The 113948-nt window shown below is 71.0% G+C and carries 101 protein-coding genes and 1 pseudogene (2 of these 102 cut by a window edge); 48 read left to right on the top strand and 54 right to left on the bottom strand.

The genetic code is table 11. The annotated features are described in order from the left end of the window. The 4 genes in view from OG302_RS32930 to OG302_RS32915 are tightly spaced (at most 20 nt apart) and all read left to right on the top strand, a layout consistent with a single transcriptional unit that may run on beyond the window. On the top strand, positions 1-191 hold the 3' portion of the coding sequence (locus tag OG302_RS32930) for a glucose 1-dehydrogenase (protein ID WP_371530099.1). It extends 583 nt beyond the left edge of the window; only the last 191 of its 774 coding nucleotides appear in the window; the start codon falls outside the window, past its left edge; its stop codon occupies positions 189-191. Positions 192-206: 15 nt separating this feature from the next. Beyond that, the gene (locus OG302_RS32925) at positions 207-743 is read left to right on the top strand and encodes an NUDIX domain-containing protein (protein WP_361834063.1); all 537 of its coding nucleotides are present in this window, start codon (positions 207-209) and stop codon (positions 741-743) included. Between the two features lie 20 nt (positions 744-763). Continuing rightward, positions 764-1156: a YidH family protein gene (locus OG302_RS32920; protein WP_371530098.1), complete on the top strand. Its 393-nt coding sequence runs from the start codon at positions 764-766 to the stop codon at positions 1154-1156. Continuing rightward, entirely contained in the window at positions 1144-1479 is a 336-nt protein-coding gene (locus tag OG302_RS32915; protein ID WP_371530097.1) for a DUF202 domain-containing protein, read from the top strand. Before OG302_RS32920 ends, OG302_RS32915 begins: the two co-directional genes overlap by 13 nt. A 72-nt stretch (positions 1480-1551) precedes the next feature. On the opposite strand, the gene OG302_RS32910 is transcribed toward OG302_RS32915, so the two are convergent. Then, positions 1552-2508, bottom strand: a complete 957-nt coding sequence (locus tag OG302_RS32910; protein ID WP_371530096.1) for an NADP-dependent oxidoreductase — start codon at positions 2506-2508, stop codon at positions 1552-1554. A 205-nt stretch (positions 2509-2713) separates the two neighbouring features. Between OG302_RS32910 and OG302_RS32905 the strand changes: the two genes are divergently transcribed. From OG302_RS32905 to OG302_RS32895, 3 genes are all read left to right on the top strand, one after another. Continuing rightward, complete coding sequence (locus tag OG302_RS32905) at positions 2714-3010, top strand: hypothetical protein (RefSeq protein ID WP_371530095.1); 297 nt, start codon at positions 2714-2716, stop codon at positions 3008-3010. A gap of 229 nt (positions 3011-3239) precedes the next feature. Continuing rightward, positions 3240-4274: a phosphotransferase family protein gene (locus OG302_RS32900; protein ID WP_371530094.1), complete on the top strand. Its 1035-nt coding sequence runs from the start codon at positions 3240-3242 to the stop codon at positions 4272-4274. Positions 4275-4281: 7 nt separating this feature from the next. Continuing rightward, positions 4282-5514 (top strand): acyl-CoA dehydrogenase family protein, encoded by a 1233-nt coding sequence (locus OG302_RS32895; RefSeq protein WP_371530093.1) that lies wholly within the window; start codon positions 4282-4284, stop codon positions 5512-5514. 6 nt (positions 5515-5520) lie between these two features. On the opposite strand, the gene OG302_RS32890 is transcribed toward OG302_RS32895, so the two are convergent. Genes OG302_RS32890 through OG302_RS32880 form a run of 3 tightly spaced genes read right to left on the bottom strand, consistent with a single transcriptional unit; the run spans position 5521 to position 8598 of the window. After that, on the bottom strand, positions 5521-6114 hold the full coding sequence (locus OG302_RS32890) for a TetR/AcrR family transcriptional regulator (RefSeq protein ID WP_361834050.1): 594 nt from the start codon (positions 6112-6114) through the stop codon (positions 5521-5523). Positions 6115-6136: 22 nt separating this feature from the next. Beyond that, positions 6137-7837 carry a class I adenylate-forming enzyme family protein gene (locus OG302_RS32885; RefSeq protein WP_371530092.1) on the bottom strand — a complete coding sequence of 567 codons (1701 nt, stop codon included), beginning with the start codon at positions 7835-7837 and terminating at the stop codon, positions 6137-6139. After that, a complete protein-coding gene (locus OG302_RS32880; RefSeq protein ID WP_371530091.1) occupies positions 7834-8598 on the bottom strand; it encodes an SDR family oxidoreductase in 765 nt (254 codons plus the stop codon). Before OG302_RS32880 ends, OG302_RS32885 begins: the two co-directional genes overlap by 4 nt. 158 nt (positions 8599-8756) lie before the next feature. Here OG302_RS32880 and OG302_RS32875 point away from each other — a divergent pair, with 158 nt between their 5' ends. The 4 genes from OG302_RS32875 (at position 8757) to OG302_RS32860 (ending at position 14247) form a co-directional block, all read left to right on the top strand. After that, positions 8757-10037 (top strand): exo-beta-N-acetylmuramidase NamZ domain-containing protein, encoded by a 1281-nt coding sequence (locus OG302_RS32875; protein ID WP_371530090.1) that lies wholly within the window; start codon positions 8757-8759, stop codon positions 10035-10037. 133 nt (positions 10038-10170) lie between these two features. Continuing rightward, a complete protein-coding gene (locus OG302_RS32870) occupies positions 10171-11520 on the top strand; it encodes an erythromycin esterase family protein (RefSeq protein ID WP_371530089.1) in 1350 nt (449 codons plus the stop codon). Positions 11521-11651: 131 nt separating this feature from the next. Beyond that, entirely contained in the window at positions 11652-12905 is a 1254-nt protein-coding gene (locus OG302_RS32865) for an MFS transporter (RefSeq protein ID WP_371750304.1), read from the top strand. Positions 12906-12966: 61 nt separating this feature from the next. Beyond that, positions 12967-14247, top strand: coding sequence for a serine-threonine protein kinase (locus OG302_RS32860; protein ID WP_371530088.1), 1281 nt, complete (start codon positions 12967-12969; stop codon positions 14245-14247). A gap of 25 nt (positions 14248-14272) precedes the next feature. On the opposite strand, the gene OG302_RS32855 is transcribed toward OG302_RS32860, so the two are convergent. Then, positions 14273-17095, bottom strand: a complete 2823-nt coding sequence (locus OG302_RS32855) for a penicillin acylase family protein (protein WP_371530087.1) — start codon at positions 17093-17095, stop codon at positions 14273-14275. A 249-nt stretch (positions 17096-17344) separates the two neighbouring features. Here OG302_RS32855 and OG302_RS32850 point away from each other — a divergent pair, with 249 nt between their 5' ends. Beyond that, positions 17345-17953 (top strand): hypothetical protein, encoded by a 609-nt coding sequence (locus OG302_RS32850; protein WP_371530086.1) that lies wholly within the window; start codon positions 17345-17347, stop codon positions 17951-17953. A 33-nt stretch (positions 17954-17986) separates the two neighbouring features. Here the strand turns inward: OG302_RS32850 and OG302_RS32845 are convergent, their stop codons facing one another. Next, positions 17987-18505 (bottom strand): hypothetical protein, encoded by a 519-nt coding sequence (locus OG302_RS32845; RefSeq protein ID WP_371530085.1) that lies wholly within the window; start codon positions 18503-18505, stop codon positions 17987-17989. 51 nt (positions 18506-18556) lie between these two features. Here OG302_RS32845 and OG302_RS32840 point away from each other — a divergent pair, with 51 nt between their 5' ends. Next, positions 18557-19279 carry a 3-keto-5-aminohexanoate cleavage protein gene (locus OG302_RS32840; protein ID WP_371530084.1) on the top strand — a complete coding sequence of 241 codons (723 nt, stop codon included), beginning with the start codon at positions 18557-18559 and terminating at the stop codon, positions 19277-19279. Positions 19280-19415: 136 nt separating this feature from the next. Continuing rightward, a complete protein-coding gene (locus tag OG302_RS32835; protein WP_371530083.1) occupies positions 19416-20486 on the top strand; it encodes an RNA ligase (ATP) in 1071 nt (356 codons plus the stop codon). 276 nt (positions 20487-20762) lie between these two features. Here the strand turns inward: OG302_RS32835 and OG302_RS32830 are convergent, their stop codons facing one another. Next, on the bottom strand, positions 20763-21350 hold the full coding sequence (locus tag OG302_RS32830; RefSeq protein ID WP_371530082.1) for a helix-turn-helix domain-containing protein: 588 nt from the start codon (positions 21348-21350) through the stop codon (positions 20763-20765). Positions 21351-21415: 65 nt separating this feature from the next. Between OG302_RS32830 and OG302_RS32825 the strand changes: the two genes are divergently transcribed. Both OG302_RS32825 and OG302_RS32820 read left to right on the top strand, forming a co-directional pair. Continuing rightward, positions 21416-22567, top strand: a complete 1152-nt coding sequence (locus tag OG302_RS32825) for an aryl-sulfate sulfotransferase (RefSeq protein WP_371530081.1) — start codon at positions 21416-21418, stop codon at positions 22565-22567. 4 nt (positions 22568-22571) lie between these two features. After that, entirely contained in the window at positions 22572-23882 is a 1311-nt protein-coding gene (locus tag OG302_RS32820; RefSeq protein ID WP_371530080.1) for a uracil-xanthine permease family protein, read from the top strand. On the opposite strand, the gene soxR is transcribed toward OG302_RS32820, so the two are convergent. Next, positions 23839-24306 carry a redox-sensitive transcriptional activator SoxR gene (gene soxR / locus OG302_RS32815; protein ID WP_371530079.1) on the bottom strand — a complete coding sequence of 156 codons (468 nt, stop codon included), beginning with the start codon at positions 24304-24306 and terminating at the stop codon, positions 23839-23841. The two genes, OG302_RS32820 and soxR, sit on opposite strands and share 44 nt — an antisense overlap. Before the next feature lie 127 nt (positions 24307-24433). On the opposite strand from soxR, the gene OG302_RS32810 reads away from it, so the two are divergent. Then, complete coding sequence (locus OG302_RS32810) at positions 24434-24898, top strand: MaoC family dehydratase (RefSeq protein ID WP_371530078.1); 465 nt, start codon at positions 24434-24436, stop codon at positions 24896-24898. Positions 24899-24910: 12 nt separating this feature from the next. Here the strand turns inward: OG302_RS32810 and OG302_RS32805 are convergent, their stop codons facing one another. The 3 genes from OG302_RS32805 to OG302_RS32795 all read right to left on the bottom strand — a co-directional run bounded on the left by OG302_RS32805 (position 24911) and on the right by OG302_RS32795 (position 27156). Next, a complete protein-coding gene (locus OG302_RS32805; RefSeq protein ID WP_371530077.1) occupies positions 24911-25543 on the bottom strand; it encodes a TetR/AcrR family transcriptional regulator in 633 nt (210 codons plus the stop codon). Positions 25544-25612: 69 nt separating this feature from the next. After that, positions 25613-25903 carry a YiaA/YiaB family inner membrane protein gene (locus tag OG302_RS32800; RefSeq protein WP_361834023.1) on the bottom strand — a complete coding sequence of 97 codons (291 nt, stop codon included), beginning with the start codon at positions 25901-25903 and terminating at the stop codon, positions 25613-25615. A 101-nt stretch (positions 25904-26004) separates the two neighbouring features. After that, complete coding sequence (locus OG302_RS32795; RefSeq protein ID WP_371530076.1) at positions 26005-27156, bottom strand: acyl-CoA dehydrogenase family protein; 1152 nt, start codon at positions 27154-27156, stop codon at positions 26005-26007. 85 nt (positions 27157-27241) lie between these two features. On the opposite strand from OG302_RS32795, the gene OG302_RS32790 reads away from it, so the two are divergent. Together OG302_RS32790 and OG302_RS32785 are read left to right on the top strand one after the other, a co-directional pair. Next, positions 27242-27892 carry a TetR/AcrR family transcriptional regulator gene (locus OG302_RS32790; protein WP_371530075.1) on the top strand — a complete coding sequence of 217 codons (651 nt, stop codon included), beginning with the start codon at positions 27242-27244 and terminating at the stop codon, positions 27890-27892. A 133-nt stretch (positions 27893-28025) separates the two neighbouring features. Continuing rightward, complete coding sequence (locus OG302_RS32785; protein ID WP_371530074.1) at positions 28026-29072, top strand: urea transporter; 1047 nt, start codon at positions 28026-28028, stop codon at positions 29070-29072. Here the strand turns inward: OG302_RS32785 and OG302_RS32780 are convergent. Together OG302_RS32780 and OG302_RS32775 are read right to left on the bottom strand one after the other, a co-directional pair. After that, entirely contained in the window at positions 29069-30151 is a 1083-nt protein-coding gene (locus OG302_RS32780; RefSeq protein WP_371530073.1) for a Zn-dependent alcohol dehydrogenase, read from the bottom strand. The two genes, OG302_RS32785 and OG302_RS32780, sit on opposite strands and share 4 nt — an antisense overlap. A gap of 35 nt (positions 30152-30186) precedes the next feature. Beyond that, positions 30187-31575 (bottom strand): aldehyde dehydrogenase family protein, encoded by a 1389-nt coding sequence (locus OG302_RS32775; RefSeq protein ID WP_371530072.1) that lies wholly within the window; start codon positions 31573-31575, stop codon positions 30187-30189. 340 nt (positions 31576-31915) lie between these two features. On the opposite strand from OG302_RS32775, the gene OG302_RS32770 reads away from it, so the two are divergent. After that, entirely contained in the window at positions 31916-33130 is a 1215-nt protein-coding gene (locus OG302_RS32770; protein WP_371530071.1) for a S8 family peptidase, read from the top strand. Here the strand turns inward: OG302_RS32770 and OG302_RS32765 are convergent. The 4 genes from OG302_RS32765 to OG302_RS32750 form a co-directional block, all read right to left on the bottom strand. Beyond that, positions 33114-34349, bottom strand: coding sequence for an MFS transporter (locus tag OG302_RS32765; protein ID WP_371530070.1), 1236 nt, complete (start codon positions 34347-34349; stop codon positions 33114-33116). The two genes, OG302_RS32770 and OG302_RS32765, sit on opposite strands and share 17 nt — an antisense overlap. Then, positions 34349-35779, bottom strand: coding sequence for a CitMHS family transporter (locus OG302_RS32760; protein WP_371530069.1), 1431 nt, complete (start codon positions 35777-35779; stop codon positions 34349-34351). The genes OG302_RS32765 and OG302_RS32760 overlap by 1 nt, the downstream gene beginning before the upstream one ends. A 121-nt stretch (positions 35780-35900) precedes the next feature. Further along, the gene (locus OG302_RS32755; protein WP_371530068.1) at positions 35901-38186 is read right to left on the bottom strand and encodes a molybdopterin-dependent oxidoreductase; all 2286 of its coding nucleotides are present in this window, start codon (positions 38184-38186) and stop codon (positions 35901-35903) included. A gap of 112 nt (positions 38187-38298) precedes the next feature. Continuing rightward, a complete protein-coding gene (locus tag OG302_RS32750; RefSeq protein ID WP_371530067.1) occupies positions 38299-38931 on the bottom strand; it encodes a TetR/AcrR family transcriptional regulator in 633 nt (210 codons plus the stop codon). 101 nt (positions 38932-39032) lie between these two features. Between OG302_RS32750 and hmgA the strand changes: the two genes are divergently transcribed. From hmgA to OG302_RS32735, 3 genes are read left to right on the top strand one after another with little or no spacing between them, the layout of a single operon-like run. Then, complete coding sequence (gene hmgA / locus OG302_RS32745) at positions 39033-40379, top strand: homogentisate 1,2-dioxygenase (protein ID WP_371530066.1); 1347 nt, start codon at positions 39033-39035, stop codon at positions 40377-40379. 21 nt (positions 40380-40400) lie between these two features. Continuing rightward, entirely contained in the window at positions 40401-41150 is a 750-nt protein-coding gene (locus OG302_RS32740; protein ID WP_371530065.1) for a GntR family transcriptional regulator, read from the top strand. 15 nt (positions 41151-41165) lie between these two features. Beyond that, complete coding sequence (locus tag OG302_RS32735) at positions 41166-42377, top strand: type ISP restriction/modification enzyme (protein WP_371530064.1); 1212 nt, start codon at positions 41166-41168, stop codon at positions 42375-42377. A 59-nt stretch (positions 42378-42436) separates the two neighbouring features. Here the strand turns inward: OG302_RS32735 and OG302_RS32730 are convergent, their stop codons facing one another. Further along, positions 42437-43147 carry a TetR/AcrR family transcriptional regulator C-terminal domain-containing protein gene (locus tag OG302_RS32730; protein WP_371530063.1) on the bottom strand — a complete coding sequence of 237 codons (711 nt, stop codon included), beginning with the start codon at positions 43145-43147 and terminating at the stop codon, positions 42437-42439. 62 nt (positions 43148-43209) lie between these two features. On the opposite strand from OG302_RS32730, the gene OG302_RS32725 reads away from it, so the two are divergent. Both OG302_RS32725 and OG302_RS32720 read left to right on the top strand, forming a co-directional pair. Beyond that, positions 43210-44148 (top strand): ATP-binding cassette domain-containing protein, encoded by a 939-nt coding sequence (locus tag OG302_RS32725; RefSeq protein WP_371530062.1) that lies wholly within the window; start codon positions 43210-43212, stop codon positions 44146-44148. Positions 44149-44221: 73 nt separating this feature from the next. Next, positions 44222-45004 carry an ABC transporter permease gene (locus OG302_RS32720; protein ID WP_371530061.1) on the top strand — a complete coding sequence of 261 codons (783 nt, stop codon included), beginning with the start codon at positions 44222-44224 and terminating at the stop codon, positions 45002-45004. A 13-nt stretch (positions 45005-45017) separates the two neighbouring features. On the opposite strand, the gene OG302_RS32715 is transcribed toward OG302_RS32720, so the two are convergent. The 4 genes from OG302_RS32715 to OG302_RS32700 form a co-directional block, all read right to left on the bottom strand. Continuing rightward, positions 45018-46688, bottom strand: coding sequence for an amidohydrolase (locus OG302_RS32715; protein WP_371530060.1), 1671 nt, complete (start codon positions 46686-46688; stop codon positions 45018-45020). A gap of 252 nt (positions 46689-46940) precedes the next feature. Beyond that, positions 46941-47207: a hypothetical protein gene (locus OG302_RS32710; protein WP_371530059.1), complete on the bottom strand. Its 267-nt coding sequence runs from the start codon at positions 47205-47207 to the stop codon at positions 46941-46943. Positions 47208-47323: 116 nt separating this feature from the next. After that, on the bottom strand, positions 47324-48178 hold the full coding sequence (locus OG302_RS32705; RefSeq protein ID WP_371530058.1) for an anti-sigma factor domain-containing protein: 855 nt from the start codon (positions 48176-48178) through the stop codon (positions 47324-47326). Continuing rightward, complete coding sequence (locus OG302_RS32700) at positions 48175-48729, bottom strand: sigma-70 family RNA polymerase sigma factor (protein ID WP_371530057.1); 555 nt, start codon at positions 48727-48729, stop codon at positions 48175-48177. Before OG302_RS32700 ends, OG302_RS32705 begins: the two co-directional genes overlap by 4 nt. Before the next feature lie 222 nt (positions 48730-48951). Between OG302_RS32700 and OG302_RS32695 the strand changes: the two genes are divergently transcribed. The 4 genes from OG302_RS32695 (at position 48952) to OG302_RS32680 (ending at position 55086) form a co-directional block, all read left to right on the top strand. After that, entirely contained in the window at positions 48952-50511 is a 1560-nt protein-coding gene (locus OG302_RS32695) for a DUF4331 domain-containing protein (protein WP_371530056.1), read from the top strand. Between the two features lie 140 nt (positions 50512-50651). Then, positions 50652-51971, top strand: coding sequence for a tetratricopeptide repeat protein (locus OG302_RS32690; protein WP_371530055.1), 1320 nt, complete (start codon positions 50652-50654; stop codon positions 51969-51971). Next, on the top strand, positions 51968-53383 hold the full coding sequence (locus OG302_RS32685) for a sulfite exporter TauE/SafE family protein (protein ID WP_371530054.1): 1416 nt from the start codon (positions 51968-51970) through the stop codon (positions 53381-53383). The genes OG302_RS32690 and OG302_RS32685 overlap by 4 nt, the downstream gene beginning before the upstream one ends. 44 nt (positions 53384-53427) lie before the next feature. Continuing rightward, complete coding sequence (locus tag OG302_RS32680) at positions 53428-55086, top strand: serine/threonine-protein kinase (protein WP_371530053.1); 1659 nt, start codon at positions 53428-53430, stop codon at positions 55084-55086. A 20-nt stretch (positions 55087-55106) separates the two neighbouring features. Here the strand turns inward: OG302_RS32680 and OG302_RS32675 are convergent, their stop codons facing one another. Beyond that, a complete protein-coding gene (locus OG302_RS32675; protein ID WP_371530052.1) occupies positions 55107-55931 on the bottom strand; it encodes an SGNH/GDSL hydrolase family protein in 825 nt (274 codons plus the stop codon). A 234-nt stretch (positions 55932-56165) separates the two neighbouring features. On the opposite strand from OG302_RS32675, the gene OG302_RS32670 reads away from it, so the two are divergent. From OG302_RS32670 to OG302_RS32645, 6 genes are all read left to right on the top strand, one after another. After that, positions 56166-56600 (top strand): hypothetical protein, encoded by a 435-nt coding sequence (locus OG302_RS32670; RefSeq protein WP_371530051.1) that lies wholly within the window; start codon positions 56166-56168, stop codon positions 56598-56600. A gap of 1 nt (position 56601) precedes the next feature. Further along, on the top strand, positions 56602-57702 hold the full coding sequence (locus OG302_RS32665) for a GNAT family N-acetyltransferase (RefSeq protein WP_371530050.1): 1101 nt from the start codon (positions 56602-56604) through the stop codon (positions 57700-57702). A 379-nt stretch (positions 57703-58081) separates the two neighbouring features. After that, on the top strand, positions 58082-58918 hold the full coding sequence (locus tag OG302_RS32660) for a glycosyltransferase family 2 protein (RefSeq protein ID WP_371530049.1): 837 nt from the start codon (positions 58082-58084) through the stop codon (positions 58916-58918). Then, positions 58915-59946, top strand: coding sequence for a glycosyltransferase family 2 protein (locus OG302_RS32655; protein WP_371530048.1), 1032 nt, complete (start codon positions 58915-58917; stop codon positions 59944-59946). Before OG302_RS32660 ends, OG302_RS32655 begins: the two co-directional genes overlap by 4 nt. A 31-nt stretch (positions 59947-59977) precedes the next feature. Beyond that, the gene (locus OG302_RS32650) at positions 59978-60778 is read left to right on the top strand and encodes a polysaccharide deacetylase family protein (RefSeq protein WP_371530047.1); all 801 of its coding nucleotides are present in this window, start codon (positions 59978-59980) and stop codon (positions 60776-60778) included. Further along, a complete protein-coding gene (locus tag OG302_RS32645; RefSeq protein ID WP_371530046.1) occupies positions 60771-64676 on the top strand; it encodes a lipopolysaccharide biosynthesis protein in 3906 nt (1301 codons plus the stop codon). Before OG302_RS32650 ends, OG302_RS32645 begins: the two co-directional genes overlap by 8 nt. 33 nt (positions 64677-64709) lie before the next feature. Here the strand turns inward: OG302_RS32645 and OG302_RS32640 are convergent, their stop codons facing one another. Further along, on the bottom strand, positions 64710-66134 hold the full coding sequence (locus OG302_RS32640) for a xylan 1,4-beta-xylosidase (RefSeq protein ID WP_371530045.1): 1425 nt from the start codon (positions 66132-66134) through the stop codon (positions 64710-64712). 153 nt (positions 66135-66287) lie between these two features. On the opposite strand from OG302_RS32640, the gene OG302_RS32635 reads away from it, so the two are divergent. Further along, positions 66288-67382: a DUF5925 domain-containing protein gene (locus OG302_RS32635; RefSeq protein WP_371530044.1), complete on the top strand. Its 1095-nt coding sequence runs from the start codon at positions 66288-66290 to the stop codon at positions 67380-67382. A 56-nt stretch (positions 67383-67438) separates the two neighbouring features. Here OG302_RS32635 and OG302_RS32630 read toward each other — a convergent pair whose 3' ends face one another. Continuing rightward, entirely contained in the window at positions 67439-67837 is a 399-nt protein-coding gene (locus OG302_RS32630) for a GntR family transcriptional regulator (RefSeq protein ID WP_371530043.1), read from the bottom strand. 70 nt (positions 67838-67907) lie between these two features. Between OG302_RS32630 and OG302_RS32625 the strand changes: the two genes are divergently transcribed. Further along, a complete protein-coding gene (locus OG302_RS32625; protein ID WP_371530042.1) occupies positions 67908-68837 on the top strand; it encodes an N-acetyltransferase family protein in 930 nt (309 codons plus the stop codon). Then, complete coding sequence (locus OG302_RS32620; RefSeq protein ID WP_371530041.1) at positions 68818-69339, top strand: DUF402 domain-containing protein; 522 nt, start codon at positions 68818-68820, stop codon at positions 69337-69339. Before OG302_RS32625 ends, OG302_RS32620 begins: the two co-directional genes overlap by 20 nt. A gap of 75 nt (positions 69340-69414) precedes the next feature. On the opposite strand, the gene OG302_RS32615 is transcribed toward OG302_RS32620, so the two are convergent. Next, positions 69415-70908: a trifunctional class I SAM-dependent methyltransferase/NUDIX hydrolase/VOC family protein gene (locus OG302_RS32615; protein ID WP_371530040.1), complete on the bottom strand. Its 1494-nt coding sequence runs from the start codon at positions 70906-70908 to the stop codon at positions 69415-69417. Positions 70909-71016: 108 nt separating this feature from the next. On the opposite strand from OG302_RS32615, the gene OG302_RS32610 reads away from it, so the two are divergent. Further along, the gene (locus tag OG302_RS32610) at positions 71017-71163 is read left to right on the top strand and encodes a hypothetical protein (protein ID WP_363312071.1); all 147 of its coding nucleotides are present in this window, start codon (positions 71017-71019) and stop codon (positions 71161-71163) included. A gap of 6 nt (positions 71164-71169) precedes the next feature. On the opposite strand, the gene OG302_RS32605 is transcribed toward OG302_RS32610, so the two are convergent. The 4 genes from OG302_RS32605 to OG302_RS32590 are packed head-to-tail and all read right to left on the bottom strand — an operon-like array spanning position 71170 to position 74678. Next, positions 71170-71637: a GNAT family N-acetyltransferase gene (locus OG302_RS32605; RefSeq protein WP_371530039.1), complete on the bottom strand. Its 468-nt coding sequence runs from the start codon at positions 71635-71637 to the stop codon at positions 71170-71172. Next, the gene (locus OG302_RS32600) at positions 71634-73142 is read right to left on the bottom strand and encodes a tripartite tricarboxylate transporter permease (RefSeq protein ID WP_371530038.1); all 1509 of its coding nucleotides are present in this window, start codon (positions 73140-73142) and stop codon (positions 71634-71636) included. The genes OG302_RS32605 and OG302_RS32600 overlap by 4 nt, the downstream gene beginning before the upstream one ends. A gap of 1 nt (position 73143) precedes the next feature. Next, entirely contained in the window at positions 73144-73698 is a 555-nt protein-coding gene (locus tag OG302_RS32595) for a tripartite tricarboxylate transporter TctB family protein (RefSeq protein ID WP_371530037.1), read from the bottom strand. Beyond that, complete coding sequence (locus OG302_RS32590; RefSeq protein WP_371750303.1) at positions 73695-74678, bottom strand: Bug family tripartite tricarboxylate transporter substrate binding protein; 984 nt, start codon at positions 74676-74678, stop codon at positions 73695-73697. Before OG302_RS32590 ends, OG302_RS32595 begins: the two co-directional genes overlap by 4 nt. A gap of 203 nt (positions 74679-74881) precedes the next feature. Here OG302_RS32590 and OG302_RS32585 point away from each other — a divergent pair, with 203 nt between their 5' ends. Continuing rightward, on the top strand, positions 74882-75568 hold the full coding sequence (locus tag OG302_RS32585) for a response regulator (protein WP_371530036.1): 687 nt from the start codon (positions 74882-74884) through the stop codon (positions 75566-75568). Between the two features lie 25 nt (positions 75569-75593). On the opposite strand, the gene OG302_RS32580 is transcribed toward OG302_RS32585, so the two are convergent. From OG302_RS32580 to OG302_RS32570, 3 genes are read right to left on the bottom strand one after another with little or no spacing between them, the layout of a single operon-like run. Continuing rightward, entirely contained in the window at positions 75594-76238 is a 645-nt protein-coding gene (locus OG302_RS32580; protein WP_371530035.1) for a hypothetical protein, read from the bottom strand. 4 nt (positions 76239-76242) lie between these two features. Then, positions 76243-76905 carry a sigma-70 family RNA polymerase sigma factor gene (locus tag OG302_RS32575; RefSeq protein WP_371530034.1) on the bottom strand — a complete coding sequence of 221 codons (663 nt, stop codon included), beginning with the start codon at positions 76903-76905 and terminating at the stop codon, positions 76243-76245. Continuing rightward, on the bottom strand, positions 76905-77102 hold the full coding sequence (locus OG302_RS32570; protein ID WP_371530033.1) for a hypothetical protein: 198 nt from the start codon (positions 77100-77102) through the stop codon (positions 76905-76907). Before OG302_RS32570 ends, OG302_RS32575 begins: the two co-directional genes overlap by 1 nt. Positions 77103-77806: 704 nt before the next feature. Here OG302_RS32570 and OG302_RS32565 point away from each other — a divergent pair. Beyond that, entirely contained in the window at positions 77807-78799 is a 993-nt protein-coding gene (locus OG302_RS32565) for a lytic polysaccharide monooxygenase (protein ID WP_371530032.1), read from the top strand. A 73-nt stretch (positions 78800-78872) separates the two neighbouring features. Here the strand turns inward: OG302_RS32565 and OG302_RS32560 are convergent, their stop codons facing one another. The 5 genes from OG302_RS32560 to OG302_RS32540 form a co-directional block, all read right to left on the bottom strand. Next, positions 78873-79739, bottom strand: a complete 867-nt coding sequence (locus OG302_RS32560) for an esterase/lipase family protein (protein WP_371530031.1) — start codon at positions 79737-79739, stop codon at positions 78873-78875. A gap of 196 nt (positions 79740-79935) precedes the next feature. Next, positions 79936-80640: a response regulator gene (locus OG302_RS32555; protein WP_371530030.1), complete on the bottom strand. Its 705-nt coding sequence runs from the start codon at positions 80638-80640 to the stop codon at positions 79936-79938. Continuing rightward, positions 80637-82010 (bottom strand): sensor histidine kinase, encoded by a 1374-nt coding sequence (locus tag OG302_RS32550; RefSeq protein WP_371530029.1) that lies wholly within the window; start codon positions 82008-82010, stop codon positions 80637-80639. Before OG302_RS32550 ends, OG302_RS32555 begins: the two co-directional genes overlap by 4 nt. A 159-nt stretch (positions 82011-82169) precedes the next feature. Further along, a complete protein-coding gene (locus OG302_RS32545; protein ID WP_371530028.1) occupies positions 82170-83144 on the bottom strand; it encodes a hypothetical protein in 975 nt (324 codons plus the stop codon). Then, on the bottom strand, positions 83141-86608 hold the full coding sequence (locus tag OG302_RS32540) for a DNA polymerase III subunit alpha (RefSeq protein ID WP_371530027.1): 3468 nt from the start codon (positions 86606-86608) through the stop codon (positions 83141-83143). Before OG302_RS32540 ends, OG302_RS32545 begins: the two co-directional genes overlap by 4 nt. A 175-nt stretch (positions 86609-86783) precedes the next feature. On the opposite strand from OG302_RS32540, the gene OG302_RS32535 reads away from it, so the two are divergent. After that, on the top strand, positions 86784-87860 hold the full coding sequence (locus OG302_RS32535) for a DUF3533 domain-containing protein (RefSeq protein ID WP_371530026.1): 1077 nt from the start codon (positions 86784-86786) through the stop codon (positions 87858-87860). A gap of 87 nt (positions 87861-87947) precedes the next feature. Further along, on the top strand, positions 87948-89093 hold the full coding sequence (locus OG302_RS32530; RefSeq protein WP_371530025.1) for an AAA family ATPase: 1146 nt from the start codon (positions 87948-87950) through the stop codon (positions 89091-89093). A gap of 18 nt (positions 89094-89111) precedes the next feature. Here the strand turns inward: OG302_RS32530 and adhE are convergent, their stop codons facing one another. From adhE to OG302_RS32485, 9 genes are all read right to left on the bottom strand, one after another. Beyond that, the gene (adhE, locus tag OG302_RS32525) at positions 89112-91745 is read right to left on the bottom strand and encodes a bifunctional acetaldehyde-CoA/alcohol dehydrogenase (RefSeq protein ID WP_371530024.1); all 2634 of its coding nucleotides are present in this window, start codon (positions 91743-91745) and stop codon (positions 89112-89114) included. Between the two features lie 213 nt (positions 91746-91958). Beyond that, the gene (locus OG302_RS32520; RefSeq protein ID WP_371530023.1) at positions 91959-93044 is read right to left on the bottom strand and encodes a S1 family peptidase; all 1086 of its coding nucleotides are present in this window, start codon (positions 93042-93044) and stop codon (positions 91959-91961) included. Between the two features lie 275 nt (positions 93045-93319). Continuing rightward, positions 93320-94267 carry a slipin family protein gene (locus OG302_RS32515; protein ID WP_371530022.1) on the bottom strand — a complete coding sequence of 316 codons (948 nt, stop codon included), beginning with the start codon at positions 94265-94267 and terminating at the stop codon, positions 93320-93322. A gap of 178 nt (positions 94268-94445) precedes the next feature. Then, positions 94446-95342, bottom strand: a complete 897-nt coding sequence (locus OG302_RS32510) for a S1 family peptidase (RefSeq protein ID WP_371530021.1) — start codon at positions 95340-95342, stop codon at positions 94446-94448. A gap of 285 nt (positions 95343-95627) precedes the next feature. Next, entirely contained in the window at positions 95628-96446 is an 819-nt protein-coding gene (locus OG302_RS32505) for a DUF1684 domain-containing protein (RefSeq protein ID WP_371530020.1), read from the bottom strand. Positions 96447-96518: 72 nt separating this feature from the next. After that, positions 96519-97490, bottom strand: a complete 972-nt coding sequence (locus OG302_RS32500; protein WP_371530019.1) for an ABC transporter substrate-binding protein — start codon at positions 97488-97490, stop codon at positions 96519-96521. Between the two features lie 73 nt (positions 97491-97563). Next, positions 97564-98325, bottom strand: coding sequence for an amino acid ABC transporter ATP-binding protein (locus OG302_RS32495; RefSeq protein ID WP_371530018.1), 762 nt, complete (start codon positions 98323-98325; stop codon positions 97564-97566). Then, on the bottom strand, positions 98322-99200 hold the full coding sequence (locus OG302_RS32490) for an amino acid ABC transporter permease (protein ID WP_371530017.1): 879 nt from the start codon (positions 99198-99200) through the stop codon (positions 98322-98324). The genes OG302_RS32495 and OG302_RS32490 overlap by 4 nt, the downstream gene beginning before the upstream one ends. After that, on the bottom strand, positions 99197-100060 hold the full coding sequence (locus OG302_RS32485) for an amino acid ABC transporter permease (RefSeq protein ID WP_371530016.1): 864 nt from the start codon (positions 100058-100060) through the stop codon (positions 99197-99199). The genes OG302_RS32490 and OG302_RS32485 overlap by 4 nt, the downstream gene beginning before the upstream one ends. Before the next feature lie 532 nt (positions 100061-100592). Here OG302_RS32485 and OG302_RS32480 point away from each other — a divergent pair. Continuing rightward, entirely contained in the window at positions 100593-101582 is a 990-nt protein-coding gene (locus OG302_RS32480) for a transporter substrate-binding domain-containing protein (RefSeq protein ID WP_371530015.1), read from the top strand. 58 nt (positions 101583-101640) lie between these two features. Here OG302_RS32480 and OG302_RS32475 read toward each other — a convergent pair whose 3' ends face one another. Beyond that, on the bottom strand, positions 101641-102930 hold the full coding sequence (locus OG302_RS32475; RefSeq protein WP_371530014.1) for a DUF5685 family protein: 1290 nt from the start codon (positions 102928-102930) through the stop codon (positions 101641-101643). Positions 102931-103219: 289 nt separating this feature from the next. Here OG302_RS32475 and OG302_RS32470 point away from each other — a divergent pair, with 289 nt between their 5' ends. Next, complete coding sequence (locus tag OG302_RS32470) at positions 103220-103663, top strand: cell division protein SepF (protein WP_361833924.1); 444 nt, start codon at positions 103220-103222, stop codon at positions 103661-103663. 13 nt (positions 103664-103676) lie between these two features. Here OG302_RS32470 and OG302_RS32465 read toward each other — a convergent pair whose 3' ends face one another. After that, positions 103677-104873: an acyl-CoA dehydrogenase family protein gene (locus tag OG302_RS32465; protein WP_371530013.1), complete on the bottom strand. Its 1197-nt coding sequence runs from the start codon at positions 104871-104873 to the stop codon at positions 103677-103679. Positions 104874-104992: 119 nt separating this feature from the next. Further along, positions 104993-106624: an MFS transporter gene (locus OG302_RS32460; protein WP_371530012.1), complete on the bottom strand. Its 1632-nt coding sequence runs from the start codon at positions 106622-106624 to the stop codon at positions 104993-104995. 230 nt (positions 106625-106854) lie between these two features. Between OG302_RS32460 and OG302_RS32455 the strand changes: the two genes are divergently transcribed. Further along, entirely contained in the window at positions 106855-108015 is a 1161-nt protein-coding gene (locus OG302_RS32455) for a glycosyltransferase family 39 protein (RefSeq protein ID WP_371530011.1), read from the top strand. A gap of 236 nt (positions 108016-108251) precedes the next feature. Beyond that, a complete protein-coding gene (locus tag OG302_RS32450) occupies positions 108252-109265 on the top strand; it encodes a phosphatase PAP2 family protein (RefSeq protein WP_371530010.1) in 1014 nt (337 codons plus the stop codon). A gap of 139 nt (positions 109266-109404) precedes the next feature. Here the strand turns inward: OG302_RS32450 and OG302_RS32445 are convergent, their stop codons facing one another. Then, positions 109405-109620, bottom strand: a complete 216-nt coding sequence (locus tag OG302_RS32445) for an I78 family peptidase inhibitor (protein WP_361833918.1) — start codon at positions 109618-109620, stop codon at positions 109405-109407. 53 nt (positions 109621-109673) lie between these two features. On the opposite strand from OG302_RS32445, the pseudogene ctaD reads away from it, so the two are divergent. After that, positions 109674-111563: pseudogene (gene ctaD / locus OG302_RS32440) on the top strand (cytochrome c oxidase subunit I); the annotation flags it as partial. Positions 111564-111609: 46 nt separating this feature from the next. Here ctaD and OG302_RS32435 read toward each other — a convergent pair. From OG302_RS32435 to OG302_RS32425, 3 genes are all read right to left on the bottom strand, one after another. Beyond that, positions 111610-112680: a helix-turn-helix transcriptional regulator gene (locus tag OG302_RS32435; RefSeq protein WP_371530009.1), complete on the bottom strand. Its 1071-nt coding sequence runs from the start codon at positions 112678-112680 to the stop codon at positions 111610-111612. A gap of 82 nt (positions 112681-112762) precedes the next feature. Beyond that, on the bottom strand, positions 112763-113638 hold the full coding sequence (locus OG302_RS32430; RefSeq protein WP_371530008.1) for a hypothetical protein: 876 nt from the start codon (positions 113636-113638) through the stop codon (positions 112763-112765). Then, positions 113635-113948, bottom strand: partial view of a glycosyltransferase family 4 protein gene (locus OG302_RS32425; protein WP_371530007.1) — the end only. It continues 967 nt past the right edge of the window; only the last 314 of its 1281 coding nucleotides appear in the window; its start codon lies beyond the right edge, outside the window — the gene reads right to left on this strand; its stop codon occupies positions 113635-113637. The genes OG302_RS32430 and OG302_RS32425 overlap by 4 nt, the downstream gene beginning before the upstream one ends.

Below are 113948 nucleotides of genomic sequence, written 5' to 3'. Positions count from 1 at the left end.
AGGTGGGCATCGAGAAGGGCGAGGGCAAGTACCCCAACACCCCGATGGGCCGGGTCGGCGAGCCGCACGAGATCGCGGGCGCCATGGTCTTCCTGCTCTCGGACGCCGCCTCGTACGTGACCGGCGCCGAGCTCGCCGTCGACGGCGGCTGGACCGCGGGACCCACCGTGAAGTACGTCATGGGGCAGTGAGGTTGGATGGCCGGCATGACGACGAACAGCCGGCCCGTGCCCGACCCCAGTGAAGAGATCCTGGACATCGTCGACGAGAACGACGAGGTCGTCGGCGAGGCCCCGCGCGGTGAGGCGTACGCGCGGGGCCTGCGCCACCGTTGCGTGTTCATCCAGGCACGGGACGCCGAGGGCCGCGTCTTCGTGCACCGGCGCACGCCCGTCAAGCTGGTCTTCCCCTCGATGTACGACATGTTCGTCGGCGGTGTCGTCGGGGCCGGCGAGTCCTACGACGACGCCGCCCTGCGCGAGGCGGAGGAGGAGCTCGGGGTCCACGGACTGCCGCGCCCCACGCCCCTGTTCAAGTTCCTGTACGACGACGGTGCGGGGCACACCTGGTGGTCGTACCTCTACGAAGTGCGCTGCGACCTGCCGGTGGACCCGCAGGTCGAGGAGGTCGCCTGGCACGCCTTCCTCACCGACGAGGAGCTGGAGCGTCGGCTCGGCGAGTGGGCGTGGGTGCCGGACGGGCTCGCGGCGTACGAGCGGCTGCGGGAGTTCCGCGCAGGTTAGGGCGGGTTAGGGTGCGGCGAGTGAGCAACTTCGTACAGAGCCTGCGTCTGTGGTTCGCGCCCGAGCGGATCCGCGACGAGGGCGACACCCCCGACTACCGCTTCTCGCTCGCCAACGAGCGCACCTTCCTCGCCTGGCTGCGCACCGCGCTCGCCCTCATCGGCGGCGGTTTCGCGGTGGACCAGTTCCTGCCCGACCTGCGCTGGGGGTGGCGCATCGGGCTCGCCCTCGCCCTGCTCGCCGCGGGCGTGCTCAGCTCCTTGCGCGCGGTCAACCACTGGGTGCGCTGCGAGCGGGCCATGCGGCGCGGCGAGGATCTGCCGGTCTCGCGCTTCCCGACCGTCCTGAGCGTGACCGTCGCGGTCGTGGCGCTCGCCATGGTCGTCGTCGTGCTCTTCGGGTGGGAGGGGTGACGGACCAGGCCCCGGTCCAGGTCCGCGATCCGGGGCTGCAGCCGGAGCGCACGCGCCTCGCGTGGCGGCGTACGACGCTGTCCTGCACCGTCGCGGCCGTCCTCGCGGCGCGGGCCGCCCTCCAGGAGGGCACCACTGCCCTGTCCGTCGTCGCCTGCGCCCTCTGCCTGCTCCTGTGGCTCGGTTTCCTGGTCGTGGCGCACCGCAGGATGACCGAGCTCGCCGCCAGCGGCAGGCCGCCCCGGCTTCCGGCGCGGGCCGCGGCGACGGCCGCCCTGTGCACGATGGCGCTCGCGGCGTGCGCGACGGCCATGGTGTTCTGAGCGGCCCAACCCGGCCCAGCCCAACCCGGCCCAGCCCAGCCCGGCCCGGCCCGGCCCGGGAGAAGGCCGCCGTCAGTGCTTGGCCGGGCCGTCGTCTGCCGTCCAGTCCACGGTGACGACGATCTTGCCCCGGGTACGGCCCTCCGCGTTCAGGCGGTACGCGTCCGCCGCCCGCTCCAGCGGGAACGTCTCGGAGACATGGACCGTGACGACGTCCTGCTCCACGAGCTGCGTCAGGCGCTGGAGGTCGTCGGCGTCCGGGCGCACGAAGCAGTAGTGGCCGCCGAGGCCGATGACCGCGCCGTCCGCGATCGAGGCGAGACGGCCGCCGGGCGCGAGGAGTTCGGCCGACACCTTGAGGGTGTCGCCGCCGACCGTGTCGAAGGCGGCGTCGACGCCCTCCGGGGCGAGGGCGCGTACGCGCTCGGCCAGACCGTCGCCGTAGGTCACCGGTTCGGCGCCGATCTCGCGCAGGAAGTCGTGGTTGCGTTCGCTCGCGGTGCCGATGACGCGGGCGCCCGCGTGCCGGGCCAGCTGGACGGCGATGGAGCCGACGCCGCCGGCCGCCGCGTGCACGAGCACGACGTCGCCCTCCGTCACCGCGAGCGTCTTGACCATCACCTGATAGGCGGTGAGACCGGCGAGCGGCAGGCCGGAGGCCTCCTCGAAGGTGAGGTTGCGCGGTTTGCGGGCCAGGGTGCGTACGGGGGCCGCGACGTACTCGGCGAAGGTGCCGCGCGAGAGGAAGTCCTCGCGCACGTAGCCGATGACCTCGTCGCCCACCACGTACTCCGGGACCGAGGCGCCCGGCTGTACCACGACGCCCGCGACGTCCCAGCCCGGGATCACCGGGAAAACGGGGTCGAGGATGCCGTCGAGGTGTCCGGCCATGCACTTCCAGTCGACGGGGTTCACCGACGCGGCGCGGACTTTCACCAGCACGGAGTCGGGGCCGACCTTGGGGTCGCGCACATCGCCGTACTCGAGGACTTCGGGGCCGCCGTACCGGCGGTAGCTGATCGCCTTCATGAGGTCGGCTTCATGGGAGTGCCTTCGTGGGTTCGCCCTTGTGGGGCAGCGGTGCGGTGGCGGTCCGGTGATCGTCCTGGGCCGTCCGGGGCCGTCCGGTGGTGGAAACATCAACAAGGCTTCCATATCCCCATCAAAGCGGCATCGAGTACTAGCCTGAGAGGGTCACTCCCCTCCCCCCGCCCCCACAGAAGGTGCACGCGCCATGACCACGCTCCACCACGAACACCCCGTTCACGAGCACATCCACGGCCCCGCCTGCGGACACCCCGAGGTGCCGCACGGCGACCACGTCGACTACGCGCACGACGGGCACATGCACCGCCTGCACTCCGGCCACTGGGACGAGTGCGAGGCGGACGAGCACTCCGTCCACGAGGGGCACGACCACCGGCACGGCGAGGGCTGCGGGCACGCCTCGGTGCTGCACGGCGACCACGTCGACTACGTCCACGACGGCCACCGGCACGCGGCGCACGGCGACCACTGGGACGACCACTGAGGCTCCCGCCGAGCCACTCCGGGGCGCGCCGCCCCGGCCGCCTTCCCCCGCACGGACGCCAAGTGGCAGTCTGTGGCGGGGGATCGGCATATTCGGGGGCACCCCCGCCGCCGCGATCCTGATCACGTTCCTCCTGCGCTCTGGACTACATACCGACTGGTCGGCATCATGAACGTCAGCGCGACGCAGCGCGGCGACACCGACGACGACCGTCCGACCAGGAGCGAAGATGAGCTCAGACCATCCACCAGGCCTCGACCTCGACCAGTTGCGCGGCCACCTGGACCGCGAGCGGCCGGGCCTCGTGGGCGGGCCGCTCACCGCCCGGCTGATCGAGGGCGGCCGGTCGAACCTCACGTACGCCGTGACGGACGGCACCTCGCGCTGGGTCGTGCGGCGGCCACCGCTCGGGCACGTCCTTGCGACCGCGCACGACATGAAGCGCGAGCACCGTGTGATCAGCGCGCTGCACCACGGGACCGACGTGCCGGTGCCGACGCCCGTGCTGCTCTGCGAGGACCCCGACGTGCTCGGGGCACCCTTCTACGTCATGGACTTCGTGGAGGGCACGCCGTTCCGCACCGCCGAGGAGCTGGCGCCGCTGGGTGCCGAGCGCACCCGTGCCGCGGTCCTCGGCCTCGTCGACACCCTCGTCGACCTGCACTCCGTGGACCCGGAAGCGGTCGGCCTCGGTGACTTCGGGCGGCCCGACGGCTTCCTGGACCGGCAGCTGCGCCGCTGGGGCAAGCAGCTGGACGCCTCGCGCAACCGCGACCTGGCGGGGATCGACGAGCTGCACGCCGCCCTGGGGCGCCAGCTGCCCGTCTCCCCCGCGGCCACCGTCGTGCACGGCGACTACCGCCTCGACAACGTCCTGATCGGCGGGGACGACCGGATCAAGGCGATCCTCGACTGGGAGATGTCCACGCTCGGCGATCCGCTCACCGACCTGGGCCTGCTCGTCATGTACAGCACGAAGCTCCAGCTTCCGGACTCCCCCATCAGCACCACGGCGGGCGCCGCCGGGCACCCGCAGGCCGCCGAGCTGGTCGAGCGGTACGCCGCGCGCTCGGGGCGCGACGTCTCCGCGGTGTCCTGGTACACGGCGTTCGCGTGGTTCAAGCTCGCCGTGATCCTGGAGGGCATCCACTACCGGTACACGCTCGGCCAGACGGTCGGCGCGGGCTTCGACCGCATCGGGGAGCTGGTCCCCGTCTTCATCGAGCACGGCCTCACCACCCTCCAAGGACGACAGGAAGGCTGAGACAGCCATGGACTTCGCATTCGACGCCCGCACCGAAGAGCTGCGCGACAGGCTCCTCACCTTCATGGACGAGCACGTCTACCCGGCGGAGAAGACGGCCGAGGAGCAGCGCGCCCAGCTCGCCTCTCCGTGGGACACCCCGGCGATCGTCGGCGAGCTGAAGGCCGAGGCACGCAAGCAGGGCCTGTGGAATCTTTTCTTTGTAGACCAGCACAGCCTGCCGGACGCCGAGCACGGCGCCGGGCTCACCAACCTCCAGTACGCGCCGCTCGCCGAGATCACGGGCCGCTCCCCGCACCTGGCGCCCACCGCGCTGAACTGCGCGGCCCCGGACACCGGCAACATGGAGGTCCTCGCCCAGTTCGGCAACGAGGAGCAGAAGAAGCAGTGGCTCGAGCCCCTGCTCGCCGGTGAGATCCGCTCGGCGTTCGCGATGACCGAGCCCGAGGTCGCCTCGTCCGACGCCACGAACATCACGACGCTCATCGAGCGCGACGGCGACGAGTACGTCATCACCGGACGCAAGTGGTACATCTCCGGGGCGATGAACCCGGACTGCCAGATCTTCATCCTGATGGGCAAGACGGACCCCGGGAACTCCGACCCGCGCCGCCAGCAGTCCATGGTGCTCGTGCCGCGCGACACCCCCGGCCTCGAAGTGCGCCGCGCCATGCAGGTGTACGGGTACGAGGACCACTCCCACGGAGGGCACGCCGAGGTCGTCTTCGACCGGGTCCGGGTCCCCGTCAGCAATCTGATCGGCGAGGAGGGCGGCGGCTTCGCCATCGCCCAGGCCCGGCTCGGCCCCGGCCGCATCCACCACTGCATGCGCCTGATCGGCATGGCCGAGCGGGCCATCGAGCTGATGTGTCGGCGCGCGGTGGCGCGTACGGCGTTCGGCAAGCCGCTCGCCCAGCAGGGCGTCGTCCAGGAGTGGATCGCGGACGCCCGGGTCGCGGTGGAGCAGCTGCGGCTGCTCGTCCTGAAGACCGCGTGGCTGATGGACACCGTGGGCAACAAGGGTGCGCACACGGAGATCCAGTCCATCAAGATCGCGACCCCGCGGACGGTGGTGGACATCCTCGACCAGGCCGTGCAGCTGCACGGCGCGGGCGGCGTCAGCCAGGACTTCCCGCTGGCGGAGCTGTGGGCCTCCGCGAGGACACTGCGGCTGGCCGACGGTCCCGATGAGGTGCACCAGCGGTCGCTGGCCCGGCGGGAGCTGAAGAAGTACCTGTAGGAAACGCTACGGCCGCAGCGCCCTCAGCAGCAGGTCCGCCAGGTGGTCGGCGACCTGCTGCGGGGTGAGCGGACCGTTCGGGCGGTACCAGGTGGACAGGTGGTGGACGGAGCCGAAGTGGTAGTCCACCACCAGGTCCGCCGGGGTGGCCTTCGAGAAGACGCCGGCCTCCTGGCCCTCCTCGATCAGCGCACGGAACCGCTCGTGGTAGCGGCGGCGCTCGGAGCGGACCTGCTTGTTCTTCTCCGGGCTCAGGTGGTGCATGGAGCGGAAGAAGATCGAGGCGTCGTCGAGGTTGTCGATCGTCGTGACGACCACGTCCGCCGCCGCGTCCCGCACCCGCTGCTCGATGGGCGCGTCGGAGTCCGCGTAGGCGTCGAGGCGCTCCTGCTGGACGCGCAGGACGCGTGCGTACACCTCGTGCAGGAGGTCGTCCTTGGAGCCGAAGTAGTGGTAGAGCGCACCCTTGGTGACGCCTGCCGACTCCACGATCTCCTGCACCGACGTGCGGTCGTAGCCGCGGTCGGCGAAGAGCCGCGTGGCGGCGGCGAGCAGCCGCTGAGGGACGGGCGTGCCGTCACCGTCCGTCGTCCTGGCCACTGCCGCCACCTGCCTTTCGGGGTTACTGGCTCTCGTCGCGCCGAGAGCTCGTGTCGTTGCGGGAACGCAGTTCCCGCCGGAGGATCTTCCCACTTGTGGTCTTCGGCAGCTCCGGCAGGATCTCGACCGCGCGGGGGTACTTGTACGCCGCGAGCCGCTCCTTGCAGTACGCCGCCAGCTCGTCCGGTGCCACGTCGGCCTGCGGGCGCAGGCTGACGAAGGCCTTGACGGTCTCGCCGCGATAGCTGTCCGGGACGCCGATCACCGCCGCCTCACGGACGGCTGCGTGACTGTAGAGGACGTCCTCCACCTCGCGCGGCCAGACCTTGAAACCCGACGCGTTGATCATGTCCTTCTTGCGGTCGACCACGTAGAGCCAGCCCTGGGCGTCCATGAAGCCGATGTCGCCGGTCCGCAGCTCGCCGTCGGGGAACGCCTCGCACGTGGCGTCGGGAAGATTCCAGTAGCCCGGCACGACCTGCGGGCCGCGCACGGTGATCTCGCCCTGTTCGCCGAAGGGGACGTCCGCGCCGTGGTCGTCGACGATCCTGACGACCGTCTCGGGGCCGGGGACACCGACGGCGAGGGTGCCGGACACCGGGTCGACGGGTGCCTCCTGGCCCGGCGGCACGGAGGCGCAGGGGGCGGTGCACTCGGTGAGGCCGTACCCGTTGTGGATGTAGGGGCCGAAGCCCGCGCGGAACTTCTCCACCAGGGCGGGCGGCAGCGGCGCGCCGCCCGAGGAGATCATCGCGAAGGAGTCGAAGTGCTCCCGCGTGACGGAGGGGTGGGCGGCAAGCGCCATGAAGGCCGTGGAAGGGCCCACGGTGTACGCGGGGCGGTGCTCGGCGAAGGCGTCCAGGACGACCCCGGCCTCGAAGCGGTACGCGAGCGCGAGGGTGCCCGCGTTGGCCAGGCAGCCCGCGACCTGCGCGACCATGCCGGTGATGTGGAAGAGCGGCGCCATCGCGAAGTAGCAGGCGCCTTCGGGGATGCCGGAGCCGGTGCGCTGCCGCTCGGCGTTGTAGGTGATGTTCCCGTGGGTGTTCATGGCGCCCTTGGGGGTGCCGCTCGTGCCCGAGGTGTAGCTGATCAGCGCGATGTCGGCGGGGCCGAGCTGCCGGTCTCCGGGGGCGGGGAGCTCCTGCCGGGCGACGGTCACCAGGTCCTCGGCGTCGGCGGCCTGCGGGAGGCGTTCGAAGTCCAGGACGCGGGTGTCGTTGCGGGTCTGCAGGTCGAGCTGGCAGGCGGTGAGCACGATGCGGACGGGCGAGGCCGCCGCCGTGTCGCGCAGATATGTCTCCCAGGCGCGGTCCGAGCAGATCAGCGCGGTCACGTCGGCGTCCGCGAGGACGTGCCCGACCTCCGCCGACTTGTACATGGGGTTCACCGGCACGACCGTGGCGCCCGCCTTCCACGCGCCGAGCAGCGCGATCACGAAGTGCGGGGTGTTCTGCAGCAGGATCGCGACCCGGTCGCCCCGGGCGAGCCCGCGCGCGGCCAGGTGTCCGGCGACGGAGTCGGTGAGGGCGTCCACCTCGCGGTAGCTCAGGCGCCCGTCGAAATAGGCGAGGGCCGTGTGCTCGGGGGCCCTGAGCACCGAGGCGCGGAAGGCGTGCACGACGGAGGCGGCGGGCTCGATGGGCCCGCGCTGGGCGTCGTTGAGGCGGCCGAGCCAGGGCTTGGCGGCGTATATGGAGGCGGTCGGGGTCGCGTCGCTCACCGCTCCGTCGCCTCCCACTTCTGCTGGAGGTGGTTCATGCCGGTGAGCCACTTGTCGGGCTCGGCGGCGCGGATGCGGTAGTACTCGGCGACCTCGGGGTGCGGCAGGATCAGGAAGCGGTTCTCCTCCATCCCGGCGAAGAGCGCGTCCGCGACGTCCTCCGGCTCGATCGCGGTGGGGGTGAGCACGATGTCGCCCGCGGTGCCGGTGGCGGCGAGCATGTCGGTGCGCACGCCCTGCGGGCAGATCGCGTGGACGTCGATCCCGCGGTGCCGGTAGGTCAGCGAGAGCCACTCGGCGAAGGCGTACGCGCCGTGCTTGGTGACGCTGTAGGGCGCGGCGCCGATCATGGTGAGCAGGCCGGCCGCCGAGACGGTGGAGACGAAGCGGCCACTGCCGCGCTCCAGCCAGTCGGGGAGCAGCGCGTGGGCCGCGCGGACGTGGGCCATGACGTTGACGTCCCAGGCCGTGGCCCAGACCTCCTCCGGGGCGGCCTCCGAGCCGCCGGAGCCGAGGCCCGCATTGGCGCAGTACACGTCGATCGTGCCGCTCAGCGCCTCTCGGGCCTCCGGCACGATCGTGGACGCGTCGCCCGGCACGGCCACGGCACCGATCTCGTCGGCCACCGTCTTCGCCTTGGCCGCGTCCAGGTCGTTGACCACGACGCGCGCCCCGGCGGCGGCGAACCGGCGGGCCAGCGCGGCCCCGATCCCGCCTCCGGCACCGGTGACGACAACTCCCTTGTCCTGCAGGGTCTCCACGTTCGGTCTCCTTCGACTGCGGCTCCGCTGTGATCGCAGACTAACCAGTCGGTATGTTCGGATGGAAGGGGGCCGGGACGCCGGGTTCGTTCCCCGGCGGGGGTCCGCGCGCTAGCGTGCGTGGCCATGACAGCCACCGCGCTCACGGAGGTCTCTGTATGAACCTGTCCCGACGCAGCCTGTCCAGACGGGGCCTGCTGGCCGCCACCACGGCCACCGCTCTCACCTCGGCGGCCCCGGCGTCCGCGGCGGGAGGCGGGGGCGGCTCGGGCGGCGGACCGGGCGGCGGCCGGCGGCTGCGCACCGGCTTCGAGCGGCTGTCCGCGGACGGCTACGCGCTCCTGGACGGCGAGCGGGTCGGCATCGTGACGAACCCGACCGGCGTCACCCGGGACGTACGGCACATCGTGGACGTCATGCACGCCGACGACCGGGTGAACCTGGTCGCGGTGTTCGGCCCCGAGCACGGCTTCCGGGGGACGGCGCAGGCGGGCGGATCCGAGGGGCGCCACGACGACCCCGCCACCGGGCTTCCCGTCTACGACACGTACCAGAAGAGCGGCAAGGCGCTGGCCGACATCTTCACGGCCGCCGGCGTCGACACGATCGTCTTCGACATCCAGGACGCGGGTGCGCGTTTCTACACGTACATCTGGACGCTCTTCGACTGCATGGAGTCGGCCGAGCTCGCGGGGAAACGGTTCGTCGTCCTGGACCGGCCGAATCCGGTGACGGGGCGCGGCGCGTACGGTCCTGTCCTGCACAAGGAGTTCGCGACGTTCGTCGGCAGGCAGCCGATAGCGCAGGCGCACGGCATGACGGTGACGGAGCTGGCGCTGCTGTTCAACGGCGAGTTCCTGGAGCGGCCCGTCGAGCTGGAGACCGTGAAGATGACCGGGTGGAAGCGCTCGGACTTCTACGACGCCTCCGGGCTGCCGTGGGTGCCGCCCAGCCCGAACATGCCCACGCCCGACACCGCCCTGGTCTACAGCGGCACCTGCCTCTTCGAGGGCACGAACCTCTCCGAGGGGCGCGGCACGACCCGTCCCTTCGAGCTGCTCGGCGCGGACGGCATCGACCGGAAGTGGGCGGCCGCCGCGAACGCCGTGGACCTGCGCGGGGTGCACTTCAGGGAGGCCTACTTCGCGCCGACGTTCTCCAAGTTCCAGGGCAAGACGATCGGCGGCGTCCAGCTCCACGTGCACGACCGGGAGGCGTACGACCCGGTGCGCACCGGCATCGCGCTCCTGGTGACCGCCAAGAAGGTGTGGAGCGGCTTCGCCTGGCGCTCCGACAACTGGATCGACAAACTGACGGGCTCCACGCAGGTCCGCACCATGATCGACGCGGGTGCGGACACGGACGAGGTGGTGGGGGGCTGGCAGGACGAGCTCGCCCGCTTCCGTGCCGTGCGGAAGCGGTATCTGCGCTATCACTGAGCCGCCCCGCCTCGTTCGCCGGTGGGGGGGGCAGGCCCCACCGGCGAGTGGGGTGCCTGCCGGATGGCAGGTGCCCCTGGCGGACCGGGATCGTGATCTTCAGCTCCGTACACCCGAGTTGAGGAGATCCCGCATGCCATGGACAGCACAGCCGGCACGGACGGCACGTCGCGCAGTTCCCCTGGCGCTGGTCGGCACACTCGGCCTGGGGGCGCTGGTCGCGCCCCAGGCCGCCGCCCGGACAGAGCCCGGCCCGGCGAATCCGGTCCCGGCGATCGAGCGCGCGGCCCACCCCCTCCGCTCGACCGACCCGGGCGGCTCCACCAAGGACCTGCGGCCGATGGGCCGCATGGTGGGTGAAGCTTCCGTGGTGGGCCTGGGCGAGGCCACACACGGTTCGCACGAGTTCTTCACGATGAAGGACCGGGTCTTCCGCTATCTCGTCGAGGAGAAGGGGTTCACCACCTTCGCCCAGGAAGTCAGCTGGACGACGGGGCTGCGCTTCGACGCGTACGTGCACGGGGGCGAGGGGGACGTGCGCGAGCTCGTCCACAAGGAGCTGGCGAAGACGCCCTGGGACACCGAGGAGTACGTCGAGCTCCTGACGTGGATGCGCGCGTACAACGAGAAGCACCCGGACCGCCAGGTGCGCTTCCTGGGCGACGACCTCAACTACCCCGAACTCGGGCATGAGCTGTTCGACGGCGTGGAGGACTACGTCCGCGCGCACGAGCCGGACCTGCTGCCCAGGATCACCGAGCTGTACGCGCCGATCCGCCGCCTCTCGGACGGGGACACGTACATGGCCAGGCCCCTGGAGGAGCGGCGGAAGCTGGCCGGCCAGGCACGGGAGGCGCTGAAGCTGCTCGAGCGCCTTCAACCGGCCTCGCCCGACCGGGAGTTCACCCTGGTGATGCAGCACGCCCGGTCCGTCTCACAGACCGCCACGATCTACGCCTTCCCCTTCGACACCCCCGAAGGGGTCAAGGACGGCATGCTGTACCGCGACCGCCTCATGGCCCGGAACACCGCCTGGTGGCAGAAACAGACCGGCGACAAGGTGCTCCTGTCGGCGCACAACGCCCATGTCGGGTACGAGAGTTACGATCCGCGCTACCCGAAGATGCAGGGCGCCTTCCTGCGCGACCGGCTCGGCAAGCGGTACGTCAGCATCGGATTCACCTTCGACCAGGGGTCGTTCATGGCGCAGAGCGAGGAGTCCGAGGCGTGGAAGCCCCGGTCCGTGGGCGCGGCCGAGCGCGGCACGAACGAGTACACCCTCGACAAGGTGCGGCACGACGACTACTTCCTCGACATGCGGACCGCCCCCGCGGCCGCCCGGAAGTGGCTCGGCAAGGGCCGGCTGACCCAGAGCATCGGCACGGCCTACCCGGACGGCCCCCACAAGATCCGGCTCGCGCCCACCCACGACATCCTCGTCCACCTGCATCGCGTCACCGCAGCTCACCGCCAGTCTCAATGACCGAGACAGGCCGTCCCGGCTATTGACTGGCCCATACATCCAACGTGAGAGTGCCGCTCGTGCACAGCGAAATCTCACCAGAGAAGACCCAGCCGGACGCCGCGCCCGAGCCGGACGCGAGCCCCGAGAGCATGCGCCGCGTGGCCGTGGCGTCGTTCATCGGGACGGCCATCGAGTTCTACGACTTCTACATCTACGGCACGGCCGCCGCGCTCGTCCTGAACGAGGCGTTCTTCCCGACCCTGGACCCGGTCAACGCCACCCTCGCCTCCTTCTCGACGTACGCGGTGGCGTTCGCGGCGCGGCCCATCGGGTCGGTGGTCTTCGGGCACTTCGGTGACCGGGTCGGCCGCAAGTCGGTGCTCGTGGCCTCGCTGCTGCTCATGGGTCTTTCGACGGCGCTCGTCGGACTCCTGCCCGGATACGGCACGTTGGGCATCTGGGCGCCGGTCCTGCTGATCCTGCTGCGCTTCCTGCAGGGCATCGGACTCGGCGGCGAGTGGGGCGGGGCCGCGCTGCTCGCGGTGGAGCACGCACCGAAGAAGAAGCGCGGCCTGTACGCCGCCTTCCCCCAACTGGGCCCGTCCGTCGGGTTCTTCGCGGCGACCGGCGTCTTCTGGCTGCTGTCCTCGGTGCTGTCCGACGACGCGTTCCGGTCCTGGGGCTGGCGCGTGCCGTTCCTGCTCTCCTTCCTCCTCGTCGGCGTCGGACTCTTCGTGCGGCTGCGCATCAGCGAGACCCCGGTCTTCGCGAAGGTCATGGACGCCCAGGAGGCCAGCAAGGTCCCCACGCTCGACGTCCTGCGGCGCTATCCGCGCGAACTGCTGCTCGGTGCGGGCGGGATGATCGTCGCCTACGGCCTCTTCTACACGGCGACGACGTACTGCCTGGCCTACTCCACCGGCACCCTGGGCGTCTCCCGCAACACCATGCTGGGCCTCTCGCTGGTCGCCTGCCTCTTCCTCGCGGCCGGTACGTGGCTCGCCGCGACCCGCTCCGACGGTGCGGGCCGCCGCAAGCTGATCCTCGTGGGCGCCGGGCTCGCGGTGGTGTGGGGCCTGGTGCTCTTCCCGCTCCTGGACACGGAGCAGCCGGTGCTCATGGCCCTGGCGATCGGCGGCGCGCTGTTCTGCATGGGCGTGGTGTACGGGCCGATGGGCGCGTACCTGCCGGAGCTGTTCGGCTCGAACGTGCGCTACTCGGGCGCCTCGCTCGCCTACAACCTCGGCGGTGTGCTCGGCGGCGCGGTCTCCCCGCTGGTGGCGACGCGGCTGCAGTCCGCGTTCGGTTCCTCGTCGGTCGGCTGGTACGTGAGCGCCATGGCGGTCGTGTCCCTGGTGTGCGTGCTCGCGCTGCCGGAAACCCGCGAGCGGGAACTGACGTGAGCCCGAGCGGCCCCGATGTGTGGTGCGGGACATCTGGTCAGTGCACCGGGGCCGCAGGACGATGGTCCGCGTGGAGCCCTACTGGGAACTGACCTTCGACGCCGACGGGGATGTCGACACCACGCAACGCGACCGTCTCCTGCGTGAGGTGGCCGACGAGCACGTCACCGATCTCCTCGTCCTCGCGCACGGCTGGAACAACGACCAAGACATGGCGACCGACCTCTACCGACGGTTCTTCGCACCGTGCCAGGACCTCGCGGGCCCGCGCGTACGCCTGGGATACGTGGGCGTGCTCTGGCCCGCCATCCGCTTCCCCGACGAGCCGATCCCGGACTACGACCCCTCGCTCACCGCCACCGGGCCGGGCCCGGCACCGGGCGCGGGGCCCCTCCTGGACGAGCCGACCCGGCTCCTCCTCGCCCGCACGTTCCCCGACCACGAGAACGAACTTGAGCGGATCGGCGCGCTGCTCGCGGAGCGCTCCCCGGTGCCGTCGCGCCTCTACGAGTACGGACGTCTCGTGCGCGACCTGGTCGCCGTGCACGAGAACAGCGCCGCCCGGCGATTCGCCAACGACACCTGGGCGGGCGAGCCCGCCATGCTGACCGACGACGCGGTCGAGGTGTGCCAGGTGTTCGCCGCGGCGATGGAGGAGACCGGCCAGCAGGAGCTCTTCGGCGGCCTGCGCAAACGGCTGTGGAACGGGGCGCACGAACTCCTGCGCCAGGCCAGCTACTACGCCATGAAACGCCGGGCGGGCTCCGTGGGCCAGCTGGGCCTCGGCCCCGCGATCGGACTGCTCGCCCGTGAGGCACCGGACGTACGGGTGCATCTCGTCGGGCACAGCTTCGGCGCGCGGCTCGTGGCGTACGCCCTGCACGGGATGCCCGCGTCGGTGCGCAGCGTGAAGTCCACGACGCTGCTCCAAGGGGCCTTCTCGCACTACGCGTTCTCCAGGCGCCTGCCGCACGCGCCCTCGCGCAGCGGCGCGCTCAACGGCACGCAGCGGCGGATCGACGGGCCGCTGGTGTCCTGCTACTCCCGCCATGACGACGCCCTGGGCAAGATCTACCCACTGGCCTCGAAGATCGCCGGGGACTCCTCGACGTTCCTCGGCCTCTGGGAACGCTGGGGCGCCATCGGGTACGACGGCATCCGGGCGGTGGACGGCGCCAAGCGGGTCAAGCTGGGCCGGGCGATCCCCGCCAAGGGGTGCGTGAGCGTGGACGCGTCCGCAGTGGTGCGGCGCGGCGGACCGCCCTGCGGCGCACACAGCGACATCTGCCACGAGGAACTGGCGCGTGTCGTGTTCGCCGCGGGGCGGATCGCTCTGGCGTGACTCCCTTGCGTCTGGAAGTGCTTGTCTAGCGGTGCTCGGGGAACTCGACGACCTGCTGGTACGTGGGCCGGTTCTGCCACTGGATCGGCCCGTGCGTGATGCCGCCGAGCGCCCGGTGGATGATCGAGTCCGCGCACCACTGCTCACCGGCCTTGCAACTGTCGTCGCCGGGATACACCTCGGTGGCGGGCTTGGCGGCGGCCTGCGTGAGGGTGGTCAGGAGCGCGTCACGACAGGCGTCGAGCTTGCCCCCGCCGCAGTACGCGTCCCCGAGCTTGCCCTCCACGGGCTCCCCGAGGACCGCCCGCAGATCCTTGTCCGCGAAGCCCCACCAGCCGTACTGGAAGGCCGATCCGGCGTGCGCGCCGGTCGGGCCGTGCCCGGCGGAGGGTGACTCGTCGGTGCCGAGCTGCGCCGTCAGCGCCTCGTACAGGTCCTTGCCCAGGCCCGGCTTGAACTCGGCCTCGACCAGGAGGGGCCACCAGGCGTCCATGATGCGTACGGCGTCGGGGTGGGCGTACGTCTTGGAGCCCGCCGCCGTCTGATTGCGCTGGGCCCCGGCCTTCTGCCACGCCTCCAGCTGCTGGACGGCCTTGGCCTGCTGGGGATCCGTGACGGGCTTGCTGCGCACCACCTTGAGCAGTTCGGGCAGCACCTGCTCACCGCGCAGGTCGGTGACCGCCGCCTCGGACATGGCCCGGGTCAGCGCGGCCCGTGTGACGCCGCCCTTCTCGGTGAGCTTCTTCACCCGCCCGTCGAGCAGGTCGCCGCGGTGCACGGCGCTCAGGCCGAAGCCCGCCGCGCTGAAGTCCTTGGCCTGCTTGTTGTTCCAGGAGATGTAGTAGTCCTGGTTGACGGACTGCGGGTGCTCGGCCGGCGGGGTCTGCGCCGAGGTGTTGTTCTCCGGATCGAAGTCCCGCCATTCATTGGCCTGTTGGGCCTTGACGGGCAGGGCGGGGTCGATGTCCTTGGCGCGCTCGGGGTTGGCGCCGCTGTTGTAGTACGCGGTGTCGCGCGAGTCGGCGTAGAACCAGTTGAAGGCGTAGCTGATGTGCTCGGCGGCCTTCTTGAAGGTCGACGCGTCCTTGACGTACGACGGGTCGTTCAGCATCTGGAAGCCGATGATCGAGTCGGCCTCGTGGCGGTAGGTGGACCGCAGCGAGACATAGGCGACGGGCTTGCCCTCGACGCTCGCGCGGTGCGTCACGACGCCGTACTTCGTGCGGAACACCTGCATGCGGTAGGAGCCCGCGGCCGTGGAGTCGGCGAGGGTCGGCTTCCAGGCGTTCTTGCGCTCCAGCTTCTCCATGGGGGTACACGTGTCGTGGTGGAGATAGTGGGTGGACTGCTTGGTGGGGGCGCCGCCGCCCGGTTCGCAGAGCTCGACGGCGTACGTGTCCGTGATGTCCTGCCCGGCGGACGTGGCCGACCAGGCGTAGTCCTGGCCGCGCCCCAGCTGGACGTACATGCCGACGCCCGCGAAGGAGACGCCCCGCGCGCTGATGCCGGGGCCCTGGAGCTCCTGCTGCATGAGGAGCTGGGGGGCGAAGTAGCCGGTCTGCGGGCCGAAGACGGCGACCGGGTTTCCGCTCGCGGTGTGCTTCCCGGAGACGACGAGGGCGTTCGACATCCCCTTCTTCTGCCCGTCCTTCTTGAACAGGCCGCCGGGCAGCACCCCGTCGTCGTACATCCCTTGGAGCGGTTTCAGCTTCTTGGGCGCCTTCACCGGGTCCCTGAGGGCCTTGGAGGTGGACTTGGCGCCGCCCTCCCGGTCGTAGACGAGCTGTTCGCGCTCGACGGAACCGGCGTCGGGCAGCGCGGTGCCGCGCGCGTTCTCCGGCTTGCCCGCGTACGGGAAGCTCGTGCCGTCGTGGATGGTCTGGACGGCCTCGGGGTCGTTGCGGGCGCGGAAGGACTCCCACACCTTCGTGCCCTTCTCGACGCCGTACCTCTCCTGGGACTTGAGGAGGGAGAGGGCCGAGTCGACCTCTCCGCCGCCGCCGTTGCCGAAGAGGCCGCCGACGACGGACGCGAGCGCGATCATGTCGGTGACCTTGAAGGGCTCGATCTCCCCGATGTTGGTGATCGCGTCGATCTTGCCGGTCAGGACGTACTCACCGGGGAAGTAGCGGCCGTTCTTGGACTTCACGCGGTAGGCGTTCAGTCCGTCTATGTAGGCCTGCGCGTCCTCCATGGCCTGCTTGCCGCGCTCGCCCTGGGTCGTCCTGATGTACTCGACCTGCTTCTCCAGGTCCTTCTCCTCGTACGGGGCCTGCGGCCAGAACTCCTGCTCCAGGCCCTGGTTGGCGAGGGCGCCGCCCGCGAAGGAGGTCAGCTGGCCGCGGCCGATGTGCCGGAACAGGTCGATGAGCCAGAGCCGGTCCTGCCCGGCCGCGAAGCCCGCGCCGAACTCGGTGCCGTAGCGCGTGGAGCCCTTGATGTGCGGGATGCCGTACTTCTTGTCCCGGGTGATCGTCACGTCGTCGCGCGGCCTGGTGACGGAGGCGGCCTGGCCGTCGGGGACACCGAAGGACGCGTCGTTGAAGAACTCCGTCAGCTTGTCGTCGGTGAGGGACGGATAGCCGGAGGAGAGCGCGTCGTAGGGGCCCAACTGGTCATCGGCGTGGGCGGGCTGGGTGCCGAGGAGCCGGTGGGCGAGGATCTCGGCGAGCGTGGCGTTGCCGTTCGCGCCGGGCGGCAGGACGTCCGCGCACTGCCCCTCGCAGTAGTCGGCGGCCGGTGGCGGCTCGTCGGCCGCCGCCCCCGGCTGGGGCGCGAGGACGGACGCGGCGAGGGCGAGGGCCGCTGTGGCGGTGAGGGTTCTGAGCCGGACGGTGCGCTGTCGCATGGGTGCTCCTCTGGGCTCCGCTTGTGCTCCTGTGGGGTGGAGTTGGGGCGGAGGTTACTGGCGGGTTGCCGAACCCGGAAGATGAACATGCGTCGCTTTTCCAGAATCACCACATCGTCACTGCTCAAAGCCCTTCATCTCGGCTCTGATGGCATCCATCCGAAATCGGATGGGCCACAAGGGAGCCGAATCGCGTGTCGATACGTCTACTCGGCAACGTCCGAGAACGTGCGACGGAGGTGCAGGGCGATGGCCGGATTCCGGAGTCTCGCGAGACAGGTGCGTGATCCGTTGAGCGATTTGGCACTGCGGCGGTACTCACTGCGCAAGTGCCTGGAGAGGTTCGCCCCTTATGGACACCGGGCGACCTGGGATCATCTGTGCTCCCGGGCGGGCTTCGGGCCCGAGGACCGCTCTCCCGACCCGGCGCGGCTGGTGGCCGCGCTCGACGAGCTGGAAGCGGCGCGAGCGGTCTGGCTCGCCTACGAGGAGGGCTTCGCGGAGCGCCGCCGCAAGGAGAAGCACGACGGGCTGCGGCGGCCCGGCAGCGTGGACGACTGGCACCGGTGCACCTGGGGAGGGTTCGGGGTCGCCTGGTGCGACGATCCCGGCGTCCACCCCTCGGGGCCACTCGCCGAGGTACTGCGCCGGCTGATCGCGGCACTTGAGCGGGAGCCGGGCGCGGTCTGCCCGGTGTGCGACCGGTCCGACCTCGTCTGGACCCACGGCCTGGCCCACGACCCCTCGTCGGGGGCCGTCTGCACGGGCTGCGGAATCGTCGTGCCGGCCCCGGTGCTCACGCCCGACGCGATGGCACGGGCGCGGGCACGGCGGACACGGCCACTGGTCTCGGCATGAGGCCCGGCCGGTCAGGCTGCGGGTGTACGCCGGCTAGGGCGTCGCCACGTCCCACTGAATGGCCAGCTTGAACTCGGCGAACATGAGCGGCGCGGCGACCTTCACGTCGCCGGGGCCGCGCGCCGATATCTTCAGGCCGACCGGGGTCTGCGGGTGTACGAACATCTGCCACACGTGCGTCCGGTACTGCCCGCCCCTGGTGGGAACCCAGTCGGTGCTGGCCGTCGAGTCGTACCCGGTGGAGAGGCCGAGCGGATCGCGCACGTAGCGCGCCCGGTGCTCGGTGGGCCGGTCGTCGGGCTCCCAGAAGATCATCGCCGACAGGGTGGCCCAGCCGTCGTGGCTCGGCCAGATGAGACCCGACCGGGCGTCCGGGAAGGCGGACGGGCTCGTGTGCCCCTTGGAGGGGTCGTGCATGTGCCACGGGTCGTACGACTCCTCGGCGTCCGCGTACGGAAAACGCACGAGGTGGTAGCCGTCGCTGTCGTACCTGATCTTCTGCGGCCCCGTGCGTGCGGCGGACCATTTCAACGAGCAGATGGCGATTCCCATCGGCCCTCCCCCTGTGTCTCGTCCGTGTCCCGTCGTCTGTGCTGTCCTGTGGTGATGCAGGTATGTGTGAACGGCGCCCGCGGTGCGGGCGATGGTGCGTCGATCCCGTTGTCGCCCGGGGCGATGGCCGAGTCCGTGGCCCACGCCGTCGCGGCCGGTGCTCGGGATGTCCATGTACACCCCAAGTCCCCTTGTGGGCAAGACACGTTGGCGCCACGTGCGGTTGCGGCCACGCTGGAAGCGGTCCGCTCGGTGGCCTCCGTCCCGGTCGGAGTGACCACCGGCGCCTGGGCCGACCCGGACCCCGGCGGGCGGGTGGCGGACATCCGCGCGTGGACGGTGCTGCCCGACCACGCGTCGGTGAACTGGCACGAGCCCGGCGCCGAAGCGGTGGCCGAGGCGCTCCTGGACCGGGGTGTGGGCGTGGAGGCGGGCATCTGGTCCGGCACGGAGGCCGCGGAACGCTTCGCGGCCTGGGCGCTCGGCCCGCGCGTCCTGCGGGTCCTCGCGGAGGTCACGGATCCCGACCCGGCCACGGCGCGCGACTCGGCCCGCGCCCTTCTCGCCGCGATCGGCCCGGCGCACGGCCGCCCCGTCCTGCTGCACGGCGAGGAGGGCGGCACCTGGCCCGTACTGCGTCTGGCGGGGCGCCTGGGGCTGGCGACACGCATCGGCCTCGAGGACACGCTGGTCCTCCCGGACGGGGAACCGGCGGTGTCGAACGCCCAGTTGGTGTCGACGGCGCTTTCCATGCTCAGCACTCCACCTCATTAGAGGTGTCCCGGCGGAACGCGATGGGGGCTCCGTCGGCCGGAGAGCGGGACGTTATCAGGCGCATATCCGGTCGCTCCAGCCCTTTGTCCTCGGCAGAGTTGGCGTCGAACCCACGCAGAACCGAGGAGTCCGACCCATGTCGACGCTGCGCGTCACCGCCGAAGTGCTGACCATCCACGAGCATCCCAACGCCGACGCCCTCGAACTGGCCCAGGTGGGTCTGTACCGCGCCGTCGTCGCCAAGGGCGCGTACCGCACCGGCGACACGGCGCTCTACATCCCCGAGCAGTCCGTGCTGCCCGCTGAGCTCATCGACGAGCTGGGGCTCACCGGGCGGCTCGCCGGCGGCAAGTCGGACCGGGTGAAGGCGGTACGGCTGCGGGGCGAGCTGTCACAGGGCATCGTGTGCCGGCCCCGGGCGCTCGCCGAGGTGGACCTGGCGCGGGCCGCGGCTCAGGGCACGGATTTCGCCGACCGGCTGGGTGTCGTGAAGTGGGTGCCGCCGATACCGCCCACCATGGACGGGGACGTCGAGTCCGCGCCCGATCTGCTGCCGTGGGTGGACATCGAGAACATCCAGCGCTACCCCGGCATCTTCGCGCCCGGCGAGGCGGTGGTCCTCACGGAGAAGTTGCACGGTTCCGCTTGCCTGCTGACGTATGTCGCGGACGACGGCGGCCGGGTGCATGTCTCGTCCAAGGGATTCGGCGCCAAGTCCCTCGCTCTGAAGGAGGATCCGCGCAATCTCTACTGGCGTGCGGTCCACGGTCACGGGGTCGCGGCCGTGGCGGCCTCGCTCGCGGAGCGGCTCGGCGCGCGCCGGGTCGGCATCTTCGGGGAGGTGTACGGGGCGGGGGTGCAGGACCTTTCGTACGGTGCGGACGGGCGCCGGGAGACGCTCGGCTACGCGGTCTTCGACGTGAGCGCCGAGATCGACGGCGAGGTGCGGTGGCTCGACCCCGTGGCCCTGCTCAAGGGCCGGCTCCCGCTCGTCCCGTGCCTGTACGAGGGGCCGTACGACGCCGGGCTCGTCCTGGAGGCGGCGGCGGGGCGGGAAACCGTGTCGGGGCGTGAGCTGCATGTCCGGGAGGGTGTCGTGATCCGGCCCGCGGCCGAGCGGTACTCCCCCGTGACCGGGGGGCGGGCCATCGCCAAGGCGATCAGCGGGGCGTACCTGACCCGCAAGGGCGGCACGGAGTACGAGTAGGCCCCCGGCGGGGGCCGCTCCGCAAGAACCTCTCCCACCCACCCGATTGCCCGGCAGTGGTTCAGTGGGCGAGCAGGCGATAAGAAGCTCGACCCCCTCGCGCCCGCAGTCGGAAGCGCTCGCGAGGGGGCGCGCCGGTATGTCCGCACGGAGCACGGCACGAACCAACTCCCCCGCCGGAGCAGCCAAGCGCTCAGACCGAGGTAGCGAGTACGGACATACCGGCGCCCCCCCCAGACGGACCAGCCCCGCATCCGCCCAGGCCCCCGGCCGGCCTCAGCGGGCCCCCTCGTCCGTCACTCTCACCCCGTCCGCGATCCCCACCACCAGGACCCTCGTGCCCGGCTCCAACGGGCGCCAGCGGTGGGGTAGTTCCGCCGCGCAGTACAGCGTGTCGCCGCGGGCCAGGCGGTATACGGAGCCGTCCGCCTCCACCTCCGCCGAGCCGTCGGCCACGTACAGGATCTCGTCGTTGCGGTGGCGGTACTCGCGGCCCCAGTCGTGGTCCCCGGTGAACTCCAGCGCGTGCAGCCGCTGATGGCCGCGGACCAGCGGACGCATGCGCGCCTCCCGGCCGTCCCCCTCCCGCACCGAGGCCGAGTCGCCGCGCACCACGTCCACCGGACGCGGCGGATCCGCCGAGGCGAGGAGCTGGACAGCCGTGGTGTCGAGGGCGTCGGCGATGCGCTGCAGGGATCCCATGCTGGGCCGGGAGCGGCCGTTCTCCACCTGGCTGAGGAACGGCGCCGAGACCCCGGCCCGCGCCGCCACGTCAGCCAGCGTCAGGTCGAGGGCCCGGCGGAGCCTGCGGATCCCGGGACCTACCTGCGGGGCGCCCGCAGCATTTTCCTCACTCGTACCCATGTCCCTCAGCCTATCGGTGGGGTTAACCTCTTCGGCGTCACTTAAGAAAGTTAAGGAGGCCCGGCATGACCCATCTGACCCGCTCCCGCGTGGACCAGAACCAGCGCCGCCGCCGCGGCACCGGCCTGATGGCCCTGGACGAGGAAGCCAGCTACGGCGGCTACACCCTCTTCGCACCGCTCACCGGCACCGGCGAGGTCTACCTCATCGACGCCCACGGCGAGATCGCCCACCAGTGGAACCTCCCGCACCGCCCGGGACGGCACGCGCGGATCCTGCCGAACGGGAACCTCGCCTACAACGGCGTACTCCCGGACGAGCCCGCGCTCTTCCCCATGTGGCACAAGTACCGCGGCGGGATCATGCAGGAGATCGCTCCGGACGGCACGGTCCTGCGCGAGCACCGCGACCGCTTCCAGCACCACGACGCGCACCACTACGGGGACGGGCGGCTCCTCTACACCGCGCTCGAACCCCTGACCGGCGCGGACGCGGACGCGGTCCGCGGCGGAGTGCCCGGTTCCGAGGCCGAAGGCGCCATCTGGGCGGACACCATCGTCGAGGTGGACGCCGAGGGGAACACCACCTGGGAGTGGAAGGTCTCCGAGCGGCTCGGCCGCGCGGACTTCCCGCTCCACCCGGACTATGCCCGCGAGCACTACCCGCTGATCAACAGCGTCCTGCCGACGAGCGACGGCAACATCCTCGCCAGCTTCCGCTCGGTCTCCGCCGTCGTGGTCATATCCCGCGCGACGGGCGACATCATCTGGCGCTCGGAGCCCGGCGTCGTCTCCCAGCAGCACTGCCCGACCGAGCTGCCGAACGGCAACTTCCTGGTCTTCGACAACGGCGTGTTCCGGCCGCACTGGGACGTTCCGTTCAGCCGGGTCATCGAGATCGAACGCTCCAGCGGCAAGGTCATCTGGGAGTACCACGATCCGGCCCGTGAGTCGTTCTTCGCGCCGTTCATGGGCAGTGCCCAGCGCCTGCCGAACGGCAACACGCTGGTCACCGACTCCCCCGCGGGCCGCCTCTTCGAGGTCACCGCGGACGGCTATCTCTGCTGGGAGTACGTCGTGCCCTTCTTCGGCGGCTACGAGGAGGAAGAGGTCCGCAAACTCTTCCCCTCCGAACCCAACGCCGTCTTCCGCGCCTACCGTTACGCCTCCTCCGAACTGCCCTGGCTCACCCCGGCTCCCGCTCCAGCGAAGGGCTGAGCCCGTGGTGGCCGCCGTCGACGAGCGCCTCCCGCTGCCGCGCCTCGCACCGCTCGCCCTCCAGCACCTCCTGGCCGGGATAGCCGCTCCGGTCTCCTCCGTGATCCTGATCGGCACGACGCTGCGGCTGACCGCCGGCGAGACGGCCTCGCTGCTCAGCGCCACGCTGGTGCTGTGCGGCATCGGGGCACTGTTCCAGTCCCTCGGGGTGCGGGCGCTGCGGGTCGGCGCCCGGCTGCCGTTCCTGATGCTGCCGGGCGGGGCCGCGGTGGCGATCTTCCTGCAGATCGGGAAGGAGTACGGGCCCGCGACGGCGTCCGGCTCCGTCCTGATCGCCGCGGCGTTCCTGATCTGCGTACTGCCCTTCTACGGAAGGGTGGTGCGGCTCTTCCCGCCGCTGGTGATGGGCACCACGGTCGTCCTGATCGGCATCAACATGATCAAGGTGACGGCGCCGATGGTGGCGTCGGGCCCCGGCCCCGGCTTCGCCACGCTCGGTGTCATCGCCGTCCTCTTCCTCGTCCTGCGGGGCGTGTGGCGGCAGATGGCGGTGCTCTTCGGCCTGGCGGGCGGCACGGTCATCGCGCTCCTCCTGGGCATGGACATCCACCTCGCGTCCGGCGGCTCCTTCGCCCTGCCGGACCCGTTCCCTTACGGCGCCCCGCACTTCGACCTGCTCGCGGCGATCCCGCTGCTGGTCTTCGCGCTCGCCTCGCTCGCCGAGGCCACCGGCCAGACGGTGCTCAACAGCGAGGCGGTGGGCCGAACCCCGGACGCGGGCCGGGACGTGCCGCGCATCGCCCGCGCCGACGCCCTCGTCTCGCTGGGCGCCGGAGTCTTCGGCACGTCCCTGATGGTGACGAGCGCCGAGAACATCGGCATCGTCCAACTGACGCGCGTACGCAGCCGGTTCGTCACGGCGGGCGCGGGCGTGCTGCTCATCGCCTGCGGGCTGCTCACGCCGCTGACGCGATTGCTCGCCGCCATCCCCGAGCCGGTGGTCGGCGCGGCGGGCCTGGTGATCTACGCGGTGATCGCCGTCCTCGGCTTCGGCATGCTGTCCCGGGTCGACCTCACCCACGGCACCGACAGCATCGTCGTCGCGCTCGCCCTGGTCGTGGGGCTGCTGCCGGTGATGACCCCCGGCCTGTACGCGCCGCTGCCGCCCTGGGCGCACACGATCTTCGGCAGCGGGGTGGCCGCGGGGGCACTCGCCGCCGTGATCCTGAGCGTGGCCTTCCGCCATCTGGGGCCGAGGGAAAAGCCCGAGGTCACGACTGGGGCCGACGCTCCGCCAACAGACGCGAACCGGTGAGGCGTTCACCGAAGACGTCGTCGGGGTTGGAGAGCACGCAGTTCTCCAGGGAGAGACAGCCGCAGCCGATGCAGTCCGTGAGGTGATCGCGCAGCCGGCCCAACTGCTTGATGCGCTCGTCCAGTTCCGAGCGCCAGGCCTCCGAGAGGCGCGCCCAGTCCTCGCGGGTGGGGGTGCGCTCCTCGGGGAGCGAGTCGAGCGCCTCGCGGATCGTGGCGAGCGGGATGCCGACGCGCTGGGCGGCGCGGACGAAGGCGACGCGGCGCAGCGCGTCACGGTGGTAGCGGCGCTGGTTGCCCGAGGTGCGGGTGCTGCTGATCAGACCCTTGGACTCGTAGAAGTGCAGGGCCGAGACGGCAGCGCCGCTACGGGCCGAGAGCTGGCCGACCGTGAGCTCGTGGATCTTCTCTGGGATCTGGGGCACCCCTCACACCCTAATCGCTGGGCAATCGCTGAACTGTCCGCCCTCCCGGCCGGTCCGTTGACACACGTCGGCGCACCCAGCATGCTGAGCAAGCGCTTAGTTCGAATACTTTGAGGAGGCCAGGGACATGGCAGAGCCGAGGATCTTCGCGTCGGCCGACGACCTGCGTGCCGGAGTCGGCGAGCAGCTCGGGCACAGCGAATGGCTGGAGGTCGACCAGAAGCGGATCGACCTGTTCGCCGACGCCACGGGCGACCACCAGTGGATCCACGTGGACGTGGAGAAGGCCGCGCAGGGCCCCTTCAAGACGACCATCGCGCACGGCTATCTGACGCTGTCGCTGCTGCCGAGCCTGGTGCCGCAGGTCATGCGGGTCGAGGGCATGAAGATGGGTGTCAACTACGGCACCAACAAGGTCCGCTTCCCCTCGCCGGTGCCCTCGGGCTCCCGGGTGCGGGCGACCGCCGTGCTCAAGGAGGTCGAGCAGACCAAGGACGGCGGCGTGCAGGTGACGGCCGTGGTAACCGTCGAGCGCGAGGGCGGCGAGAAGCCCGCCTGCGTCGCGGAGTCGGTGTCCCGCTACTACTTCTGAGCCTGGCGGGGCTCAGGAGGCCTGCGCCCGGGCCCCCACCATGCGCAGCACGAGGTCGGCGTAGAGCGCGCCGACCTCGTCGGGCGTCCGGTGGCCCGCGACGTTGAACCAGCGGGCCACGTCGATGCAGAGCGAGAGCACGGCGAGCGTGGTGCCCGGCACGTCGGGGACGTCGAACTCCCCGTCCCGCACCCCGTCGTTGATCATGTCCCGGACCGCCGCGTCCGACTGGCGGCGCAGCGCGACGATCTCCGTGCGGTGCTCCTCGCCGAGCGCGTCCAGCTCGTACTGGACGACGCGGGCGGTGGTGTGATGGTCGGCGTGCCAACGCACGAAGGACCGTACGGCGTCGGCGAGCCGCTCCGCCGCGGTGCCCGGACGGTCGGCCGCGTCGCGCAGGAGCCGCAGCGCCTTGTCGTGGCCGATCCGGCTGATGCGGTGGAGCAGCTCTTCCTTGGTCTTGTAGTGGATGTAGAGCGCCGCGGGGCTCATGCCGGCGCGGCCCGCGATGTCCCGCGTCGTGGTCGCGTGGTACCCGCGCTCGGCGAAGGCCTCGACGGCGGCGACCAGCAGCCGCCGCGCCGCATCAGGCGTGACCTCGCCCCATGGCAGGTCATCGCCCTCGGTCTGCTCCGCCGTGCTCATCGCCCACTCCTTCCGCCGGTCGGGAGGGACACCATACCCCTGACGGTGAGCAAGCGCTTAGGACGGCGGTCAGACCACCGGCTTGAACGGGTCGTGTTCGGCGAGGATCTTCTCCAGGCGGGCCTGGTCGACGCGGCTGACGAGCTGACCCGCCTCCTGCTTGTCCCTGACCACCTTGGCGAGGGTGAACGCGGACGTCGTCAGGTACAGGACGGAAATGGCGAGGAAGGCGCGGATCCAGCCGCTGACGTCGAGGCTGTAGATGCCGACCGCCGTCGCGCCGAGCGCCACGGCGAACGACGCGACCGCCTGGCCGTAGTAGGCGGTGGTGCTCTGCTGCTTGACCGGTGTCTCACTCATGATCAGAGCCTCGCCCGGGAGCGGCCCGGTCACATCCGCTCCCGTACTCAGCTCACGTACTCAGCTCGTGCGCACCGTCCCAGCTCGTGCACACCGTCACCTCAGAACGCCGAGACCCCGGTCAGAGCCCGCCCGATGACCAGCTTCTGGATCTGGCTCGTGCCTTCGTAGAGCGTCATCACGCGCGCGTCGCGCAGCAGCTTGCCCGCGGGGTACTCGTCGATGTAGCCGTAGCCGCCGAAGACCTGGAGCGCGTTGTTGGCGGCGCGCACCGCGGCCTCCGAGGCGAACAGCTTGGCCTTGGACGACTCGGTGGTGAAGGGCTGCCCGCGGTCGATGAGGTCGGCGACCCGCCAGGTCAGCAGGCGCGCCGCGTCCACGTCCACCGCGATGTCACTGATCAGCTCCTGGACGAGCTGGTGTCCCGCGATGGCCTTGCCGAACTGCTCGCGCTCCGTCGCGTACGTCACGGCCGCGTCGAGGGCGGCCTGGGCGATGCCCACGCACCCGGCGGCGACCGACATCCGCCCCTTGGCGAGCGCCGACATGGCGACGGAGAAGCCCTTGCCCTCGGGCGCCATCATGGCCGACGCCGGGACGCGGACGTCCTGGAGGACCAGCTCGGCGGTGGCCTGACCGCGCAGGCCGAGCTTGCCGTGGATGGTGCGGCGGGTCAGGCCGGGGGTGTCGGTCGGCACGAGGAAGGCGGAGACGCCCTTGTGTCCGGGGGCATCGTTCGTCCGTGCGAAGAGCAGCACGACGTCGGCCCAGGTGCCGTTCGTGATGAACGTCTTGGAGCCGTTGATGACGAAGTCGCCGCCCTCGCGCACGGCCTTCGTCGCGAGGTTCCCCGCGTCGGACCCGGTGCCCGGCTCGGTGAGCCCGAAGCAGCCGACGAGCTCACCGGAGGTGAGCCCGGGCAGCCACTGCCGCTTCTGCTCCTCGTTCCCCCAGGACGCGATGGTCTTGGCCACGAGCCCCAGCGAGACCGACACGATGCCGCGCACGGAAGAGTCGCCGCGCCCCAGCTCCTCGGTCACCAGGCAGTACGCGAGGTGGTCGCCGCCCGACCCGCCGTACTCCTCGCCGACGGTGAGCCCGAGGAAGCCGACCTCGCCGAGCTTCTTCACGATCGACCGGTCCACGCTCTCGGCACGGTCCCATTCGATGACGTGGGGCGCGATCTCGCGGGCCACGAAGTCCTTGGCCAGTTGCCGGACGGCGGACTGCTCCTCGCTGAGCTCCAGGTTCATCGCGGGGCACCTCTTCGGATCGACGTGTGGGTCCACATTTAAATTAGCACTGCTAGTTTCCGGCGGCAGCCCTACTATGTGCCGCATGGCCCGACCGCGCAAGCCCCTCCTCAGCAGAGAACGCATCGTCGAGACGGCGCGCGCGCTCGTGGACGCCGAGGGCCTCGCCGCCGTCTCGACGCGCCGCCTCGCCGCCGAGCTCGGCGTCAGCGGGCCCTCGCTCTACAACCACTTCCGCACGAAGGACGAGATCCTGGAGGCGGTCGCGGACTCCGTGAGCGCCCAGGTCGACCTGTCGATGTTCGAGGCCGCCGACGAGCGGGACTGGCGGACGGCGCTGCACGACTGGGCCGTGTCGTACCGCGCGGCGCTCACCCTGCACCCCAACATCGTTCCGGTGCTCGCCGGCGGTCCCGGCCGCCGCCCGGCCGGACTGCGGCTCGCGGACGCGGTGTTCGGGGCGATGGTCGACGCGGGCTGGCCCGCCGGGCAGGCCACGTCGATCGGCGCGCTGATGCGGTACTTCATCATGGGTTCGGCGCTCGGGTCCTTCGCCGGCGGCTTCGTGGACGACGAGACCGCGTACGACCCGGCCGACTATCCGCACCTGGGCCAGGCCCACCTGCTGGCCGAGCGCCAGCAGAAGATCGACGAGCGGGCGTTCGAGACGGGCCTTCGCGCACTCCTCGACGGCCTCGCGCTCCAGTACGCGCAGGTCGCGGCGCCGACGGCCTGACAACGGGGTTCGCCCTGCCCGACGTTCACTTCGGAGCGGGCGTGCGCACCTCGGTATCGCCACGCCCGCCCAGGTAGATGTAAGGTGCATCCGTCTTGCCGGGCGAAACATGGACGTAACACGGGAGTGAGCCGTGCGGCACTCAACGGATGCCGGAAGCCTGCCTTTTGGGACCACGGGGCCGCCCTCGGGCCCGCTCTCCAGGGCGCTGTCCTTCGCCGCCCACGTCCTGCGCGGCCAGGCGCAGGTCACCTTCCTGCCCAGCGCGGCGGCGGGCGCGATCTTCTGCGTGGCGCTCTTCGCGGCGGGCTGGGAGTACGGCCTCTACGGCCTCGCGGGCACGGCCGTCGGCACGGGGACGGCGTGGCTGCTCGGGGCACCCCATGACCGCGTCTCGACCGGCCTCGAAGGCTTCAACGCCTGCCTCACGGCGCTGTGTTTCGCGGTGTTCCTCGGCGCGGGGCACCTGTCCACGGCCGCGCTCGCCCTCGCGGGCTGCGTGGTGGTCACGGTCGTGACGGCGGCGGCCGTCAACCTCCTCGCCGTCTGGGGCCTGCCCTCGCTCACGCTCCCGTACTGCCTGCTCGCGAGCGCCATGACGATCGCCGCGCCCGGCTTCGAGCGGGTCTGGCACCACGGGGACGCGCTGGCCGCGCTGACGCGCGCGGCGACGGGCCCGACCTCGCTCGAACCCGCCGACCTGGCACGGGCGTTCTTCGCCGACTTCGCCCAGATCTTCTTCATGCCGCAGTGGTACGTCGGCGCGGTGCTGCTCGTGGGCCTCTTCGTCGCGAGCCGTCGCGCGGGCGTCGTGGCGTGCCTCGGCAGCGCGGTCGGGATCGGTTCGGCATGGGCGCTCGGGGCACCGGCCGCGCAGATCGCGGACGGCTCGATGGGATACAACTCGGTGCTCGTCGCCCTCGCGTTGTGCGGCGTCTTCCTTCCGGTGCGGGGCGCGACGCTCGCGTACGCGCTCCTGGGCGCCGCCACGGCGACCGCCGTCAGCTCGGCCATGTCGGCGCTCCTCGCACCGAGCGGCGGGCACACCTTCACCTGGCCGTTCGTGCTGACGACGCTCGCGTTCCTGGCGGCGGCCAAGTCCTTCGCGCGGCTGCGTACAACGGTTCCGGCACCGTCGGTGGAGACGGCGCCGGAACCGGTCGCACCCCCTGCCGTCTAGAACACCACCAGCGCCCGTCCACCCTTCCCCGCGACCATGTTCTCGAAGGCCGCGGGGATGCCGTCCAGCGCGATCCGGTCCGTCACCAGGACGCCCAGGTCGAAGCGTCCCGCCCGGATGTGGTCCGCGAGGACCGGCAGGTCGGCCGCCGGGTCGGAGTTCCCGTACACGCAGCCCGCGAGCGTCCTGCCCCAGTGGAAGATCTCCAGGGCGTTGAAGGTGACCTGCTGGTCCTTGCCGCCGATGCCGACCACCGTCGTACGGCCGCCGCGCCGCGTGGACTCCCAGGCCGTACGGATCGTCACCGCGCGCCCCACGCACTCCACCGCCACGTCCACGCCCTGGCCGTCGGTCAGCCCGCGGATGGCCTTGGCCGTCTTCTCGGAGGCGACCACGTACTCCGTCGCCCCGGCCGACCGCGCCAGCTCCTCCTTCTCCGGGGACACGTCGACGGCGATGATCCGCGACGCACCGGCGATCCGGGCCGCCTGGAGCGTCGCGAGGCCCACTCCCCCGACCCCGAAGACGGCCACCGTCTCGCCCTCGCGGACCTTCGCGGAGTGGTGCACGGCGCCGTACCCGGTGAGCACCGCACAGCCCAGGAGCGCCGCGTCCGTCAGCGGGACGCCGACCGGGGCGGGCAGCACGCAGTTGCCCGCCACCACCGTCTCCTCGGCGAACGCCGCGACGTTCAGGCCGGGGTGGAGGTCGGCGCCGTCCGAGGCGCGACGGGCGTACACATCGGCGGCACCGGCCAGCGCGTTCACGCACAGCCACACCTCGCCGAGCGAGCAGGGGTGACAACTGCCGCAGGAAGGAGCCCAGTTGAGGACCACGCCGTCACCGGGCGCGACATGCGTGACGCCCTCGCCCACGGACACGACCGTCCCCGCGCCCTCGTGCCCGAGCACGGCGGGCACGGGCACCCGCATCGTGCCGTTGGTCAGGGACAGGTCGGAGTGGCAGACCCCGGCCGCGGCGAGACGCACCCGCACCTGGCCGGGGCCCGGCTCGGGCAGGTCGATCTCGGTGATCTCCAACGGAGAACCGACGGCGGGCAGAACAGCGGCGCGGACCACGGTGACGTACTCCTTGAAAGGCGGGTGGCGAGGGGTCAGAACTGGAGGGACTTCGTCTGGAGGTACTCGGTGAGTCCGTGCGGGCCCAGCTCGCGCCCCACCCCCGACTGCTTGTAACCGCCGAACGGGGCAAGGGGGTTGAAGCTGCCGCCGTTGATGTCGACCTGGCCCGTGTCCATGCGGCGGGCGAACGCGATCGCCTCCCCGTCGTCGGCGGCCCAGACCGCGCCCGCGAGCCCGTACACGGTGCCGTTGGCGATCCGCAGGGCGTCGTCCTCGTCCTCGTACCTGATGATCGAGACGACCGGGCCGAAGATCTCCTCCTGGGCGATCGTCATCTCGGGGGTGACGTCGGCGAAGACCGTGGGCTGGACGAAGTAGCCCTGCTCGCGCGGGGCCTCGGAGCCGCCGGCCACCACGCGTGCGCCTTCCTCGATGCCCTTGTCGATGTAACCCCGCACGCGCGCCTGCTGCTTGGCGTTGACGACGGGGCCGATGCGGGAGCCGTACTTGCCGGCGGCCTCCGCGGCGAGCTCCACCGCCTCGTCGTACCGCGCGGAGTCCACCAGCATGCGGGTCCACGCGCTGCACGTCTGGCCCGAGTTGGACATGACGTTGGCGACGCCGGCCTTGACCGCCTTGGTCAGGTCGGCGCTGGGCAGGATGACGTTGGCGGACTTGCCGCCGAGCTCCAGGGCGACGCGCTTGACCGCGGCGCCCGCGGTCGCGCCGATCTGCTTGCCGACCGCCGTCGAGCCCGTGAAGGAGACCAGGTCGACGCCCTCGTGCTCGGCCAGCGCCTGCCCCGCGACCGGGCCGAACCCGGTGACCAGGTTGAAGACACCGGCGGGGATGCCCGCCTCGTGCGCCGCCTCGGCGAAGAGCTGGGCGGTGAGCGGGGTGTCCTCGGCGGGCTTCAGGACCACCGTGCAGCCCGCGGCGAGCGCGGGAGCCACCTTGTTGACGATCTGGTGGAGGGGGTAGTTCCAGGGCGTGATCGCGCCGACGACGCCGACCGGCTCCAGGTAGACGGTGGAGTTGCCGATCTTCTCCTCGAAGGCGTACGTCGCGGCGAGCTCGGCGTACGAACCGGAGACCAGGATCGGCACGCCCGCGTGCACCATCTGCGAGAACGGGAGCGGGGAGCCGAGCTCCGCCGTCACCGTCTCGGCGATCTCGTCCTGACGCGCGACCAACTGGTCGCGCAGCGCCCCGATGAGCGCGCCGCGCTCGGCGGGTGGGGTCGCCGCCCAGCCGGGGAACGCCTCGCGGGCGGCGCGCACCGCCGCGTCGATGTCCTGCGCCGTACCGGCGGGGACCTGCCCGACCGGCTGCTCGTCGGCCGGGTTGAGGACCGTGATCGTGTCCTTACCGGCGGCGGGCCGCCAGGCGCCGCCGATGTACATGCCGTCGTGGGCCTTCATCGCACTCCTCAGGTAGTCGTCCGCACCCCAAACTAGCGCTGATAGTTTTTGGGCACCAGGGGCGTCGGAACGGGGGACATCCACTCCGGCTCCACACCTACCCCCACACACTCCCCCGGCACTCGGCCGCGGCATTCGACGGGCCTTCGATTTCGCGCATGTGACAGAAACATGTCAAGCCGCCAACTCTCTTGATCTACGCCCGTAGAGCCGACATTCTTCTGTTCGCGCCGGGAGCGGAACGCACCGCTCCCGGCTGTGTGTGCGATCACGCACACGCCCCCACAGTTGCGCCGCCCGACCCAGGGCGAGCGCCGCCTATGAGGAGGACTCCCTCGTAATGGCAATGCTGCGCAGCAAGAAGACTGTGATCGCCGCGGCGATCTCGACCGCCACCGCCGCCACGCTGTTCGGTGCGGTCACCGCCCTTCCGGCCCAGGCCGCCCCCGCCGAGGGCACCGTGATCGGAGCCGGCTCGGCCGACGCCGTCAAGGGCAGCTACATCGTCACCCTGAAGAAGAACTCGGGCTTCAGCGCCGCCTCGGCCCAGGGCAAGGGCCTGATATCCGAGTACGGCGGGTCGGTGAAGAAGACCTTCAGGTCCGCGCTCGACGGCTACACCGTCGAACTGAGCGCGGCGGAGGCGAGACAGCTCGCCGCCGACCCCGCCGTCGCCTCGGTCGAGCAGAACCGGACGGTCCGTGCGGACGCGACCCAGAGCAACGCGCCCTGGGGCCTGGACCGCATCGACCAGACGAGCCTGCCGCTGTCCGGAACCTACACCTACCCGGACACCGCGGGCTCGGGCGTCACCGCGTACGTGATCGACACGGGCGTGCGCATCACGCACTCCGAGATCAGCGGGCGCGCGGTCAACGGCTATGACGCCGTGGACGGCGACAGCACCGCCCAGGACGGCAACGGCCACGGCACGCACGTGGCCACCACCATCGCGGGCAAGACGTACGGCGTCGCCAAGAAGGCCAAGATCGTGGCCGTCCGCGTGCTCGACAACAACGGCTCCGGCACGACCGCCGGTGTCATCGCGGGCATCGACTGGGTGACGAGCAACCACGCGGCGGGCGCACCCGCCGTGGCCAACATGTCGCTCGGCGGCGGCGCCTCCACCACGCTCGACAACGCGGTGAAGAACTCCATCGCCGACGGCGTCAGCTACGCGGTCGCCGCGGGCAACGAGGGCGTCAACGCCTCCTCGTCGTCCCCGGCACGGGTCCCCGCGGCCATCACGGTGGGCGCCACCAGCAACACGGACGCCAAGGCCAGCTGGTCCAACTACGGCTCGGTCCTGGACATCTTCGCGCCGGGCGTCTCCATCAAGGCCGGCTGGAACACCAGCGACACGGCCACGAACACCATCTCCGGTACGTCGATGGCCACGCCCCACGTCGCCGGTGCGGCGGCGGTGTACTTGGCGGGGCACTCCTCGGCCACGCCCGCCCAGGTCTCGTCGGCGCTGGTGAACGGAGCCACATCGGGCAAGGTCACCAGCCCGGGCAGCGGCTCGCCGAACAAGCTGCTCAAGATCGTCCAGTAGTCCTCGCCCGCTCGCCGGAGGGGCTCTTCGCAGCCCCTCCGGCGTTCGGGGAGCGAGGGCCGGGGCCACGCCTCAACCCCAACCCCGCAGCCACCAGCAGCAGCCCGCCCAGCATCACGAAGGGCGCGGCGACCCCCGCCACCCCGGCGATGAGACCCGCCCCCGCGGGCGCGGCCACCTGCCCCAGCCGATTTCCCGTGAGCCGCAGCGCGAGCGCGGTGGAGCGGGCCCCGTCCGGGGCGGCCTGGACGACGGTCGTCATCGACAACGGCTGCCCGACCCCCAGGCAGAACCCGAGAAGCACCAGCATCACGCCGAGCCCCCACACCGGCACCGGCAGCGCGACCCCCGCACACAGCACGGCGGCCAGCAGACACGTGACGACGATCAGCACCGTACGGCCGAGCAGATTGATCAGCGGCGTCATCACGAGCCGGCAGGCGATCGTCGCCGCGGCCCGCAGCGAGAGCAGCACGCCGACCGTGGCGGGCGCGATGCCCCGATGCTCGCCGACCACCGGCAGATAGGCCGTGAGGATGTCCGTCGCGGAGAGCACCGCGAGGCTGATGAAGATCCCGGCGGGAACGCCACGGGTGCGCAGGATGCCGAGCACCGGCACCTTGTCGCTCCGCTTCGACGAGGCGCCGACGGGACGGACGTGCTCGATGCGCCACAGCGAGGTGAGCGAGACCGCCGCGACCGCCCCCGACACGAGCAGGGCGAGGGCGCTCGTGCGGCCCATGTCCCCGCCGATGAGGGAGCCCGCGGCGATCGGCCCGACCAGCTGCCCGAGCGAGGCGCCGATCGTGAAGTGCCCGAAGTTGCGGTCCTGTTCGTCGGGGGCGGACTGCCGGGCGACGATCGACTGGGCGCCGATCACGAAGCAGAGGTGGCCCAGGCCCATCACGCCGCTCCAGGCGGCGAGCGTGCCGAGCGAACCCGCCGTACCGCTGAGCGCGCACCCTCCGGCGATCAGCACGACGCCGACCGGAAGGAGCGGCGCGCACCGCCCGTGGTCCGTCCTGCGCCCGAGCGGCACGGCGGCGAAGAGCGGAAGCAGGGCGTAGACGCCCGCGATGACGCCGATCGCCCGCTCGTCGGCGCCCAGTGAGAGGGCCCGGTAGGAGACGGCCGGACGCGCCATCGACACCGCCCCCTGCGCGAAGCTGAAGGCGATGACGAGGCGCAGCAACCAGGCCCGGCCCGGTGTCGATGGCATCAGATGATGCCGAAGAGGATCCCGGAGCCGAGCACCACGAGCGAGGTGAGCACGGCCCATTTGACGGTGAACTTGGTGTGGTCGCCGAACTCGACCTTGGCCATGCCGACGAGGACGTACACGGCGGGCACCAGCGGGCTCGACATGTGCAGGGCTTGTCCGGCGATCGAGGCGCGGGCGATCTCCAGGGTGCCGACGCCGTGCGCCTGGCCCGCCTCGGCGAGGACCGGCAGGACGCCGAAGTAGAAGCCGTCGTTCGACATGAAGTAGGTGAGCGGAAGCGACAGAAGGCCGGTGACCAGGCCCATCTGCGGGCCCATGCCCTCCGGGATCGCGTCGACGAGCCACTTGGCCATGCTGTCGACCATGCCGGTGCCCTGGAGGACGCCGGTGAAGACGGCGGCCGCGAAGACCATGCCGGTGACGTTGAGGACGTTCTCCGCGTGGGCGCCGATGCGGGCCTTCTGGTCGGGCATGTGCGGGAAGTTGACGGTCAGGGCGAGCGCGGCGCCGAGCAGGAAGAGGACCGGGATCGGCAGCCACTCCATGATCATGGCGGTGAGCAGGACCACGGTGAGACCGGCGTTGAACCAGTAGAGCTTGGGGCGCAGGGTGGCGCGGTTCGGGTCGAGCCCCTGGAAGCCGTCGTCTTCGTCGGCCTCTCCGGCAGACTCCGCAGCGTCAGCGTCCGTTCCCGAGCCCGCTCCCCCGGGGGTCTTCTTCGTGAGGGACGTACGGCCGCCCGCGGAGCCGCCTGCACCCACCAGAACGGTCTCGCTCGCCGTCTCCTTCTCCAGGACCTCGTCCAGGGAGAGCATGCCGAGCCGCTTGCGCTCCCGCAGACCCAGTGCGTAGGAGAGCAGGAAGACGGCCACGAGGCCCATGGCGAGCGCCGGGATCATCGGCACGAAGATGTCGGCCGCGTCGACCTTGAGCGCGGTCGCCGCGCGGGCTGTCGGGCCGCCCCAGGGCAGGGTGTTCATGACGCCGTTGGCGGTGGCCGCGACACCCGTCATGACGACGAGGCTCATCTTGAGGCGCTTGTAGAGCGGATACATCGCCGAGACCGTGATCATGAAGGTCGTCGAGCCGTCGCCGTCGAGCGAGACGATCGCGGCGAGCAGCGCGGTGCCGACCACGATGCGTACCGGGTCCGCCTTGCAGAAGCGCAGGATGCCCCGGACGATCGGGTCGAAGAGGCCGACGTCGATCATGACGCCGAAGTACACGATGGCGAACATGAGCATGGCCGCCGTGGGCGCCAGATTGCCGACGCCTTCGAGGACGTAGTCCCCGAGATGGGCTCCCTTTCCTACGAACACGCAGAAGAGTGCGGGGATCAGGACCAGCGCCGCGATCGGCGACATCTTCTTCATCATGATCAGCACCAGGAAGGTGGCGATCATGACGAATCCGAGGATTGTCAGCATGGGGGCTACCTAACGTTCACCATCGAACTCCCACCAGGTCTGGCGGTCCGGTTGACGTTAGGACCCGCTCTCCGGCGTTAACAAGATGTTGACGTGCGAGCAATAAGCGCAAAACTCCTGGTCAACGAGTTGCTGCCGGAACAGTCGCCGGCACAGGTGCTGGCACAAGGGCAGTGACGGACACCGGGAAGCCGTTGAGCACGGACGTCCCGGAGAGCGGGTCGAGGAGCGTGCCGTCCAGGAGCTGGTTCACATTGGCTCCGGGGTTCTCGGCCGCGACGGTCAGGCGGGTGCCGGGGCGGTCGTGGCCCCAGCCGTGCGGCAGGCTGACGACTCCGGGGCGCACGGCGTCGGTCACCTCCACGGGGACGGTCAGCTCACCGCCGGCGGCCTCCACGCGCGCGTGGCCGCCGTTCTCCAGGCCGATGCGGGCGGCGTCCTCGGGGTGGACGTGCAGGGTGCAGCGGTTGGAGCCGCCGGTGAGGGTGCGCACGTTGTGCATCCAGCTGTTGTTGGAGCGCAGGTGGCGGCGGCCCACCAGGACGAGCTCGGCGGGGGCGGCGCGCACCGCGTCCGTCAGGCGGGGCAGGTCGTCCGCGATCGGCCCCGGGAGGAGTTCCACGCGTCCGCTGCGGGTCCTGAGTACCTGCGGGAGGCGGGGCTCCAGCGGCCCGAGGTCGATGCCGTGCGGGTGGGCGAGGAGGCGGTCGAGGGTGAGGCCGTCCGTGCCGTCGCCGCACCCGCCGAATCCGTCGCCGTAGGGGCCGAGGCGCAGCATCAGGTCGAGCCGCCGCTCGGGGCCGCTCTCGCCGGTGAGGAGGGCGGACAGTTCCTTGGGATCACGTCCGTACGCGGGCGAGTGCGCCTCGGTAACGGCCTTGCCGAGGGTCTTGTCGACGACCATCGCGTCGACGGCCGCCGGATCGGCGCCGTGCATCCCGCTCACGGCCAGCACGAGCCGGGCGAGGATCTCCGTCTCGGGCATCCTGCCGTCCGCCAGGGGCAGTGCGGCGCGGGTGTAGCGGACCTGGTTGCGTACGGCGAATCCGTTGAAGGCGAAGTCGAAGTGGGCGCTCTGGGAGGGCGGGGGCGGCGGCAGGACCACGTGGGCGTGACGCGAGGTCTCGTTCAGATACGGGTCGACGCTCACCATGAAGTCGAGCGAGGCCAGGGCCTTGTCGAGGCGGTCGCCGTCGGGCGCCGAGAGGACCGGGTTGGCCGCGACGGCGACGACCGCGCGGATCGCCCCGTCGCCGGGGGTGTCGATCTCCTCGGCGAGCGCGGCGATCGGCAGTTCGCCCTTGGCCTCGGGGTGCCCGCTCACGCGGCTGTGCCAGCGGCCGAGGGCGAACCCCTTGCCGGGGCCCGCCGGGCGGGGCGCGCGGTCGGTGGCCGAGAGCGGGAACAGGGCGCCGCCCGGCCGGTCGAGGTTGCCGGTCAGCACGTTCAGCACGTCCACCAGCCAGTTGGTGAGCGTGCCGTACGCGACGGTGCTGGCCCCCACGCGCGCGTAGACGGCGGCGGTGGGCGCCGCCGCGAGCTCGCGGGCGAGGGCGCGGATGGTGTCGGCGGGCACGTCGCAGGCCGCGGACACGGCGTCGGGCGTGAAGTCGCGTACGGCCTCGCGCACGTCCTCGACGCCCTCCACCTGGTCCTCCAGTACGCCGAGGTCGGTGAGTTTCTCCTCGAAGAGGACCTGGACCATGGCCGCGAGCAGCAGCGCGTCCGTGCCGGGCCGGATCGCGAGGTGCCGGTCGGCGACCTTCGCGGTACGGGTGCGGCGCGGGTCGACGACGGTGAGGGTGCCGCCGCGGGCGCGCAGCGCCTTCAGCTTGCCGGGGAAGTCGGGGGCCGTGCACAGGCTTCCGTTGGAGTCCAGGGGGTTGGCGCCGAGCAGGAGCAGATGGTCGGTGCGGTCCAGGTCGGGCACGGGAATGGCGAAGGCGTCGCCGAAGAGGAGCCCGCTGGAGACGTGCTTGGGCATCTGGTCGACGGTGCTCGCGGTGAAGACGTTGCGGGTGCCGAGCGAGCTCAGGAGTACAGGTGGGTAGAGGCCGCCCGCCATGGTGTGCACGTTCGGGTTGCCGAGCACCACGCCGATCGCCTGCGGGCCGTAGCGCTCGATCAGCGGGCGGAGCCCGGTCGCGATGGCGTCGAACGCCTCGCCCCAGCTTGCCTCTTGGAGTCCGCCGTCCTTGCGTACGAGGGGGGTCTTGAGACGGTCGGGGTCGGAGTCGGCCTCTCCGAAGGAGGCGCCTTTGGGGCAGATGAAGCCACGGCTGAACACGTCGTCCCGGTCCCCGCGCGCGCCGGTCACGCGCGCGCTGTCGGCGGTCCCTTCGATGGTGAGCGTGAGCCCGCAGGTGGCTTCGCAGAGCGGGCAGATACGCAGGGCGGTGCTGGGCATGGAGGACCCTCCGGAGCGGCGGCGGCAACGCACGGGCACCCTCACCATACCGACCGGTATGCATGGCGTCAGGCCCCTGAAGGGACCGAGGTCGCAAACCCGCGGGCCCGGCTCAGTCCAGCGAACCCGCGAAATAGGAGTGCAGCAGGGTCCGTGTCTCGTCGATGAGGTCGGGATCGCCCGACGGGTGTGCGCGGAAGGCGAGTTGGAGGACGGCGTCCACCGCCTCGACGCCGACGAGGACCGTCCGGCGCAGCTTCTTGTCCAGCGTCCTGTCGAGGTGGGCGGCGAGCAGTCCCGCCACTCGCTCGGCGACGTCCGAGTTGGCGTCGGGCATCGCGCCGGGGGCCGAGGGGATGCCGAAGTCGACCAGGCCGAAGCCGGGGACGCTGCGCTTCATGGCGAGGTACTCGTCGAAGGCCGCGTCGACGGCGCCGCGCCAGTCGCCGCGCTCCACACCGGCCATGCGTGCCGCCACGCGCTCGCCGTACGCGTCGAGGTTGCGGTGGGCCAGGGCGTCCGCCATGGCGCGCTTGTTGCCGAAGAAGCGATAGACGGAGCCGATCGGGACACCCGCGCGGGCGGCGACGGCGCGGGTGCTCAGCTCTTCGTAGCCGACCTCGTCCAGGAGGTCGGCGCAGGCGTCGAGGATGCGGGTCAGCCGCTCGGCGCTGCGCTCCTGCACGGGCACGCGGCGCAGGGTTTTCGGGGGCGGCGGGGGCTTGCGCTGATCACGGTGGGGCATCCCCGGGAGAGTAGAGCATTGTTCACATCCATGGATCCCCTTGCGGAAGGAAAACGTGAATCCTACGGTGTCCCATAGGAATCGTTGACGAGGGAGCGATGATGAGCCGGGAACACACCAGCGACGCAAGCCGTGGTGACGCGAACGACCCGCGCAAGACGGCCGAGGCACTGACGTACCTCTCCGGCTTCGGCAACGAACACAGCTCCGAAGCAGTGCCCGGTGCCCTGCCGCACGGCCGCAACTCGCCCCAGCGCGCTCCCCTCGGGCTGTACGCGGAGCAGCTGAGCGGCACCGCCTTCACCGAGCCCCGCGCGCACAACCGCCGCTCGTGGCTCTACCGCATCCGCCCCTCGGCCGCGCACCCCGCGTTCACCCGCGTCGACAACGGCACGATCCGCACGGCGCCGTTCGCCCAGGACGCCGACCCCAACCGCCTGCGCTGGAACCCGCTCCCCGAGCCCGCACCCGGCACGGACTTCCTCGCGGGCCTGTGGACGCTGGGCGGCAACGGAGACGCCACCCAGCGCACCGGCATGGCCGTGCACCTCTACCACGCCAACTCCTCCATGACCGACCGGGTGTTCAGCGACGCGGACGGTGAACTCCTCGTCGTGCCCGAGCGGGGCGGCCTTCTCCTGCGGACCGAGTTCGGCCTGCTGCGCGCCGAGCCGGGCGAGGTGGCGCTGATCCCGCGCGGGGTGCGCTTCCGCGTGGAGCTCCTTGACGGGACCGCGCGCGGCTATGTGTGCGAGAACTACGGCGCGGTCTTCCAGCTCCCCGACCTGGGCCCGATCGGCGCGAACGGCCTCGCCAACGCCCGGGACTTCAGGGCCCCGGTCGCCGCGTACGAGGACGAGGACCGTCCGGTGGAGGTGGTGAACAAGTTCTGCGGCAACCTGTGGCAGGCGACTTACGACCACTCGCCGCTGGACGTCGTCGCCTGGCACGGCAACCACGTCCCGTACGTGTACGACCTGCGCCGCTTCAACGTCATCGGCACCATCAGCTACGACCACCCGGACCCGTCCATCTTCACGGTCCTGACCTCGCCGTCCGACACCCCGGGCCTGGCGGGCGTCGACTTCGTGGTCTTCGCGCCGCGCTGGCTGGTCGGCGAGGACACCTTCCGGCCGCCGTACTTCCACCGGAACGTGATGAGTGAGTACATGGGTCTCATCGAGGGCGCGTACGACGCGAAGGCGGAGGGCTTCGTGCCGGGCGGCGGCTCGCTGCACAACATGATGTCGGCGCACGGCCCCGACCGCGACACCTTCGACAAGGCGTCGGCCGCCGAGCTGAAGCCGCAGAAGATCGACGACGGGCTTGCCTTCATGTTCGAGACACGCTGGCCGGTGACGGCGACCGAACAAGCAGCTCAGGCCTCCCATCTGCAGCGCGGATACGACGATGTGTGGGAGGGTCTGGAGCGCCATTTTCGAAACTGATCGAGCTGATTCGGAGAGACCGTGACCGCTTTCGCCCCGGACTCGATCGTCCTGAATCGCAAGCTGCCGCTCTGGTATCAGGTGTCGCAGTCCCTGCGTGCCTCGATACTCGGCCGCACGCCCGATGCCCCGCTCCGGCTGCCCACCGAGGAGCAGCTGGCGGGGCACTACGGCGTGAGCGTCCTGACCATGCGGCAGGCGCTCAAGGAGCTGGAGGACGAGGGTCTGATCACCCGGCACCGGCGGCGCGGCACGTTCATCGAGCCCAGCGCCCAGCGCGGCTCGCCGGTCCGGCTGCTCGGCTCGGTCGACGCGATCGTGGCCCAGCAGTCGGGCATGAGCACGCAGCTGCTGGGGCACGGCATGGCCCCGGTCCCGGGCGAACTCACCGAGCACTTCCCTGACCTCACCGAGGTGGCGACGTACCACCGGCTGCGCAGCGACGAGAAGACGGGCGAACCGACCAATCACGCCCATAACTTCATACGTCCCGAGCTCGCGGACCGCGTCGAACCCGACGACCTGGCGCGCTGGCCCATGACGAAGGTCCTGCGCGATGTGGTGGGCGTCCGCATCAGCCGCATCACCGACACCGTCGAGGCCACGCTCGCCGACCCGGAGACGGCCCGCCTCCTCGAAGTGCCGCTGCTCAGCCCGATCCTGCACTACACGGGCATCACGTACGACGAGGACGGCCGCGCCCTGGACGTGGCACGCATCCACTACCGCGGCGACCGCTTCTCGTTCACGGTCACCCTCGACGCGACGTAAGGGTCCCGACGTACGATGCCGGGCGTGACGCACGACGAAGCGCCGCTGCTCGGCGACCTGATGCCGTGGTCCGTCGCGCCGCTCCGGCCGGGCCGCGGGTGGCCGATGGGGCCGGACGCCGCGACGCTCAGGGCCCGCTGGGCCGCGTTCGTGCGGGCGGATCCGGCGGAGCGCGAGAGGCTGTTCTCCCCCTCGCGCTCGCGCACCCTGCACACCGCGGTCTCCCAACTGCCGGGCCACCGGGGCGCGACGGTCCCGCTGGCCGCCGCTTCGGGCCCCTGCCCCGATCCGGTGCGCGTCCTGCACGGCCCCTTCGACGAGCAGTGGCTGATCCCGGACCACCGGCTCATCGACACCGCCCGCCCGGAGCTGTGGCGGGTCGCGGGCGAGGGCCAGCTCTTCCTCGTCGAGCAGGGGTACGTCACCGGCTCCACGGGCCCCGCGGTCCTTGCCTCCGCCGTGCTGCCGGACGGCCGCTCCCCCGCCGGGCGGCCCGGGCGCATCCGGCCGTTGTTCCGCCGCCCGGGCGGGCTCGAACCCAACACGGCTCCCGGACTGCTCGCCCACCTCTCCTCGGCGCTCGGCCAGGACGTCGGCGCCGGTGACCTGGCGGCCTGGACGCTCGCCGTCGCGGAGGCATCCCCGGCCGGATGCCGGGTGCCGCTGACGTCCGACGCCGGGATCTGGGCGCGGGGCACGGATTTGGGGCGCCGCGTTCTCGCGCTCCAGGCCCGCGGCGACGGCACACGGCCGAAGCTCCCGGGCGGGCGCCGGCCCTATGTACGGGCACCGCTCCCCGCCCGCCCCGCCGAGGTGTCGTACGACCCCGAGGAGGAGGCCCTCTGCGTGGACGCGGGCCGCATCTCGCCGGTGCCGCGGGAGGCATGGGAGTTCGAGGTGAGCGGAGTGCGGGTCATCGAGCTGTGGTTCGAGCGTCGGAGGGCGGCGGGCGAGGCGGGCTCCCTGGAAGCGATCCGGCCAGCGGAGTGGCCCCAGACCTGGACATCCGAACTACTGGAACTCATCACGGTGCTGGCCCTCCTCGCGGAACTCCGCCCCCTGCAAACGGAATTGGCCACGTCACTGACCACGGCGACAGACTCCGGCATCTCGACGGACGCCCTGCGCCGGGCGGGCGTGCTCCCCGTCCCCGACACCGCCAGGCGCCCGGCGTCGGTCCTCGACCACCACGAGGAAGGCCCGGGCGGCCAGTTCACCTTGCTCTGAGCCGGTTTCACCCCGCCCTGAGACCGCCCCGAGCTCGCCCCGAGCCCGCCCCGGGTCACTCAGGCGAACGAGTCCAGGAGCCGGTTCAGCATCCGGTCGAAGAGCTCGTCCGCGTCACCCGGCGCGGGCGTCTCCTTGAGCGCCTCCGCGAGCCGCGGGTAGGCCCCGGTGGCCACCTGCCCGGCGAGGTACGCGTACCTCGCCTGCTGCTCCCGCTCCTCCGACCACGGCAGCGCCCGCGCGCGCTCCGCCATGGCGAGCTCGTTGGAGACGAACGTCATGACCGAGCCATTGACCATGCCGATGAGTTCCGCCTTGGTGCCGTAGGGCGCGTCGAGGCCCTCCAGGACGCCGAGACAGTGCTCCAGGTAGCGCAGGGCGTTCGGGCTGAAGCCGTAGAGCGCCGACATGATCCGGGGCAGCCACGGGTGGCGTCGCATGAGGTCGCGCGTCTGACGGCCGAGCGTCAGCATCTCCGCGCGCCAGTCACTGCTCGCCGGCCCCTCCGCCAGCACGTACTCGCCGCTCACCGCGTCGACCATCAGCTCGTACAGGTCCTCTTTGCGCGGCACGTAGTTGTAGAGCGACATGGTGCCGCAGCCCAGCTCGCCCGCGACCCTGCGCATGGAGACCGCGTCGATGCCGTCCGCGTCGGCGATACGGACGGCCGCCGCCGCGATGTCCGCCCTGCTGTACGCGGGCTTCGGGCCACGGCCCGCACGCTCGGGGCGCGCCCAGATCACTTCCGGTTCGGCCGCTCGGCCCGCCATTGATCATCACCTCGACCCCATCTTAGTTACGTACAGCGTACGTAGTGAGGTACCGTGCGGACATGACTTCTACGTACGCTGTACTTAGTGAGGGTCTGGAGAAGCACTTCGGGGACGTCCATGCCCTGCGGGGGCTCGATCTGGCCGTCCCCGAGGGCACGGTCTGCGGTCTGCTCGGCCCGAACGGGGCGGGCAAGACGACGGCGGTGCGCCTGCTCACCACGCTGCGGACACCGGATGCCGGGAGGGCGCTCGTCGCGGGGCACGACGTGGTGCGGGAGGCCGCCGCGGTGCGCCGGCTGATCGGAGTGACCGGGCAGTACGCCTCCGTCGACGGGGATCTGACGGGACGGGAGAATCTGCGGCTCTTCGCCCGGCTGCTGCGGGTTCCGCGGGCGCGGGGTGACGAACTGCTCGAACGGTTCGGACTCGCGGACGCCGCCGACCGTCCCGCGCGCACATACTCCGGCGGCATGCGGCGGCGGCTCGATCTCGCGGCGAGCCTTCTGGTCCGGCCGCGTGTGCTCTTCCTCGACGAGCCCACCACCGGACTCGATCCGCACAGCCGCAACGGCATCTGGGAGGCCGTACGGGAACTGGCCGCCGAGGGGACGACCGTGCTCCTGACCACGCAGTATCTGGAGGAAGCCGATCAGCTCGCCGACGAGATCGTGCTGATCGACGGGGGGCGGGCCGCGCACCGCGGTACGCCGGGCGCGCTGAAGGCGCAGATCGGGAGCTACGTCGAGGTCGTCCTCGCCCCTGACTCGGCGCGGCAGGCGCTGCATGCCGCCGCGGTCGTCCTGGATCAGCTCACCGGGGCCGAGCCGGTCCTCGACGACGAGAAGCGCACCGCCGGGGCGGTCGCCCTCGACCCGGATCTCACGCTGCCGCGTGTCGTACGGGAACTGGACGCCGCCGGGGTGCCGGTCGTGGACGCGACGCTGCGGGCGCCGACGCTCGACGAGGTCTTCCTGCGGCTCGTCTCGCGCGTTTCCTAGACCGCCGCTTCACGACGGATTCTTCCGCCCCGCCACCCGATCACCCCGACTCCGTATACCCCGAAGGGTTCTCATGAGCGCCATCCTCTACGACGGCAGCGCCGTTCTCGGCCGGCATCTGCGGCGCATCAAGCACGCGCCCGCCATCCTCGTCATGACCCAGACGATGCCCATCGTCTTCCTGCTCTTCTTCGGCTACGTCTTCGGCAGCGCCCTCGCGATGCCCGGCGCCGACTACCGCGCCTTCCTCGTCCCAGGCATGCTCGTCGCGACCGCCGCGAACGGCATCATGACCGGCATGTTCACCGCCGCCCAGGACTCCCACCGGGGGGTCATGGACCGGTTCCGCACGATGCCCATGAGCCGCTCGGCCGTGCCGCTCGGGCAGGCCGCCGCCGACCTGCTGACCACCGCGGTGGGGCTCGTGCCGCTGATGCTCGTCGGCCTGGCGATGGGCTGGCGGATCGAGGGCGGACCGCTCCAGGCTCTCGGCGCCTTCGGCCTGTTGCTGCTGTTCCGGTTCGCGACGACCTGGGTCGGCATCCTGCTCGGGCTCGTCTCGCAGAGCGAGGAGGCGGCGGGACAGCTGGGCGGCGCGACGTTCATGCTGCCGCTGCTCTCGAACGCGTACATCCCCGCCGACGGCCTCCCCGGGTGGCTGCGCACCCTCGCCGAGTGGAATCCGATCAGCGCGGTGGCCACGGCGGTGCGTGATCTGTGCGGCAACGCGCCCGTGCCGGCGGACGCCGCATGGCCGGTGGCGCATCCCGTGGCGGGGTCGGTCCTCTGGTCGCTCGCGCTGCTCGCCGTGTGCGTGCCGCTCGCCGTCCGCCGGTACACGCGCGGAGGACGGTGAGCGTACGGCCGCCCTACTTCTGGGGGGCGAGCTCCGGTCCCAGCGAGGAGAACCTCTCCCGGGACACCACCCGCTTCGGCGGCCAGGTGATGTTCGGCGGCGGCCACTTCTGGCCGGTCTTCTTCAGGAACCACGCCGGGGGCTCGTACATCGGCGGCTCATAGCCGTCCGGCAGCGCGGTCTTCCAACTGACGCCCTTCGTACGCTCCTTGAACTCATCCTTGACCGCCTTCAGGCGCTCGGGCTGCGTGATCAGGTCGACCGCCGTCGCCGCCAGGTACTTCGCCGCGGCGATCACCGCGGCCTGGCCGGGGGCTGCCGCCGCGCAGGCGGCCGTGGACCAGGTGTGCATCTTGGTGCCGATGGGGGCGAGGGCGGCGCCCATCGAGACGGTGGGGACGTTCCAGCTGATGTCGGCGACGTCCGTCGAACCGCCGCCCATGAACACCGGGTTGGGCGGGTTCAGTTCGCCGATCTCGTCGTGCATGCCCTTCTGCGGCAGCCCGAGGGACTCCTGGAGCTCCTTGGCCAACTCGTGTGCCGAGGCGGGGAATTCGGGCGGGCCTATCTCCCGCATGTTCGCGTGCAGGAGCTCGGCGAAGGCCTTGGCCGGGAGCTGGTTCCAGCAGGCCGACGTCACGCGGTGCCGGACCGTCGTCTGGGACGCCTTCGCGGCCGCCTCGGAGACCGCGATCACCTTGTCCAGGAGGACCTGGACGCGGGCGGGGCTGCCCTCACGCACGTAGTACGAGATCTCGGCGATCTCCGCGGTGACGTTCGGGATGTCACCGCCGTTGTTGATCACCCAGTGCAGCCGGCCGCTCGGCGCGAGGTTCTCCTCGCGCAGGAACTCCGACATCGTCGCCATCATCACGGCGGCGTCCAGTGCGGACTTGTTGCCGAGCGGGGTGCCGCCGTGCCCGGCCACGCCGAGGAAGGTGAAGGTGACGGCGGTCATCGCGGTGGTGCTGCCCCAGCCGGTCGCGTTGGCCGTGGAGGGGTGCCAGTCCAGGAACGCGTCGAGGCCGTCGTACACCCCCTTGCTGACGGCGTACGTCTTGCCGATCAGCATCTCCTCGGCCGTGGAGCCGAAGAACTTCACGGTGACGGGCAGCCGGTGCTTCTTCGCCGCCTGCGCGACGGCCGCCGCGGCGGCGGCTGCCGCCGTGCCGAGCGCGCTGTGGCCACAGCCGTGGCCGGGCCCGTAACTCGGCGCGAAGGGGTCGTGGATGTACTCGCGCGGATCGTGGTGGCCCACGCCCTTGTTCTGCGAGAGGCCGGGCAGCGCGTCGTACTCGCCGCTGAAGCCGAGGACCGGGCCGCCCTTGCCGTGCGTGAAGGTCGCGGTGAACGCCGTCGGGAAGCCCGCGGTGCCGAACTTGACGTCGAATCCGGCCCGTTCGAGGAAATCGGCCTCGGCGATGGAGGACTTCCACTCACGGAGGGACAGCTCGGCGTTGTCCCAGATCTCGGCGTTCAGGCCGGTGATCCGGTCGTCGTGAGAGGTGATCCAGTCGAGCGCCGCGCGCTTGGCGGGGGTGTCGGCCGCGAGGCCTTCGGGCGCTTCGTAGGCCGCGGGGCTGCGGTCCTCGCTGGCGGCCATCGCCGGGTCCGCGTCGGCGGTCATGACTCCGGCGGTGACACCGGCCGAGCCGAGGAGCTGCATGATGCGGCGGCGGCTCAAGGGTGGGCCGCTCGCGGGGAGTGCCTGATGCTCATGCTGATCGTGCAGGTCACACACGCGCACCTCCGGGAGGTTGGGTGTATCGGCCAATCAATCAGCCACATTGGGGCCGGAAGGTTGCGGCGTCAACAGGTGCGCATGACAAGGGTGTTACGCGAGTTGTGCAACAGGTGAGGTGTACGGAGAGGGAAGGGGCGGGTGGGTGGGAGCAATCCGCCGCTGAGCGGCGGCCGAACCCCCGACCACCCGTGGTCAGCGACCCCCAAAGAGGGACCGACGCAGCCTGCGCAAGGGAGCGAAGAGAGAGACCCTCCGCACACGCGCACTGCGGCCACTGCGGTCGTGCGCTCCCCGCGAGGTCAGCTCACGCATCAGCAGCGTCGCTTCCGCCGTCTCGCGCTGCGGGACGGCGGGGCCGCCCAGCACTGAGAGATGGCGGTCGAGACGCGAGCTGGTCGCGCCGCTCCCGCAGGTGATCGCAGGGACACGCGCCCTGCTGCGCACCGTTATCTGTTCCATGTCACTCCCCACCCGTACGAGGGCACCCGGCCCAGGGCAGGTTAACCCTATCGCCCCGTCCCGACACTCGTGTATCCCGGTCACAGGATTCACCTACCCCGTAAGGAGGTTGACGATTACTCTCCGAATTCAACTGATTCCAGGGCGAGTTGGACAAGAGGGGCGGAAGTGGGCCTCTCTGAGCCACCGTCGGGTTCGGTGGTCACGGCGAGTGACGTAGCGGACGCGCTCAGGATCGTGGCGATCACCGGCGTTTCGCCGTCCAGGAGGCCCAGGGAGCGGGGCGTCGAGCCTGGCCGCAGCAGCCAGAGCTGGTGCGCACGGCCCTTCGGCGGCGCCCCGAGCCCCGTGACGGTCACCACGGCGCGCCGCCTGGACTCCGACGCGACGACGTTGATGCCGCGCCCCCACGCGTCCTCCGTGCCGCTCGCGCGGGCGTCCGGAGCGGCCAGGACGTGGGCGATCTCACGTGCTTCGGCGCGCTCACGGCCGAGCCGGTCGTCGGAACGGACCAGCTGGACGGCGAGGATCACGGTCACCGCCAGTGCGAGAGCGGTGAGACCGGCGATGGCCGCGCGATCCACGAGGCCGGCGTGACCGGCGTGACCGATGGGGCCGACGCGGCCAACGGGGAGAAGCGCGCGAGGGCGAGGGGGCGCGCTCCGGGTGACGGGCGCCCTCGGTGGCGGGTCCTGCTCCGTGGTGCGTACGGCGGTGAGCACCCGCTCGCGCAGGCCGGGCGGCGGCGGGACCGCCGCCGCGCCCGCCAGGCGTACCGTGCCCTCGCCCAGTTCCCTGGACTCCGCGCGGCAGCGAACGCAGCGGACGAGATGCCGCTCGAAGCGGCGCAGTTCGCGGGGTTCGAGGGCGTCCAGGGCGTAGGGGACGGCCAGGGAGTGGACGCGCCGCAGGGGCCGCGGTCGCCCGACGGAGGGCGTTCGACGGCCGCCGTGGCCGCGGTCCCGGCTCATGTCGCGTCTCCCGATGCGGCGCCCAGACAGTCGCGCAGCCGCAGCAGACCGTCCCGCATCCGTTTCTTGACGGTGCCGAGGGGCACGGAGAGACGCCGGGCCACTTCCCGGTACGTATAGCCGTCGTAGTAGGCGAGGGTGACGGCCTGGCGCTGGAGGTCGGTGAGGCGGCGCAGGCAGCGGCGCACCCATTCGCGCTCGAGGCGGCCCTCGACCGCCTCGGCGACCTCGTCGAAGGCGGGGCCTTCGCCCCGCTCGGCCACGCGCCGTTCGCGGTCGCTCGCCGCACGGACGCTGCGGACCCGGTCGACCGCCCTGCGGTGGGCGAGCGTGAGGATCCAGGCGAGGGCGCCGCCGCGCGCCGGGTCGAACCGGGCCGCCGTACGCCAGAGTTCGAGCAGGACCTCCTGGACCACCTCCTCGGACTGGGCCGGATCGCGGAGCACGCGGCGGACCATGCCGTAGACCGGCCCGCAGACCAGTTCGTACAGCTTCTCGAACGCCTGCTGATCGCCCCGGGCGATCAGTGGCAGCAACGCGTCGGGCTCCATGCGTGTCCCCCTCAACTCGCCGGCCCGGGTGGCTCACCGCCTCCGGGCCGGGCGCCTTGTCGTCCGGTCGCGGTCGTCCGGTCGCACCGGGATTCGGGGGAGAGAAGGCAGCGGATTGGGAACGAGGGCAATCCGCCGGGCCCCTTGCCCCGAATGGGGTGCGTCAGGCGGCTTGCGCGCACCGCGCGTGGGGTCGCGGGAGGAACTTTAAGGACGGACGTGATGACAGCTATCGCCAAGAGTCGGCCGGGGCGCCGCAGCAAGCGCGGCCTGGCCGCGCTCGTCTGTGGCGCGCTGGCCGCCGGGGGGCTCGCAGCCGCCGGCGTGACGGCACTGGAACCGGGGGCGGCCGACGCCTCCAGCCACCGCGAGGCCCCGCTGATCTCGGGGCAGCCTCAGTACGACAACACGGACGTGTACGCGTTCGTGAGCCCGGACAAGCCGGACTCCACGACGATCGTGGCGAACTGGCTGCCCTTCGAGGAGCCCGCGGGCGGACCCAACTTCTATCCGTGGGCCGACGACGCGCAGTACGACGTCCACATCGACAGCGACGGCGACGCGCAGGGCGACCTCCTCTACCGGTGGACGTTCCACACGAAGGCCAAGAACGGCGACACGTTCCTCTACAACACCGGGCCCGTGACGAGCCTCGACGATCCCGACCTGAACGTGACGCAGACGTACGACCTGGAGCGGATCAAGCTCAAGGACCAGAAGGTCGTCTCGACGACGAAGGTCGCCGACGACGTGCCCGCGGCGCCGTCGCACGTCGGCAAGGCGTCCATGCCGAACTACCAGAAGCTGCGTGACCAGGCCGTGCGCCCGGTCAAGGGGGGCGGCTCGACGTTCGCCGGGCAGGCCGACGATCCGTTCTTCCTGGATCTGCGGGTGTTCGACCTGCTGTACGGCGGCGATCTGTCGGAGGTCGGGAACGACACCCTCAAGGGCTACAACGTGAACTCCCTCGCCCTTCAGGTGCCGACCGCCGACCTACGGCAGTCCGAGAAGCAGCCCACCGTCGGCATCTGGTCGACGACGCAGCGCAAGAACGCCAACGGCAAGTGGACCCAGGTGTCTCGCCTCGGCAACCCGCTGGTCAACGAGGTGGTCGTGCCGCGGAAGGACAAGGACAAGTTCAACGCGTCCTCGCCCTGGAACGACGCGGACTTCCTGAAGTACGTGACCAAGCCGGAGCTGCCGAAGCTCCTGGAGAAGATCTACAAGCTGAAGGCGCCCGCCGAGCCGCGCGACGACCTCGTGTCGGTGTTCCTGACCGGCGTGAAGGGCCTCAACCAGCCGCCCAACGTCAAACCCGCCGAGGCCCTGCGCCTCAACACGTCCGTCAAGCCGGCGGATTCGCCCAAGCGCCTCGGGGCGCTCGACGGCGACAACGCGGGGTTCCCGAACGGGCGGCGGCTCACCGACGACGTCGTCGACATCGAGCTGCAGGCCGTCGAGGGCGAACTCACCGGCAACAAGAACGACCTGGGCGACGCGGTGGACGCCAACGACCAGAAGTTCGGCGACACCTTCCCGTACGTGGCGCTTCCCACGTCCGGGTCCCGGGGGCCGTTGGCCAAGGGCGGCGGCGGCAGCGGCAGCTCGGCGCGTGACGCCCTGAGCGGCGGTGCCGTGCCCGCACATCCGGCCACCGGCGGCGGCGACGACACCGATGCCGTGCTGATCGCTTCCGGCGCCGCGGGTGCGGCAGGGGTGCTCCTTGTCGGACTCGGGCTCGTGTGGTGGCGCAGGCGCGGTTCCACCGGGGCGTCGGGCTGAGCCCCTCGCATGACCGGCGCGGCCCGCGCCCCATCCCCCAGCGGGCCGCGCCCTCTCTGCATCTCTTCTCTGCATCTCTTCTCTGCTCTCTTCTTCTCTTTTCTCGACTGATCTTCGACTTCGTCTGGAGGGTCCCAGTGATGGCCTTGCCCCGTCCTGCCGGCCGGCCCGTGGTGGCGGCCGTCGCTCTCGCGCTCGCGATCACCGGGGGTGCCGTCGTGGCCGGCGGTGAGGACGGTCCCGACCGGCCGCCGCCGTCCGTGGCGGTGGCGCCGGGCGCGCTGCGGGGCGGTGATCTCGACCGCGGCGTCGAGGCGCTGCAGTCTCATCTGCGGTCCCAGCCGAAGGACGCCGGAGGGTGGGCGACGCTGGGGACCGCTTACGTCGAGCAGGCCCGCACCCGGGGCGACCCGACCCGGTACCGCGAGGCGGACCGCGCTCTCGACCGGTCCCTGGAGCTGCGACCCCGCAATGACGCGGGGCTCGCGGGACGGGCGGCGCTGGCCGCCGCCCGTCATGACTTCGCCGGGGCGCTGCGCCACGCGGAGGCCGCGCTCGCGGTGAACCCCTACAGCGAGGGCGCGCTGGCCTCGCGGATCGACGCGCTGGTCGAGCTCGGGCGGTACAAGAAGGCGGCGCGGGCCGCGGACGAGGCCGATGCCCGGCGGCCCGGGATGCCGGTGTTCACGCGGTACGCGTACGTGCGGGAGCTCCGGGGCGATGTGGCGGGCGCCCGCCGGGCCCTTTCGCAGGCCGTCGGCAGCGGATCCAGCGGCGGGGACGCCGCGTACGTCGCCACCGCGCTGGGGCAGCTCGCGTGGCGGCAGGGTGACTACGGGGAGGCGCTGAAGCAGTGCGGGAAGGCGCTGCGGGCCGATGCCACGTACCTTCCGGCGCTGGAGTGCCGGGCGCGCGCGTGGGCCGGGCAGGGCGACACCGGGCGGGCGATACGGGGGCTCAGGGAGGTGGTGGAGCGGGCTCCACTGCCCGGACCGCTGGTCGCCCTGGGTGAGTTGTACGAGGCGCGGGGCGGGCGGGGCGACGGAGCGAAGGCCCGGGAGCAGTACGCGCTGGTGTCCGCGTGGGTGTCCCTCGCCCGGGCGAACGGGGTGAACGCCGACCTCGACGCGGCGACCGCGTTGACGGACCACGGGGGCCCGGACGAGCGGAAGGCGGCGCTGCGGGCGGCCCGTGCGGAGTGGGGGCGACGGCACACGGTCCACACGGCGGACGCGCTGGCCTGGGCCCTGCACGTCAACGGCCGCTCGGAGGAGGCTCTTCCGTACGCCCGCCGGGCCACGGCGACGGGCTTCCACGAGGCGTCGTTCCTGTACCACCGGGGTGTGATCGAGGGGGCCGCGGGCGACGAGGCCGCCGCTCGCCGCTGGATCTCGGCGGCCCTGAAACTGAACCCGGGGTTCTCGCCGACGGGAGCACGGGCGGCGAGGGAGGCGTTGTGAGGCGCGTGATCGCCCTCGGAGGTGTGCTGGTCGCGGGCCTCGCGCTGGCCGTGCTGCCCGCCGCGGAGGCGGGCGCTCGCCCCCTCGCTCACCCCCTGGGGAACTTCACCGTCAATCGGTACGACGGCCTTGTGGCGGGTCCGGGGCAGCTGCGGGTCGACCACATCGAGGACCTCGCCGAGATCCCGGCCACCCAGGCCATGTCCCGCATCAAGCGCGAGGGCATGGGGAGTTGGGCCGACGGCCGGTGTGCGGACGCCGCCCGTGGCAGCCGGCTCCGGGTGGACGGGCAGGCGGAGGAACTCCGCGTGCACAGGGCCCGGGCGGTCACCCGGGACGGGCAAGCGGGCCTGCCCACCCTGCGCGTGGAGTGCGAGCTCGGTGCCCCGCTCCCCCGGGGCTCCGAGCTCGCTGTCCGGTTCGAGGCCGCCGGTGAACCGGGACCCGGGTGGCGGGAGGTCACCGCGCGGGGCGACCGGATGACCCTCGGCGCATCGGACGTACCGGAGACGTCCGTGTCGCGGCGCCTCACCCGCTACCCGCAGCGGCTGCTGGACTCGCCGCCCCGCGAGGACTCCGCCACCTTGCGGATCACCCCCGGCGGCCCGGCCCTGAGCGAGGAGAAGCCGGAGGCCCCGGCCTCCGTGCTGCCGCGCGGCGCGGACCGGTGGACGCAGGCCCTGACCGGGCTCGTGGCCCGCCATGACCTGACGCCCGGCTTCGCCGTGCTCGCCCTGGGTGTCGCCCTGGTCCTGGGGGCGCTGCACGCCGTCGCGCCGGGGCACGGCAAGACGCTGATGGCCGCGAGCGCCGCCGCGAGGGGACATGCCTCCCTGCGGGACGTCCTGCCGCTCGCCGCTTCGGTGACCGTCACCCACACCCTGGGCGTGACCGCGCTCGGGCTGCTCGTGGCGGGCGGATCGGCCGCGGCGCCGTCGGTCATCGCCTGGCTGGGAGTGGTCAGCGGCGTACTCGTCACCGGGGCGGGCGCGTTGCTCCTGCGGCGGGCCTGGCGACGGCGCAAGCACAGCCATCACCACCCGCATCACCACCCCCACGATCACCACGCGCACGACGCGCCGCCCACGGTGCGCGGCGCACTCTTCCTCGGCTTCGCGGGCGGCCTCGTGCCCAGCCCTTCCGCCGTGGTCGTGCTCGTCGGGGCCGCGGCCCTTGGCGAGGCCTGGTTCGGGCTACTGCTCGTACTGGCGTACGGGGTGGGGCTCGCCGTCACACTGACGGCCGCCGGGTTCCTCGTCGTGCGGGTCGGGGCCCTCGCCGGGCGGCGGATCCACGGGCCCCGGTGGCTGCATCGGGCCACGCATCGGTTCCTGCCGCTGGGATCCGCCTGCGTCGTGGTCGCCCTCGGGTGTGGATTGGTGTTCAAGGGGGCGGCAACCGCGCTCGGTTGAGGTAATTTTGTGGAGAATCGCCCGGCTGCCGATGGGGGACGCCCGTGAGCGGGAACGAGCGTGTGATCGCGGGGCGCTACCGCCTGCTGTCCCCCTTGGGCGAGGGCGGCATGGGCACGGTCTGGCGGGCCCGCGACGAGGTCCTGGGCCGCGAGGTCGCGGTCAAGGAGGTGCGGGCGCCCGCCGGGCTCCCGGCCCCTGACGTCGACCGGCTGTACGCCCGCCTGGAGCGCGAGGCGTGGGCCGCCGCCAGGATCCCGCACCGCAATGTGGTGACGGTCTATGACGTGGCGAGCGAGGACGGGCGCCCGTGGATCGTCATGGAGATCGTGCGGGGTCTCTCGCTGTCCGACGTCCTGGACGCGGAGGGGCCGATGCTCCCGCAGCGTGCCGCGGGCATCGGCGCCGAGGTGCTCGCCGCCCTGCGCGCCGCCCATGACGCCGGGGTGCTGCACCGCGACGTGAAGCCGGGCAACGTGCTCATCGCGAACGACGGGCGGGTCGTCCTCACCGACTTCGGGATCGCCATGGTGGAGGGGAGTTCGGCCCTCACCATGACGGGCGAGGTGGTGGGCTCCCCCGAATTCCTGGCCCCGGAGCGGGCGTTGGGGCGGCGGCCGGGCCCCGAATCCGATCTGTGGTCGCTGGGAGTGCTGCTCTACGCGGCTGTCGAGGGCAGTTCGCCCTTCCGGCAGGACACCCCGCTCAGCACGTTGCGCGCGGTCGTCGACGAGGAGCTGCCGCCGCCGCGGAACGCGGGGCCGCTGTACCCGGTCATCGAAGGGCTGCTGCGGAAGGACCCCGCCGCGCGGATCTCCGCCGCCGAAGCCGAGAACCAGCTGCGGCTCGTCGCGGCGGGCGGCACCCCGCAGGCGCCGACGCCGCTGCCGTACATGCCGACCGTCACCTCGCAGCAGCAACAGCAGCTGCCCTCGCCGCCTCCGCCGGACCAGCAGGACCCCCTCGTCACCACGACGAGCACCGTCCCCCCGAAGCGCTCGCGCAGCTCGGTCTTCGTCCTCGCCGCGGGCCTGGTCGCCCTGGCGCTCGCTCTGGGCGGACTCGTGTACGCCCTGGTGAACCGCGACGACGGAGGCGGAGGCGGCAGCAGCAGCGGGGCCTCCGAAGGAGGCGGGAGCAACGGCGGCGGGAACAACAGCGGTGGCTCCGGCGGCGGCAAGGACGGCGGCAGCACCTCGGGCGGCAGTGACGGCGGAGGGGCGGGCAACGGCGGCAGTGACGGCGGCTCCACCGGCGGCGGCACCACGGGCGGCGGCTCGGGCGGGAAAACCGGCGGTGGGAACGGCGGTTCGACCACGCACCCGGCGCAGTCCGTCAAGGTCTCGGTCACCGGCACGAACACGGAGCACAGCGGCGCCTGTCCGCCGGCCACCTCCCCCTCGTTCACGGCGACGTTCACCGTGGGGCGGGTTCCGGTCACCGTCGACTACCGCTGGGTGACCAAGTCCGGCGAGTCGAGCGACCCCGGCTGGAAGACGCTCAGCTTCGCCTCCGGCGGCGGGAAGACCAAGCAGGTGCACCACACGGAGACGGTCGCCGGGGAGCCGGGTTCGACGTATCAGAACTCGATCAGCGTGGAGGTGCAAAGTCCGGTGAAGGCGAGCTCCAACTCGGTCGCGTACTCGGTGACATGCGAAAAGGAGACCCCGACGGGCGGGGCCTCCTCCTATGCGCCGGACTGAGTGGGGACGAGCGGGGTGCGTCAGGACGCGGCGGCGCTGAACACGGGGAGGTAGCCGCCGGACTGGCCCGCGGCCTTGGGGTGGTAGGACTCGCCGATGTTGGTCCAGTTCACGCTGTGCAGCCACGCGTCGCCCGAGCAGATCTCGTGCCCGGTGAAGGCGGGGGTCACGTCGCCGAAGGTGAAGCCGTGGTCGGCGGCGCGCTTGGCCGTCGTGGAGTTGAGGAAGTCGGAGGCGCTGTTGATGGCGCTGCGTTCCTTCTCGGAGAGGCCGGCGATGCAGCCGCCGCCGAGCTTGTAGAAGCGGGGGTAGCCGAGCACGACGACCTCGGCGGCCGGTGCTTTGGCGCTGATCGCCGAGTAGACCTTGTCGAGATTGCCGGGCAGCGTCGTCTCGACGTAACTGCGCGCCTGTGCGATGCGTGCGAGGCAGTTGCTCTCGGACTGGAGCACACAGGTCGTCATGACGTCGGCGAAACCGGCGTCGTTGCCGCCCACGGAGACACTGACCAGACCCGTCCCGGCGCCGAGCGGGCCGAGCTGGCTGGCCACGACATCACCCGTACGAGCGCCCGAGCAAGCCGTGAAACTGAAACTTGAGGGTGAGTGGGCGGCCGCCCAGAGCGCGGGGTAAGCGCGCGATGTGCGCTTGCAGCTGCCGCTCCCGCTGTCGTATCCGCCGGCTCCGACGCCGGACGAGTAGGAGTCGCCGAGTGCCACATAACCGGTGGCCGCGGCCTGTTGGTCGGATCGCTGGTCCGCTTGAGCCGCTGTGGCCCCGGTGAGGGCGAAGGCGGTGGCGAGGAGGAGTGAGGAAACGTATGCCGTGATTCGGGACAATCTCATGGAACCTCCCTTAGCAGGATTTCTGCCTCGACTGTGGTACCACTCCCCCCGGGGCGCCGACAGTGTTCATGACAACAAGTTCGCCTGCAATTCCCTTGCCCACACAGGGAGTTCCCTTGCGGTTCAAGGGGCCCGCGGCGAACATCTCCACACTCCCTCCGCATCTTGACGCGCCGCCGTCGACTGCGCGACATTGAAGCCCGGCATCCGGCGCGTCGGGGGGCAAAGTCGCCAATGCAGACCATCGGGATCAAGGCACCGTCATCAGACACCGGGCGAGGGCCCGACGACCGGCCGAGACGCCAGGAAGACGCGCTGCCGCTGCTCGCGGGCACGGCCGTGGCGGTGGGCGCCGTCGGCGCGGTGCTCGCGCTCACGGACATCGATTCGCCGCTGCGCGCCCCCTTCACCCTGTTCTTCCTGCTGGCCGCTCCCGGCGGAGCAATCGCGGCCGCCCTCCGGGGACTTGACCCGTGGGGCCGGATCATCGCTTCCGTTTCGGGGGCCGTCGCGGTCAACCTGTTGGTGACCCAGTCGATGTTGGCCCTCCACCTGTGGTCGGTGCGCGGCGGGGTCGTGGCCATCACCGTGATCGGATCGCTCATCCATCTGCTGGTACTGGCACGGCGGCTGCGACGCCGCCGCGCCCCGACGAGGCGGACCTCCTGACGTGGACATCACCGTGCACCGCCCCGGCGAACTCACCGCTGCGGACCGGGTGGCCTGGACAGCACTGCAGTCCAAGGCCCACCTCAACGGCTCGCCCGAGCTGGCCAATCCGTTCCTCTCCCCGGAGTTCACCCTCGCGGTGGGCCACTGGCGGCGCGGGGTGCGGATCGCGGTCGTACGCGAGGCCGGTGAGCCTGCGGCGTTCTTCCCGTTCCAGAGATCCATCACCGGCGTCGGCCGGGCCATCGGCCTCGGCGTCTCCGACTGTCAGGGCATGGTGTACCGGCCCGGCTTCACCTGGGACGCGCGGGAGCTGCTGCGGGCCTGCGGGCTCGCGATGTACGAGTTCGACCACCTGGCCGGCGGCCAGGAGCCGTTCGAGGCGGGCGCCTCCGGCTCCTTCGCCTCCCCCGTCATGGACATCGACCAGGGGTACGAGGCCTATCTCGCCCAGCTCAAGGCGAAGTCGCCGAAGTTCGCCCGCACGACACTCGCCAAGGAGCGCAGGCTCGGGCGCGACCGCGGCACCGTGCGCTATGTGCACGACGAGCGCGACCCCGAGGTGCTGCGCGTCCTGATGGAGTGGAAGTCGGCGCAGTACCGCAGGACCGGCCGCAGCGACCGCTTCGCGCAGGCCTGGATCAGCCAGCTCGTGCGCCAGCTCTTCCACACCAGGTCCGAACAGTTCGCCGGCGTGCTCTCCGTCCTGTACGTGGACGACGTGCCGGCCGCCGCGCACTTCGGGCTGCGCTCCGAGCGGGTGATCGCGCAGTGGTTCCCCGCCTACGACCCGGCGTTCGCCAAGTACTCGCCCGGCCTGATCATGCATCTGCGCATGGCCGAGGAGGCCGCCGCCGACGGCATCGCCTATCTCGACCTGGGGCGGGGCCAGAAGCAGTACAAGGACTCCCTCAAGACGCGCGAACTCACCGTGTCCGAGGGGTGGGTGGCTCTGCGCCATCCGGCAGCGATCGGTCACCGGGCTCGGCACGCTCCGGTCAGGGCACTGCGCAACACCGTCTTGTCCCGTCCGGAACTCTTCGAACCGGCCGACAAGCTGCTGAAACGCATGGGCCAAATTCGATCAAGAAAGAAGGAATAAGCGGGCGCAGGAAGGAACAGTGCGCTCCATATGTGCCCATCAAGACCGGCCAAATCATCAAAAACGTGAGGGCCCGTTCCAGGTCTTGCCATACGGTCTCAATCATCAATACCGTCGTACATCCACCCGCATCGGTCCATCACGCGTTGCGATCTAGGGGAGGGCTCAAGGTCGCGGTGGTGCCGGCGCGGGGCGCGGTAGGGGGGTGCCGTGCTCGGCGACCGAATTCATGCCGAGTCACGTCCCGCGCGATGCCAGCTCACTCGGCATGCACGGAGATCCATTTCGTCATGCTCACGTGAGAACCCCCCTTTCGAACCGGATACATATCCGGACCGCCCGGGGGTGGGCGGTCCACCGGACGAGAGGGACAAGACTCATGAGTTCTGTTGTGCGCCCGGCCACCGAACCGGGGCCGGATCCGTTGGAGAAGAAAGCACTGTCCGGCAACTACCGGCCCATTTCCACCCACCTGGCGATCACTCCGCCGGTGAGTGTCGTGATTCCCGCCATGAATGAAGCGGAGAATCTTCCCTACGTCTTCAAGACGCTACCCGAATGGATTCACGAAGTCGTTCTTGTTGACGGCAATTCCACCGACGACACGGTGGCCGTCGCCCGGGAGCTGTGGCCGGACGTGAAGGTCGTGAGACAGCTGGGCAAGGGCAAGGGCGACGCCCTGATCACCGGATTCGAGGCGTGCACCGGCGACATCATCGTGATGGTCGACGCGGACGGCTCCGCCGACGGGCACGAGATCGTCAGCTATGTCTCCGCCCTCGTCTCGGGCGCGGACTTCGCCAAGGGCTCGCGGTTCGCCAACGGCGGTGCCACGGACGACATGACGCCGATCCGCAAGCTCGGCAACCATGTGCTCTGCTCCGTGGTGAACGCCAAGTTCGGCGCCCGCTACACCGACCTGTGCTACGGCTACAACGCCTTCTGGAAGCACTGCCTCGACAAGATAGAGCTCGACTGCACGGGCTTCGAGGTGGAGACCCTGATGAACATCAGGGTGGTCAAGGCCGGGCTCAAGGTGCAGGAGATCCCCAGCCACGAGTATCTGCGCATCCACGGCGTCAGCAATCTCAGCGCCGTGCGCGACGGTCTGCGCGTCCTGAAGGTGATCCTCACCGAGCGCTCCAACCGCCGCGGGCAGCAGCGCCGCCGCACCCGTGGTGGCCCCTTCCCCACGCGTCAGGGAGAGGCGTCTTGAGCGCTCCCGACCACCACGGGGGCAGCGCGGTCGCGGGTGTCTCCGTCGTCATCTGCGTCTACACCGAGGACCGCTGGGAGGACATCCTCGCGGCGGTCTCCTCGGTGCGGGCGCAGTCCCTGGCGGCCCTGGAGACGCTTCTCGTGGTGGATCACAACGCCTCGCTCCTCAACCGGCTCACCAAGGAGTACAAGGAGACCGAAGGGGTGCGGGTGCTCGCGAACGCGGGCCCCCGCGGCCTCTCCGCGGGTCGCAACACCGGGATCGCCGCCTCCGGCGGCGAGATCATCGCGTTCCTCGACGACGACGCCGTCGCGGAGCGGGACTGGCTGCGCCACTTCGCCGAGGGGTACGCCGACCCGGAGGTCTTCGCGGTGGGCGGGCGCACCATGCCCGTCTGGGAGTCACGGCGCAGGCCGGCCTGGTTCCCCGAGGAGTTCGACTGGGTCGTGGGCTGTACGTACAAGGGGCTGCCCGAGGGGCGCGTGCGGGTGCGCAACGTCCTGGGCGGCAATGCCTCCTTCCGGCGCAGCGCCTTCGAGGTCGCGGGCGGCTTCGCGACCGGCATCGGCCGCGACGGCGACAAGCGTCCGCTGGGCTGCGAGGAGACGGAGCTGTGCATCCGCCTCACGCGGGCACGCCCCGACGCCGTCCTGCTCATCGACGACCGCGCGGTGATCCACCACCGGGTCCCCGCCGCGCGGGAGCGCTTCCACTACTTCCGCACGCGGACGTACGCGGAGGGGCTCTCCAAGGCGCTCGTGGCCCGGAGCGTCGGGGCAGGCAAGGGACTTGAGTCCGAGCGGCGGTACACCACGCGCGTCCTGCCCGCCGGTGTCGGGCGCGGCCTGCGGGACGCGCTGCTCGCCCGCCCGGGCGGCGCGGGCCGCGCGGGGGCCATCGTGGCGGGCGTGGTCACCGCGGCCGGGGGGTACGTCCTCGGGAGTGTCCGCGCGCGCAGGGGAGGCGCCACCTTCTCGGTCGTCGAGATCGGGAAGGACGCGGACGGTGAGGGGGCTGCCGCATGAGCACGGCACCGACCGGCCGAGGAGGGCCGCCATGAACCCGCCCGTGCCGATACTGATGTATCACTCGATCGCCCATGAACCGACCTTGGAGACACGGGAGTTGTCCGTGTCTCCAAAGGCGTTCACCGAGCAGCTCGAACTGCTCGGCGAGCGGGGGTTCACGCCGCTCAGCACGGCCGGGCTCGCCGCGATCTGGCGCACTCCCGGCCGCGCGCTGCCGGCCAGGCCCGTCCTGATCACCTTCGACGACGGCTACGAAGGCGTGCACCGGCACGCACTGCCCGCGCTCGCCAAGCACGGCTTCGCGTCGACGCTCTTCGTCTCCACGGGGTGGCTGCGCGGGGCGCACGACACCGGGGGCGGCCTCGACCGGATGCTCGACTGGGACCAGGTGCGCCAACTGGCGGCGGCGGGGACGGAGATCGGCGGGCACAGCCACACGCATCCGCAGCTCGACCAGCTGGACGACGACGGCCTCTGGTTCGAACTGCTGCGCTGCAAGGAGATCATCACCGAAGAACTCGGCACCCGGCCCGCCTCCTTCGCCTTCCCGTACGGCTATTCGAGCCGCCGGGTGCGCCGGACGGTGCGCGGCGCCGGGTTCGCCCAGTCGCTCGCGGTCGGCAACCGTCTCGCGCGGCGCACCCAGGGGCCCTACGCCCTGCAACGGGTGACCGTGCGCCGGTCCACCGGCATCGAGGAGTTCGAGCGGCTCGTCGAGGGCCGCGCGATCGGCCGCACTTTCGCCAAGGACTGTGCCCTCACCAAGGGGTACGCCGTGATCCGCAGAGTCCGACAGGCCCGCCGGAAGGCAACTCGTACCCGTGTCTGACACGTCCACCGCCCAGGCAGACGTCTCTGGGTCTCCCGGTACCGAACAGCAGCCGTCGTCCGGCAGGTCGGGCAGGCCGCGCAGACTGCGGCTGCCCGGCCTGGGCGGATCGGGCGGTGGGAGTCCCCTGTTCCGCAACGCCTACGCACTGATGCTGAACACCGGCATCTCAGGCGTGCTCGGCCTGGGCTTCTGGCTGGCCGCCGCTCGGTACTACTCCGAGTCGGCGGTCGGCCAGGGCTCGGCGGCGATCGCCGCCATGAAGTTCCTGGCGGGCCTCACCGCCCTCACCCTGATGGGGGCCCTCGCCCGCTTCATCCCCGTCGCGGGACGCGCCACCGGCAGGCTCATCTTCCGTACGTACGCGGGCAGTTCGCTGGTTGTCGCGTTCGCCGCACTGATCTTCCTGTTCACGCTGGACCTGTGGGGCCCCTCGTACAGATTCCTGCACGGCCCGCTGAACGGCCTCGGCTTCATCGCCGCGGTCGTCGCCTGGTCACTGCTCACCCTGCAGGACGGGGTGCTCACGGGGCTGCGCAGCGCGCTGTGGGTCCCGGTCGGCAACACGGTCTTCTCCGTCGTCAAGCTGGGGCTGCTCATCGCGATCGCCGCCGCGATCCCGACGGCGGGCGTGTTCGTGTCGTGGGTCGCCGCGATCGCCCTGTCGGTCGTCCCGCTCGGCTTCCTGGTGTTCCGGCGGCTCGTGCCGCGGCACATCAAGGCGACCCAGGACAAGACGCAGCCGCCGACGCTGCGCGAGATGGGCCGCTTCCTGGCGGGCGACTACACGGGCTCGCTCTTCTCGCTCGCCGTGGTCTATCTCGTACCGGTGATCGTCGCCTCGCAGGTCAGTTCGGTCGACAACGCGTACTTCTACATCACCACCACGATCGGCGGCACGGTCAATCTGCTCGCCATCAACATGGGCGCCTCGCTGACCGTCGAGGGCGCGCACGACCCGGCGCGGCTCGCGGCGAACACCCGGGCCGCGCTGCGCCGCATGGCGCGCATCATGCTGCCGGTGTGCGGTCTGCTCTTCCTCTGCGCGCCGTACATCCTGCGGGTCTTCGGCCAGGGGTACGCGGACGCGGCGACGCCGCTGCTGCGCTGGTTCGCGGCGGGCGCGGCGCTGCGGGTCGTCATGGAGACGTACTTCGCGGTGCAGCGTGCCCAGAGCCGGACGTCCGGGATCGCCTGGTTGCAGGGCCTGTTGTGCGTGCTCGTGCTCGGCCTGACGCTGCTACTGCTGCCGCGGATGGGTCTTACGGGCGCGGGTGTCGCGGAGATCTCCAGCCTCGCGGTGATCGTGGCGATCGCGGCGCCGAAGCTGTACCGGGTGGCGCGGGGGACGCCGTCGGCGGAGCCGGCAGACGGGGCGCCGGACGGCGATCTCGCGGACCTGGGGACGGCCGAGGCGCCGCCCGCGCCACCCGCGGACGAGCCGGGTCGGAAGAAGGAGCGGCGCGGGCCCGCCTGGGCGCTGCGCGAGTCGCTCGACTCGGACACGCTGCATCTTGCGGTGCTGACCGACTTCGAGCATCCGGAGCGCAGACCCGACATGCGCCCGGGTCCCGGGACACCGGCCTTCGGGACACCGGCGGTCGGGAGAGCCGTCTCGGGGAGCACCGCGTCCGGGAAGCCGGTTTCCGAGGAGGCCGCTTCCGGGAAGGCCACGGGCACGGGGGACGAGGGGGACGACATGGAGAACCGGCCGACGTGGGCGCTGAGAACACCGCCCAAGCCACGCGAGCCGGATCCGGAGCCGTCCGCGCCGATGCAGCCCTCGGTGTCATCGGCCGTCACGGCGCCCGCCGCGGAGCCAGGCACCGACGCACCCGCGCCGCAGGCCCCGCCCCTGCCCCCGCCCGTCGTCGAGCCCGGACCGCTCCCCCGCCACCGCGCCGCCTTCATGGCGCTGCTCCTCGCCTTCGCGCTCGCCCTCTACTGGCTGCCCACCGTGGGCATCACCGAGGCGGACCTGGACACGATGGGCGGGCTCGGGCTCATCTCGGTCCTGCCCGCGCCGACCCTGGTCGGGGCCGCGCTGCTCGTCGTCGTCTTCGCCTCGCTGCTCTGGCTGGAACGGCCGCACAAGGCCCTGCTCCTGGTGACGCTGGTCGCCACGGTGATCTGCCTGCACGCCCTGCCCGCCGTCCTGGAGGACGAGCCGCGGTTCGCGACGGCCTGGCAGCACCTGGGCTTCATGGAGTACATCGACAGGACCGGCACGGCGGTGCCCGACCTGGACGCGCGCTGGAGCTGGCCCGGGTTCTTCGCCGCGGCCACGTTCGTGGCGAAGGCATGCGGCGTCTCGGACATGACCGAGGTGATCCGCTGGTGGCCGCTGGCGATGCAGCTGCTCTACCTGGCGCCGATGCTCCTGCTCGTGCGTTCCATGCGGGCGTCCTGGCGCGCCAAGTGGGCCGGACTGTGGATCTTCGCGCTGAGCGGCTGGGTCGGCCAGGACTACTTCTCCCCGCAGGGCTTCACGTATCTGCTCTATCTGGTGTTCGTCGCGGTGCTCCTCGTGTGGTTCCGCGCGCCGCACGTGCTGTGGGCCAAGCGGCGCCCGGGAGAGCTAGAGGTCGAACCCGCGGACCGGCGCCAGCGCGCGGTGCTGCTCGGGGTCCTGATCGCCCTGTTCGCGGCGACGGTCCCGGCGCACCAGCTCACGCCGTTCGTGATGCTCGGCGTCCTGGCCGTGCTCGTCCTGGTGGGCCGCTCGGAACTGCGCGGCCTGCCGATCCTGTTCGCGGTGTTCGTCGCCGTCTGGGTCGGCTTCCTCGCGGAACCGTACTGGTCGGGGCATTTCGACGAGTTGTTCGGCGGGATGGGCGGCGTCGGCGACAACGTGTCCTCGTCGGTGTCCGGGCGCATCGAGGGCGGCAGCTCCACCCATCAACTCGTGCTCTACGCGCGCGTGGCGCTCGCCGGCACCGTCATGGCGCTCGCCTGCTGGGGCTGGTGGCGGCGGCGCGACCACAAGTACACGGAACGCTCGCTGCTCGTCCTGACCTTCGTCCCGTTCCTCGGCTTCGGCATGCAGTCGTACGGCGGCGAGATGGCGCTGCGGGTCTTCATGTTCGCGCTGCCGGGCGCCGCGCTCCTGGGCGGTCTCGCACTGTTCCCGCGCGCGGGCATCACCGCGAAGGAACGGGACCGCGACCGGGTGAGCCTGGCGCCGATCGCCGCGCTGATGGCGGGTCTCGTCCTGATGGGCGGCTTCCTGGTGGCGCGCTGGGGCAACGAAGCCTTCGAGCGGACCCGGGTCGGCGAGGTCGCCGCCATGGAGTACGTGTACGCGCACGACGACCCGACGGTGCGGCTGCTGTGGATGAGCGACGACACGCTCAACAACGTGACGCCCGCGATGCCGTGGGGTGCGCGTGACATGGAGAAGGTCCAGTACGTCCCGACCCTCGCCCCGGCCGACCCGGTCCTGGTCTCCAGCCTGGTGAAGGCGCTCAAGGACGCGGGCCCCCACTCGTATCTGATGATCAACAAGAGTCAGACGGTCTATCTCCAGATGGACGTGGGCTACTCCAGGACCTGGGACACGCGGCTGATCACGAACCTCGACAACCGCCAGGAGCTGAAGAAGGTCTTCACGAACGACGACGCGACCCTCTACACCCTGCGCGAGCAGCCGGACGGCAAGGTCGAGAAGGCCGCCCCGGGCCCGATCGGCCCGCAGGTGACCTGGACCCCCTGGTCGGTGGTCGGCGCGCTCGCGGCGATCGCCCTGGTCCTGCTGCTCGTCACCCGGGAGATCGTGCGGGTGGCGGTGGAGCCGGGCGTGCGGCAGCTGCGCTGGCTGCAGAGCAGCTTCTGGTTCTCGCTGCCGCTGCTCGCGGTGCTGCTCGCCTCGCTGGTCCAGCGGTTCCTGACGATGGCGTGACGTGCCGGACGGCCGGGCGGTGGCTGAAGCGGGTCAGCGCTTCAGCCACTTCACCTCGTACCCCTTCATCCCGAACCGCTGCCCGTCGATCTTCGCGTCGATCGGGCGGTCGAGGGTGTTCACGACCAGCACGGTCTTCTTGTTCGCGAGGACGCGCACGTTCGGTACGTCGTCGGGGGCGACGGAGACCTTGTCGTACTCCGTGCCGGGCGGGAACTCCTCGCTGAACCGGGAGAGCATCTTCAGCATGGGCAACTCCGTGCCGCCGTCGTCGAGTTGCGTGGAGCGCCACAGGCAGCCCGCGCAGCTCTCGCCCTTGTTCTGCGGGTTCCAGTAGAAGCCGCTGCTCGCGCCGCCGCGCGCCATCGCCATCAGTCCCGTGGCCTGGACGGCGACGCGGTGCGGCTCGGACCAGTCGTCGCGGTCGTCGTTGCTGTCGCCCGGTTCCACGTAGTACTCGGCCCACCACAGCGGCAGGTCGCCGGTGCGCTCCCGCACCCACTTGCTCACGGCGGTGAGCTTGTCGGTGGCCTTGAACTCGTCGGGGAGCATCTCGTCGTCGACGGTGTAGCTGGAGCCGTCCACGACGACGAAGTCCGCGCCCGCCTTGTTCTTGTTCCAGTAGTCGAAGGCGTCGAGCGCACGCTGGTCCATGCGGCCCCAGTCGCCCTCGACCTTCGTCGACGCCCCCTCGCTCTGGCGCGGGTCGAGGCTGTCCATGACGAGGTAGGGGCCGCCGACCATGATGTCCTTGTTGACCTTCTTGAGCTCCTTGTAGACCAGGTTGTAGAGCTCGGTGTAGCCCTCGTAGTCCCAGCGGGCCTTCTCGCTGTTCCAGAAGCCCTTGAACTCGTTCCAGACGATGAAGTGCCGTACGTCCGGATAGCGTTTGGCGACGGTCCCCGCGAGCTTGGCGAAGTCCTTGTAGTGGGCGCGCTCCGGGGCGGTCTCCAGGGCCTGCTGGCTCCAGTCGGTGTTGTCGGCGCCGGGCTTGCCGCCCTTCATCCAGTCCGGGGAGCAGCACAGGGTGACGACGGGCGTGCCCTCGGTGGCGCGGATGAAGTCGATCCGCTTGTCCATCGCCGAGAAGTCGTAACGCCCCTTGACCGGCTCGGGGTTGCCCGCACCCCAGCCCATGATGTGCTGGATCTGCGGCAGCGGGCGAGGCTTGCCCGCGAGCAACTCCTCGACACGCCGGGTGGCGGCGTCGCCGCCCTCGTCCGCGCTGTACTGGGTGTGGGTGAAGCCCCAGCCGACGGCCGGTTTCGCCTCGCCGGGCGGGACGGCGGGCGTGCCGTGCACCTTGTCGCCGTCGCGTGTGGTGCCCTCGGTGCCGGTGCCGTCACCGGGCAGTGTGTTGGTTACGGTCAGGATCAGGGCCAGTGCGGCCAGAGCAACGCCGAGCAGCGCGGTCAACCTCCACCGCTGTGCCCCCGAATTCCACCCATGACGTGCCATCAAGGACAAGAGTAACGGCGGCGGTTGTCGGTGGGACAGGTTCCGGACCACAGCTTTGCCACGGGGTGCCACCGGACCCGACACCTGAACGGAGTACGGCGGAGTACGTAAACCGGGATGCACAAGGGCACTTGCGTGCCGGATCATGGCGGCATGTCTGCGAACCCTCAGGACACCCTGCCGATCCGGCTCAACGTCGACGACAGCGACTCTCCGTCCGATGTCGTGGACGCTCTCTTCCTCGGCCGCTTCGCCACCGGCGAGCAGCCCTTCTCGCACAGCTCCAACATCGACCGCGTCAAGTCCGGTTCCACGCTCCTTCCGCCGGGCGCGACGGTGCTGCGCGCGGCCCGCGACGACGACCGCAGCGCGACGCTGGCCGAGGGCGAGGGCTGGACGCTCCTGGTCTCGCGCTGGAACCGCGGCGCGGACGTCACGGTGACGGCGACGAGCGCCGACCTCGCGGAGAAGGTCCTGAAGCAGGCGACGGACGGCGCGCAGGACGAACCGGAGCCTCAGCCGGACAACGTGACCATGGGGTTCTGGTACGTGTCCCCCAGGCGCGGCCCGCACCGCACCACACGACAGATCGCCGCGGGTACGTGGGAGGAGGTGCGGGAGAACTACACCGCGCCGGTCGCGGAGGCCATGGACTCCCTGATGAAGACGGGCCCCGAGGACATCTCGGGCCGCCTCCTGCTGCTGCACGGCCCGCCGGGCACGGGCAAGACGTCGGCGCTGCGGACGCTCGCGCGGTCCTGGCGGGACTGGTGCCAGGTGGACTGCGTCCTGGACCCGGAGCGGCTGTTCAGCGACGTCGGCTATCTGATGGACATCGCGATCGGCGAGGACGACGGCACGGCGAAGGGCCGCTGGCGGCTGCTGCTCCTGGAGGACTGCGACGAGCTGATCCGGGGCGAGGCGAAGCACACCGCCGGGCAGGCGTTGTCGAGGCTCCTGAACCTGACGGACGGGCTGCTCGGGCAGGGCCGCAACGTCCTGGTCGGCGTCACGACCAACGAGGACCTGGAGCGGCTCCACCCGGCGGTGGTCCGGCCCGGCCGCTGCCTCGCCCGGATCGAGGTCGGGAGCCTGACCCGCGCCGAGTCGGTCGACTGGCTCGGCACGGACGAAGGCGTCCCCCGCGAGGGCGCGACACTGGCGGAGCTGTACGCACTGCGCCGCGGCACGTCACCGACGTCGGTGCCGGACCCAAGAGAGGGAGCTGACGCGGGGCTGTACCTGTAGCGGGGTCTCTGTAGCGGGGCGTGCTCGCCACAGTGGGCGGCCAGCCCGGGGTCAGCTCACCCCGAGTCCCCATAAGCGGCCCGCAACGCATCCCGCGCAGCGGCAAGCGCGGCGGCTTCGGAAAGCCCGAGCCGCTGAGCCCGCTCAGCGAAAGCCTGGGCGGCCCCCGAAGCCTCCCGCGCCGCGGCGTCCCCCGCGGCGGCGACGAACGTCCCATGACGCCCCCGCGTCTCGATCACCCCGTCCGCCTCAAGCGCCCGATACGCCTTGGCCACCGTGTTGGCGGCGAGCCCCAGCTCCTGGGCGAGCCCCCGCACGGTCGGCAGCTTGTAGCCGACCGGCAGCGCACCGCCCCGCGCCTGCTCGGCGATCTGGGCCCGCACCTGCTCATAGACCGGCACACCGCCCGTGCCCGCGCCGGCCCCGTCGCTCTCGATCTCGATCTTCAACGTCACGCGGCGATTGTCCCGCACCCCCGGAAAATAAGAGGCACCACGGCACGCTCCGCGCGTAGCGTGCGGCCCCATGACCGTCCTTGTCCGCGCCCTGCGCCCCGGCAACACACCGGACGCCGAGGCGTTCGCCGCGGTCCGCCGCGCCTGCGTGCCCGCCATGCTCTCCACCGCCGATTCCGTCAGGTTCGACCTGTCCCACGCCCATCCGGAGTCCCGGTACAGCCAGTTGGTCGCCGAGAGCGACGGAGAGATCATCGGCACGGCTCAGGTGGGTGTCTCCTACGACAGCCCCGAGCCGGGCCAGGGCTTCGCCAACGTCTACGTGCTCCCCGGCCGGCGCGGCCTCGGCGCCGGATCGCTGATCCTGCGGACGGCCGAGGAGTACCTGTCGGGCGAGGGAGTCTCGACGGTCTTCTCCTGGGTGCTCGACGACCCCGCGAACCGCGCCTTCGCCGCCGCACGCGGCTACCGCGCGAGCCGTTCCGCCCATTTCCTCCGGCTTGACCTGGCGGGCGGCGTGCTGCCGCCCCGCCAAGAGCCGCCGGACGGGGTGGAGTTGCGTACGGGAGCGTCGTACGGGGACGACCCGCGCGCTCTCTTCGACCTGGACGCGGAGACCGTCGCTGACGAACCGAGCGATGTGGCCGCGGAGTTCACGGACTACGAGCACTGGCTCGCCGAGACCTGGAACCACCCCCTGGTCAACCGCGAGCTGACCACGGTGGCCGTGGTGGACGGCCGCCCGGCCGCCTTCACCCTGGCCCGCACGGACGGCGCGTCGCGCTACGCGAGCGGCATGACCGGCACCGGACGCGCGTTCCGCGGCCGCGGCCTGGCCAAGCTCGCCAAGAACGACTCCCTGCACCGGGCGCGTGCCGCGGGTTGCACCGAGGCGTTCACCGGCAACGACGCGGGCAACGAGCCGATGCTGGCGATCAACAAGTGGTTCGGTTACGAGATCTGCGCGACGGAGGTACGTCATGTCCGAGACCTCGGCTGACACGACGGCCGGCCAGGTGGACGTCGTCCTGATGAAGGCGGGCCGCACCAAGATCCGCTATCCGGCGGAGGTCGTCGCGGACGACGGCACCGTGGTGACGGTCCGAGCGCCGTGGGCGGCCGACGGCGTACGGGACTTCGGCTTCGTGCGCTTCGAGCCGGGCGACGTCTTCACGGAGCACTACTGGCGTGACCGCTGGTACGCCGTGAAGGAGGTCCGCACCTCCACGGGCGTCCTGAAGGGCTGGTACTGCGACGTGACGCGCCCGGCGGTGCGGGACGGCTCGACGCTGACGGTGGAGGACCTGGACCTCGACCTGTGGTGCTCGGCGGACGGCCGGACGGTCCTGCGCCTGGACGAGGACGAGTTCGCCGAGAGCGGCCTCGCCGAGCGCGACCCCGAGGCTGCGTCCAAGGCTCTGTCCGCCCTGGACGAACTGGAGGGCCTGGCCCGCGGCGGAGAACCCCTCGCCCCGGCCTCCGCCCTCCACGACGCGCCGTAGGACCAGGCGCTTCACGCTCATGCGCCGGACGGCCCGGATGACGGTCCGGGCCGTCCGGCGTTCGGGCCCGTCCGGTCAGGGCGCCCCGACCACCAGCTCCACCTCGAAGCCCGCCCCGTCCTCCAGATACGCCGCGCAGTGCTCCTCGCCGCCCGCGAACGGATGCCGCTCCGGGAAGAGCAACGACCATCCGTGCCCGGGCGCCCGCGCCACCAGCCGGTCCAGCTCCGCCCTGTCCCGCACGTGGAACGCCAGGTGGTTCAGGCCGGGCCGCAGCCGGTCATGACCGCCGTCCCGCATGTCCGGCGACTGCTCAAGGACCACGTACGCCGCACCTCGCCGCCAGCTGCCGCCGCCCTGCCAGCGCTGCTCACGGACATGCCCCAGCTCCCCGAGCAGCCAGCCCCACGAAGCCTCCGCGGCGGCGAAGTCCGGCACCCAGAGCTCCACATGGTGCGCGCCCCGCGCAGGCGTGAGGGCGACCGACCGATCGGCCCCGCCCCTCTCGTACCGCACCGCGTCCCCCGCCTCCTGCCAGTGCAGGGCGAACCGCTCCCCCGCCCGCCACGCCTCAAGCGCCGCCCTGCAGTACGCCACCATGTCGTCCGGCAGCTCGGCCACCCCGTGCCAGCTCAGCTCGTCGCACTTGTCGGGCTCCGCGTTGAAGGGCTCACCGCCCGCGCCGTACGCCGCCTCGAAGAACCAGCCGATGCGGGCGGCCCCGCCGGGACCCCGGTGCTGGAGGACCAGCTCGGCGCTGACGTCGTCAGGGGTGAGGGCCAGGCCGATCTCCTCGCGGGCCTCGCGGATCACGGCCGTACGGACGTCCTCGCCGGGCTCCACGTGACCGGAGGGGAGGTTGAGCAGGCCGTCCCCGTACCCGGTGCCCGCGCGGCGGGCCAGCAGCACCTCGTCGCCGCGGCGGAGGATGAGGTGCACGTCCACCACCTCTTTGTGCCGGACGGGGTGTCGAGCGGGCTCCGCCGGGAGGTCGGCGATCACCGCGTACCGCTCGTCCTCCACCCGCTTCCCCCACAACCGCTCGTCGCCCGACAGGCGCTCGGCGTGCAGCTGACCGGCCACCGGCGTCAGCGCGCCGATCAGGCGGTCCGCGGGGATTCCGGCGGGGTTCTCCGTGCCCCATACGCCCTCGACGAGCACCAGGCGTCCGCCCGGCCGCAGCAGCCCGCACCAGTGCCGCAGCGTCTCCTCCGGGTCCGGGAGCATCCACAGCACGTGCCGGGCCAGGATCACGTCAAAAAGACGTCCTTCCACCGGAGGCTCCCCCGCATCGCCGACCAGCACCTGGGCCGCGTGCCCCGACAGCTTCTCGCGGGCCAGTTCCACCATGTTCGGGGACAGGTCCACCCCCGTGACGCGGTGCCCGCGCTCGGCGGCCAGCAAAGAGAGGCTTCCGGTCCCGCAGCCCAGGTCAAGGAGGTCGCCGGGGGTGTTCGGCAGCCAGTCCCGCAGGCGCTCCGCCCACGCCTCCCGCACCACCGCGTCCCGCAGTCCGTGGTCCGGCTCGTCGTCAAAGGTGGCCGCCTCGGCGTCCCAGTCGATCGTCATCCGGCGATGGTGACACCCGCCACTGACAATCCAACTTCGATGAGAAACCCTCCCTGCAGAGGTCTACCGACGTCCCACCTTGGACATCGGTAGTACAGGGAGGCAGCCATGCGCCGTGTGACCGTGCACAAGACCGTCGGGAAGCCCACCAATCGGCAGATCCGGGAGAAGTACGAGTCCGAGGAGCGCGAGCGGCCTCGCGAGCGCCCCGAGGTCCGCAAGGACATCCAGCGGACCTGGTGGCCCGATGGGTGAGATCAGCTAGAGGGTCTTCTTGTAGTGGAAGCGGTCGTACGGGCCGTCCACCCTGCGCTCCACCAACTCGTAGCCATGGCGCGGGTAGAGCTTCTGGTTCTCCCACATCATCGCGTTCGTATAGAGCCTGACCTCGGGAAGTCCCAGCGACCGCGCCCGCTCGTCCACGAAGGCGAGCAGGCGGCGGCCCACCCCTTGGCCCGCCGCCTCGGGGTGGACCGCGATGCTGTCCAGGAACAGATGGTCCGCGTACGGGACGAGGACCAGGACGCCCACCACGGGGTTCCCGGTGACGAACACCCGCCCCGCCGCCACGTCCGCCGCGTGATCCGCCTCCATGGGGACGGGCACGACACCGATGCGCTCGATGTAGGGGTGGTACGCCGCGTCCGTCACCGCCTCCACGGCGTGGACGTCGGCGGCGGTGGCGGGGCGGATCCCGTCGGGCATGGGGCGGGTCTCGTCATGGGTCATGCCTTTACGTCTACGTCAGTCCTCCTGCCCCGCACCAGCAGTTTCCTCAGGAGCGGCCACAGCACGATCAGCGCGATGATCACATACACCGTGATCGAGAAGGGCGTGTCGACCAGGCCGCTGACGCTGCCGTCGCTGATCTGCAGGGCGCGGCGCAGCTGCTGCTCGGCGTTCGGGCCGAGGATGACGCCGATGACGGCGGGCAGGACGGGCAGTCCGTAGCGCCGCATGCCGAAGCCGATCAGGCCGATGATCAGGAGGATCACCAGGTCGAGGGCCTCGCCGCCGACCGCGTACGCGCCCACCGCGGCGAAGAAGAGAATTCCCGCGTACAGGTAGGGCCTCGGGATGCGGAGCAGCTTGGCCCAGACCGGGGCCAGCGGCAGGTTCAGGGCCAGGAGCAGGACCATGCCCACGAAGAGGGACGCGATCAGGCCCCACACCAGGTCCGGTTCGCGCTCGAAGAGGAGCGGGCCGGGCTGGATCCCGTACTGCTGGAAGGCGGCCAGCATCACCGCGGCCACCGCCGTCGTGGGCAGGCCGAGCGTCAGCATGGAGACGAGGGTGCCCGCCGCGGAGGCCGAGGACGCCGACTCGGGACCCGCGACTCCCTCGATGGCGCCCTTGCCCCACTCGTCCTTGTGCTTGGACAGGCGCTTCTCGGTGACGTAGGAGAGGAACGTGGGGATCTCCGCTCCGCCCGCGGGAATCGCGCCGAACGGGAAGCCGATGAGCGGGCCGCGCAGCCAGGACTTCCAGGTGCGCTTCACGTCGGCCTTGCCCAGCCAGGGGCGGCCGACGGGGATCGCCTCGCCGCTCGTGCGCCGCAGATGGGCGGCGACCCACAGGGCCTCGCCGATCGCGAAGAGACCGACCGCGACGATCACCACGTCGATGCCGTCGGCGAGTTGGAGCGAGCCGAAGGTCAGTCGCTGCTGCCCGGTCATCTGGTCGAGGCCGACCAGGCCGAGGGTGAGGCCGATGAGGAGTGAGGCGAGTCCTCGTACGCGGGACGAGCCGAGCACCGACGTCACGGCGATGAACGCGAGGACCATGATGGCGAAGTAGTCGGGCGCCCCGATGTCGACCGCGAGGTCGGCGACGGTCGGCGCGAGCGCCACCAGGAGGGTCGTGCCGATGATGCCGCCCGCAAAGTGCCCGATGGCGGCGGCGGCGAGGGCTTGTGCGCCGCGCCCCGCCTTGGCCATCGGATTGCCTTCCATGGCGGCCACCACCGCGGCGCTCTCGCCCGGGGTGTTGAGCAGGATGGAGGTTGTCGAGCCGCCGAACATCGCTCCGTAGTAGATGCCCGCGAACATGATGAACGCGCCGGTCGGTTCCAGGCCGTACGTCACGGGGAGCAGGAGTGCCACCGCCATCGCGGGGCCGATGCCGGGCAGGACGCCGATCGCGGTGCCCAGGAGCACGCCGACGGCGGCCCAGAGGAGGTTCATCGGGGTGAGGGCGGTGCCGAAGCCGTCCATCAGGGAGTTGAAGGCGTTCATGTCACAGCACTCCCATCAGTGGTCCGCCGGGCAGCGGCACCCCGAGCAGGTTGTTGAAGACGACGTACGTGATGAGGGAGAGCCCGGCGGCGATCAGGGGGTCGCGCTCCGGGTGGCGGCTGCCGAGTGCGTACGCCGCGCCCCAGAACAGCAGGGCGCCCGCGACGGGGAACCCGAGCGGTTCGATGAGGACGGCGGCGCCGAGGAAGACTCCGGCGAGGAGCAGCACGGTGCGCCAGTCGGCGGGTTCGGAGAGGTCGATGTCCTCGCCGCCCTCGGCCTCGCCGCGGCCGCCGCGCAGGACGTCGACCGCGAGGATCACGGCGACGACGAGGAGGCCGATGCCGACGACGACCGGGACGGTCCTGGGGCCGATCGGGCCGCGCTGGGCGATCTCGACGTCCATGGTCAGCGCGTCGGTGAGGACGAGGACGCCGAGGGCCAGCAGCATGACGCACACACCGAGTTCGGAGTGCTCGCGCAGCCAGGTACGGCGGCTGCCGCCGCTGCCGTGCTCGTCGGGCGGGGTCGACGGGGATTCGGTCGTCGTCGTCACAGTCCCAGCTCCTTCAGCACGGACACCACGCTCTTGTCCTGGGCGGCCAGGAAGTCGCCGAACCCGTCGCCGGTGAGGAAGGCGTCGTCCCAGCGGTTGGTCTTGAGGGACTTGCGCCACTCAGGGGAGTCGTGGAGCTTCCTGACCAGGCCGGTGAGCTTCTTGCGTTCCGCGTCGGAGAGGCCGGGCGGGGCGACGATGCCGCGCCAGTTGGTGAAGTTCACGTCGTAGCCGGACTCCTTGAGGGTCGGTCCTTCCAGACCCTTGACCCGCTTCGGTCCGGTGGTCGCGAGCAGCCGCAGCTCGCCCGACTTGATCTGGTCGAGGTACTCGCCGACGCCGGAGACGCCGAAGGCGACCTTCTTGCCGAGGATCGAGGCGAGGAGTTCGCCGCCGCCGTCGAAGGGGACGTAGTTGACCTTCTTCGGGTCGATCCCGGCGGCGCGCGCCATCAGCATCGGGGCGAGGTGGTCGGGGCCGCCGGGGGACGAACCGCCACCGACCGGCAGCTTGCCCGGGTTCTTCTTCCAGGCGGCGACGAGCTGCTTGATGTCCTTGTACGGGGAGTCCTTGGCGACCACGACGACGTCCGGCTCCTCGGTGAGCCGGGCGATCGGGGTGGTGTCGGCGAGGGTCTTGGGCGAGTCGTTGGAGCGTGCGGCGCCGACGACCCCGAGGCCCATGGACATCGCGAGCTTGCCGTTGCCGTGTTCGCCGACGAGGCGGCTGAGGCCGACGGTGCCGCCGGCGCCGGGCAGGTTGAACACCTCGATGTTGTGGGTGAGTCCGGCGTCCTCGGCGTTCTTCGCCGCGGTGCGGGCGGTGATGTCGTAGCCGCCGCCCGGGGTGTTGGGGACCATGAGGCGCAGGCCGGGGATCTGTGTGCCGGTCTCGGCGTCGCTGCCCGTGGAGAGCAGCGGCGGCCCTGCGAGCACGAGCAGCGCGGCCCCGAGCAGGGCAAGGGGTGTGCGCAGACGCACGTGTGCCACCACCTGTCGGTACGTAGTCGTTTCTGGGGAGTGGGTGCGGCCGGGTTCCCCGTGGGGCGGGAGCCCGGCCGCCGTCCGCGGGGACGGGGATTCCTGTGAGGTGGCCCACATGTTGCCTGCGCGTTAAGAAGCTGTCTCTCTTCCGGAATCAACGGACGTTGTGGTCGTTGTGGTCGCGCCCATAGCCTGCGGCGATGACAAGGGTGCTGGTCGTGGACGACGACTTCATGGTCGCCAAGCTGCACAGCCGTTATGTGTCCGCGGTGGACGGATTCGCGGTGGTGGGAGTGGCGCACAGCGGCGCTCAGGCGCTGGCGGCGGTGGAGCGGCTGCGCCCCGATCTCGTGCTCCTCGACATCTATCTGCCCGACATGGACGGCATCGCGGTGCTGCGGGAGTTGCGTGCCGTCGAGGAGCGCGACCGGGACCGGCAGCCGCTTGACGCGCTGTTCATCACGGCCGCGCGGGACGCTGAGATCGTGCGGGCGGCGCTGCGGGCCGGCGCCCTGCACTACCTCATCAAGCCGTTCAACCAGGCCGCCCTGCGTGAGCAGTTGCTGCACGTGGCGGCGGTGCGGGCCCGCCTGGACGGCCTGGACGAGGCACGCCAGGAGGACGTCGACCAGATCTTCGGCACCCGGCCGCCCGGCTCCCGCGAGCTCCCGAAGGGCCTTGCGGCGCACACCGCGGACCTGGTCGAGCAGACCCTGCGGGGGCATCCGGGCGGGCTCTCCGCCTCGGAGTGCGCCCAGGAGGGAACGCTCTCCCGGGTCAGCGCCCGCCGCTACCTGGAGTTCTTCGCGGACACGGGCCGGGCCGAGGTGACGCTGCGGTACGGGGGGACGGGGCGGCCGGAGCGGCGGTACCGGTGGGTGCGGTAGCCCTGCGGAGTGGCGGCCCTGGCCGTCAGGCGGTGGTCAGCTCCTCGACCGCCTGATCGACGAGGTGCGAGTCCGGGTAGGGGACCTTGCCCATGCCGAAGTCCTCCACGGTGTCGACCTTGAGCCGGCGCACGGCCTCGTGCAGGCGCCGGGGCAGGCCGGTCTCGCGCTGCGCGACCGGCCGGCGCTGATGCGGGGAGCGGGGCCCCGGCGGGTCGGCGAGGGTGATGGCCTGCTCGGCCCAGAAGTTGGCGTCGCGGAGCTCGCCCCGGCTGAGGTGGTAGAGGTTCAGGCAGTGGGCGGCGACCGCGTTGCCCGCACCGGCGGAGAACTGCCACCAGAACTGTGCGCCTTCCCAGCAGCCCGCCAGGCTGAGCAGACAGGCGAAGTACAGCGCGCCGTCGGCGTTGTCGGGTCCGCGGGCGGCCAGCTGGGAGAGGTGTCCGACCGCCTCGGGATGGTGCAGGACCTGGGTGGAGACCACGTCCAGGCTGCCCGCGGCCTGCTCGTGGACGGTGGGCATGTGACCGGCCGGGCCGGGCACGGCCCCGAACATCAGGGTCTGGGTGACGTCCCTGACGATCTCCTGCTTGAGGTCGGCGAGGTCGGCGTCGGTGAACACGTCGTCCATCGCAGCCTGGGCGAGGACGGTGTCGATGTGGCTCGGCACGGGGTTACTCCTTCTCGTCGGCGGCTGGATCGATCGACAGACCGAGTTTGATGGCCATGCGCTGGCGCGCCAGGCGCCGGTGAGAACGAACGGTGTCAGCTTTGATGCCCATGATGTGGGCGATGTCCCGGGAGGGGTAGCCCAGGACGTAGTGGAGCACGATGACGTCGTACTGACGCTCGGGAAGGCCCGCTATCGCGGTGTACAGGCCGAGGGCGGATTCCATCGCGGTGAACTGGCGACGCGCGGCCTCCAGGGCGGCGCGGGCGGTGTGCTGGAAAGCGGCGCTCTGCACCATCTGGGACTGGGCGGGCTGCCCGGCCAGCCGCAGGTGGATCTCCACGCGCTGCTTGAGGAGCTTCCAGGCGTACGCCTCGGGGCTCTCCTCCTTCTGCACGTTGCGCCAGTTCAGGGCGAGGTGCCGGTAGCAGCGGCGCACGACGGCCTTGGCGGCTTCTTTGTCGCCGAGCATCGAGTGTGCGTAGCGGAGCTGGGGTTTGGCGTAGCGGACGTAGCAGCGTTCCAGGTCGGGGGGCATCTCGTAGGACATGCCGGTGAGGGCGTGCAGGTCGGACGACGGCGCGCAGGACATGCCGATCGTGGCGAAGCCGGCGTCCTTGGGCTGTTCGGCGTCCTCGGAGGGCACCGACGTGGTGGGGTCGCTCATCACCGGGCTCCCTCGTCGCTCGGCGCAGGCAGCTCGACGGTGTCGGAGGGACGTTTCCCCTTGAGCAGTTCGGCGGCGCCCACGCGCACTCCGGCGCGCAGCAGGCGGCGCGTCAGATGGCGTGCGTCAGGGGCGAAGACCCGCAGCGCGGTGACGACGACCGTCGCGGCGAGAAGTTCGTCGAGGGTGAAGGTCACTGTTCCTGTCCTTTGTCCTGCTGACGGCAGGCCGCCCTGCACCAGGTGCGGACCACCGGAGAACGTCGATGTCCTCAACCGCAGGATTTCGGATCGGCGGGGGTAAACGCGTATGCCCGCGGCGGCCAATTCTGGACGCAAAGTGACTTGGGAGTAACTGTGGGGAAGAATTCGTGTTCGAGAGTGAACGATAGGTAACTGGCCGTCACTCTGCGTGCAGCGCTCTGGCCAGCGCAAACCCTCCCGCCACATGCCACCCGGGCATGCGGCTCACGCCCCCTCCCGCGCCCCTCGCGCCGACGCATCGCGTTCAGAACCGGCACCCAATGTGACTCACATCACTCTACTGTGTCCAACTCCGGTCACCTACCGGCCTGTTGAGTCGCACGGGGTCGAACTGACGGGCCCCACAGCGCCTCCGGCTTCCCGGCGGCCCCTCCGGACCGGCCCGTAGCGCGCTTACGGACCAAACCGGGACTCACAAGGCTCCAGCCTGAGCCCCCGGTTAGCCCTCCCTTAAGCGGGCCATAAAGATCGCCATCACCCCCTCCCAGCAGGCGAATTCGGGGTTTTCAGCGGCTAGCTTTCTCGTCGCCGGGCCGGTTACGAACGGTCGGCGCCGCACGCATTCGGGGGGCGGCACCGGCCGTTCGCAACCGTCTCGTGTCCCCCACCCCCAGAACCGCCGCTGAGGAGAACCACTCATGACCGCACGTCGCAAGGTCGCCGCGATCGCCGCCGCCGGCATCGCCCCGCTCGCCCTGACCGCCCTTTCGGCCGCCCCCGCCGCCGCGCACGGTTCGATGACGGACCCGGTGAGCCGTGTCTCCGCGTGCTTCCAGGAGGGTCCTGAGGCGCCGAAGTCGGCTGCCTGCAAGGCGGCCGTCGCGGCCAGTGGCGCGCAGGCCTTCTACGACTGGAACGGCGTGAACATCGCCAACGCCGCGGGCAAGTCGAAGGAGATCATCCCCGACGGCAAGCTGTGCAGCGCGGGCAACGACAAGTACAAGGGCCTCGACCTGCCGCGCGCCGACTGGCCGTCCAGCAAGATGTCCGGCGGCAACCACACCTTCCACTACAAGGGCACCGCCCCGCACAAGGGTTCCTTCGAGCTGTACATCACCAAGGACTCGTACGACCCGTCCAAGCCCCTGAAGTGGTCGGACCTGGAGGAGAAGCCGTTCGTCGACGTCGCCGACCCGAAGATGGAGAACGGCGACTACGTCTTCGACGGCAAGGTCCCGGCCAAGACCGGCCGTCACCTGATCTACTCGGTCTGGCAGCGCTCGGACTCCCCCGAGGCGTTCTACACCTGCTCCGACGTCGTCTTCGGCAAGGACAGCGGCGGCGGCGCCGCGGCTCCGGCCCCGACCGCGTCCGCGCCCTCCGAGAAGGACATCGCCGCGGGCGCCGACAAGTCGACCGTCGAGCACCACGGCCACGGCGACAGCGACGCCAAGACGGGCGCCGAGGCGTCCGCACCGGCCCCGGCCGCCGGTGACGACACCGCCGCCAACGAGCCCGAGGTGAACGGCGGCGCCGAGAAGCCCGTCGCGGCCACGAACGAGAACCTCGCCGAGACCGGCGGCGACAGCACCACCCCGTACATCGCGATCGGCGGCGCCGCCGCCCTCGCCATCGGTGCCGCGGCCATGTTCGGCACGGCCCGCCGCCGCTCGGCGCGCCACGGCCGCTGAGTACGGAGCAATCACCGGGCCGCCGTCTCCCCTCGCACTTTCGGGGAGGCGGCGGCCCGCTGTTCGCGCTCGGTCAGGACAGGCACGTGCTCGGGGTCGCGTGCGCCGGGTCCAGCGCGTTGGCGACCTCATGGTGCGCGACGCGGTCGAGGATCCCGATCGCCACGTGTTCGGAGAGGTCGACGGAGCACAGGTCCTGGAGGGTCACGTTGCGCACGCCGGGGCCGGTCAGGAATTGCGTGCGGTACGGGGTGACCACCTCGTCGTACTTGGTGGCGATGACGGTGTAGCGCACGCCGGGGACGGTGTCGCCGCCCGCGTTGAGCTTGGTCAGGAACGGCGATCCCGCCATCTGGTCGGCGAGGCCCGGGGTGTTGGTGGTGAGCAGGTCCTCGATGCCGGGGAAGTAGGGCAGCAGCCTGGTCAAGCCGAGCAGCGTGGTGCCGTGGTTGTCCGGGGCGAGGCCGACCAGGGCGTTCACCTTCGCCGCACCGCCGAGGAACTTCAGGTAGTAGCGGGGCATCATGCCGCCCTGCGAGTGGCCCACGAGGTCCGCCTTCGCGGCACCGGTCGAGGCGAGCACCTTGTCGACGAAGCCGTCGAGCTGCTCGGCCGACTTGTCGATCGGGCCGAGCCCGTTGAAGAGGGGCACTCCGGGCAGCTGGCCGTAGTCGAGGGAGTAGACGCAGTAGCCGCGCCTCACCAGGTACGGCGCAAGGACGAGCCAGTTGTCGATGGAGTTGCCGAAGGTGCCGTGGACGAGCACCACGGGGCGGGGGTGGGCGGCGGACGGCTTGCAGCCGTAGTCGTTCCAGCCGCTCGACGTGGCGGCTGCGGCGGCGGGGGCCGCGGACGCCGTGGCGGCAGGGGTGAGGGTGAGCACGCCCGTCATGAGGAGGGCGGCGGCAAGCGCTCTGAGCGCTCGTCTCCAGGGCAGCATCGTGTGATCTCCTTGCGGCTCAAGGGAGTTGCGATGGGTGAGCCCTGTGATCCGGATCACGAGGATGCCGTGCACACGACAAATTACGAGCCGGTAGTGAAAGTGTGAAGTTACGCGTCGGTAAAACTTCCAGTGACCACTGGCACGATCGCGCGGCCCACCGCGCCCGGTCCCACCTGGTCGTCGCCCCGCCGGGTCACCTCCTCGGCGGTGCGACCAGCCCCAACTCGTACGCGATGATGACCAGTTGGACCCGGTCACGGGAATCCAGCTTGGTGAAGAGCCGCGCCACATGTGCCTTGACCGTGGCCACGGCGATGACGAGTTCGGCCGCGATCTCGGCGTTGGAAAGCCCGCGGCCGACCAGCGTGAGCACCTCGCACTCGCGGTCGGTGATGCCGTCGACCGTCCAGCGCACCGGCGGCGCGGGCTCGGGTTCCGGCCGCGCCGCGAACTGCTCGATCAGGCGCCGGGTGACGCTCGGCGCGATCAGCCCGTCACCGGTGGCCACCACGTGGATCGCCGCGAGGATGTCCTCCAGGGCCATGTCCTTGACGAGGAATCCGCTGGCGCCCGCGCGCAGCGCGCCGTATACGTAGTCGTCGTCATCGAAGGTCGTGAGGACGAGAACGCGCGTCGCGTCGGTCTCGGCCGTGATCCGCCGGGTGGCCTCGATGCCGTCCATGCCGGGCATGCGGATGTCCATCACGACGACGTCGGGGCGCACGTCGAGGGCCAGTCGGACAGCGTCGGCGCCCGTCCCCGCCTCCCCCACGACCTCGATGTCAGGGGTGTCGGCCATCAGGACGCGCAGGCCCGCGCGGACGAGAGGCTGGTCATCGGCGAGGACCACGCGGACGGAGGCGCCGGAGCTGCTGGAGCTGTCCGAGGCGCTGGTCATCGGGTCTCCTCCCCTGCTGCCACGGAGGTCTCCAGCGCGGGCAGCGGCAGCACCGCCGACACCCGGAAGCCGCCCTCGGGGCGCGGCCCCGCGGTGAACCGGCCGTGCAGCAGGGCCACTCGCTCCCGCATGCCGACCAGCCCGAAGCCCGTGCCCGCGGGCAGCCCGCCCCGGCCGTCGTCCTCGACCTCCAGGGACAGCTCGCCGTCCCGCCGCCCTACGGTCACCCGGCAGGTGTCCGTCCCCGCGTGCCGTACGACATTGGTGAGGGCCTCCTGCAGGATGCGGAACGCGGCCAGGTCGATGTCGGGCGGCAACTGCTGCCCGCCGTCCCCCACCCGGCGGATCTCCGCGCGGACCCCGGCGTCGCATGCCGACACGGCGAGCCGGTCCACATCGGCGAGCCCCGGGGCGGGTTCACGGGTCGGCGCGGACGCGGCGCGGGCGGGAACCGGACCGTCATCGGCCGCCCCCGGCTCCGACTCCGGCCTGCGCAGCGCCACCAGCGTCCGGCGGAGCCCCGCGAGGGTCTCCCTGCTGGTGGCCTCGATGGTGCTGAGCGCGTTGCGGGCCTCGGCGGGCTGGGTGTCGATGACCCGGCTGCCCACGCCCGCCTGGATGGCTATGACGCCGATGCTGTGCGCGATCATGTCGTGCAACTCCCGTGCGATACGCAGCCGTTCGGCGGTGATGGCGCGGGCCGTGGCCTGGGAGCGCAGGGCTTCGGCGTGCGCGCGGCGCTCGCGGACCGAATTGCCCGCCGTCCAGGCGGCGATGAGGAGGACGGTGAAGAGCAGGGCGCTCTGGTCACTGCTGTTGACCCATGCGGAGGGTGCGCAGCCATGCGGCGCGTACGGGCCTGGAGGGCAGCCCTGGTCGGGCGGGAAGCCGAAGAGGGAGCCCATCTGCGCCGTGAACGCCATGAGGGCGGCGATGACCGACGTGCGGCGCGGGCGGGTCGCCGCGAGATAGCCGACGACGCAGACCCCGGCCAGGACCTGCAGATAGCCGACCTCCGTCGTCCGCATCTCCATCGTGGCCGTGACCCCGCCCAGGAGCAGGAAGGTCAGGGCGGGCAGCGGTCTGCGCCGCAGCAGCGAGGCGACCACGGCCGCGAGCGCGATCGACGCGAGGACCATCAGGAGGTCGAAGCCCTGCCGCCCGTCGGAGAACGTGACGTACGTGACGGCCGGGAAGACGACGGCCCCGCTCCAGGCCAGGCCCGCGCGCACGGCCGGCCGCACACGCCCGGCGGCGAGCCTGCCGCGGCTCCCGCTCCGGCCACGACTCCCGCCCGCGCTCCCGACCACCGCGCGCCCGTCCCCACTCCGGCCCTGCTCGGGCAGCGGCTGACCTGGCTTTATGTCCATGCGCCGATCGTATGCGGCCCTCCCTCCCGGGGGTATTGGCCTGTGGGCGTACGCCCATGGGCCGTTGGAGCCGTCGCGGGTGTGGCCGACGGCCCGGTGCCGGGCACCCCCGGACCGCGACACCGTGCCCGCCGGGACCTGTGACCCCGGGGCGCGGTACTACGCAGCCAGCGTCCCCGGCACGATCGCGCCGGGCCCGAACTTGGCCCGCGCCCGGTCGGCGACCTCCTCGATCCGGCGGGCCCTGTCGTCCACCGGGTCGAACATCAGCTGGTGGGAGGCCTGTTCGGCGTCCCCGAGCCCTTCGGCGCGCAGAGAGATGCCGCGCACCCTGGCCCGCTGGAGGCCGAGCGCCTCGTACATGCGGTACGCGGTGGCGGTCAGCGCGGAGGAGTGCGCGGTCGGCTCGGGGAGCGTACGGGTGCGGGTCGTCGTGGAGCGGTCCGCGTACCGCACGGTGAGGGTCAGGGAGCGGCACACCTGGCCCTCGACGCGCATCCGCGCGCCGAGTTCCTCGGTGAGCGAGAGCAGCGCCCTGCGGTGCCGAGTGGAGTCCAACTCGTCGCGGGAGAAGGGGCGTTCAGATGCGAGGGAGCGTGCGGCGGCGTTCGGCACGACGCGTGCGCGGTCGACACCGTGCGCCTTCTCCCGCAGTTCGCGACCCGCGCGGGCACCGACGAGGCGCTGCAGCGTGGACAGCGGCGCGGCGGCCACCTTGCCGACGGAGTCGAGCCCGTACGAGCACAGGGTGCGGGCGGTGGCGCGGCCGACCCCGGGCAGTTCGGCGACCGGCTTCGACCCGAGGAACTCCGCGACGGCGCCGGGATCCCCGCCCACGGCCCGGGTCACCCCGGGCGCGGCCTCCCGTGCGGCCATCCGCGCCAGCATCGGCCCGGGTCCGGCGCCGATCACGCAGTCCACGCCGTACAGGGCGAGCGCGCGCACCCGGATCACCGAGGCGAGCTCGACGGCGTCCCGCCCGAAGTAGCGCATCGCTCCCCGCACGTCGACGAGTGCGGCGTCGGGCGGCAGCGCCTCGACCACGGGGCTGAACTCGCCGAGCAGCGTGAGCAGTCGGGGCACGGCCGCCTCGTACATGGGCGGCAGGAGGAACCGTACGCAGAGGGTGCTCATCCCGCGCTCCCGGGGCTCTGGTGCCACAACTTCCGTCCTGTCGCCGCCCGTTCGCCGGGCGGCTGGAGGTCGGCCCAGGGGTGCATCTCGTACCCCGTGGACATCCGGATGCGGCGGCCGGCGCCCGCCGGGGTTCCGTCGGACTCCCCCTCCGGCCCCGACTCCGGCCCCGACTCCGGCCCCGGCTCGGCGAGACGCGCCCCCACCGCTTCGAGCCCGCCCTCCTGCCGCAGCTCCACCAGTTCCGCCAGGTTCCACGCCGCAGCGCCGACCACGCTGAGGCTGCGCGGCCCGCGCCGCTGCACCACTCCGCGGACCAGGAGCAGCCAGGAGTGGAAGACGGTGTGCGCGCACCGTTCGTGGGCGTCGTCGAAGAAGGCCAGGTCGACCAGGCCCGTGCCGTCGTCCAGGGTGGTGAAGATGACCCGTTTCCCGGAGCGGATCGGCGGGGTCTGGGTGGCCGCCTTGGCGCCCGCGACAAGGACGGTCGCCCCGTGTTCGGCCTCCCTCAGGCGGCGCGCCGTCAGCACGCCGAGCTCCCGGAGGAACTCCGCGTGGTCGCCCATGAGATGGCGCGAGGAGTCCATGCCGAGGACGCCGAGTTCGGCGCTGAGCCGTTCCGCGTCGTCCAGGTCGGGCAGCCCGGCGGGTGCCGTCTTCCGCCCGCCGGACAGCGGGAGTTGGGCCCCGGAGGAGCCCCGCGAGCCCCGCCTGAGCTCCGCAAGGTGCAGCTGCAGATCGCGGCGGTTGGCGCCGAACGCGTCGAGCGCGCCGACCTGCGCGAGCCGCTGGGCGACCGGTTTGCTGGGCCTGGCCCGCTCCCAGAAGTCCAGGAGTGAGGCGTAGGGCTGCGCGTCGGCGATCCGCGCGGCTTCGGCATCACTGATGCCGTGGACGTCACGGAGCGCGAGACGCAGGCCCCAGCGGTCCGGAGCCGAGCCAGAACCGGACACCAGTTCGATACGGTGAGCGACCGCGGACCTGTTCACGTCCAGGGGAAGGATCGGCACCCCCCGCCGCCGGGCGTCCGCGAGCAGCAGCCGCTTCGGGTACATCCCGGGGTCATGAGTGAGCAACCCGGCGTAGAAGGCTGCCGGGTGATGGGCCTTCAGCCACGCCGACTGGTACGTCGGCACGGCGAAGGCCACCGCGTGCGCCTTGCAGAAGCCGTACGAGCCGAAGGCCTCGATGATCTCCCAGGTCCGGCCGATCGTCTCGGCGTCGTACCCCTTCGCCGCCGCCTGCTGCGCGAACCAGAACCGGATCCGCCCCTGCGAATCGGGGTCGGAGAGCCCGCGCCGCACCCGGTCCGCCTCGTCGCGACCGCAGCCGGTCATGATGTCCACGATCTCGATGATCTGCTCGTGGAAGACGACGACGCCGTACGTCTCCTTGAGCGGGCGCGCCAGGTCCGGGTGCGGATAGCGGATGGGCGCGCGGCCGTGCCGGGCCTCGATGAAGGGCCGCACCATGTCGGCGGCGACCGGTCCCGGCCGGAAGAGCGAGATGTCAACGACCAGGTCGTGGAAGGTGGCGGGCTGCAGCCGCCCGACCAGGTCCCGCTGGCCCGGCGACTCGATCTGGAAGCAGCCCAGCGTCTCGGTGGACTTGATGAGCTGATACGTCGCCGGGTCCCCCGGCGGCACCGCGTCCACGTCCACCCGCTCACCCGTGGCCCGCTCGACCTCCTCCACCGCGTGCGCCATCGCCGACTGCATCCGCACCCCGAGCACGTCGAGCTTGAGCAGCCCGAGGTCCTCCACGTCCTCCTTGTCGAACTGGGACATGGGCAGGCTCTCACCGCTGGTGGGCACGACGGGCGTACGCGCGAGCAGCGAGGCGTCGGAGAGCAGCACACCGCACGGGTGCATGGCGACCCCGCGCGGCAGCGCGTCCAGGGCCTCGACCAGCTCCCACAGACGGCCGTGGTTCTCCGCCTCCCCCGCCACCGCGCGCAGTTCGGGCAGCTCCTCCATCGCCGAGCGCGCGTCGCGCGCGCGGATGTGCGGGAAGGCCTTGGCGATCCTGTCGATCTCGGCCGGGTCCATGGAGAGGGCGGCGCCCACGTCGCGGATGGCGTGGCGGACCCGGTAGGTCTCGGGCATGGCGACGGTCGCGACCCGCTCGGTGCCGAAGCGGCCGATGATCGCGCGGTAGACCTCCAGGCGGCGGGCCGACTCGACGTCGATGTCGATGTCGGGCAGGACGGACCGGCGCGTGGACAGGAACCGTTCCATGAGCAGGCCGTGCTCGACGGGGTCGGCGTGCGCGATGCCGATGAGGTGGTTGACCAGGGACCCGGCACCGGAGCCGCGCGCCGCGACCCGGATGCCCAAGTCACGCACGTCGTCGACCACTTGGGCCACGGTGAGGAAATAGGAGGCGAAGCCGTGGTAGGCGATGATGTCCAGCTCGTGGTGCATCCGCTCCCAGTACTCGCGATGCCCGCGGCGCATGTCGTATCCCCGAAGGACCATCCCCGCCGCCGCCCGCGAGGCGAGCACGCGCTGGGCGCTGCGGCGGCCCGCGCCGACGAGGTGCGGTTCGGGGAAGCGCACGGAACCGATGCCGATGTCGTCCTCGGGGTCGACGAGACACTCGGCGGCGGCAGTCCGGGTCTGTTCGACGAGGCGGTGGGCGGTGTCGCGGCGGAAACCGGCCGCCTCCACGATCCGCTCGGCGTTGCCCAGCATGGCGTCGGCGCCCTTCAACCACCGTTCCCCGCTGTCGAGTTCCTTGGTCGGGTCGACGGGAACGAGGCGGCGTGCGGCGTCGAGCACGTCGGCGACCGGGCCCATGCCCGGGTCGGCGTAGCGGACGGCGTTGCTCAGGACGGGGCGGACCCCCTGCTCGGCGGCGAAGCCGACGGTGCGGGCGGCGAGGCGGAGCGAGCCGGGGCCGGTGCCTTCGCGGCCGTGCCACACGGACTCCAGGCGCAACGCGTCCCCGTAACGCTCGCGCCAGGGGGCGATGAGGCGGGCGGCCCGGTCGGGGCGCCCGGCGGCGAGCGCGCGCCCCACGTCGGACGCGGGGCCGAGCAGCACGGTCATGCCCTCGCCGTGGTTCTCCTCCCACGGAAGGACGGGCTGCCCCTCGCCGCTCCGGTGCGCGGCGGTGATCAGGCGGCACAGCGCGGCCCAGCCCGTGGCTCCGTCGCGGGCGAGGAAGGTCACGCGCGGGGTCGATTCGTCGATGAAGGCTCCTCCGCGCACGGGGGTCCGCCGCCTGGCACCCTGCGGCGGAGCCGGCTCCCCCACCGCGAGCTCGGCCCCGAACAGCGGCCGCACTCCCGCCTTCGCGCAGGCCTTGGCGAACCGGACGGCCCCCGCGAGGGTGTCCCGGTCGGTGAGCGCGAGGGCGTCCATGCCCCGCTCGGCGGCGCGCTCGGCAAGTCGCTCCGGGTGCGAGGCCCCGTACCGCGGGGAGAACCCGGAGACGGTGTGCAGATGCGTGAACCCGGGCACACGCACCTCCTGAAACCCTGAATCGATCCGTTCTCACATCCCCCGCCTCCACCATAGACCAAGTTTCGAACGTACGTACGACACCGGCGTGCGGCACCCCACCCGGCCCGCACCCGCTTCGCCCATTCGGACCCGCCCGCCTGCGGGAACGACAGGGGACACGGAGCGTGGGGGCATGAGTTTCACCGATGAGTTGAAGAGCGCCGTCACCCCGCGAGCAGCCCTGCTGGTCATCGGTGTGCTGGTCCTGCAGCTACTGTTCATCGCCTCCTACGTAGGGGCCCTGCACGACCCGAAGCCGAAGGACGTGCCCTTCGGGGTCGTCGCTCCGGGACCCGCGGCCAAGGAGACATCGGACAAGCTCGGGAAACTCCCCGGTGATCCGCTCGACCCCCGCGTACTCAAGGACGAGGCCGCGGCCCGGCACCAGATCTTGAACCGCGACATCGACGGCGCCCTGATCGTCGACCCCCGGGGCACCACCGACACCCTCCTGGCCGGCTCGGGCGGCGGCACCGTGCTCGCCACCGCACTGGAGAAGATCGCCACCCAGGTCGACGCGGCCGAGAAGCGGACGGTCAAGACCGTGGACGTGGCTCCGGCGTCCACCAAGGACTTCGACGGGCTCTCGTCCTTCTACCTGGTCGTCGGCTGGTGCGTCGGCGGCTACCTGTGCGCCTCGATCCTGGCGATCAGCGCGGGCTCCCGGGCCACCAACCGGCAGCGCGCACTGATCAGGACCGGCGTCATGGCGCTCTACTCGATCGCGGGCGGCATCGGCGGCGCCCTCATCATCGGGCCGGTCCTCGGCGCCCTGCCCGGCAGCATCATGGGCCTGTGGGGCCTCGGCTCGCTCGTCGTCTTCTCGGTCGGCATGATCACGCTCGCCCTGCAGTCGCTCACCGGCATCGTGGGCATCGGCCTCGCCGTGCTGCTCGTGGTGATCGCGGGCAACCCGAGCGCGGGCGGCGCCTTCCCGCTGCCGATGCTGCCGCCGTTCTGGAAGGAGATCGGGCCCTGGCTGCCGCCGGGCGCGGGCACCTGGGTGGCCCGCTCGATCGCGTACTTCAAGGGCAACGCGATCACCGGACCGATGCTGGTGCTCGCCGCCTGGGCGGTCCTCGGCACCGTCGTCACCCTGGTCATGTCCGCGCTGCGCGGGGACCGCCAGCCGGGCGAGAAGAAGCCGGAGCCGACCGGTTCCGTCCCCGGCGCCGGCCCCACCCCCGGCTCGGGCAGCACCGCCGCGTGAACTTCCCGCACCGTTCGGGCCCGGAGGACTGAGCGGTCCGGGCCGGGGCCGGGCGCCGTTGTCGGACCCTGGTGCGAGGCTGGAGCAATGATCAGCACCCTGGCGGTCGAGAACTACCGCTCCCTGCGCAAACTGATCGTCCCGCTGGACCGGCTGAACGTCGTGACGGGCGGGAACGGCACCGGCAAGTCGAGCCTGTACCGCGCGCTGCGGCTGCTCGCCGACTCCGCGCGGGGCGGTGCGGTCTCGGCCCTGGCCCGCGAGGGCGGACTCCCCTCGGCGATGTGGGCGGGCGAGAAGAAGGCGGAGGCGGCCGGCCTGCGCCTCGGCTTCGCGGGCGACGAGTTCGGGTACGCGGTCGACTTCGGGTACCCCGTCCCGACCTCGGGCACGGGCGCGGCACCCTCCCTCTTCAACCTCGACCCGGAGATCAAGCGCGAGTGCACCTGGGCCGGGCCCGTCCTGCGCCCCGCCGCGCTGCTCTCCGACCGCTCGGGTCCTGCCGTGCGCACCCGTACGGCCGACGGCGGCTGGCACCGCTCCCAGGGCATCCGTCCGTACGACAGCATGCTGAGCGAGCTCGCGGACCCCCAGCTCGCGCCCGACCTGCTGCGGCTGCGCGAACTGATCCGCTCCTGGCGGTTCTACGACCACGTCCGCACGGACGCCGAAGCCCCCGCGCGAGCCGCACGGATCGGCACCCGCACCCCGGTCCTCGGCCATGACGGCGCCGACCTGGCCGCGGCGCTCCAGACCATCCGCGAGATCGGCGACCCGGCGGCCCTTGACGCCGCGGTGGACGACGCCTTCCCCGGCAGCCGGGTGCGGACCGTCGACAGCGGAGGGCGCTTCGAACTCCAGCTGCACCAGCGCGGGTTGACCCGCCCCCTCGGAGCGGCCGAGCTGTCCGACGGCACCCTGCGCTATCTCCTGTGGACCGCGGCACTGCTCACGCCCCGGCCGCCCTCGCTCCTGGTCCTGAACGAACCGGAGACGAGCCTGCACCCGGACCTCCTGCGTCCCCTCGCGGACCTGATCCTCACGGCGACGAAGGACACACAGGTGGTCCTGGTGACCCATGCCCGCCCTCTTGCCGAAGCCGTGGCCAAGAGAGCGGTGCGCCACCGGGTCGACGTGAACTCCATAGAGCTGTTCAAGGAGTCGGGGCAGACTGCGGTGGCGGGCCGGGAGAGTCTTCTGGACGAGCCGCTCTGGTACTGGCCGAAGCGCTGAGTTCGAACCTGCGGGTCGTCAGTGACTGGTCGCGCCGTTCCCCGCGCCCCTTCGGGGCTCGACCCCGTAGTACGCCTGCCGCATCAGCCCCTCCATCTCGGAGAGCATCGGCATCCGGGGGTTGGCCGGCGCGCACTGATCGGCGTACGCATTCATCGCCTGCTCCGGCAACGCCTCGATGAAGGCCGCCTCATCGACCCCCTCCTCCGCGAAGGACGAGGGAAGACCACACTTGGCCCGCAGCTCCTCGACGGCACGGGCGTAGGACTCGACCCCCTGCTCAGGGGAAGCCGCCGGAAGCCCCAGCATCCGGGCGATCTCCTGGAACCGCTCCGGGGCCCGGTAGACCTCGGCCTTCGGCCACGGGGTCGCCTTGCCGGACACGGTGCCGTTGTGCCGGATGACGTGCGGCAGGAGCAGCGCGTTGGTGCGGCCGTGGGAGACGTGGAAGGTGTTGCCGAGGGTGTGGGCCATCGCGTGCACCAGGCCCAGGAAGGCGTTGGCGAAGGCCATGCCCGCCACGGTCGAGGCGTTGTGCATCTTCTCGCGCGCCTCGGGGTCGACGGCCCCGTTCACGACGCACCGCTCCAGGTTCTCGAAGATGAGCTTGATCGCCTGGAGGCAGAGCCCGTCGGTGTAGTCGTTCGCGTACACCGAGACGTACGCCTCGGTGGCGTGGGTCAGCGCGTCGAAGCCGGAGTCGGCGGTGACCGCCGCGGGGAGCTTCATGGGCAGGACCGGGTCGACGATCGCGACGTTCGGGGTGAGCGCGTAGTCGGCCAGGGGGTACTTCTGCGCGGCCTTCGGGTCGGAGATGACGGCGAACGGGGTGACCTCGGAGCCCGTGCCCGAGGTGGTCGGGATGGCCACCATCTGCGCCTTCTCGCCAAGGCCGGGGAACTTGAAGGCCCGCTTGCGGATGTCGAAGAACTTCTCCTTGGTGTCCGCGAACTCGATCTCCGGGTGCTCGTACATCAGCCACATGATCTTTGCCGCGTCCATCGGCGAGCCGCCGCCGAGCCCGATGATCGTGTCCGGCTCGAAGTCCCGCATGCGCGCGGCTCCGGCACGCACGGTCGCGAGCTCCGGGTTGGGCTCGACGTCGTCGATGACCTGGACGGTGACGGCTCCGGGGCGTGCGGCGAGGATGTCGGTCACGCGCTGTACGAAGCCGAGCGCCGACATCGTCTTGTCCGTCACGATCGACACCCGCTTGATGCCGTCCATCTCGCCCAGGTAGCGGAGGGAGTTGCGCTCGAAGTAGATCTTCGGCGGGACCTTGAACCACTGCATGTTGTTGTTCCGCCGTCCGATCCGCTTGACGTTGATCAGGTTGACCGCGGAGACGTTGTCGGACACCGAGTTGTGTCCGTAGGAGCCGCAGCCGAGGGTGAGCGAAGGCAGGAAGGCGTTGTAGACGTCGCCGATGCCGCCGAAGGTGGAGGGTGCGTTGACGATGACGCGGACCGCCTTGACGCGCCTGCCGAACTCCTCGGCGAGCTCCTCGTCCTCGGTGTGGATGGCGGCGCTGTGGCCCAGGCCGTTGAACTCGACCATCCGGGCGGCCAGTTCGAGGCCCCGCTCGGTGGAGTCGGCCTTCAGGGCGGCCAGGATCGGGGAGAGCTTCTCGCGGGTGAGCGGCTCGCCCTCGCCGACCTCCGCGCACTCGGCGACGATGACCGAGGTGCCATCGGGGACCTCGAATCCGGCCTGCTCGGCGATCCACCGCGGTGACCTGCCGACGACGGACGCGTTCAGCTTCGCGCCCGAGCAGTCGGCGCCGAAGGCGGTCGTCCCGAAGACGAACTCCTCCAGCTTGGTCTTCTCGGCCGCCGTGACGACGTACGCGCCGAGCCGCTCGAACTCCGCGATCCCCTCGTCGTAGATCTCCTGGTCGAGGATGACGGCCTGCTCCGATGCGCAGATCATGCCGTGGTCGAAGGCCTTGGAGAGCACGATGTCGTGCACGGCGCGCCGCAGTTTGCCGCTGCGCGTGACGTACGCGGGTACATTGCCCGCGCCGACGCCGAGCGCGGGCTTGCCGCAGGAGTAGGCGGACTTGACCATGGCGTTGCCGCCGGTGGCGAGGATGGTGGAGACGCCCGCGTGGTTCATGAGCAGCCCCGTCGCCTCCATCGAGGGCTCCTCGATCCACTGCACGCAGTCCGCGGGGGCGCCGGCCTCGACCGCGGCGTCGCGCACGATGCGGGCGGCCTCGGCGGAGCAGCGCTGGGCGCTGGGGTGGAAGGCGAAGATGATCGGGTTGCGGGTCTTCAGGGCGATGAGGGCCTTGAAGAGGGTCGTCGACGTCGGGTTGGTCACCGGGGTCATCGCGCAGACGACGCCGACCGGTTCGGCGATCTCGGTGATGCCGTTCAGTTCGTCGCGGGAGATGACGCCCGCGGTCTTCAGGCCGCGCATCGAGTTGACGACGTGCTCGCAGGCGAAGAGGTTCTTGACGGCCTTGTCCTCGAAGAGCCCGCGGCCGGTCTCCTCGACGGCCAGCTTCGCCAGTTCCCCGTGCCGGCCCAGTGCGGCGAGGGAGGCCTTCTTGACGATGTGGTCGACCTGCTCCTGGTCGTACGACGCGAACCGGCCGAGCGCGGTCAGCGCTCCTTCGACCAGTCCGTCCACCATCTCCTTGGCCTCCATGACGGGGCTCCTTCGGTGAGACTTTTCGCTTATGCCTCAATTGCACACCCGCGTGCCGTGCGTCAGGCGCCGCCAAAGACCTCTCCGGGCAGGCCGAAGGTCACTTTGTGAAAGCTTTCACAAGAGAACAAGGAAAGGGGCCGGCCCGCCGTGGCGGACCGGCCCCACATCCTGCTGCCCCCGCCGGGGGCTAATGCCTCAGCCGCTTGGGCCTCAGCCGATTTCCGCGCCGAAGGCGCTCAGCGCTTCCGGAACCGGCTGGAAGAACGTCTCCCCGCCGGCGCTGCAGTCACCGCTGCCGCCCGAGGTCAGGCCGAGCGCGGTGTCGCCCGCGAAGAGCGAGCCGCCGCTGTCACCGGGCTCGGCGCAGACGTCGGTCTGGATGAGTCCGTTGACGACGTCGCCGTTGCCGTAGTTCACGGTGGCGTCGAGACCGGTGACCGTGCCGTCGTGCACCTGCGTCGTCGAGCCACTGCGCTGCACCTTCTGGCCGACGGTCGCGTCGCCCGCCTTGGTGATGGCCTGCGTCGAGCCGTTGTAGAGGTCCACCTCGCTCGGGTGCGCGGTGTCGCCGCTGTACTTGACGATGCCGTAGTCGTTGTCGGGGAAGCTGGAGCCCGCGTTCTCACCGATGACCGGTCCGCCCTGCTCCTCGGACCAGCTGGTGATCGACTCGGTGCAGTGGCCCGCGGTCAGGAAGTGCGGCGCACCGTCCTTGACCACGTTGAAGCCGAGCGAGCAGCGGCCGCCACCACCCCAGATGGCGTCGCCACCCGCGATGAAGGGCTTGAACTCCCCCTTGCTGCGCTGGAGTTCGGCCTTGCCGCCGAGCCCCTTGACGACCGCGCCGAGCTTGTCGAGCTCGGCGCCCTTGACCGTGCGGTCGGCCGTGACGACGACCTTGTTGGTGGCCGGGTCGACCGCCCACGAGGTGCCGGGGATGGAGGCCTTGTCCCTGAGCGTCGACCGGGCACCCTTCAGCTCGGCGAGGGAGTTCTCGACGATTCTCGCCTTGGCTCCCGCCGACTCGATGGCGTCGGCCGCACTCTCGTCGAGGACGTTCACGACGAGGTTCTTGGCCTTGGCGTCGTAGTACGTTCCGGCCGCGTCGAGGCCGAGGTCCTTTCCGAGGGACGAGGCGAGCTTTCCGGCCTTCGCGATCGAGAGGGTGTCCGGCGTGGGGGTCGGGGCACTCTCACTCGCGTTCGCAGTCTGGAAGGTGATTCCGGCGGCGATCAGTGCGGTGATGCCCGCACCTGCCACGGCGGCACGTCGCTTGGATATGCGTCGGTGCTTCAACTCACGTCCTCCTGTGGGGGGTCGGCCCGTTCGGTGTGGGGACCTGGGGACCGGAAGGCGTACCGGCACGGAGTCGCACACGCTGCGAAAGCCGCGTCCATGCCAAAGGGTGCGGCCCACTATCCCGATGCCGCCCGGTAGCACACAAGGTCTACTTCAGGACGCGCACGCGACAAACACCGTGCGCCCTCCGCGTCTTCACGGACGCCCGTCCCACCACGTCGGTTCCCGCTGCAAACACCCCGTGCCAGCGGGTGATCGGCAGCGGGTAAGGACTAGTCCTGTCCGGTTCTCGACGCTTCCGGCGCGCCCGGAGCGGTCACTTCCGGCCCCGGAACCCCGAAGTCCGGCAGCGCGACGGCGGGAGTTTCGGTCACGGCGGCGGGCGCCTCGGACACCGCTGCGGGAGGCGCCGCGGCGGGAGGCTTCGCGGCGGGGGTCTCGGCGGCGGCCGGCTGCTGCGCCTGCTGGGCCCGCTCCAGGAAGCGCAGGAGCTCCACGGGGAAAGGCAGCACGAGGGTCGAGTTCTTCTCGGCGGCGACGGCCACCACGGTCTGCAGCAGCCTCAGTTGGAGCGCGGCCGGCTCCTCCGACATCTGGTGCGCGGCCTCGGCCAGCTTCTTGGAGGCCTGCAGCTCTGCGTCCGCGTTGATCACGCGGGCCCGCCGCTCACGGTCCGCCTCGGCCTGCCGGGCCATCGACCGCTTCATGGTCTCCGGGAGCGACACGTCCTTGATCTCGACCCGGTCGATCTGCACGCCCCACCCGACCGCGGGAGAGTCGATCATCAGCTCCAGGCCCTGGTTGAGCTTCTCGCGGTTGGAGAGCAGATCATCCAGATCACTCTTGCCGATGATCGACCGCAAGGAGGTCTGCGCCATCTGCGACACCGCGAAGCGGTAGTCCTCCACCTGGACGACGGCCTCGGCGGCATCGATCACCTTGAAGTAGATGACCGCGTCCACCCGCACCGTGACGTTGTCCCGGGTGATGCCGTCCTGCGCCGGGACCGGCATCGTCACGATCTGCATGTTCACCTTACGGAGCCGGTCCACGAACGGCACGATCATCGTGAGCCCGGGCCCGCGCACCGAACGCTGCAGCCGTCCGAGCCGGAGCACCACGCCCCGTTCGTACTGTTTGACCACACGCGCCGCGGCCATCGCGTAGAGCGCTCCGACAGACCCGACGGTCACCGCCGCCGCCACCAGCTCCTCGACCATGCCGGCCCCCAGGGTCCGAATTGGGCGTGTTGGGCGTGCACTTCGAAGGTAACGCCGTCGGGCGCACAAAGGGAGACGGGAGACAGGAGAGAGCCCCCGTCCGGTCTGTCGGACGGGGGCTCCTGCTGCTGGCCGCAGACTGACCCAACAGGCTGTACGTGGATCAGCTGTACGTGGATCAGTAGACGCTCACGCCGTACGCGCTGAGCGCCTCGGTGACGGGCTGGAAGAACGTCGTGCCGCCCGAGGAGCAGTTGCCGCTGCCGCCCGAGGTGAGGCCGATCGCCTTGGTGCCCGCGTAGAGCGGACCGCCGCTGTCGCCGGGTTCGGCACAGACCGTGGTCTTGATCATGCCGTAGACGATGTCACCGCCGCCGTAGTTGACGGTCGCGTTCAGGCCCGTGACCTTACCGCTGTGGGTACCGGTGGTGGAGCCGCGCCGGGTGACGGTCTGGTTCAGGGTGGCGTTGACGGCACTGGTGATGTCCTGGCTGCCGACCGTTCCGGGGTGGCTGACCGAACCGGAGTACTTGACGATGCCGTAGTCGTTGGTCGGGAAGCTGGACCCTGTCGTGCTCCCAATCGTGGTGGTGTGGCCCGAGTTGGACCACCAGGTGCCCGCGCCGTCGGTGCAGTGACCGGCGGTGAGGAAGTAGTAGGTACTGCCGCTGCGGACGTTGAAGCCGAGCGAGCAGCGCCAGCCGGACGCGTAGATCGCGTCGCCGCCGGAGATCAGCTTGTTGAACTTGCCGGGAGTGCGCTCGACCTTGAGGGCGCCCGCGTTGCTGCCCGCCGCCTCCCGGATCTTGGCGATCTCGGCCTTGGAGACGGTGCTGTCGGCGGTGACGACCAGACGGTTCGTCGCCTTGTCGACGCTCCATGCGGTGCCTGCCACATCCGCGTCGAGCACCGCGTCGCTCGCCTTGGTGAGCTGCGCCGAGCTGAAGGTGGTGACGTCATTGGCGTTCGCAGCGGGGACGGCGAGCGCGCCGGCGGCCACGAGTCCGGTGGCCACGGCGAGCAGACGAGTACGTCTCGCTATGCCGCTGCGGGGGGTGGTGCGCTTGTTCCTCACTTGTTGTTCCTCCCGGGGGGAAGTCAGTGGGCCCGCGTGGGTTGAAGGCCCGTGAGGCGCAGCCAATGAGCAAAAGGCAAGCCGGATTCCGGATAAGCCGTGCTCCTGACAAGCGCTGCTCGGGAGTATTCGGGCCGGGGACACCGCGCACAAGGGCGCCTTTCGGCCGTCAGCCGGATACACGGCGAACGGCCCCGGCGGCTGTCGTACCTGTCGTACGCCGCCGGGGCTCGGGTCTTCGGCTCGGCTTCCGGACGCTGCTCCAAAAGCTCTGCTTGTGACGCGTCAGCGATCGATGAGGTTCCGCTCCCCCGCGGCGATCTCGGCGTCGAGGGTGTTGCCCGGCGGCGGGAAAGGGCAGATGAAGTGGTCGGCGAAGGCGCACGGGGGAAGAAGCGCGCGGTTGAGGTCCACCGTCGTACGGCCCTCGGCGTCCGGCGCGGCGGGCCGCAGGAAGCGGAACCGGTAGCTGGACACCCCGCTGGTCGCGTCGGCGAACACCGCCCACAGCGAGCCGTCGCCCTCCACCGACACCTGGAGCGTGTGGTCCTTTCCGGCCAAGGTGAACGCCAGCTCACCGCTGAGGCCGAGCCCCCGCTCCACCCCGTCCGCGTTGCCGACCCGGACGGTGCGCACCCCGTCGGTGGTGGTTTCGGCGGCATACGGGATGAAACGCCCGGGTACCGCCCAGCGCGCGTCGTACCCGGTGGCCTCGATGCCCCGGAAGGCACGGCGCGCGGCGGACCCCGGGTCGAAGTCGCGTACCGCCCAGAGCCCTTCGCGGCGCAGCACGACCAGGCGGCGGTCGCCGTGCCCGACGCGGGCCGCGCCGACCGGGCCGGGGTCGGCGGTGAGCCGGGCCTCTCCGTCGAAGAGCTGCCCGTCGAGGGTGAGCCCGTCGCCCGCCTCGGCGGTCAGGACGATCTCGTCGCCCACCTCGGTCCAGCGCCCGGGGATGTCCGGAAGCGAGCCGTCCGGGTAGTCCGCGAGCCAGTGGGTGCCGGTGAGGGAGAGCGGGCCGTAGGGCGCCGACACCGTCTCCGTCCGCTGCTCGTGCCAGTGCTTCCAGTCGCGCGATGCGTCCGTCGATGCGTCCGTCGTCATGTGATCAACCCTTCCATACGGGCACGCTCGGCCCGAGAGGTGAGCGCGGCGTCGCGCCCTCGAATTCCGCGCCTACGGCTTGGGCAGACCCTTGGGGTTGACCTGCGACTTCTGCACGGCCTCGCCGGTCAGGCCCCAGCGCTTGAGTACCTTGGCGTAACTGCCGTCCTTGATCACGTGGTTGAGCGCGGCGGCGTAGGCGTCGACGAGCCCGCTGTCCTTCTTCGTGGTGGCGGCGATCTCGCCCTGGATGTCGGGTCCGCCGCCCGACAGCGTCCCGATGATCTTCGTCTGGCCAGATGACGCGACGTGGTACGCGGCCGACGGGTTCGGGCCGAGGTAGGCGTCGATGCGGCCCGACTGGAGGGCCAGGTAGTAGTCGGAGTCCTTCTGGAAGTACTTGACGGCGACCGGCTCGCGCCCGGCCTTCTCGTTCTGCTCGCTCCAGTCGAGGAGGATCTTCTCCTGGTTGGTGCCGGAGGAGACCGCGATCGCCCTGCCCGCCACGTCCGCCGGCTTCTTCGCCGTCCAGTCGGCGTCCTTGCGGGCCTCGAAGGCGATGTTGTCGTGGCGGTAGGTCGCGAAGTCGTACTTCTCCTTGCGCTCCTCGGTCACCGTGACGTTCGAGAAGACGCCGTCGAACTTCCCGCTGTCCAGGCCGACGAAGAGATTCTCCCAGGAGACCTGCTGGAACGTGGGTTTCAGGCCGAGTGTGTCGGCGACCAGGCTCGCGATGTCGACCTCGGAGCCGATCCGCGTCTTGTCGTCGGTGGCGTAGAAGCCGAGGGGCGCGACCGAGTCGGCGCTGCCGCCGAGCCGCAGCGTGCCGCGCTCGCGCACCTCGTCGGGCACGAGGTCCGCGACGGCGTCCACCTTCTTCCCGCGTACGCGGTTCTGGTCGGGCCCGATGTTGATGTTGCCGACCTTCTTGGTGCCGGGCTCGCCGCCGCCGGTCGCGGCGTCGCTGTCCCCGCCGCAGGCGCCCAGCAGGGGCGCGAGGGCCAGGGCGGCGACGGATGCGGAGAGGGTGCGTCGGGAGAACATGCGGGAGCTCCTGGATGACCTGGGAAAGAGGGAGAAAGAGGGAGAAAGAGGGAGAAAAACGAAAAAAGATGGGCTAGAGGACCTTGGAGAGAAAAGCGCGGGTGCGGTCGTGCCGCGGCCGGTCGAGCACGTCACCGGGGGCGCCCTGCTCGACGATGAGTCCCTCGTCCATGAAGACGACCGTGTCGGCGACCTCGCGCGCGAAGCCGATCTCGTGGGTGACGACGATCATCGTGGTGCCCTGGCCGGCCAAGTCCTTGATGACGTCGAGGACTTCACCGACCAGTTCGGGGTCGAGCGCGGACGTCGGCTCGTCGAAGAGCAGCAGCTTCGGCTCCAGGGCGAGCGCGCGGGCGATGGCCACGCGCTGCTGCTGTCCGCCGGAGAGCTGCTTGGGGTAGGCGTCCGCCTTGTCGGCGAGCCCGACCCGGGCAAGCAGGGTCCCGGCGTCGGCGACGGCTTCCTTGCGCGGGCGCTTCAGCGCCGAGACGGGCGCCTCGACGATGTTCTCCAGGACGGTCAGATGCGGGAAGAGATTGAAGTTCTGGAAGACGAAGCCGATCCGGGTGCGCTGCTTGAGCACCTCGCGTTCGCGCAGCTCGTACAGCTTGTCGCCGGAGCGGCGGTAGCCGACGAGTGCGCCGTCGACGCTGATCCAGCCCTTGTCCACCTTCTCCAGGTGGTTGATGGCGCGCAGGAGCGTGGACTTGCCGGAGCCGGAGGGACCGAGGATGACGGTGACTTCCCCCTTCCGTACCTCCAGATCGAGGCCCCGCAGGACTTCCAGGGACCCGAAGGACTTGTGTACGGACCGGAGTTCGACCATCGCGCTCATCGCGATGCCCCCTTCGAGAAGTGACGTTCGACGTAGTGCTGGAGGACGGAGAGGGCGCTGGTGAGCAGGACGTACCAGGCGGTGGCGACCATCAGGAGCGGCACGACGCGGCCGTTGCGGCCGTAGATGACCTGCACCTGGTAGAAGAGCTCGCCGATCGCCATCACGGAGACGATCGAGGTGCCCTTGAAGAGGGAGATGATCTCGTTGGCCGCGTTGGGCAGGATCGAGCGCATCGCCTGCGGCAGGACGATGCGGCGGATCTGCCGCAGCCGGGGAATGCCGAGCGCCGCCGCCGCCTCCAGCTGGCCGCTGTCGACGGACAGGACGCCCGCGCGCACGATCTCGGCGGCGTACGCGGCCTGGTGCAGGGCGAGCCCGAGGACCGCCGCGCTCATCGCGCCGACGAGCCCCATCGTGTCGAAGGAGAAGAAGCCGGGCCCGAACGGGATCCCGAACCGCAGCTCCTTGTAGAGATAGGCCAGGTTGAACCAGAAGAGCAGCTGCACGATCAGCGGGATCGACCGGAAGGCCCAGATGTAGGCGACGGCCACCGCCCTCAGGAACGGGCTCGCCGAGAGCCGCATGAAGGCGATCACGATGCCGAGCGCGAAGCCGAGCACCGTGCCGTAGAAGGTGAGCTGGAGGGTGACCCAGACCGCCTCGAGGATCACGTCGGCGGTGAAGAACTCGGCGAACACCTCCCATTCCCAGCCGGAGTTGGTGGCCAGGCCGTGCGCGAACTGGGCCACGAGGACGGCCGTCGCGAGGACGGCGGCCCAGCGCCAGGGGTGGCGTACGGGGACGACCTTCAGCGCCCCGAAGTCGTCCTTCGCGATGTCACTCGCGGGCGGCCTGCGCTCCGTCACGCTCATCGGGTGCGCTCCGAACCGCGCGCGTAGTGCCGCTCCACGTAGTACTGGCCGACGCTCAGGAGTGAGGTGATCACCACGTACCAGATGGTGGCGACCAGGAGCAGCGGGATGACCTGGTAGGTGCGGTGGTAGACGAGCTGCACGGAGTACAGCAGGTCCTGCACGGCGATCACGCTGACGATCGAGGTGCCCTTGAGCGTGCCGATCAGCATGTTCCCGGCCGGCGGCACGATGGAGCGCATGGCCTGCGGAAGGACGATCCGCCGCCATCTGCGCCACCGGCTCAGCCCGAGCGCCTGCGCGGCCTCGATCTGCCCGCGGTCGACGGAGAGGATCCCGCCGCGCACCACCTCGGCGGCGTACGCGGCCTCGTGCAGGGTGAGCCCGATGACGGCGATGGTGATGGGCCCGAGGAGGTTCACCGTCTTCACGCCGAAGAGGTACGGGTACAGCGCCCCGATGTTGAACCAGAACAGCAGCTGCACCAGGATCGGCATCGACCTGAAGAGCCACACATAGCCCCAACTGACCGCGCGGAGAACGGGGTTGGACGAGAGCCGCCCCATGGCGAGCACCGCGCCGAGCGCGAAGCCGAGCGCCATGACGACGGCGGTCAGCCAGAGCGTGAGCCAGAGTCCGCGCAGCACGGAGGCGGAGGTGAAGTAGTCACCGACCACGTCCCACTGGAACGCTTCGTTGCGGACGACGGAGTTGACGGCGAGCGCGAGGAGCACGAGGACCGCGGCGGCGGCCACCCACTGCCCGGCACGGCGCTGCGGCACGATGCGCGGGACATCGGGTGGCGGGGTCCCGGGAGGGGCGGTCGCGGCTTTGGCGAGCGTGCCGGATGACGAAGACATGGCGAAGGCTCCGTGGATACGGGAGATCTCCGGCGCGCGGCGGAACGCCTGGCGGAACGCTCGGCGGGAGATCACACACGGGTGGTGCCTTCACACGGACCGAGCCCCTCAGCACGATCCGCCCTGAGAGTACGGGGCGCTTTCGGCCCGCTGTCAAGGCTGTCCAGGATATGAGCGGTACGTCTCACGGCAGTTGACGGGGAAACGGATGCCTGCTCCACTTGCCCCATGCATCCGCAGCAGTGGCTGGTCACGCGCTCCCACATCGACTTCGGTCGAGTGTGGTCGGCGTCGTGTTCGACGACTCTCTGAGCCGACCCCCTGCGCGCTGAGCCCTTTTCCCTTCCGGGTCTCTTCGGCCTCGCATCTCCCGTGCGCCGCGTCTCCTCTGCGCCGCATCTCCCGTGCGTCCGTGCGCCATTGACCTCGCCTTCACACGCGTACTCCGCCGCCGCACCGCTCTGAGCGGCGGCACCCCTCCCTCGTACGTCCGCTCCGCCCTGCCCTGCTGCCCGATGGAGATAGTCACGCCATGAGCAAGTCCCCGCATTCCCGTCGTAGCCAGACGGCTCGTATCCAGACGGCTCGTGTCCAGGCGGCCTTCGCCCTGATCACCGCCGCCACGCTCACGCTCACCGCCTGCGGCTCCGGAGGCTCCGCCGACACCACGGGCGGCGCGGCGCCCGCGGGCAGGAGCGACAAGATCCCCACCCAGGATGTGGTCTCCGCGGTCAAGAAGGACGCGGCGGCAGCGAAACTCCTGCCGGCGGACGTACGCGAGCGGGGCACCCTCAGTCTCGCGACGGCCGTAGGCGGCAGCCCGCCCGGCAACACCTATCTGGAGGACGGCAGAACGATCGTCGGCCAGGACGCCGACTTCGCGGAGGCCGTCGCCAAGGCGCTCGGCCTGAAGCTGAAGCGCGAGGCCGCGAGCTTCGAGGCGATCCTGCCCGCCCTGGACAGCGGGAAGTACGACCTGGGCACCGGAAACTTCGGGGTGACCGAGGAACGGCGCAAGACCATCGACTTCGTCACCTACATCAACGACGGCCAGGGCTTCGCCGTGCGCGACGACAGCGAGCTGAAGAAGGTCACCGACTTCAAGCAGCTGTGTGGTCTGAACGTGGCGACCGGCGCGGGCACCACCTTCGAGGTCACCCTTGAGGACAACAAGCACGTGTGCGAGGACGCGGGCAAGAAGCCGTACAGCGTGAAGACGTACGCCGAGCAGGGCGCGATCTGGGGCTCGCTCCAGCAGGGCCGCAGCGATGCGGTGATGTCCACGATCAACGGCCTGCGCTACGCGGTCGCCCACCAGGAGGGCCTGAAGTTCCTCGGCGAGTACCACCGGCTCGACGTCGGCTTCGCCTTCAAGAAGGGCACGAAGCTGGCGTCCGCCTTTCAGGCCGCGGTGAACCGGCTGATCGAGGACGGGACGTACGACCGCATCCTGAAGAAGTGGGGCACCCAGGACTCGGCGATCGGGACGTCGCGGATCTCACCGCCGGAGATCAAGGACTGATGGCCCGTCAGAGGCCTTCCGTGCCTCCGCAGGGCCCTCTCACCCCTTAGATGCTCTCTTAGATCCCGCAGTCACAGCACTGGCAGCACTCACAGATGCCGCAGCACCCGCAGTCGCCGCAGTTGTTGCAGCAGCCCTCCCGCTTCTTGCGGGACCAGGGACCCTCGTAGGAATCGGCGCAGCAGACCTTGCAGGTGCAGCAGAGCCCGATGGCGACCGCGCACCCCGCCCAGAAGCCCCGCTTGCCCGGCTTCGGCGGCTGCGGCTCGGACCCGGGCCCGCCCCCGAAGCCACCGGGGCCGCCGGGGCCGCCGGGCCCGCCGGGACCCACGGGCCCGCCGGGCGCCCCGCCTCCGTACGGATTGCCACCTCCGTACGGGGACTGCGGGCCGTACGGACCGCTGGAGGGAGGTCCGTACGGCCCGCCCTGCCCCGGCGGCGGTCCGAACGTGCCGCCCTGATGGGCCGTCACCTCATGTGTGTGCCCGCACGCGTCGGTGCCGAAGGCGCGGTCCACCGAACGCCCCAGCTCGTGCGCGAGCAGCACATGGGCGAGCTTGCCGTCGGTGAATTCGGCGTCGCGCAGTGCCAGGCGAATGCCGTGCAGCGCGTCGTCGGCCAGGCGCCGGGCCTCGGCGAGGCCGGTGCCCGTGGCCGTCAGCGGGTTCCAGGCACCCGACGCGGCGTCAGCTTCCTTGTCCTCCACGGCATCCAGGAGGTGCGCGAGCCTGCCGAAGAGCCGCCCGGCCTCGGCGAGCGGCTCGGCGTTGCCCGGCCTGCCCGCGATGACGGCGGTGTGCGCGAAGGCCGCGGCGGTCGCGGTCTCGGTCGGCTCGGTGACCGTGAGCAGGGAGGTACCGGGGCCCGCCAAGCCCTCGATGCCGACCTGCCGTTCGACGGCGTCGAGCAGGACCGCCGTGTCGAATCCCACATCGGCGCCGGTGCGGGCGCCCGCCCGGTCCCAGCTCCGTGCCACCTTGCGGGCGGCGGCAGCCACCGGCCTGCGGGCCAAGAGACCGTCCCCGTCGACGACGTGGTCGCGCACCTTCGCCGACGCGAGCACCAGCGAGACCGCGGCGGCGAGCCGTGCGCCCTCGCCCTGCGCGACGGAAGCGGTGCGCATGCCGCGCAGCGGACAGGGGCCCGCGGTGCGGCGCCAGCCGGTGGACTTCTGGGCCTGAGCCTCCGTCAGAACCGAGATGATCAGGCCGTCGTAGTTGGTCACGACGCGGGCGAACTGCCCGTGATCACTGCGCAGCGCGAGACAGAGGCCGCAGAGGTGCGCCATCCATTGTGTTTTCAGCCCCTCGCCCAGACGATGACTGCAGGGCCTGACGATTCCGAACATGCGACTCCCCCGTGAGCCTGTTTTCGATCAACTGGGGCATCGTATCGAGGGGTCCGTTCACCCGGACGCACCGGTCGTCACCCATACGCCGTGAAGGATCATATTTCACTCACTGTCAGCAGCCGTACACAGCAGGACCCTTGGGGAATCACGCGTAACGGCGTGTTGACTCTGCACCAGTACCGTCACGAAAACCCCGCGCGGCGACTATCCACTTGGCGCACTATCCGCATCATGGACGAACATGGGGATGCGGAACGCAGAAAGCCCGCTGTGAGAGGAGGCGTCCATGGGATCGGTGCGCAAGGCGAGTGCCTGGCTTGGCCTCGTCGACGACAACAACAATGACGAGCGTTACTACGACGGCTACGACGACGACGGGGCCGAGGGTCCCGGCGAAGCCTGGGTGACCGACCCGCGGGTGCGGGTGGTCGCCGAGGCCGCCGAAGAGGAAGGGCGCCGGATCGGGACCGTGACCCCGGACAGTTTCCGGGACGCGCGCGGCATCGGCGAGCTCTTCCGGGACGGCGTCCCGGTCATCATCAACCTCACGTCGATGGAGCCCGGCGACGCCAAGCGCGTCGTGGACTTCGCGGCGGGCCTGACGTTCGGTCTGCGCGGCTCCATCGAGCGCGTGGCGACGCGGGTGTTCCTGCTCACCCCCGCCGACACGCACATCGTCAACGGGGAGGCGACGAGCCGTCCGGCGGACGGTTTCTTCAACCAGAGCTAGCGGGCAGGGCCGCTCACCGGAAGGCGTCAAGGCCGGTGAGCGCCTTGCCCAACACGAGCTGATGCATCTCGACGGTGCCCTCATAGGTGAGCACCGATTCGAGGTTCGTCGCATGCCGCATGACGGGGTACTCCAGCGAGATCCCGTTCGCGCCCAGGATCGTCCGGGACGTGCGGCAGATCTCGATCGCTTCTCGTACGTTGTTGAGCTTGCCGAAGCTGACCTGTTCGGGGCGGAGCCTGCCCGCGTCCAGGCGCCGGCCGAGGTGGTGCGCGAGCAGGATGCCCTTGTGCAGCTCGACCGCCATGTCGGCGAGCTTGGCCTGGGTGAGCTGGAAGCCGCCGATGGGCCTGCCGAACTGCTCGCGGGTCTTGGAGTACTCGACGGCCGCCTCGAAGGAGGAGCGGGCCGCGCCCATGGCTCCCCAGACGATGCCGTAGCGCGCGTGGGAGAGACAGCTCAGCGGGCCCTTGAGCCCGGTGACCTCGGGAAGCACGGCGTCGGCGGGCAGCCGCACCTCGTCCAACACCAGCTCACTGGTGACGCTCGCGCGCAGCGACCACTTGTGCTTGATCTCGGGCGCCGAGAAGCCGGGGGCCTCGGTGGGGACGACGAAGCCCCTGATCCCGTCGTCGGTGTGGGCCCAGACCACGGCGACCCCGGCCACCGATCCGTTGGTGATCCACATCTTGCGTCCGGTGAGCACCCAGTCGGTGCCGTCCTTCTTGGCGAAGGTGCGCATGGACGCCGGGTCGGAGCCGTGGTCGGGCTCGGTCAGGCCGAAGCAGCCGATGATCTCGCCCGCGGCCATGCCGGGCAGCCAGCGCTGCTTCTGCTCCTCGGAGCCGAAGCGGTGGATGGCGTACATGGCGAGGGAGCCCTGCACGGAGACGAGCGAGCGGATGCCGGAGTCGGCGGCCTCCAGCTCCAGGCAGGCGAGCCCGTACTGGACGGAGCTCGCCCCGGCGCAGCCGTAGCCCTCCAGGGACATGCCGAGCGCGCCGATCGAGCCGAGCTCGCGGGCGAGATCGCGGATGCCGGGCAGCTCGCCCTTCTCGTACCAGTCGGCGATGTGCGGCAGGACGCGGTCGGCCGCCCAGCTGCGGACGGTCTCCCGGATCGCGAGATCCTCCGGCTCCAGGAGGTCGTCGATGCCGAGGGGGTCGGCGGGGTCGAAGGGCGGCAGAGGGATGCGGGCGCTTGCGGACATGCGGGCCTCCGGCGACACGAAAACTAGCAGTGGTAGTTAGCTACGGCTCGGCTGACGTTACGACGCAGCATCCCGCACGTCCAGAGCGGCCCGCCCCGGCTGTCGCGCCGGGGTTCGGTTCAGCGGACGGACTCCGCGGGGACTCCCGCCTCGCCCCGGGGCGCCGGTACCCCCTGCTCCCGCTCGGGCAGCGCCGCAGGCGTCCCGCACTCCATGGTCCGCGGCAGCTTCAGCGCCATCAGGGCGCCGAGCAGCAGCAGCCCCGCACTGACCAGCAAGGTCACATGCAGTCCGTGCACGAAGGACTCGCGGGCGGCGTTGCGCAGGGCCTCGCCCGCCCCGCCGCCGAGCCCCGAAGCGACTTCGTACGCCTCGCCGAGCGAGTGGCTCGCGGCGGCGCTCTCCTTGGCGGGCACGCCCCGCACGGAGGAGAGGCCCGGCGCGTACGCCGCGTTCATGACGCTGCCGAGCAGCGCGATGCCGATGCCGGCACCCAGCTGGTACGAGGTCTCGCCGATCGCGGCGGCGCCGCCCGCCTGCGCCTGGGGCGCCTCGCTGAGCATCGACTCGTAGGACCCGAAGAGCGTGGTCTGCAGGCCGAGGCCCAGCAGCACGAAGCTGGTCATCATCAGCGGGTCGTTCAGCTGGTCGCCCATGCCGGTGAGGATCACCACGGCCACCGCCGTGAGGGTGAAGCCGGAGGCGACCATCGCGCGCGGGCCGAAGCGGTGCAGGAGCTTCGATCCGGCGAGGCCCGCGGCCATCGCGGCGACGGTGAGCGGCACCAGCCGCATGCCGGTCTCCAGCGGGGAGAGGCCGAGCACCAGCTGCAGATACTGCGCGGCGACCAGTTCCAGGCCGACCAGGGCGAGCATCGCGAGCACGATGCAGCCCAGCGAGGTGCTGAACGCGGGCCGCGCGAACATCGACAGGTCTATGAGCGGGTGCTTGCGCCGCCGCTGCCTGCGGACGAAGCCGACCAGGAGGGCCGCGCCCAGGAAGAACGAGAGGAGGGTCGTCATGCCGAACGGTGACTCGCCGCCGCCCGCCCGCTTCACCGCGAACACGAGGCCGAAGAGGCCGCCCGCGGCCATCAGCGCGCCGACCACGTCCCACGGCCCGTCGCGGTCGCCCGTCGACTCGGGAAGCAGCAGACGCCCGATGGGCAGGCTGACCAGCATCAGCGGGATGTTTATGAGGAAGACCGAGCCCCACCAGAAGTGCTCAAGGAGGAACCCCCCGAGCAGCGGCCCGCCCGCGGCGCCGATACCGGCCACCGCGCTCCACACGCCGATGGCGACGGCGCGCTCCCGCCGGTCGGGGAAGACCTGGCGGAGGATCGAGAGCGTCGCGGGCATGATCATCGCGCCGCCGACGCCGAGCAGGGCGCGGGCAGCGATCAGGATCTGGGCGTTGTCCGCCATGGCGGCCACGGCCGATGCCACGCCGAAGAGGGCATAACCGAGGAGCAGCACGCGTCTGCGGCCCACCCGGTCACCGAGGGTGCCGAAGAGGATGAGCAGCGAGGCGCAGATCAGTGGATAGATGTCCACGATCCACAGCAGCTCGATGCCACCGGGCTTCAGGTCCTCGGTGACGGCGGGCACGGCGACGTGCAGAACGGTGGCGTCGACGGCGACGAGCAGCAGGCTCACGCAGAGAACGACGAGCACCAGCCAGCGGTTGGCGCCACCCTGCGACCCGGGTACCCGACGGCCGGAAGGGGCGGTGGCCGTGGTTGAACCCGACATGTGCGATACCTCCCAGTGATCCCTCGCATCGGCGGCCCCGCGGGACGTGATCTCCCAGCTGGCGGCAACGAAAGGCGAGTGAGCCGTCAGAGTACGCGAGTTCACGGCAGTGTCGCGTGGTGGACCTCTCACGGTTGCGCGCAGACGGTGTGGCGTACGCCACGCGGCACACTCCTGGACCACGCACCCGGGCGGGCGGCCGGTTCCCGCCTGCGCCGATAATCGAGCCCGTGACCGACCTGGACCAACGCCTGCCCCCGCCGTCGTACGGCGCCCGTGCGAGCGCCGCGCTGCGCCGTGCGGCGCCCGCACTCCTCGCCTATGCGGGGGTGCGCGCCCTGGGGGTCGTGGTCCTCGCCGCGTGGAGCGCGGCGGCGGGCAAGAGCCCGCACACCCTCCTCACCGCCCGCTGGGACTCCCTCTGGTACACCCGCGTCGCCGAGCACGGCTACGGCTGGGAGGTGACGCTCCCGGACGGCAGCGTCCACTCGAACCTCGCGTTCTTCCCGCTGCTGCCCTGGCTGGAACGTCTCGTCTCGGCGATCAGCCCGTTGTCGTACGCCGATGCCGGCCTGGTGGTGAGCTGGCTCGCCTCGCTCTGCGCCGCCGCGGGGATCTTCGCGATCGCCGACCATCTGTACGGACGCCGGGCCGGTGTCTGCGCGGTCGCGCTGTGGGCGGTCCTCCCCGTGGGGATCGTGCAGTCGATGGCGTACAGCGAGTCCCTCTTCACCGCGCTCGCGGCCTGGTCGCTGTACGCGGTGCTCACCGGCCGCTGGGTGTGGGCGGGCGTGCTCGCCTCCTGCGCGGGCCTGACCCGGCCGGTCGGTGCCGCGGTCGTCGCCGCGATCTGGGTGACGGCAGCCGTCCGCCTGCACCGGGAGCGCAGGCCCGACCCGCACATGATCCTCGGGGTGGTCCTCGCGCCGCTCGGCGCCGCGGGCTACGTCCTGTGGGTCGGCCACCGCACCGGCGACGGCCTCCTCGGCTATCTCGACGTCCAGGCGGGCTGGGGCAACGGCTTCGACTTCGGCTACGCCTTCGCCCGCTTCGTCGGCGACAAGTTCACCGGCTTCCCCGGAGCCCTCGCGGGAGTCGGCCTGATCCTCGGGGTCGCCCTGGTGGTCTGGCTGTACGTCATCGGCGTACGGAGGAAGCAGCCGCTGCCGCTCCTCGTCTACTGCGGGATCGTCGTGGCGCTCGCCCTGTGCGCCGCGGGCTATTTCGGCTCGAAGCCGCGCCTCCTGCTGCCCGCCTTCCCCTTGCTCCTGCCGCTCGCGGTGGCGCTCGCCCGGCTGCGTACGCCCAGGTCGGCGCTGGTCCTGGGGGGTGTGGCCGTGGCGAGCGCGGTGTACGGGGCGTTCTGGCTGAACGGCTCGGGTCCGCCATGATCATTTCCGGGGTCCCGGTGAGCGCACGGGAAATTCCGCACCAGCCCCCGGTGAACGAATTAATAAGGGCCATAAAACGGTCCCGCAAATGATCAACGAATTCGGTAATGGCCTCGTCTCGGAATAGGGAAACCTCAGGAATAAACTTCCGTCTGAGATCAATGCCACATCACATCGTCATCACAAAGCCACTGATTCGGCCTAGTCCCTCACTCACTCGCTGTAACGTCGATTGGGTGCGTACCGAACGAAACCTCACCCGTCTGGACCGGGTCTTCGCCCGTCTCGACCGGGAGCCGGAACGACCGGCCGGCCTCGATCTGCCGAGGATGAGCAGACACAGGATCGTGCTCTTCAGCGCGACCCTGGCCTTCTACCTCGCCATCGTGGTCGCCGTGCTGACCACGTCGTGGCTGGTGCGGTTCGACTGGCAGGTCATGTTCTTCCGGCCCTACCAGCAGTGGCCCGAGATCCACGCCTTCCTCGACTACTGGGTGGTCCTCGGCCAGCGCGGCCCGACCGCCGTGATGGTCGCGGCCTGGCTGGGCTGGCGCTCCTGGCGTCAGCACACCATCCGACCGCTCCTGACGTTCGGCGCCGCCCTGCTGCTGCTCAACGTCACGGTCGGCGCCGCCAAGCTCGGCATGGGCCGCCTCGGCCCGCACTACGCCACCACGATCGGCGCCAACGAGATGTGGCTCGGCGGCGATATATTTCCCTCCGGCCACACCGCCAACGCCGTCGTGACCTGGGGAATCCTGGCCTATATGGCCTCCACCCCGCGTACCCGCCGCTACCTCTCGGCGCTCTCCGCCGTGGTCTCCCTCAGCGTCGGCCTGACCACGGTGTACCTCGGCACGCACTGGCTGAGCGACGTCCTCCTCGGCTGGGCCGCGGGTCTGCTCGTCCTGCTCGCGCTGCCCTGGGTGGAGCCGCTGCTCACCCGGGTCGAGGGCTGGATCTTCAGCCTGCGGGACCTGTGGCGCGCCCGCCGCGCCGGTCTCACGGCCCCGGTCGCCCCGGCCCCCGCGAGGGTGCCGCAGCCCGCGACCGCCCCGCCCGGCGAGCCCCCGCTCCGCGAGCCGGTCGGCGCCGCCCGCCCGGCCCGCGCCCCGGCCTACCTCGCGCCGGGACCGCACACACCGCGCTCCGAGCGCAGCCCGGTCACTCCGGCAGGCAGCCGCCGCCCGCCGCACTCCGAGCGGGCCTCACGCGCCGCCACGTCGCCCCGCCCGGTGGCGGGCGGCTAGCCCCGAAGACAGCGGGGGCCGGTACGCACAACCCATCCCCCGCATCGCGAAGGCCCCGGTTCCGTCCAGGAACCGGGGCCTTTCGCCGTGCCGTGGCCGCCGTGCCGTGGTCATACGCCGCCGGGGCCGACCGGAGTCATCAGCCCTTCCAGCAGCGGATCACGACGCCTTCCTTGACCTCGAAGTTGAGCCGCCCCGCGAGGTACTCCATGGTGATGATCGCGCCCGGCGGCAGCGACCTGACGGTGGACCAGCCGCGCTCGCGGGCCTGCCGCTCGGCGCCCTCGGCCGCGAGGCCGACGTAGGCGTCGAAGCTGTCCTGGGGTTCGGCGGGAGGGGTCGGTATAGGTGCCATGCCCGCCACGTTAGGCGGCCCGGCCGGGCCGGGGAAGGCCGTAGCCGGACACCATGCGTCACCGGTCCCCCTCCGGTCACGCTTTTGTCACAGGATCACGACGCCCGTTTCGCCTTAACTCCGTCACACGTACGGGCGGTTCCGGAGTTGTTCCGACACCATTCCTGGATTTCCCGCGAGCTCCCCGAGAGCGCTCCGATACCACCGGAATAGCGCGGCGGACAGACCGCGGAGTTGCCTTTACACACCCTCCCCACTTCCGAATCCGGGGCACCCGGCGAGAGGTGACGACACATAGGGAATTCAGGGTTCCAGCACAGCGGGCCGGTACGCCCCCTGTCGGATCCGGGTGGGACGCGAGCATCATGGCGGGTGCTTCGTGCAGGGCCAGCGGCGCAACGGCGAAGGGGCGAGCGATGGGGACTGAGACCGCAACCGCGGCAGCACCGCCGGTCCGGCAGAAGAGTCCGGGCCGGGTCCTCGTGGACTGGCTGACCACCACCGACCACAAGAAGATCGGTCACCTGTACCTGATCACGTCGTTCGTGTTCTTCCTCATCGCGGGCCTCCTTGCCCTGATGATGCGCGCCGAGCTCGCCCGTCCCGGGCTGCAGCTCATGTCGAACAACGAGTTCAACCAGATGTTCACCATGCACGGAACGATCATGCTGCTGCTCTTCGCGACGCCGACCTTCGCCGGCTTCGCCAACGAGATCATGCCGCTGCAGATCGGCGCCCCGGACGTGGCCTTCCCGCGGCTCAACATGCTGTCGTACTGGCTGTTCCTCTTCGGCGGCCTGATGGTGCTCGGCTCGTTCCTGGTGCCCGGGGGCCCCGCCAACTTCGGCTGGTTCGCCTACGCGCCGCTCAACAGCATGGAGCGGTCGCCGGGGATCGGCGCCGACCTGTGGATCATGGGGCTCGCGCTCTCCGGGTTCGGCACGATCCTGGGCTCGGTGAACTTCCTGACGACCGTCATCGGGATGCGGGCGCCGGGGATGACGATGTTCCGGATGCCCGTCTTCACCTGGAACGTCCTGTTCACCTCGATCCTGGTGCTCCTCGCGTTCCCCGTGCTCGCGGCCGCGCTGCTCGTCCTGGAGGCGGACCGGCGCTTCGGCTCCATGGTGTTCGCCCCGGAGAACGGCGGTGCGCTGCTGTGGCAGCACCTCTTCTGGTTCTTCGGGCATCCCGAGGTCTACATCATCGCGCTGCCGTTCTTCGGGATCATCTCCGAGATCATCCCGGTGTTCAGCAGGAAGCCGATCTTCGGCTATCTGCCCCTGATCGGCGCGACGATGGCCATCACCGGGCTCTCCGTCGTCGTGTGGGCGCACCACATGTTCGCGACGGGCGCGGTGCTTCTGCCCTTCTTCTCCTTCATGTCCTTCCTCATCGCGATCCCCACGGGCGTGAAGTTCTTCAACTGGACGGGGACGATGCTCAAGGGCTCGCTGTCGTTCGAGACACCGATGCTGTGGGCGATCGGCTTCCTGGTGAGCTTCCTCTTCGGCGGGCTCACCGGCGTCATCCTGGCCTCGCCGCCCCTCGACTTCCACGTCACCGACTCGTACTTCGTCGTGGCCCACTTCCACTACGTCGTGTTCGGCACCGTCGTCTTCGCGACCTTCGGCGGCTTCTACTTCTGGTGGCCCAAGTTCACCGGGAAGATGCTCGACGAGACGCTCGGCAAGATCCACTTCTGGACGCTCTTCGTCGGCTTCCACGTGACGTTCCTCGTCCAGCACTGGCTGGGCGCGGAGGGCATGCCACGGCGGTACGCGGACTATCTCGCGACGGACGGCTTCACCGCGCTCAACACCATCTCGTCCATGGGGGCGTTCCTGCTCGGCATGTCCACGCTGCCGTTCCTCTACAACGTCTGGAGGACCGCCAAGTACGGCAAGAAGGTCGACGTCGACGATCCCTGGGGCTTCGGCCGTTCCCTGGAGTGGGCCACCGCCTGCCCGGCGCCGCGCCACAACTTCGTCACGCTGCCCCGGATCCGCTCCGAGTCCCCGGCGTTCGATCTGCACCATCCGCGGTACGCGGCGTTCCAGCCGCCGGAGGAACAGCACCCGGATCCGCAGACCGAACACCCCGGTCCAGGGCCCGGCTGAGCAGGTCCCGCGCCTCGCCGATCCGTTCGGTGAAGTCCGCCGGTTCGACGACCTCGAACTCGAAGCCCATCAGGAGCACGTGGATCACCATGACGTCCAGGCTCAGGGCGCCCGTGCGGAGCAGACAGCTGCGTTCGGTCTCGGCCTCCAGCGTGCCGTCCGACGGCGTGATCCGCTGGGCCGCCTCCTCCAGGGGCACCAGGAGCCGGAGCACCGCCTGTGCGGCGTACGCGCGCGTGGAGACGCCCTTGGAGACGTACGCGGCGAGGTCGTCGGCGGGTGGGGTGCGTGGCTCGAAGCGCGGGCCGTGCGGCGGCCTCGGGGCGATGCGGTCCACGCGGAACGTGCGCCAGTCGTCGCGGTCGACGTCCCAGGCGACCAGGTACCAGCGGCGCTCGGTGCAGACGATGCGGTGCGGTTCGACGGTGCGGCGGGTCGAACTGCCGCCGTGGTCGCGGTAGTCGAAGCGCAGCCGCTCCGCGTCCCGGCAGGCGTGGGCGAGTTCGGTCAGGACCGAGGGGTCGACGGCCTGCTGCCGCGGGGTCCTGAGCATCGGCACCGTGAACGCCGTCAGGGCGCCCACCCTGCGCCGCAGTCTGTTCGGCAGGACCTGCTCCAGCTTGGCCAGGGCGCGTACGGAGGTCTCGCCGATGCCCTCGATGCCCTGTCCGGCGGCGGTGCGCAGGCCGACGGCCACGGCGACCGCCTCGTCGTCGTCCAGGAGCAGCGGCGGCAGCTCCGCGCCCGCGCCCAGCTGGTAGCCGCCGCCCGTGCCGGGGCTCGCGTTGACGGGGTAGCCGAGCTCGCGGAGCCGGTCCACGTCACGGCGGACGGTGCGCGGGGTGACGCCGAGCCGGTCGGCCAGGTCCGCGCCCGACCAGTCGCGGTGGGCCTGGAGCAGCGAGAGCAGGCGGAGCAGGCGTGCGGAGGTCTCCAACATGGGGCTGATTGTGCCCGGCGTCGCGGACAGCCACGGTCCGCGATGCCGTCAGCTCTCCCTATGCGTCAGTCCTCGACATGCGTCAGTCCTCGACCGGCTCCGCCTCGCGGATCCGTACCGAGAGGTCGTTGTCGTTCGTGTAGTACGCCCCGGCCTCCAGCGGACCGTGCGCCGCGGTGTCGAGCCGGACCGCCGGGTAGGTGAAGATCTGCTTCTTGTCCGGGACGTCGTCCAGGAGCCGGGCGAGCCGGATCCGCGGCCCGCTCTCCCCCGCCGGGCGCAGCCAGAGGTCCCAGGGTCCCGGGCCGCCGGCCGCGAGCACGTCGCAGTGCAGGCCGAAGCTGAACTCCACGCCGTCGGCGTCCAGTTCGGAGCGCTCGATCCGGTCGGGCTCGGCGCGGCGGGACGCCTCGGCGTACGCGGCGCCGGTCAGCGCGGTGCCGTACACGCGGCCCTGCGCGGTCATCGCGGTCCCGGCGATCCGCAGCTCGCCGACCTCCGCGTGCGGGGCGCGCAGCCAGCTGCGTACGGAGAGGTTGCCCTGCTTGGTCGCGTACGGAATGCGGACGGCGATGTGGCCGCGGGCGCCGCTGGGGGCGCGGTCGACCAGTGAGCGCAGGTCGTTGACGCCGGGCGCGAGGCGGCGCGGGGTGCCGCCCCCGACCTCCGCGTAGGCGTTCCAGCGTCCCTCGGCCAACTCGACGCTGCTGGGCAGCGCGGCCCGCAGCCTGCCGTCGGCCGCCGGCGACAGCGGGAGCCGCACGTCCTCGTCGGTGGAGGCCGCGTCGCGGCGGCGCAGCAGCAGGTAGGCCGCACCCTTGCCACCGGGGTCGGTGACGTCGAAGGTGAGGCCTCCGGCGGAGTCGGCTATGCAGTCGGCGCGTGGTGCCGCCGCGACGCCCTGATCGGCACCGGTGCCGCAGGGCGATGAGGCGTCCGAGGTGGCCAAGGCCGTCATGCGGTGGATCCCTTCGTCTGTATGCCGCTGGTCGGTACCCCGTGTCCGATGTCCCGCACCGCGTACGCGCCGTTCAGGAGCGCGCCCCGGGTGCGGTGCAGTGAGCCGCGCATCCGGCCGCCGAAGGAGCTGCCGCGGTCCAGCATCCCGGTGAACATCGCGTCGTAGCGCTCGGCGATGCGGGCCGGGTCGAAACGCTCGGAGTCCTCCAGGGCGGCGTCCGCCATCTGCCGTCGCAACCCGTCGTCGTTGATCAGTTCGAGCAGTCCGCCCGCGATCGCGTCGGGGTTGCCGACCTCGACGAGGCGTC

It is taken from the genome of Streptomyces sp. NBC_01283 (assembly GCF_041435335.1).
Lineage (GTDB): Bacteria > Actinomycetota > Actinomycetes > Streptomycetales > Streptomycetaceae > Streptomyces.
Note: the sequence above shows the minus strand (reverse complement) of the source record. Positions and strands in the feature narration are given on the sequence as shown.

Bases quoted from the DNA above. Each gene is read 5' to 3' on its own strand.
- OG302_RS32650 (WP_371530047.1), top strand. From the start codon at position 59,978: ATGAACCCGCCCGTGCCGATACTGATGTATCACTCGATCGCCCATGAA.
- OG302_RS32430 (WP_371530008.1), bottom strand. From the start codon at position 113,638: ATGACGGCCTTGGCCACCTCGGACGCCTCATCGCCCTGCGGCACCGGT.
- OG302_RS32550 (WP_371530029.1), bottom strand. From the start codon at position 82,010: ATGGACATAAAGCCAGGTCAGCCGCTGCCCGAGCAGGGCCGGAGTGGG.
- OG302_RS32855 (WP_371530087.1), bottom strand. From the start codon at position 17,095: ATGCGACAGCGCACCGTCCGGCTCAGAACCCTCACCGCCACAGCGGCC.
- OG302_RS32490 (WP_371530017.1), bottom strand. From the start codon at position 99,200: ATGAGCGTGACGGAGCGCAGGCCGCCCGCGAGTGACATCGCGAAGGAC.
- OG302_RS32635 (WP_371530044.1), top strand. From the start codon at position 66,288: ATGTCTGCGAACCCTCAGGACACCCTGCCGATCCGGCTCAACGTCGAC.
- OG302_RS32875 (WP_371530090.1), top strand. From the start codon at position 8,757: ATGAACCTGTCCCGACGCAGCCTGTCCAGACGGGGCCTGCTGGCCGCC.
- OG302_RS32690 (WP_371530055.1), top strand. From the start codon at position 50,652: ATGGCCTTGCCCCGTCCTGCCGGCCGGCCCGTGGTGGCGGCCGTCGCT.
- OG302_RS32775 (WP_371530072.1), bottom strand. From the start codon at position 31,575: ATGAAGGCCCACGACGGCATGTACATCGGCGGCGCCTGGCGGCCCGCC.
- OG302_RS32735 (WP_371530064.1), top strand. From the start codon at position 41,166: ATGCCGGGCGTGACGCACGACGAAGCGCCGCTGCTCGGCGACCTGATG.
- OG302_RS32800 (WP_361834023.1), bottom strand. From the start codon at position 25,903: ATGAGTGAGACACCGGTCAAGCAGCAGAGCACCACCGCCTACTACGGC.
- OG302_RS32545 (WP_371530028.1), bottom strand. From the start codon at position 83,144: ATGAGCACCCTCTGCGTACGGTTCCTCCTGCCGCCCATGTACGAGGCG.
- OG302_RS32870 (WP_371530089.1), top strand. From the start codon at position 10,171: ATGCCATGGACAGCACAGCCGGCACGGACGGCACGTCGCGCAGTTCCC.
- OG302_RS32485 (WP_371530016.1), bottom strand. From the start codon at position 100,060: ATGTCTTCGTCATCCGGCACGCTCGCCAAAGCCGCGACCGCCCCTCCC.
- OG302_RS32475 (WP_371530014.1), bottom strand. From the start codon at position 102,930: ATGTTCGGAATCGTCAGGCCCTGCAGTCATCGTCTGGGCGAGGGGCTG.
- OG302_RS32905 (WP_371530095.1), top strand. From the start codon at position 2,714: ATGACCACGCTCCACCACGAACACCCCGTTCACGAGCACATCCACGGC.
- OG302_RS32770 (WP_371530071.1), top strand. From the start codon at position 31,916: ATGGCAATGCTGCGCAGCAAGAAGACTGTGATCGCCGCGGCGATCTCG.
- OG302_RS32705 (WP_371530058.1), bottom strand. From the start codon at position 48,178: ATGAGCCGGGACCGCGGCCACGGCGGCCGTCGAACGCCCTCCGTCGGG.
- OG302_RS32605 (WP_371530039.1), bottom strand. From the start codon at position 71,637: ATGACCCATGACGAGACCCGCCCCATGCCCGACGGGATCCGCCCCGCC.
- OG302_RS32860 (WP_371530088.1), top strand. From the start codon at position 12,967: ATGGTCCGCGTGGAGCCCTACTGGGAACTGACCTTCGACGCCGACGGG.
- OG302_RS32500 (WP_371530019.1), bottom strand. From the start codon at position 97,490: ATGTTCTCCCGACGCACCCTCTCCGCATCCGTCGCCGCCCTGGCCCTC.
- OG302_RS32845 (WP_371530085.1), bottom strand. From the start codon at position 18,505: ATGGGAATCGCCATCTGCTCGTTGAAATGGTCCGCCGCACGCACGGGG.
- OG302_RS32910 (WP_371530096.1), bottom strand. From the start codon at position 2,508: ATGAAGGCGATCAGCTACCGCCGGTACGGCGGCCCCGAAGTCCTCGAG.
- OG302_RS32850 (WP_371530086.1), top strand. From the start codon at position 17,345: ATGGCCGGATTCCGGAGTCTCGCGAGACAGGTGCGTGATCCGTTGAGC.
- hmgA (WP_371530066.1), top strand. From the start codon at position 39,033: ATGAGCCGGGAACACACCAGCGACGCAAGCCGTGGTGACGCGAACGAC.
- OG302_RS32710 (WP_371530059.1), bottom strand. From the start codon at position 47,207: ATGGAACAGATAACGGTGCGCAGCAGGGCGCGTGTCCCTGCGATCACC.
- OG302_RS32720 (WP_371530061.1), top strand. From the start codon at position 44,222: ATGAGCGCCATCCTCTACGACGGCAGCGCCGTTCTCGGCCGGCATCTG.
- OG302_RS32790 (WP_371530075.1), top strand. From the start codon at position 27,242: ATGGCCCGACCGCGCAAGCCCCTCCTCAGCAGAGAACGCATCGTCGAG.
- OG302_RS32750 (WP_371530067.1), bottom strand. From the start codon at position 38,931: ATGCCCCACCGTGATCAGCGCAAGCCCCCGCCGCCCCCGAAAACCCTG.
- OG302_RS32620 (WP_371530041.1), top strand. From the start codon at position 68,818: ATGTCCGAGACCTCGGCTGACACGACGGCCGGCCAGGTGGACGTCGTC.
- OG302_RS32895 (WP_371530093.1), top strand. From the start codon at position 4,282: ATGGACTTCGCATTCGACGCCCGCACCGAAGAGCTGCGCGACAGGCTC.
- OG302_RS32640 (WP_371530045.1), bottom strand. From the start codon at position 66,134: ATGGCACGTCATGGGTGGAATTCGGGGGCACAGCGGTGGAGGTTGACC.
- OG302_RS32470 (WP_361833924.1), top strand. From the start codon at position 103,220: ATGGGATCGGTGCGCAAGGCGAGTGCCTGGCTTGGCCTCGTCGACGAC.
- OG302_RS32730 (WP_371530063.1), bottom strand. From the start codon at position 43,147: ATGGCGGGCCGAGCGGCCGAACCGGAAGTGATCTGGGCGCGCCCCGAG.
- OG302_RS32610 (WP_363312071.1), top strand. From the start codon at position 71,017: ATGCGCCGTGTGACCGTGCACAAGACCGTCGGGAAGCCCACCAATCGG.
- OG302_RS32460 (WP_371530012.1), bottom strand. From the start codon at position 106,624: ATGTCGGGTTCAACCACGGCCACCGCCCCTTCCGGCCGTCGGGTACCC.
- OG302_RS32535 (WP_371530026.1), top strand. From the start codon at position 86,784: ATGAGTTTCACCGATGAGTTGAAGAGCGCCGTCACCCCGCGAGCAGCC.
- OG302_RS32755 (WP_371530068.1), bottom strand. From the start codon at position 38,186: ATGCCCAGCACCGCCCTGCGTATCTGCCCGCTCTGCGAAGCCACCTGC.
- OG302_RS32760 (WP_371530069.1), bottom strand. From the start codon at position 35,779: ATGCTGACAATCCTCGGATTCGTCATGATCGCCACCTTCCTGGTGCTG.
- OG302_RS32530 (WP_371530025.1), top strand. From the start codon at position 87,948: ATGATCAGCACCCTGGCGGTCGAGAACTACCGCTCCCTGCGCAAACTG.
- OG302_RS32795 (WP_371530076.1), bottom strand. From the start codon at position 27,156: ATGAACCTGGAGCTCAGCGAGGAGCAGTCCGCCGTCCGGCAACTGGCC.
- OG302_RS32575 (WP_371530034.1), bottom strand. From the start codon at position 76,905: ATGAGCGACCCCACCACGTCGGTGCCCTCCGAGGACGCCGAACAGCCC.
- OG302_RS32725 (WP_371530062.1), top strand. From the start codon at position 43,210: ATGACTTCTACGTACGCTGTACTTAGTGAGGGTCTGGAGAAGCACTTC.
- adhE (WP_371530024.1), bottom strand. From the start codon at position 91,745: ATGGAGGCCAAGGAGATGGTGGACGGACTGGTCGAAGGAGCGCTGACC.
- OG302_RS32865 (WP_371750304.1), top strand. From the start codon at position 11,652: ATGCGCCGCGTGGCCGTGGCGTCGTTCATCGGGACGGCCATCGAGTTC.
- OG302_RS32615 (WP_371530040.1), bottom strand. From the start codon at position 70,908: ATGACGATCGACTGGGACGCCGAGGCGGCCACCTTTGACGACGAGCCG.
- OG302_RS32565 (WP_371530032.1), top strand. From the start codon at position 77,807: ATGACCGCACGTCGCAAGGTCGCCGCGATCGCCGCCGCCGGCATCGCC.
- OG302_RS32505 (WP_371530020.1), bottom strand. From the start codon at position 96,446: ATGACGACGGACGCATCGACGGACGCATCGCGCGACTGGAAGCACTGG.
- OG302_RS32810 (WP_371530078.1), top strand. From the start codon at position 24,434: ATGGCAGAGCCGAGGATCTTCGCGTCGGCCGACGACCTGCGTGCCGGA.
- OG302_RS32480 (WP_371530015.1), top strand. From the start codon at position 100,593: ATGAGCAAGTCCCCGCATTCCCGTCGTAGCCAGACGGCTCGTATCCAG.
- OG302_RS32695 (WP_371530056.1), top strand. From the start codon at position 48,952: ATGACAGCTATCGCCAAGAGTCGGCCGGGGCGCCGCAGCAAGCGCGGC.
- OG302_RS32805 (WP_371530077.1), bottom strand. From the start codon at position 25,543: ATGAGCACGGCGGAGCAGACCGAGGGCGATGACCTGCCATGGGGCGAG.
- OG302_RS32765 (WP_371530070.1), bottom strand. From the start codon at position 34,349: ATGCCATCGACACCGGGCCGGGCCTGGTTGCTGCGCCTCGTCATCGCC.
- OG302_RS32925 (WP_361834063.1), top strand. From the start codon at position 207: ATGACGACGAACAGCCGGCCCGTGCCCGACCCCAGTGAAGAGATCCTG.
- OG302_RS32555 (WP_371530030.1), bottom strand. From the start codon at position 80,640: ATGACCAGCGCCTCGGACAGCTCCAGCAGCTCCGGCGCCTCCGTCCGC.
- OG302_RS32825 (WP_371530081.1), top strand. From the start codon at position 21,416: ATGACCCATCTGACCCGCTCCCGCGTGGACCAGAACCAGCGCCGCCGC.
- OG302_RS32585 (WP_371530036.1), top strand. From the start codon at position 74,882: ATGACAAGGGTGCTGGTCGTGGACGACGACTTCATGGTCGCCAAGCTG.
- OG302_RS32600 (WP_371530038.1), bottom strand. From the start codon at position 73,142: ATGAACGCCTTCAACTCCCTGATGGACGGCTTCGGCACCGCCCTCACC.
- OG302_RS32445 (WP_361833918.1), bottom strand. From the start codon at position 109,620: ATGGCACCTATACCGACCCCTCCCGCCGAACCCCAGGACAGCTTCGAC.
- OG302_RS32435 (WP_371530009.1), bottom strand. From the start codon at position 112,680: ATGTTGGAGACCTCCGCACGCCTGCTCCGCCTGCTCTCGCTGCTCCAG.
- OG302_RS32560 (WP_371530031.1), bottom strand. From the start codon at position 79,739: ATGCTGCCCTGGAGACGAGCGCTCAGAGCGCTTGCCGCCGCCCTCCTC.
- OG302_RS32675 (WP_371530052.1), bottom strand. From the start codon at position 55,931: ATGAGATTGTCCCGAATCACGGCATACGTTTCCTCACTCCTCCTCGCC.
- OG302_RS32835 (WP_371530083.1), top strand. From the start codon at position 19,416: ATGTCGACGCTGCGCGTCACCGCCGAAGTGCTGACCATCCACGAGCAT.
- OG302_RS32515 (WP_371530022.1), bottom strand. From the start codon at position 94,267: ATGGTCGAGGAGCTGGTGGCGGCGGCGGTGACCGTCGGGTCTGTCGGA.
- OG302_RS32625 (WP_371530042.1), top strand. From the start codon at position 67,908: ATGACCGTCCTTGTCCGCGCCCTGCGCCCCGGCAACACACCGGACGCC.
- OG302_RS32670 (WP_371530051.1), top strand. From the start codon at position 56,166: ATGCAGACCATCGGGATCAAGGCACCGTCATCAGACACCGGGCGAGGG.
- OG302_RS32700 (WP_371530057.1), bottom strand. From the start codon at position 48,729: ATGGAGCCCGACGCGTTGCTGCCACTGATCGCCCGGGGCGATCAGCAG.
- OG302_RS32495 (WP_371530018.1), bottom strand. From the start codon at position 98,325: ATGAGCGCGATGGTCGAACTCCGGTCCGTACACAAGTCCTTCGGGTCC.
- OG302_RS32830 (WP_371530082.1), bottom strand. From the start codon at position 21,350: ATGGGTACGAGTGAGGAAAATGCTGCGGGCGCCCCGCAGGTAGGTCCC.
- OG302_RS32900 (WP_371530094.1), top strand. From the start codon at position 3,240: ATGAGCTCAGACCATCCACCAGGCCTCGACCTCGACCAGTTGCGCGGC.
- OG302_RS32660 (WP_371530049.1), top strand. From the start codon at position 58,082: ATGAGTTCTGTTGTGCGCCCGGCCACCGAACCGGGGCCGGATCCGTTG.
- OG302_RS32465 (WP_371530013.1), bottom strand. From the start codon at position 104,873: ATGTCCGCAAGCGCCCGCATCCCTCTGCCGCCCTTCGACCCCGCCGAC.